The sequence below is a fragment of the Comamonas aquatilis genome (assembly GCF_965139575.1).
GTDB lineage: Bacteria > Pseudomonadota > Gammaproteobacteria > Burkholderiales > Burkholderiaceae_C > Comamonas > Comamonas aquatilis.
This window is the reverse complement of record NZ_CBCSIW010000003.1, coordinates 264847-379641: the sequence shown is the minus strand read 5'-3', so window position 1 is coordinate 379641 and position 114795 is coordinate 264847. Positions and strand designations below refer to the sequence as shown.

The following is a 114795-nucleotide window of genomic DNA, read 5'->3' as shown; positions in this document are numbered from 1 at the left end:
GCACGCAGTCTGGCCTACGACATGATGTATGGCCCCGCCGCCCAGAATTTTCTGGACTGGGCCAGCAGCCATGGTGCGCTAGCGCGCGACGGCCTGGGCATGCTGGTAGAGCAAGCCGCCGAATCCTTTGCACTGTGGCGCGGCGTTCGCCCGCCCTCGGCCCAGGTACTGGACGAGCTGCGTGCGCTGCTGCAGACTGAAGCCCGCCACGCCTGATTTCTCTCTCATGAAAGCCTTCACCCGCCTGCTGGTTCTGGTGCTTTGCGCCTTTGTGCTGCTGCAGCTGTTTTTTGTGCTGCGTATTGCGCTGATGGCGGCCTGGGACCCGAAATCCACCACTTTTCAGCGCTCTGAAATCTGGCAGATGCTGCACAGCAAGGACGGCCTGCACTGGCGCCAGCAATGGGTGGGCTACGACCGCATTGCCGACAACCTCAAGCGCGCCGTCATTGCCTCGGAGGATGCGGGCTTCATGGAGCATGGCGGCGTACAGTGGGAAGCCATAGAGAAAGCCTACAAGCGCAATGTCCGCGCCGAAGCCCGTGCCGAGGCGACAGACCGCCCCGCCAAGATCTATGGCGGCTCCACCATCAGCCAGCAACTGGCCAAGAATCTGCTGCTGTCGGGGGAGCGCAATTTCCTGCGCAAAGGGCAGGAGCTGGTGCTGACCCAGCTGCTGGAGCTGTTTCTGAGCAAGCAGCGGATTCTGGAGATCTACCTCAACAACGTGGAATGGGGCCAGGGCATATTCGGCGCCGAAGCGGCCGCACAGCGCTACTTTCGCAAAAGCGCAGCCCAGCTCAGCCCCCTGGAAGCCGCTCGCCTGGCGGCCATGCTGCCCCAGCCCAAGCGCTTTGAAAAAATGCAGCAATCGGGATATCTGGCGCAGCGCTCGCGCACGATTGCACGCTATATACCCATGGTGGCCATCCCCTGACATGCCCTGCCAGCAGCGCCATGAATGAAGGGGCGCGCTCAAGCCCGGTTTTACAAGGTGACCTTGGCCCGGCACCGCCATCTTCGGCACACAGCGGCCGGCCGGCGGCAATATGGATAATCAAACACCATGCGTATTCTAGGAATCGACCCCGGCCTGCAAACCACGGGCTTCGGCGTCATCGACATGGACGGCCAGCGCCTGTCCTATGTGGCCAGCGGCACCATTCGCACCACAAAAATGGAACTGGGCGACCTGCCAGGCCGTCTGAAAGTGCTGTTTGATGGCATCTCGGAAGTGACGCAGCGCTACCAACCCCAGACCTCGGCCGTTGAAATCGTCTTCGTCAACGTCAACCCGCAATCCACTCTGCTGCTGGGCCAGGCCCGGGGTGCAGCCCTCACCGCCCTGGTCAATGCCAATCTGCCGGTCGCCGAATACACGGCCCTGCAGATGAAGAAAGCCGTGGTCGGCCATGGCCGCGCGGCCAAGAGCCAGATTCAGGAAATGGTCAAACGCCTGCTGCAGCTACCGGGCCTGCCCGGCACCGATGCCGCCGACGCCCTGGGGCTGGCCATTACCCATGCCCATGCCTCTGCAGCCCTGAGTCTGATGGCCAAGGCCACCGATCTGAACCGCAAGCAGCACGCCATGTACCGAGGCGGACGGGTGTACTGAGCCTCTTGCCCCAAGACGTCATGCAAACCGATGTCACCAAAGCTCCAGACATCGCTCAATCTGCATGACAAATAAATCACTGCCAGTCGAAAAAATGCCTCACACCCTCAACGCCCCACGCAGCCAGGGCAGCAGCAAAGTTCACACCCAGGTGGTCGATGCCATAGGCCAGCTGATCGTCGCCCCTCCTTTCGGCCCCAACACCACCCTCCCCAACGAGGAGGAGCTGTGCAACCGCCTGTCCGTCAGCCGCACTGCCATTCGCGAAGCCATCAAGGTTCTGGGCGCCAAAGGCATGCTGGAAGCCAAGCCTCGCGCCGGCACCCGCGTGCGGCCATTCGCGCAATGGAATCTGTTCGACCCCGACGTGCTGCGCTGGATCAATCAGCAGCACATTGGGCAGGCACTCATCCCCCACCTCACCACCATGCGCGAGATCGTGGAACCCGCCGCTGCCGCCATAGCCGCCAGAATCCACACCTCTTGCCAGATTGAACACCTGACACAAGCCTTCAACCTCATGGAATCCGCCCAGGACATCCATGAATGGGTCAGCGCAGACCTGCGCTTTCACCAAGCCATTCTCAACGCCACCAACAACCCGTTGATCGCCTCACTGGGTGCCATGATTGCCTCCGCACTCGAGACTCTGCTGTCCGTCAATGCCCAGCAGGCACGCCATTTCAACGAAGCCCTGCCCCAACATCGCAAGGTTTTTGAGGCCATACGCAACCGCAACAGCGAAGACGCCAGCCTCTGGATGCGCGCCATCCTGGCAGACACCCGCGCCCTGTTTCCCAGCCCCAATTAATCCTGCGCCCTGATCCTTGCAACGGAATTTCAGCACGGCGACAAGCCCCATGACAAGCGCCACTGCTCAAGGCGTGGCTGGCCGCAACAAGCCGACCCGCAGCCGCTACCTGATCATGGTGATGTTGTTCATCACCGTGGTGATCAACTACCTGGACCGCAGCAATCTCTCCATCGCCCTGCCCGCACTCAAGGACGAATTTGACCTGACGACCGTACAGGAGGGTCTGATTCTCTCCGCTTTCGGCTGGACCTATGCCGCCATGCAGATCCCCGGCGGCTGGCTGGTGGACCGGGTCGCCCCGCGTCTGCTCTATGCGCTGGCACTGATCTTCTGGTCCGCCGCCACGCTGCTCATGGGGTTTGGCACCAGCTTTGCCGTGCTGGTAGGCCTGCGCTTGCTGGTGGGGGCAGTTGAAGCCCCTGCCTACCCCATCAACAACCGCGTGGTCACGGCCTGGTTTCCCGAGCGGGAACGCGCCACCGCCATTGGTTTTTATACCTCGGGGCAGTTTGTCGGCCTGGCCTTTTTGACGCCGGTGCTCAACTGGCTGCAACACAGCCATGGCTGGTATATGGTGTTTGTCGTCACCGGGGCCGCCGGCATTGTCTGGGGCGTGATCTGGTGGCTGATCTACCGTGAGCCGCGTGACTTCAAGGGCGCCAACGAGGCCGAGATCGAGCACATCTGTGCCGGCGGCGGCCTGGTGGATCTGGGCAGCCAAAGTGCAGCCAAAACGAAGCAGACCTTCAACTGGAAGGACTTCAGTCTGGTGCTGTCGCGCCGAAAACTCTGGGGCGTGTACCTGGGCCAGTTCTGCCTGACCTCCACCCTGTGGTTCTTCCTGACCTGGTTTCCCACCTATCTGGTGAAGTATCGCGGCATGGACTACATCCAATCCGGCTTTCTGACCGCTGTGCCTTTTCTGGCCGCCTTTGTCGGCGTGCTCTGCTCCGGCTTGCTTTCGGACTGGATGATTCGCCGCGGCGCAAGCCTGGGCGCCGCACGCAAGACGCCCATCATCACCGGCCTGCTGATCTCGACCGTCATGATCGGCGCCAACTATGTGGAGTCCACCTCCTGGGTGATCTTCTTCCTGGCCCTGGCCTTTTTTGGCAACGGTCTGGCATCGATTACCTGGTCTCTGGTCTCGGCCCTGGCGCCTACCCGCCTGCTGGGCCTGACCGGTGGCGTGTTCAATCTGATTGGCAATCTCTCGGCCATCGTGACGCCGCTGATCATCGGCTTTCTGGTGCAGGGCGGCAGCTTTGCCCCTGCCATCGCTTATGTCGCCATACTGGCACTGCTGGGTGCGCTTTCCTACATCCTGCTGGTCGGCAAGGTGGAGCGAGTGACCGAGGATTGATCCAGCCTCTATCCTGCAAAAAAGCCGTGGCTCAGGCCACGGCTTTTTTATTGCTATCAGCACAGCTGACTATCAATAGCTGCTGTTGAGCACCATGGAGGCAATCACGCCCGTGGCAATCGCCACCAGCAGATAATCGCCGCCATACTGAATCCACTGGTGGCCGCGCGGCGGTGCCGACAGGCGATGACCACGCCAGTCGTTCACCACATAGTTGTGACCTCGGTACTGCGGCGGCACGCGTGTGCCCCGGGTCCAGCGGTGATCGGGACCTGCGCCGCGATGCTCGTCGCGATCCATATGGCGACCGTCATGACGGTTGTCATAGCGCTTGTCATAACGGTTTCGGTCCTGGCGTTGGTTGTCGTAGCGGCCACGATCATCCGCTCGCTCGCTGCCGCGGCCATCACGTGGCGGGCCGGGCTGGGCATAAGCGGCCAAACTGCCAAGGCCCAGGCAGGCAGCCATGGAAGCGCAAAGAATTCGGTGGGTCAGACGGGACATGGCTGGTTTCCTTTCTCAAGAAATCTGGCGGTCCGGCGTTCTTCAAACAGAAGTCCATGCGGATGCCATATGCCCATGATCACGCGTTTTCACTCCGGCGCAAGGAGTGACAGAGCCGCTTTACCGGCATTTTTCGACAGGTTTACAAGGCAGAAACAGCCGTAACAGCGACAGGAAAACTACGAAATTAATAGCTAAAAGCGCATGTACTTCATGCGTCAACGGCCTTTTCGACTTAAATCTCAGGCAATGCGTCCGGCAAACAGCACGACAAAGAAGGCCAGAGCGGCCACGACCGTCCACTTGAGGATCAGAAAACCCAGTTTTTTATAGTGCGGCCGGCCTGTGCCCAGGTAAAAGATGAAAGCCAGCGCCGATGAGAGCACCAGCAAGGTGGCCAGCCAGCGAAAGATCAGCATGATCGTGCCTTGTGCTTACCAGGCCAGCGAAGACAGGACAAAGCCTTTGGGAGCCTGCTTCTCGTTGTCAAACGTCACCACGTCCCAGGTCTCGGGCTGCTCCAGCATGGCGCGCAGCAGCTTGTTGTTCAGACCGTGGCCGGAACGAAATGCGCTGTAGGCTCCCAGGATGGGCTTACCTATCAGATACAGATCGCCGATCGCATCCAGGATCTTGTGCTTGGCAAACTCGTCGTCATAGCGCAGGCCGTCGCTGTTGAGCACCTTGTAGTCGTCCATGACGATGGCATTGTCCAGCCCGCCACCCAGTGCCAGGCCGTTGTTGCGCAGCATCTCCACATCCTTGGTAAAGCCAAAGGTGCGGGCGCGGGCGATATCGCGGGTGTAGTTGTCCAGACCCATGTCGAACTCCACGCACTGACCCGTGGAATCCACGGCCGGATGGGCAAAGTCGATCTCGAAGCGCAGCTTGAAGCCGTGGTAGGGATCAAAACGCGCCCATTTGAGGTTGTTGCCCTCGCCTTCGCGCACTTCCACCGGGCTTTTCACGCGGATGAAGCGCTTGGGAGCCTTCTGCAGCTCCACGCCCGCGCTTTGCAGCAAAAACACAAAAGAGGACGAGGAGCCGTCGAGAATCGGTACTTCCTCGGCCGTGATGTCCACATAGAGGTTGTCGATACCCAGGCCGGCAATGGCCGACATCAGATGCTCTACCGTGTGCACCTTGGCGCCACCGCTGCCTATGGTCGAGGCCATGCGCGTATCGGTCACCGCCTCGGCGGAAATCGGAATCTCCACCGGCTCCGGCAGATCCACCCGACGGAACACGATGCCGGTATCAGGCTGGGCAGGGCGCAGCGTCAACTCGACGCGCTGACCGCTGTGCAGACCCACACCTACGGCACGGGAAATTGTCTTGATGGTTCGTTGTTGGAGCATGGCGCTATTTTAAATGGGACAACCCCGTGGCGGCTTACGTCGACACAGGGTTGTGTTAATCGCTGCGATACAGCGAATCGATGGACCTTCAATCCTTAACGAAGCAAAGGCCTTTGCGGCTGACGCAAACCGCTTGAACAGGCATGTCCCATCAAAGGGACAGCGAGCAAGCGCCGCCGCCCAGCGAGGCTGTCGTCCCCCTCCCGAAGAGAGAGGGGCAAGGCGCGCAGCGCCGCAGGGAGAGGCCGACGTTTAATCGGCTTGCTTGCGCAGGAAGGCCGGGATCTCCACGTCGTCCATGCCGCCAGAAGACAGAGCGCTCACACGCTCCGAAGCCTGGGCACGGTTGGTACGCCACACGCTGGGCACGTTGGTGTTGGCCGTGCCAAAGTCCACGCCGGCACCCAGGGGAGGCATGCTCACCGTCATATTGTCGGTACCGGTGCGCAGACCGCCTTGCACCACCTGGATGTTCTGACGGCGCATGCTGGGGCGCGACAGGCCGGTGGCCACCACGGTCACGCGGATATCGTCGCCCAGGGTGTCGTCATAGGCGGCGCCGTAGATCACATGGGCATCGGGCGAGGCATAGGCATTGATGGTGCTCATGGCCAGACGCGACTCGGACAGCTTCAGGCTGCCCTTGGCGGCGGTCACCAGCACCAGCACGCCCTTGGCGCCGGACAGGTCGATGCCTTCCAGCAGCGGGCAGGCCACGGCCTGTTCGGCAGCAATGCGGGCGCGGTCGGGGCCGGAGGCCTTGGCCGTGCCCATCATGGCCTTGCCGGGCTCGCCCATCACGGTGCGCACGTCTTCAAAGTCGACGTTCACATGGCCGTACTCGTTGATGATTTCCGCAATACCGCCCACGGCGTTCTTCAGAACATCGTTGGCATGGGCAAAAGCCTCGTCTTGCGAGATATCGTCACCCAGCACGTCCAGCAGCTTTTCGTTGAGCACAACGATCAGCGAGTCCACATTGGCTTCCAGCTCGGCCAGGCCGTTGTCGGCGTTCTGCATGCGGCGGCCGCCTTCCCATTCGAAGGGCTTGGTCACCACGCCCACAGTCAGGATGCCCATATCCTTGGCCACGCGCGCAATCACAGGAGCTGCGCCCGTACCCGTACCACCACCCATGCCGGCCGTAATAAAGAGCATGTGCGCCCCTTCGATGGCGGCGCGAATGTCTTCCACAGCAACTTCCGCAGCCTCACGACCCTTGTCTGGCTTGCTGCCAGCGCCCAGGCCGCTACCACCGAGCTGAATGGTGCTGTGAGCACGGCTGCGCAGCAAAGCTTGCGCATCGGTGTTGGCGCAGATGAACTCCACGCCCTGCACTCCGCGTTCAATCATGTGGTCAACGGCATTGCCGCCGCCGCCGCCAACACCGATCACTTTGATCTGCGTGCCTTGGTTGAACTCTTCAACTTCAATCATGTCGATGGGCATGGTGGTGCTCCTGTTCTTTAGTGGTGGATAGTCGCTGCTGTGGAAAAACAATCATTGATTCGTCAGGTGTTCGTCGTCTTCGTCGCCGAAAACGCGAAAAGTCCATCTGGGGCGGACCGGTGATAAACAAGCGATGGCTGCGCATATCAGAAGTTCCCCACGATGAAGTCCTTGAACCGGCCGAAAGCGGTCTTCATGGTTCCGCTTTTCTGGGCTACCTTGAAACCGCGCAAGCGTGCCAGGCGTGCTTCTTCCAGCAGGCCCATTACGGTGGCGGCACGTGGCTGGGCGACCATGTCGGCCAGCGCACTTGAATACTTGGGAATGCCGCGGCGCACGGGCTTGAGGAAGATGTCCTCGCCCAGTTCGATCATTCCGGGCATGACGGCACTGCCGCCGGTCAGTACGATGCCCGAGGACAGCACTTCCTCGTAGCCGGACTCGCGAATCACCTGCTGCACCAGCGAGAAGATTTCCTCGACGCGCGGCTCGATCACGCCGGCCAGCGCCTGCTTGCTGATCATGCGAGGGCTGCGGTCGCCCAGGCCCGGCACTTCCACCTGGGCATCGGGATCGGCCAGCAGTTGCTTGGCATAGCCGCTTTCCACCTTGATGTCTTCGGCATCCTTGGTCGGCGTGCGCAGTGCCATGGCGATATCGCTGGTGATCAGGTCGCCGGCAATCGGGATCACGGCCGTGTGGCGAATCGCGCCGCCGGTGAAGATGGCCACGTCGGTGGCGCCGGCACCGATATCGACCACGGCCACGCCCAGCTCGCGCTCGTCATCGGTCAGCACGGCCTGCGCCGACGCCAGGGGGTTGAGCAGCAGCTGCTCCACTTCCAAGCCGCAGCGGCGCACGCATTTGATGATGTTCTCGGCCGCGCTCTGGGCACCGGTCACGATATGGATCTTGGCTTCCAGACGGATGCCGCTCATGCCGATAGGCTCGCGCACTTCCTGGCCGTCGATCACGAACTCCTGGGCTTCCACCAGCAACAGACGCTGGTCGGACGAGATGTTGATGGCCTTGGCGGTTTCCATCACGCGGGCCAGATCGGTGGGCGAGACTTCCTTGTCCTTGATGGCCACCATGCCGCTGGAGTTGAGACCACGGATGTGACTGCCCGTGATGCCCGTGCACACGCGCTGGATCTTGCAGTCGGCCATCAGCTCGGCCTCCTTCAAAGCCTGCTGAATGCTTTGCACCGTGGCATCGATATTGACCACCACGCCGCGCTTCAAGCCGTTGCTGGGAGCCACGCCCAGCCCTGCCAGCTTGAGCTCGCCGTTGTACCCGACCTCGGCCACCACCGCCATCACCTTGGCCGTGCCGATGTCCAGTCCAACGATCACATCCTTGTATTCTCTTGCCATATCAGCATCCGCCCCCGGTAGGTTCTGTCTTGTCTTTGTCTGTCTGTTGACTGCCTTGCATCTGCGCCCCCGACTCCTGTCAGCGCCGCGCCCGCGCTGCAGCCGCAGCGGGACTGGAGCCCGTGGTCACACCCTTGAGACGCAAGGCATAGCCTTCTTCGTAACGCAAATCGGCGGACTCCAGCGCTTCGGCAGTGCGCCGGTACTGGGAGGTGATCTGCGGCAGCGTGCGCACAAAGCGCTGCACGCGCTGCATCACGTCTTCGTGCGTGCCGCCGCCAAGCTCCAGGGCCGCGCCGTTGTCCAGCGTCATCTGCCAGCTGCCGCGCGCGTTGAGCACCAGGCCATCCACGCTCACATCCAGCGGCTTGAGGGCCGGCACCATCTGGCGGTACATCTTCAGCATGCGGGGCGCCGAGCCTTCAGGCCCTTGCAGACGCGGCAGGCCTTCGCGATCGAGTTCGCCCAGATTGGCTTCAAACACTTCGCCCGCGTTATCCACCAGACCCGAGCCGGTCTCGGGGCCCCAGAAGGCCTCGGCCGTGTGCTCCTTGAGGATGACGCGCAGGCCGTTGGGATACTCGCGGCGCACCTGCGCCTCCCTCACCCACGGCACTTGCTCGAAGGTTTCCTTGGCAGACTTGAGGTTGACCGTAAAGAAGTTGCCCTTGAGCACCGGCGCCACATTGGCACGCAGCGTCACGGCGTTGTTGTGCTGCAGCTCACCCTCGACCACGATGCGCCCGATATTGAAAGCCGGCGTTCGCATCAGCCACCAGCCCAGCGCAGCCACCAGCAACGCCAGACAACCCATGAACAGCACCGTGGCGGTGATGTTCATGAGTCTGACGTCAAAGGGGACGGCTGAGGGCTGGCTGCGATTCATACGTGCTCCGCTTCTCCGTCGTCCAGTGCGCTGCTGGCCAGCAGGCCCAGGCACAGGTTTTCATAGCTCACGCCGGTGGCACGCGCAGCCATGGGGACGAGAGAATGCCCGGTCATGCCCGGCGAGGTATTGATCTCCAGCAAGAAAGGCTTGCGATCGCTGGCGCGGATCATGATGTCGGCACGCGCCCAGCCCCGGCAGCCCAGGGTGCGGAAGGACTTTTCCACCAGTTCCTGGATGGCTTTTTCTTCCTGCTCGGGCAGACCGCTGGGGCAGTGGTACTGGGTGGTGTCCGTGAAGTACTTGTTCTGATAGTCGTAATTGCCTTCGGGCGCCACGATGCGGATCACGGGCAAGGCATGGGCAGCAGCACCGCTGCCAATTACCGGGCAGGTGGTCTCGTCGCCGGCAATGAATTCCTCGCACAGCACTTCGGCGTCGTATTGGGCCGCCAGCGCATAGGCCTGGGCGCATTGATCGGCCGTCATCACCTTGGTCAGGCCCATGCTGGAGCCATCGCGCGCCGGCTTGACGATCATGGGCGCACCCAGCGCCTGGAATGCGGCCAGCGTGTCTTCGGTGCTGGCGACCATGCGCCAGTCAGGCGTGGACAGACCCTCAAAGCGCCAGATGCGCTTGGTCATGATCTTGTCCATGGCAATACTGGAAGCCATGACGCCCGAGCCGGTATAGGGAATGCCCAGCAACTCCAGCGCACCCTGCACCGTGCCGTCTTCACCAAAGCGGCCGTGCAAGGCGATAAAGCAGCGGTCAAAGCCTTGTACCTTGAGCTGATCCAGCCCCTGCTCTGCCGGGTCGAACTTGTGGGCATTCACGCCCTTGGACTGCAGCGCCGCCAGCACGCCGGTGCCGGACATCAGCGAGACTTCGCGCTCGGACGAGCGACCGCCCATGAGCACGGCCACCTTGCCCAGGGCCTTGACATCAATATTGGTACCGAATGTGCTCATTGCGCGCTCCCTTGCTGCGCGTTCAGCTCATTTTTTTGAAGCATCTCAACCAACTTTCCGGGCACGGCACCAATGGAGCCCGCCCCCATGCACAGCAACACATCACCGCCGAGCGCATTGGCCGCGATGGCGGCCGGCAGATCGGCAATGTTTTCCACAAACACCGGCTCCACCTTGCCGGCCACACGCAGGGCGCGGGCCAGAGAGCGGCCGTCGGCGGCCACTATGGGAGTTTCGCCGGCGGCGTACACCTCGCCCAGCAGCACGGAATCTGCGCTGCCGATAACCTTCACAAAGTCTTCAAAACAATCGCGCGTACGGCTGTAGCGGTGCGGCTGAAAGGCCAGCACCAGGCGTTGACCGGGGAAGGCGCCACGGGCCGCAGCCAGGGTGGCTGCCATTTCCACCGGGTGGTGGCCGTAGTCGTCGATGACGGTGAAGGTGCCGCCATTGCTGGCAGGCAGATCGCCGTAGCGCTGAAAGCGGCGGCCCACGCCCTTGAAACCATCGAGAGCACGCAGCAGGGCTTCGTCCGAGATTTCCAGCTCCATGGCCACCGCCACGGCCGACAGGGCGTTGAGCACGTTGTGCTCGCCGGGCAGGCTCAGCACGACTTCGATATCCGGGTAGCTCTGGCCGTTCTGGCGGCGCACGGTAAAGCGCATGCGGCCGGCTTCGGCGCGCACATTGACGGCGCGCACCTGGGCATCTTCGGCAAAGCCGTAGGTGGTCACGGGGCGCGCCACCTGGGGCAGTATCTCGCGCACGGCCGGGCTGTCTATGCAGACGATGGCACGGCCATAAAAAGGCATGCGGTGCAGAAAATCGACGAAAGCGCCCTTGAGACGGCCGAAGTCATGGCCGTAGGTTTCCATGTGGTCGGCGTCGATGTTCGTGACCACGGCCATCACCGGCAACAGGTTCAGGAAGGAGGCATCGGACTCGTCGGCCTCGACCACGATGTAGTCGCCCTGACCCAGCTTGGCATTGGCGCCGGCACTGTTGAGCTTGCCGCCGATCACGAACGTGGGGTCCAGCCCCGCCTCGGCCAGCACGCTGGTGACCAGGCTGGTGGTCGTGGTCTTGCCGTGGGCACCGGCAATCGCAATGCCCTGCTTGAAGCGCATCAGCTCGGCCAGCATCAGCGCGCGGGGCACGACGGGAATCTTTTTCTCGCGGGCGGCGATGACCTCGGGGTTGTCGGCCTGCACGGCAGTGGACGTGACCACGGCTTCGACGCCGGTCACATTCTCGGCAGCGTGGCCCACAAAGGTCTTGATGCCCAGGCTGGCCAGGCGGCGCAGCGTGGCGCTATCGGACAGATCCGAACCCGAAATCACGTAGCCCAGGTTGTGCAGGACTTCGGCAATGCCGCTCATTCCGGCGCCGCCAATACCGACAAAGTGAATGTGATGAATGGCGTGTTTCATGCGGCCAACTCCTCACAAGCGGCGACCACTTGTTCAGTGGCATGGATTTTTTGCATTTTTTTAGCTTGTTCTGCGCGCTCCAGCAGCGTCGCACGCTGCATATTTTGTAGCATTTCAGCCAACCCTTGTGCAGTCAGCGTGCTTTGCGGCATCAGCCAGCCGGCACCTTGATCCACAAGAAAGCGCGCATTGGTCGTCTGGTGGTCATCCACCGCGGCCGGGAAGGGAACATAAATCGCCGCCGCACCCACGGCAGCGATCTCGGTCACGGTGCTGGCCCCGGCACGGCAGACGATGATGTCGGCATCGGCAAAGGCCTGGGCCGTATCCTCGATAAAAGGCGTCAGCTCGGCGGCCACGCCGGCAGCGGCGTAGTTGGCGCGCAGCGCATCAATCTGGGCCGCGCCGCTTTGATGGGTCACCGTAGGGCGCAGGCCCGCAGGAATCAGAGCCAGCGCCTGCGGCACGATGTCGTTCAAGGCCCTGGCGCCCAGGCTGCCGCCCACCACCAACAGCTTGAGCGGACCGGAGCGGCCGGCAAAGCGCTCTGCCGGCGTCGGCTGAGCGATAAAAGCCTTGCGCAGCGGATTGCCCACCCATTCGCCCTTGGCGAACACCTGAGGGAAAGCCGTGAACACGCGCTTGGCCACGGCTGCCACCACCTTGTTGGCCATGCCGGCCACGGAGTTCTGTTCGTGCAAGACCACGGGCTTGCCGGCCATCGCCGCCATCAGCCCGCCGGGTACCGTGAGATAGCCGCCCAGGCCTATGACCACATCGGGCTGGACGCGCTGCATCACGCCACGGGCTTGCGAGAAGGCCTTGAGCAGACGGGCCGGCAGCATGAGCAAGGTCTTGAGACCCTTGCCGCGCACACCGCCGAACTCTATGGTTTCCAGCACAAAGCCATGGGGCGGCACGATGCGCGACTCCATGGAGCCCGGCGCACCCAGCCAGTGCACATTCCAGCCGCGCGCGCGCAGCTCCTGAGCCACGGCCAGACCGGGGAAAATATGACCGCCCGTTCCGCCCGCCATTACCAGGGCGGTGCGTTGCTTGTTTTTCGGGATGGGGAGACTCATGCGTGACCTCCCTTCATCAGCAGCTTGTTTTCGTAATCGACTCTGAGCACCACGGCTATCGCTATCAAATTCATCAAAATGGCGGAACCGCCAAAACTCATTAACGGCAGAGTCAGGCCTTTGGTTGGCAAGGCGCCCAAATTAACGCCCATATTGATAAAGGCCTGAAAGCCCATCCAGATGGCAATGCCCTCGGCCACCAGACCGGCAAACACCCGGTCGAGCGCAATGGCGCGGCGGCCGATGAGCATGATGCGACGGGTCAGCCACAGAAAGGTCACGGCGATCAGCAGCACGCCGACCAGGCCGAACTCTTCGCCGATCACGGCCAACAAGAAGTCGGTATGCGCCTCGGGCAGCCAGTGCAGCTTTTCCACGCTGCGGCCCAGACCCACGCCGAAGATCTCGCCCCGCCCAATGGCAATCAGCGCGTGCGAGAGCTGGTAGCCCTTGCCCAGCGCATGCTTTTCGTCCCAGGGATCGAGATAGGCAAAAATGCGTTCGCGGCGCCACTCGGAGGTGGCGATGATCATCACAAAGGCCAGCACCACCAGCAGGGCGATGATGAAGAACATGCGGGCATTCACGCCACCCAGAAACAGAATCCCCATGGAGATCACCACGATCACCATGAAAGCCCCCATATCGGGCTCGGCCAGCAGCAACACGCCCACCACCAGCACCGCCAGCCCCATGGGCAGCACGGCACGGAAGAAGCGCTCCTTGACCTCCATCTTGCGCACCATGTAGTCGGCGGCATAGATCAGCGTCGCGAACTTGGCCAGCTCCGAGGGCTGGAAATTCATGATGCCCAGCGACAGCCAGCGCCGCGCGCCGTTGACCACCGTACCCACATGCGGTATCAGCACCAGCACCAGCAGGAAAATGGACAGCAGAAACAGCTTGCGCGCCACTTTCTCCCAGATGGCAATCGGCACCTGAAAGGCCAGCAAGGCCGCCACGAAAGCCATGCCTATGGACATGGCATGGCGCAGCAGAAAGTGATAGGGCTCGATCTTGCCAAAGCGCGGGTTGTCCGGCATCGCAATCGATGCCGAATACACCATGACCAGACTCCAGGCCAGCAGACCGATCACCACCCAGATCAAAGCCAGATCCAGACCCAGCACGCTGGCCGGGGTTTGAGTGGGACGGTCGTATTGCGGCCCGCCCACGCGCACGGGCAGCACGTCGATGGGCTTGTCCACCGCGCTCGTGAACCATGAGCGCACGCGGCTGGTGATGCTGGTCAGGGCTGCGGCTGTCATGCGCCCTCCTCCAGTTGCTGGCCGGCATCCAGCGCCAGATTGCGCACCGCACCCACAAACTGGTGGGCGCGATCGGCATAGTCCTTGAACATGTCCATGCTGGCGCAAGCTGGCGAGAGCAGCACGGCGTCATTGGCATGGGCCAGCTGGGCGCACTTTTGCACCGCATCGGCCATGGTGCTGGCGTCCTGCAGGGTGACGCCGCAATCGGCCAGCGCTTCGCGGATCAGCGGCGCATCCTGGCCTATCAGCACGGCGGCACGTACATAGCGCGATACCGGTGCGGCCAGGGGCGCAAAATCCTGGCCCTTGCCCAGGCCGCCGAGAATCACCACGATGCGGTGGTCCGGCCCCAGGCCCATGAGAGCCGCTACCGTGGCCCCCACATTCGTGCCCTTGCTGTCGTCGAAATACTCCACATCGCTGACCCGGCCCAGAGGCTGGACGCGGTGGGGTTCGCCCCGGTATTCGCGCAGGCCGAAGAGCAGCGGAGCCAGCGTGCAGCCGGTGGCCGTGGCCAGAGCCAGGGCCGACAGCGCGTTGATGGCGTTGTGGCGGCCGCGAATGCGCAGCGCATCCGCAGGCATCAGGCGCTGAATGTGCAGATCGTCCACATGCTTGCCCTTGGAGGTCTCGTCAGCCTCGTGGGCGCGCACCAGCCATGTCATGCCGTTGACCACTTCCAGGCCAAAATCGCCGGGGCGGCGCGGCATGTCGCCACCAAAGGTGACATGGGCGCGCTGGAAAGTCTTGCCGCGCTTGCCGGGAATCGCCACCGGCGCAGCCAGCATGGCCATCACCATGGCGTCTTCGCGGTTGAGCACCATCAGGCCCTGCTCGCCAAAGATGCGGGCCTTGGCATCGGCATAAGCCTGCAGGCTGCCGTGCCAGTCCAGATGGTCTTGCGAGATATTGAGCACGGCACCGGCCGTGGGCTCGAAACCCTGGCAGTCGTCGAGCTGAAAGCTGGACAGCTCCAGCACCCAGGCCTGGGGCAGGCTCTCGCCATCAATGCGCGCGGCCAGCGTGTCAAGCAGCGTCGGGCCGATATTGCCCGCCACACCCACGCTGATGCCGGCATGCTCGAGCAGCTGGCCGGTCAGCGAAGTCACCGTGGTCTTGCCATTGGTACCGGTAATGCCCAGCACCCTGGGCGCATAGCCGTGGGCCTCTTTCAAGCCCTTGAGCGCCAGGGCGAACAAATCCAGCTCGCCACCCACGGGCAGACCGATGCTACGCGCGGCGTTGAACACGGCGGCCACCGTGGCAGGGCTCAGGCCCGGCGAACGGTAGACGGCGCTCAGGCTCTGGCCGTCGACCAGATCGGCGCCAAAGCTGCCGGCCACAAAACGCACACCCGGAAGTTCGGCTTGCAAGGTCGCCAGATGCGGCGGCGCATCGCGGGTGTCGGCCACCGTCACTTCGGCACCGGCACGCACGCACCAGCGCGCCATGGCGATGCCCGAAATGCCCAGGCCCAGAATCAGCACGCGCCGACCCTGCAGATGTTGCTGGGCTGCCTGCGGCCAGAGCTGGGGCACGGGTGGCAACTCCACCACGGGCTCGGCCTCCTCTTCCACCGCCGCGGTCACCTCGACATCCGTCGCATCGGACACGCTGGGATCGGCAAAGATCTGGGCTACAAAAGCCTCGGCATCCCTGGCGGCCGTCAGCGTGGAGACATCGGGAATGGCTTCAGGAATGATTTCAAAGGGCGCTACGCTTTCAGAAGCAGATTGCGCATCAATCACCTGGATTTCAGGCATTTTTTGCTCTGAAATCGCCACATCATCAGCAGTTGCTGCTTGCAAGGGCATAGCATCCGCCGGCGCATCCTGCAGCGCCTGATCCTGGGTCTTGAAGTCTTCGTCTTGCATGGCGACTACCTCAGCTTCAGGGTGGACAGGCCCAGCAGGCACAGCAGCATGGTGATGATCCAGAAGCGGGTCACCACCTGGGTTTCCTTCCAGCCACTCTTTTCAAAGTGGTGGTGCAGCGGCGCCATCTTCAGGAGACGGCGGCCTTCGCCATAGCGCTTCTTGGTGTACTTGAAGTAAGTCACCTGCAGCATCACGGACACGGCCTCGGCCACAAAAATGCCACCCATCACGGCCAGCACGATTTCCTGACGCACGATCACGGCAATCGTGCCCAGGGCCGCGCCCAGGGCCAGAGCGCCCACGTCGCCCATGAACACCTGTGCCGGGTGGGCATTGAACCAGAGGAAGGCCAGACCGGCGCCGGCCATGGCGCCACAGAACACCATCAGCTCGCCGGAGCCGGGAATGCTGGGGAACAGCAGGTATTTGGCGTAAGTGGTGTTGCCGGTCACATAGGCAAAAATGCCCAGCGCCGTGCCCACCATGATGACGGGCATGATGGCCAGGCCATCCAGGCCGTCGGTCAGATTGACGGCATTGCTGGCGCCCACGATCACCAGGTAGGTCATGATCACAAAACCCAGCACGCCCAGCGGATAGTTGACTTCCTTGAAAAAGGGCACGATCAGACCAGCCTTGGGCGGCAGATCCATGGAAAAGCCCGATTGAATCCAGGAGATGAACAGCTCGAACACCTGGGCATTGCTGTTCTCGGAAATGCAGAACACCAGATACAGCGCCGCCAGCAGGCCGATCACCGACTGCCAGAAGTACTTCTCGCCCGAGCGCATGCCTTCGGGGTCTTTGTTGACAACCTTGCGCCAGTCATCCACCCAGCCAATGGCACCAAAGCCCAGGGTGACCAGCAACACGATCCAGACAAAGCGGTTGGACAGGTCGAACCACAGCAAGGTGGAGACGGCGATGGAAAACAGAATCAGCACTCCGCCCATGGTGGGCGTGCCGTTCTTGGCCAGATGGGTTTCCATGGCGTAGCCGCGCACGGGCTGGCCAATCTTGAGCGCGGTCAGCATGCGTATGGCCTTGGGGCCTATGAACAGGCCGAGCAGCAAGGCGGTGACGGCGGCCATCACGGCACGCAGCGTCAGGTACTGGAAGACGCGCAAAAAGCCGAATTCTGGCGACAGGCCTTGCAGCCATTGGGCAAGCATCAGCAGCATGCGGCCTCCTTGGAGTTGCCCTGCACCTTGCTTGCGCAGGCTTCGATCGCCTGCACCACTTGCTCCATCTTCATGAACCGCGAACCTTTGACCAACACGCTGCCCACCTGGGGCAATACCTTGCACACGGCCTCTTGAAGCGCCTGCATGCTATCGAAATGAGTAGCCCCGGCGCCAAAGGCGGCCACGGCGAAAGCGCTTTGCTCACCCAGAGCAAAGAACTGGGGAATGCCTTGTTGCTGCGCCAGCACACCGGCTTCGGCATGGAACTGCGGGCCGTTATCGCCCACCTCGCCCATATCGCCCAGCACCAGCAATTGCGGTGCCGGCAGCTCGCTGAGCACCTCGATGGCGGCGGCCACGGAATCGGGGTTGGCGTTATAGCTGTCGTCAACCACGGTCACGCTCTTGCCGCCAGCCGTTACCGACAGCGCACGCGAACGACCCGTCACCGGCTCGAACGCCGTCAGCCCTTGCGCAATGGCAGCCAGCGGCACACCGGCCGCATGGGCGCAGGCCGCTGCAGCCAGGGCATTGCGCACATTGTGGCGACCGGCAATATGCAGCTGCACGGCGGCCTTGCCTTGGGGCGTATGCAGCTCGAATGCCCAGGCACCGTTGCTCCAGACTACATCGCTGGCAAACACCTGGGCACCGTCTTCGGCTTGCCCAAACATCAGACTGGGGCGGCCTGCCGCCAGCTCGCTCCACAGCGCGGTGTAGGTATCACCTGCAGGAAAGATGGCCGTGCCGTCCTGAGGCAGAAAGCTCAGCACCGAGCCGTTTTCACGCGCCACGGCTTCCACCGTGTGCATGAACTCCTGGTGCTCGCGCTGGGCGTTGTTCACCAAGGCCACCGTGGGTTGGCCGATGGCGGCCAGCTCGGCAATTTCGCCGGGGTGGTTCATGCCCATCTCCAGCACGGCAATGCGGTGCTCGCCGCTCATGCGCAGCAGGTTCAGCGGCATGCCTATGGAGTTGTTGAAGTTGCCGCGGGTGGCCAGAGCGGCCTCACCTGCATGGGTGCGCAGTATGGAAGCGATCATCTGCGTCACCGTGGTCTTGCCGTTGCTGCCGGTCACGGCAATCAAGGGCAGATCGAACTGGGCGCGCCAAGCACGGGCTAGTGCGCCCAGGGCCAGCAAGGTGTCCGGCACTTCAATGCCGCTGATGCCGGCCTCGCTCAGCCCATGGCTGGCAATGGCGGCAGCAGCGCCGGCCGCTTGCGCCTGGGGTAGAAAGCTGTGGGCGTCAAAACGCTCGCCCTTCAAGGCCACAAACAGGTCGCCGGGCTGCAGCGTACGGGTATCGGTGTGCACGCGCGCAAGCACGGTCTGACCGTCACCGATCAAACGGGCTGCGGGGATATGCGTCTGGATCAGCTCCAGCGCTTTTGCCAAGGTCATCATGACCGTTTCTTTCCTTCGCGGGCTGCAAGCGCTTTTTGCGCTTCAGCCATGTCGGAGAACGGCTGGCGCACGCCATTCGTCTCCTGATAGTCCTCATGTCCCTTGCCTGCAATCAGCACCACATCGCGTGCATCGGCATGGGCCAGCGCCTGGGCAATGGCCGCCGCGCGGTCGGCCTGGACATGCAGGTTTTCACCCGGCTGCATGCCGGCCAGAATCTGGTCGATGATGCGGTCAGGCACTTCGCTGCGCGGGTTGTCACTGGTGACGAGCACGCAGTCGGCATAGGTTTGGGCAGCCTGACCCATGAGCGGACGCTTGGTGTTGTCGCGGTCGCCGCCACAGCCAAACACGCACCACAACTTGCCGCCGCGTTGCTGAGCCGCAGGTTGCAAAGCCCGCAGGGCTTTTTCCAGCGCATCGGGCGTGTGGGCATAGTCCACGGCCACCAGCGGCTGGTCGGCCTGCACGATTTGCTGCATGCGGCCGGGCACAGGCTCCAGATCGGCACAGGCAGCCACGGCCTGGTCCAGACTCAGGCCCAGGCTGCGCAAGGCTGCCAGCACGCCCAGCAGATTGGAGACGTTGTACTGGCCGACCAGGCGCGTATTCATGCGCAGGCTGTGGCCGGCTTCCAGCACCGTAAAGCACAGGCCTTGCTCGCCCAGGCGGATGTCCTTGGCCTGCAAACGGGCCGGGCCCTGAATGGAGACGCTCCAGACATCCAGCGCCCCGGCCTGCAGCTTGGCCCAGAGTCTGGCGCCATGCGTGTCATCGATATTGATCACCGCCGCCTGCAACCCGGGCCAGGAAAACAGCTTGGCCTTGGCCTGCCAATAGGCATCCATGCTGCCGTGGTAGTCTAGGTGGTCTTGCGTGAAATTGGTGAACAAGGCCACGCGGATCTTGGTGCCGTCCAGGCGGTGCTCGACTATGCCTATGGACGAGGCTTCGATGGCACAGGCCGCCAGCCCCGCATCGGCATATTCGCGAAACGCCCGCTGCAGGCGCACGGGATCGGGCGTGGTCAGGCCCGTGTATTCCAGATCCGGCGGAACGCCCACACCCAAAGTGCCCACCAGCGCACAACCCATGCGCGCTTGCAGCTTCACTTTTGATAGTGCGTAGGCCAACCACCATGCCGTGGTTGTCTTGCCATTGGTGCCGGTCACCGCCAGCACATCCAGCTCGCCACTGGGATGGGCAAACCATTGGTCGGCAATCAGGCCGGTGGCGGCCTTGAGCCCCGGCAAAGCTGCAATCCTGTCGCCTTGCAGCGCAAAGGTTTCCAGACCTTGCGCCTCGACCAGAACGGCTGCTGCGCCCAGCTCCAGCGCGCGGGCCACAAAGGCCCGGCCGTCGGTGGCCGCGCCGGGCCAGGCAATAAAGGCATCGCCAGCCCTGACCTTGCGGCTGTCGGTCTGCAGATCACCCGGCACGCGTGCGCGCAGCCAGGCCACGGCGTCAGCAGCCGTGTTCAGATGTTGAATGGGAAAATGTTGGGAAGTACTCATAGCACAGGCTCCTCAGCCGGGGCGGCCACAATCTGAGGCTTGACTTCCTTGTCGGGCTGAACGCCCATTAAACGCAGCGACTGCTGCACCACATCGGCAAAGACGGGACCGGCCACAGTGCCGCCGTAGTAAGAACCCACCGTGGGTTCATCCACCATGACGGCGACGATGATGCGCGGCTTATCGATAGGAGCCATGCCGGTGAACCAGGCGCGGTATTTGCCGGCGGCGTAGTTCTTGCCCACCTGCTTGCGGGCCGTACCCGACTTGCCGCCAATGGTGTAACCCTCGGCCTGGGCCTTTTGCCCGGTACCACCGGGGCCGGCAGCCAGCCACAGCATGTGACGCACCTCGGCGGCGTTCTCGGCCGAGAACACACGCACGCCCACCGGAGGCTCGGTGACCTTCAGAATGGTGCCTGGAATGATGTTGCCGTCATTGGAGAACACGGTGTAGGAACGCGCCATCTGGAACAGCGACGCCGACAGTCCGTAGCCATAGGACATGGTGGCCTGCTCGATAGGCTTCCAGGTCTTCCAGGCACGCAGACGCCCGGAAACTGCACCGGGGAACTGGATCTGCGGCTTCTGGCCGAAACCCACAGCGCTGAAGAACTCCCACATTTCCTGGGGCGACAGCTTTTGCGCCACCTTGGTCGCACCCACGTTGCTGGACTTCTGAATCACGCCTTCCACCGACAGCGCGCCGTAGTTGTGCGTATCGGTGATGGTGGAACCCGTCACGGTATAGCGTCCGGGGGCGGTATCGATGATGGTCGAAGGCTTGACGCGCTTGAGCTCCAGCGCCGTGGCGATGGTCAGGGGCTTCATGGTCGAGCCCGGCTCGAAGGTGTCGGTCAGCGCGCGATTGCGCAACTGCTCGCCCGTCAGATTCTTGCGGTGACCCGGGTCGTAACTGGGATAGTTGGCCAAGGCCAGCAATTCGCCGGTATGCGCGTCCATGACCACCACGCTGCCGGCCTTGGCCTTGAACGTCTCGACCTGCTGCTTGAGCTTTTGGTAGGCGTAGTACTGGATCTTGCTGTCCACGGACAGCTGGATGTCCTGGCCGTCCTGCGGCGGTACTTCCTCGCCCACGCCTTCCACCACGCGACCCAGGCGGTCTTTGATCACACGGCGCGAACCGGGCTTGCCGGCCAGCTCCTTATCGAAGCCCAGCTCCATGCCTTCCTGGCCGTGGTCTTCCACATTGGTGAAGCCCACGATGTGGGCCGCAGACTCGCCTTCGGGATACTGGCGCTTGTATTCCTTGCGGTTGTAGATGCCCTTGATATTGAGCGCCACAATCTTCTGACCCACTTCCCAGTCCAGCTGGCGCTTGATCCAGACAAAAGTCTTGTCCTCGTCACCGAGCTTGGCCATCAGCGTGGCCAGGGGCACGTCCATCAGCTTGGCTGCTTCCTGCAGCTTTTGCTTGATCTCGGGGTCGTTCAAATCCACGTCTTCGGGAATCGCCCAGATGCTGGCCGCGGGAACGCTGGAGGCCAGAATCAGCCCGTTGCGATCCAGCAGGCGGCCGCGATTGGCGGGCAACTCCAGCGTGCGCGCAAAACGTACCAGGCCCTGGCGCTTGAAGAAGTCATTGCCAAACACCTGCACATAGGCCGCGCGAGCGCCCAGGCCCACAAAGCCCAGGGCCAGCATGGCCACAATCATCTTGCTGCGCCAAAGCGGCGTCTTGGACGCCAGCAAAGGGCTGGTGGTGTAGAGCACGCTGCGTGTCATCGAACCGCTCCCGCACTGGCCACACCATCCTTCACATATTGCGAGATGCCCGGCGAAGCGGGCTTCATCTGCAGCTTCTCGCGCGCCAGCGTCTCTATGCGCTGGGGCGTTGCCTGGGCACGCTTTTCCACCTGCAGGCGCAACTGATCCGTGGCCAGGCGGCGCGCCTCGGCTTCGGCACGGTCCAGCTCGGTGAACAGCTTGCGCGACTCATACTGGGTTTGCACCAGAAAGATGGCGCTAGCCATCACGGTCACGAGCAGCAACAGGTTCAGGCGCAGCATGGCAGCCCTTCCTGTGATGTGAGCTTGGGGGCCCACTGATATGTCATGCAGGCACCTCGGTGCGTTCGGCAACGCGCATCACGGCAGAGCGTGAACGCGGATTGCCGTCGACTTCAGCCACGCTGGGCTTGATACGGTCCAGCGCCTTCAGACGCATGGGCGTGGGCAAGGCAAAGGGCGCACGGCGGTCGTACACCTCTTTGGAATGCTTGGCGATGAACTGCTTGACGATGCGGTCTTCCAGCGAGTGAAAGCTGATGACCACCAGTCGACCGCCCGGAGCCAGCACACGCAGGCTGGCCTCTAGTGCCTGTTCGAGCTCCTGAAGCTCGGCATTGATGAAAATCCGAAGAGCCTGGAAGGTGCGTGTTGCCGGATTTTGCCCAGCCTCGCGGGTCTTGACTGCGCCAGCCACGAGCTGGGCAAGCTCGGCGGTGGTGCGAAGTGGCCCCTGGCTCTCGCGCCTCGCAACAATCGCCTTTGCAATGGGGCCAGCAAACCGTTCTTCACCGTAGTCACGTATCACCTCCGCAATCTGCTGCACTTCCGCATCTTCAAGCCACTCGGCCACGCTCTGGCCACGCGTGGTGTCCATGCGCATATCCAGTGGTCCGTCAAAACGGAAGCTGAAGCCCCGGTCCGGGTTGTCGATCTGGGGCGAGCTCACCCCCAGGTCCATCAGCACGCCTTGCACGCTGGCCTCTGGCAGCTCGCCCAGGTGCTTGAACCCTTCGTGCCGAATCGAAAAACGCGCATCGGTGATGCGCGCCGCTTCAGCGATTGCGTCCAGATCCTTGTCGAACGCAGTCAGTCTTGCGTCCGGCCCCAACCTCTGCAGGAGCAGGCGGGAGTGACCTCCGCGCCCGAACGTTGCATCCACCCACTGGCCTGCGGGTTGCGCGGACACGCCACCCAGCATTGCGTCCACGGCCTCATTGAGCAAAACGGTGATGTGTTGCAACGGCTGATTCACAAGCACGTCTCTTCCTAAAAAACAAAATCCTGGAAAGCCGCAGGCATTTCTTCCTGCATGGCTTGCGCTTCACGTGCCTCATAAGTGGCCTTGTCCCACAGCTCGAAATGGTTACCCATTCCCAGCAGCACGACTTCCTTGGTCAGGCCTGCGGCCTGGCGCAATTCCGGCGAAACCAGCAAACGACCGGTTCCATCCATTTCAGCGTCCATGGCATTGCCCAGAAAAATGCGCTTCCACCACTGGGCGTTCATGGGCATCTGGGCAATACGTTCGCGAAACTCCAGCCACTCTGGGCGGGGGAACAACATCAGGCAACCGTGGGGGTGCTTGGTGAAGGTCACCTGACCTTCGGCCATGGACATCAGGGCGTCACGATGCCGGGTCGGCACTGAAAGCCGCCCCTTTCCATCGAGATGCAGAGAAGACGCCCCTTGAAACACGGTGAGCTACCTCGGTTGGTTCAAGCCGTTCATTTCCGCCAAATAGGGCGATGAAGGCAGTTTTCACCACTTAATTGCACTTTTTTCCACTGTAGCAGTTATTTGATGTGAGACCAACCAGCCATACAGAATTATTTTCAATGAAATCAATAACTTAGAAATAAAACGTATCCGTGATTTTTCAAAAAGTTATTCAACTACAAGCACTTAGCAAAATCTGTGCATGTTGACTCTCAATAGGAACTCTCAATTGCAACCATTCACTTCCTCGCGACAGGCGTGGTGAGTCGCGATTCCTTCCTACAAATGCAAACTGCCCGACTAAGCGGGCAGATGGCTCTGAGTTGGATAAACGGCTTACAAAATGAAACGCGACAAATCCTCGTCCTTGCTCAGCACTTGCAGGCGCTCATCCACATAGGCCGCATCGATCACCACGGACTGGCCGGAAAGCTTGACGGCATCGAAGCTGACGTCGTCAAGCAGGCGCTCCATCACGGTAGCCAGACGGCGCGCGCCGATGTTCTCGGTGCGCTCATTGACGTCAAAGGCAATCGTCGCCAAGCGGGTGATGGCCTCGGGCTTGAACTCCAGCGTTACGCCTTCGGTCGCCAGCAGCGCTTGGTACTGCTTGACCAGGGAGGCGTGAGTTTGCATGAGGATGGCTTCGAAGTCCTGGACCGACAGCGAATCCAATTCCACGCGAATGGGAAAGCGCCCCTGTAGCTCGGGGATCAGATCGCTGGGCTTGGACAGATGGAACGCGCCCGAGGCGATGAACAGGATGTGGTCGGTCTTGACCACGCCGTACTTGGTAGAGACGCTGGTGCCTTCCACCAGCGGCAGCAGATCGCGCTGCACGCCCTGGCGCGAGACATCGGAGCCGCTGCTTTCCTGGCGGGTGGCGACCTTGTCAATCTCGTCGATGAAGACAATCCCGTTTTGCTCGGCGTTCGCAATGGCACGAGTCTTGACGTCTTCCTCGTTGACCATCTTGGCCGCCTCTTCGTCGGTCAGAAGCTTCAGGGCCTCGGCGATCTTGAGCTTGCGCGTCTTGCGCTTTTCCTGGCCCATCTGGCTGAACATGCCGCGCAGCTGCTCGGCCATCTCGTCCATGCCTTGCGGACCCATGATCTGCACCTGGGGCAGCGCCTCGGCAATGTCAATCTCGATTTCCTTGTCATTAAGCTGGCCTTCGCGCAGCTTTTTGCGGAACACCTGACGCGCCGTATTGTCTGCCGCCACTTCGCCGGTACGCGCCTGGGGCACCAGCACATCGAGAATGCGATCCTCAGCCGCATCTTCGGCGCGGGCACGCATTTTCTTCATGTCCGCTTCGCGCGTCTGCTTGACGGCGATTTCGGCCAGGTCACGGATGATGGCGTCCACATCCTTGCCCACATAGCCCACCTCGGTGAACTTGGTGGCCTCGACCTTGATGAAAGGCGCATCGGCCAACTTGGCCAGACGGCGCGCAATCTCGGTCTTGCCCACGCCGGTGGGGCCAATCATCAAAATGTTCTTGGGCGTGATTTCCTGGCGCAGGCCATCCGCGACCTGCTGGCGGCGCCAGCGGTTGCGCAGTGCAATCGCCACGGCGCGCTTGGCGCCGGACTGGCCCACGATATGGTTGTCCAGCTCGGAGACGATCTCCTGAGGAGTCATGGCAGAAGACATGGAAGATACTCAATCAAACAAGCCGTCAGCGCATATGTAAAAAGCGCCACCAGCTATCAATTCAGGAATAGAAGTCCGCTTACAGCGTTTCTATGGTGTGATTCATATTGGTGTAAATGCACAGCTCGCCGGCAATGCCCAGCGATTTGCGCACCACTTCCTCGGCTGACAGCTCGGTGTTGTTGAGCAGCGCCTTGGCGGCCGAGTGCGCATAAGCACCACCCGAGCCTATGGACACAATGCCTTGCTCGGGCTCCAGCACATCGCCGTTGCCGGTAATGATGAGAGACGTGGTGGCATCGGCCACGGCCAGCATGGCCTCGAGGCGGCGCAGCACGCGGTCGGTACGCCAGTCCTTGGTAAGTTCGATGGCGGCGCGGGTCAGATGGCCCTGGTGCTTTTCCAGCTTGGCTTCAAAGCGCTCAAACAAGGTGAAGGCATCGGCGGTGGCGCCGGCAAAGCCGGCCAGCACCTTGCCGTGGTAGAGCTTGCGCACCTTGCGCGCTGTGCCCTTGACGACGATGTTGCCCAATGTGACCTGACCATCGCCACCGATGGCGACTTGCACGCCTTCGGGGGTCTGGCGGCGCACGCTCAAAATGGTGGTGCCGTGAAACTGTTCCATAGTGAGAGCAGGTGGGGGTGCATGCAGCAAGCCTCAAGAGGCCGCCGGAAAATTCTTTTCAGTCGTGGCGAGGCTGCACCTGAGCGTGCTCCTGTATGCCGACCACGTTGAAGAACACCGCCACCAGTTGGTGCAGCTGGCTGAACTGCAGCACATGGCCCAGCGCCTGCATGGACGAGGTCCAGTTGAGCACCGAACCGGCGGCCGCAAAATCCATGCGCACCAGACGGGCGCAATTGATGGAAATGGTCTCACCCAGGTGTGCCTGCTCCTGGATCGAAGTCAGCCACGGCAGGGCATCGCCCTCGATCACGCCTTGCAGCGCAAATCGATGCGGCAGATCGCGCCCCAGCATCGGCGGTACCAAGGTATCGGGTATCAGCATGCGGCTGTCCAGCGCAAACACATCCTGTACCGCGCCATCATGCGAGACAGCACATACGGGGTCCACCCAGGACGGCGGCGAGACTTCATAGGTCACACAATAGTCCAGTGCGGTCAGCTCGAAGTCGTCCTGCATGTGCATGAGGCGCAGCAAGGCCAGACGCAGATGCCACCAACCGGTGTCCACCTCGCGCGCGCCGGAAGGCGTCAGCGCCCGCAGCACCGCCTGCAACTGTTCCACGCCGGTAAACGCCAGCGCGCCGCCCTCATCGGCCCATTGCATCACCAGGGCGTGCATGGGCCGCATCACACCGGCATCCAGGGATTGCAGCGCGCTCCAGTCCAGCGCCCAGGGGGCCGGACTGCGGGATTTGGCCACGTGCAAGGCCTGCAGACCGGAGAGCGTCAGTTGCGCAGGCGCCGTCCAATTCAAGCCGGATGCTGCCGGATTCGCATCGCCCTCAAGCTCTGCCACGGCGCTCAGACCGCCATGCTCCTGCGGCATGGCAAACCATTGCGGGGCCGAACGACCAAAGCGCGAGGCGAAATCTACGGCGCTCTCATCAAACTCCGCCTGCCAGCCCGCCGCGCGGTACAGATCCAGCAGCGCCAGCCAGACCGGCAGCTGCCTGGGCAGATCGGCGCTGCGGCTGTCCAGCAAGGCCTGCAACAAGGCCTGGGCCATTTTCGCGTCGCCATTGGCAAAAACAATGGCAGCTTCTTCCAGCTCCCAGTCGTGCTCGAAGCGCACAAACGAGGGCGGAATCATATTGTCTGGCGCAGGGCCTGAAACCTCGGTCGGAGCAAAACCCGCGGCAAATTCGGTTTCGCCAAGCAAGGCTCCACGCCCCAGAATGGACGCCGGTGCAGAAGCCGCCAGGTCCAGGGGTCTTGTGGGCTCAAATCCGCTGCCGGCCTGGCCGGGTTGCGGCAACTGACCGGGCACCACATTGTTGAGCAAAGGCACGGTCGCCCCTGGCGACGGCGCTCTGAAGGAGGTGGGTGTGGGATTGCCCCCTGCTGGCAAAGGCATGGGCATGGTGGTGGCATCCGCAGCCTGTTTGCCGCGCCACCACTGCTGGGACATCTGAGCCTCGATCTCGTCGATCTTCTTGAGCGTCACCGCCCGCTCACCCAGATTGCTATTCAATGTCTGCAAGACTGAACTGGGCGCTCCAGGCATGGTGGAGCCCAGGGAGGGCATCAGCTTTGGCTGGTTGCCCTGGGCCTGCTGAGCCAGCTGAGAGGCACGCAATTTGCGCAGCTGCTCGAACTCACGCTTGCGCACGAAATCGTTCTGGCGCTTGCGCTCAATCATTTCCTTGAGCGCCTGCTTGCTGTACTGGCTTTCCGGCTCTTCCTGATTCAGATTGTCCAGATCGGACCAATTGACCGTAGGGTGGCGCACAAAGCGCGCCACCTTGGATAGCAATCCGTTCAACTTGGTCTCATCTATAGCCATGGTTCGTACTTTGGTACGCAAGAGCCGAGTCGAGCTTGACCCGAATCAATCACCGTACATTTTTTGCTTGAGTTCACGGCGCTGCTGGGCTTCCAGCGACAAAGTGGCCGTGGGACGGGCCAGCAGGCGGCCCACACCAATGGGTTCACCGGTTTCGTCGCAATAGCCGTAATCGCCAGCGTCGATACGGGCAATGGACTGATCGATCTTCTTGAGCAGTTTGCGCTCGCGATCGCGAGTGCGCAACTCCAGCGCATGCTCTTCTTCGATGGTGGCACGGTCTGCGGGATCGGGCACGACCGCCGTGTCTTCACGCAGGTTCTCAGCCGTTTCACCGGCATTGTTATGCATGTCGGTCTTGAGAGTCACCAGCTTGCGACGGAAAAATGCCATCTGGGCATCGTTCATATAGTCGTCGTCGTTCATGGCCAACACGTCGGCATCGGTCAATTCTTCCACCGATTTGGTCTTCCAGGCATTGGCCAGCTTGGGATCTTTTTTTGTCGCAGCTTGCTTTGTGATGGGCATGGTATTCGTATCGCTCATGGTGTCTGGCCCGACGATTTGCGCCGGTGCCATGGATGGTACTGTCAATCTGGGCTGCTGCGCCAAAGGCGTGGCAGGGCGTTGGGGAAAATCGGGACCCAGGAGTTCCGTGATGCAGCGGCGACCATGACAGACGCAAGGACTCGCCGACCCATCGAAACTGCGGGCTTGAAGCGAGCCGGACTCTCAGACATCGCCTTGCCGGCGACGGCCTTGTACAGACTTCGTTTTTCTGCGTTCACGTCCTGTCTCCTCACAGCACGTTGATCCATCGGGGCCGGATCACTCCAGCCCTCTCTTTAGGGGCGGCATTGTATCGACGCATGCCGCCTCGTCAGCCATCCGTTGCACTATCCCCACAAAACCTGCGGTATGGGAGAGCGTAAACACGCGCTCAAAAGACGCAGCAGTGTGCACCAAACAAAACGGCCTGCAAGGCAGGCCGTCAGAGTGTGTCAGAAAACGCCCTACACCAGATAAGACCTGGGGTTTATACCAGACACTGATCCAGACCCTGGCGGAAGATATCTTGCGGCAGATCAATACCGATGAAGACCATGCGGCTTTCGCGCTTTTCGTCGGCCGCCCATTCCGGCCCCAGATCGCTGCCCATGAGCTGATGCACGCCCTGGAAGATGACCTTGCGCTCGGTTCCGTTCATGTTCAGCACGCCTTTGTAGCGCAGCATCTTGGGGCCGTAGATGTTCACGATGGCGCCCAGGAAGTCTTCCAGCTTGGCAGGGTCGAACGCCCGCTCGGCACGAAAGACAAAGCTCTTCACATCGTCATCGTGGTGATGGTGGTGGGGGTGATTGCAGTGCTCGCCATGCTCGTGATCATGGTGGTCGTGGCCGCAATGCTCGTCATGCACATGGCCGTGATCGTGGTCATGTCCATGATCGTGATCGTCCTCCTTGAGGAAGTCGGGGTCGATATCGAGCTTGGCATTGAGATTGAAGCCACGCAGATCGAACACGTCCTTGAGGGACACATCGCCAAAATGCACGGCTGTGATGGGCGCGCGCGGGTTCATGTGCTTGAGGCGGTGGGTCAGCTCATCCTTGTCGGCCTCGCTCACCAGATCGGTCTTGGACAGGAAGATCTGATCGGCAAAGCCCACCTGGCGGCGCGCTTCCTGGCGGTCGTCCAGCTGCTGGTTGGCATGCTTGGCATCGACCAGGGTGATGATGGAGTCGATCAGATAGGTTTCGGCGATCTCGTCATCCATGAAGAAGGTCTGTGCCACGGGGCCGGGATCGGCCAGGCCGGTGGTCTCGATGACGATGCGGTCAAAGTCCACCAGGCCCTTGCGGCGCTTGGCAGCCAGCAGCTGCAAGGCCTCACGCAGGTCTTCGCGAATGGTACAGCAGATGCAGCCATTGCTCATCTGCAGGATCTGCTCTTTGGACTCGGTCTTGAGAATGTCGGTGTCGATGTTTTCTTCACCGAATTCGTTCTCGATCACGGCAATCTTCATGCCGTGCGACTCGTGCAGCACGCGCTTGAGCAGCGTGGTTTTGCCCGAACCCAGAAAGCCCGTGAGGATGGTGACAGGAATGAGAGACATGCGTTGGAACCTCTTGCTGCAGCCAGCCACCTTGCGCGGCCAGCCAAAAAACACGCAGGGCCGCTCCGACACAGAGCCGCCCTTGGGAATAAACAGCTGGAGAGTGTAGCGGTGCTTTCAAGCGCACACGGACGCAAGGGCTGCCGTCAAGTTAAGAGAAAATCGAACTCAAGCGCTTATCCATAAAGCGCTACAAGCTATCAATTCAGGATGAAGTCAATCATCAGACTCCGAGTCTGACTTGCGAGCAGACGGCGACTGATCCACCCTGCCCTCCGCCCCGTCCTGGCGTCTGGCGCGCGGATGGGCGTTTTCATAGGCCTGAGCCAGATGCTGAAAATCCAGCCGCGTATAGATTTGCGTAGTGGCAATGCTGGAATGCCCCAGCAGCTCCTGCACGGCGCGTAAATCACCGCTGGACTGCAGCAGATGGCTGGCAAACGAATGGCGCAGCACATGGGGATGCACGCCGGCCGCCAACCTGGCCTGCTGGCCGCGCTGCTTGAGACGCGCCCAGACGGATTGGCCCGTCAGCCGCTCGCCCCGGCGGCCTATGAAGAGCGCCACCTCCTCCCGGGCCCTGGCCTGTGCCGCACCGGTTAGAGCCGTCGTGCGCTGCGCCAGCCAGGCTTGCAAGGCCTTGGTGGCCATGGCCCCCACGGGCACGATGCGGCGCTTGCTGCCTTTGCCCTGCACATGGGCATCGCCCGCTTGCAGGTCGATCCAGCCCCGACCCTCGGCCTGGGTGTGCTGATCGGCTTTGACATCCAGCCCCACCAGTTCGCCCACGCGCAGGCCGCAGCCGTAAAGCAGCTCGGTCATGGCGGCATCGCGCGCCTCTATCCAGGGATCGGCCTCGGTGTTTTGAAAGCTGGCCAGCTGCACGGCGTCATCCACGCCCAGGGCTTTGGGCAAGGGCTTGGGCGCCTTGGGGCCGCGCACGCCTTCCACTGGGTTGAATGGCACCAGTTCCTGCCGGGCAGCCCAGCGGAAAAAACTGCGCCAACCCGAGAGAATCAGCGCAATACCGCGCGCGCTGCGGCCGGCGCTATGCATTTGGGCAGCAAAGCGGCGGATATGGTTCGGCTGCAAAGCCAGCAGCGCCACGTCGGCCTCGCTGGCGAAATCCTGCAGCTTGAGCAAATCCAGGCTGTACAGCGTATGGGTGCGCTCGGCCAGGCGCTTTTGCACCCGCACATGCTCCAGATAGGCGGTAACGACTGCGGGAAGTTGCGCGAGCTGCTCCTGCAATGAGAGCTGCTCACGTACATCCGATCTGTGCATATCCGGGCTGTGCATCAGTCCCGCCTGATCCTCGTCAGCTGCGGGCCAGGCTCAGCGGCGACAAACGCATGCGCGATAGCGAAGCACTGGCCAGCTGGGCGATGCGCGACAGAAATTCCGTCCCCATGGTGGCATCAAAACGCGCAGCGTCGGGAGAGCCCAGCACCAGCATGCCAAAGACGTTGGAGGTGCTCTCCATGGCGCCATCGTGCAGCGGCAGCAGGGCCATGGATTGAATGGCATCGGGCTGAGCCAGCCAGTGGGCGGACTCAAACCCCATATTGGGACCGCAGAACGGCATGGTCAGCGAAGCGGCAAAGGCCTTGGCATCCTCACTCACGCCCATGGTGTAGATGCTGCCGCTGTGTGCACCCGACACGTTCCACAGGCGCAGCGCCACCTGGGGCACCTCGAAGATATGCTGCAGGCTGGCGGTCACCACATGGGGCAGCTCGCGCAAATCCTGCACCTTGGACATGGCACAAGTCCACTGATGGATCTTGTTGGCAATCGAGGTGTTCTCGCTGCCGTGGCGCATCATGTCCATGATGCGGTGCTCCAGCCCCTTGATCTTCTCGCGCAGCATCTGCGCCTGGCGCTCCTGCAGGCTTACGGCACGCGGGCCATGGCCGCTGATCAATTGCACGCCGGTCAACATTTCGGCATGACGCTCGAAGAACTCCGGAGTTTGCTGGAGATAGTCGGCAATGGCTTCTTCGGTCACGGCGGTGTCGGTCATGCTGTTCATAGCGTCTCGGGAATGTCGATCTGTCCTTCAAACACAAACTCTGCGGGGCCGGTCATGCGCACGCGGTCCTCGGCGCCACCGTTCCATTCAATGGTCAGCAGGCCACCGCGGGTATGCACATCCACCCGGCTGTCCAGCAAGCCCCAGCCAATGCCGGCCACCACGGCTGCGCAGGCTCCGGTGCCGCAGGCCAGGGTCTCGCCCGCTCCGCGCTCATACACGCGCAACTTCACTGCGCTGCGGTCGACGATCTGCATGAAACCGGCATTCACCCGCTGCGGAAAGCGTTTGTGGTTTTCGATCAGCGGGCCGTGAACTTCGACGGGCGCCGCATCCACATCGGCCACCAGTTGCACCGCATGCGGGTTGCCCATGGAGATCGGCGCTATCCAAACCGTAGCATCTTGCGCAGATACATCAAGGGCTAGCGGCCATTTTTGTGCAGAGCCCTGCTTTTCCGCCAGCAAGCCTTCGCCGTTGAACGGCACCTTGGCCGGGTCCAGCTGGGGAGCGCCCATGTCCACCGTCACGCGGCCGTCGGCATGCAGCTCGGGGGCGATCACGCCGGAGAGCGTCTGCACGCGAGTCACGCGCTTGTCCGTCAAGCCCTTGTCATGCACATAACGGGCAAAGCAGCGTGCACCGTTGCCGCACTGCTCGACTTCGCCGCCATCGGCGTTGTGGATGACATATTCAAAATCCACGCCTTCGGCAGGCGAGGGGCGCACGGTGAGAATCTGGTCGGCACCCACGCCAAAGTGGCGGTTGCCCAGATAGCGGTAGTGAGCCGGCGTCAGGCCCAGGCGGCCCCGGGTTTCATCGAGCACGACAAAATCGTTGCCCGCACCCTGCATCTTGGTAAAGCGAATCTGCATGATGCCGCCCATTATCCTACCGGGCGCCGGTTTGCAGCCAGCACAGGAGACAAGCGTTGCGCCTACGCGAACAACAAGCCGTCAGCGGTAAAGCTTTTGCAGCAGCTGCAGCAGCTGAATCTGCTCGGCCGCACTCAGGTGGGAGACCGCACTTTGCTCGCTGGACTTGAGTTCGGGCTCGGCCGCATCCAGAAGCTCACGCCCCTGCACCGTGAGATACAGGCCGGTGGCACGGCCGTCGCGCGGATGCGGGCGGCGCTCCAGCAGGCCGCGCGCGGACAGCGCATCGATCATGCCCACCATATTGGGCGGCAGCATGTCCAGCTGCTGGCATAGCTGGCGCGAGGTGATGCCGGGATTGCCGCCCACCAGCGAGAGCACGGAAAACTCCACGATCTTGAGATCGAAGCGCACCATGCATTCCATGAACACGCCTACCAGCGACAGCGAGGCACGGCGCACGTTATAGCCGACCAAGGACTCCAAAAAACCGGCATCCACCCTGTCCACCGCTACCGACTCGACGGCATCAACCTGCGTTGCAGCCGCCAGCGGCAGCGTATTTTTCTTGCCACGCGCGTCAGACGGCTGGCCGTGGCCCGCACGGGTCGAACGGGAAGAGGCGTTGGCGGTTTTTGTTACAGGCATGGTGTCAGTCAGTCTCTGGCAAATCTACAGGGGTCGGCGGGCGCAATGCGCCAAATTCTGCCTGTTTTGCGGCATGACCGCTGCGAATTGCAGCGGGATGCCCGGAGCGCCGTGCAGGCCAAGCCGTTCTAGGCACTCTGCGCTGCAGCCTGCACCCCATGCACCATCGAGGTCTGGCGCCACTGGGCTTTCATCAGTTGCAGCCGCCAATCCATCTCGGGCAGCACACGCTGGGTCACGGCCTGCAACGGGCCTTGCCAGCGCTGGCCTTCGGTGCCCGGCGCGGCCGCAATGCGGGCCCAGGCCCAACCCATGAGCAGCACGGCCACACAGCGCAGAAAATCATCGGCCACGCGCCAGGCCAGAGTCTCGTCTTCCTTGCAGCCCTGTACCAGCAAGGTGCTGAAGTAGCGCAGCTCGGCCAGACGGCGCAGCACCTCAGCATCCAGCGCGCGCGAGGCATCCAGGCTTTTGCGCAAAAACAGCAGCCATTGGCCGAAAACCTGGCCCTCATCGGGCAGCAGCTTGCGCACCAGCAGGTCTATGGCCTGGATTTCGTTCGTGCCCTCGTAAATCATGGCCACGCGGGCGTCCCGCACGATTTGCTCCACGCCCCATTCGCGCATATAGCCATGGCCTCCAAAGACTTGCAGGCAGGCGCTGGCACCGTCAAAAGCCTGCTGCGTCCAGGCCGCCTTGAGCACGGGGGTGATCAGGCTGCACCATTGCTGAGCCTGTTCGCGCTCCTTGGCTGCCTCGGCATGGCGGGCCTGATCGAGATAGATACCGGTCTGGTAGGCCAACACACGGCCGCCGTCCACCCAGGCCCGCTGCACATCCAGGGTGCGGCGCAGGGCCGGGTGTTCGATCAGCAAATCGGCCGCGTCGCCAGGCCCGCGCGATGCAGACACGGCACCCGGTGCGCGCATCTGGCGGCGCTCCAGCGCATAGGCCCGGGCTTTTTGCCAGGCGGCATCCAGCAAGCCCACACCCTGCAAGGCCACATGCAGACGGGCGGCATTCATCATCACAAACATGGCGTTCAGACCCGCGCCTTCGCGGCCTATCAGCCAGCCCGTGGCGCCATCAAAGCGCATCACGCAGGTAGGGCTTCCGTGCAGGCCCATCTTTTCTTCAATACGTTCGCAGACCACGGCATTGCGCTGGCCCTCAGGCAAAAGCTTGGGCACCAGAAACAGGGACAAGCCCCGGGGCCCGGCGGGTGCACCGGGCAAACGTGCCAGCACCAGGTGCACGATGTTGTCCGTCAGATCATGCTCGCCGCCAGAGATGAAAATCTTGGTGCCGGTAACGGCATGGCTCGCTCCCAAAGCCGTATCGCCCATCGGCTCGGCCTGCGTGCGCACCAGGCCCAGATCGCTGCCGGCGTGGGCTTCCGTCAAGCACATGGTGGCCAGCCATTGACCGCTGGCAATCTTGCCCAGGTACTGCGCCTTGAGGGCCTCGCTGCCATGGTGCTTGAGGCATTCATACGCACCGTGCAACAAACCGGGCGCCATGGTCCAGCCATGGTTGGCGGCGCTCAGCCACTCGTAGAGCACGCCCTCCAGCACCCAGGGCAGGCCCTGGCCGCCATCTTCCTCGGCGCAGGCCAGTGCGGGCCAGCCGGCCTGCCAGAAGTCCTGATAGGCCTGGGCAAAGCCCGGTGGGGTGCTCACCTTGCCGTCTTTCAGACGGCAGCCGATTTCATCGCCCTCACGCGACAGCGGCGCTACCACCTCGCCCACCCACTTGCCCGCCTCCTCCAGCACCTGCTGCATCAGCGCCCGGTCCGTGGCCGCATGGGCCGGCAGGCGCTGCAACTGCTCGTCGGCCTTGAGCACATCGAAAAGAAGAAACGCGTTGTCGGCACTGACGGGCAAATAGGACATAAAAAAGCAGCTATCAAGTAGCAACAGGGAATCCATAAACGCGACGCTGGGCTGCGCACGAAGCGCAGTCCAAAAGTCAGGGGCGCCAAGCAAGATCCTTGGCGGCCCCGCCACCTCGCGGTGATGGCGCCGTCCCCCTCTGGGGGAAGCGGCGCAGCAGCTCAGGTGGAGTCAAGTGTCAGCCGTAAACCCGATCTGCTTGACCAGCGGGCCCCAACGCTCGAACTCGGCCTGCTGGGAGCGGGCCATTTCTTCGGGCGTGGAGCTGGTGGCGATCAGGCCGACCACGCCCAGGCTTTCCTTGAGCGAATCGCTCTTGAGCGCTGCAATGATGGCCGCATGGGCGCGGGCGCGCACATCGGCCGGCGTCTTGGCATTGGCGTAGAAGCCAAACCATTCCTCGGCTGTCAGATCGCCAAAGCCCTGCTCGGCAAACGTGGGCACATTGGGCAGATAGGGGTTGCGCTGCGGGCCGCTGGTAGCCAGCACGCGCAGCTTGCCGGCCTTGTAATAGCTGAGGAAGTCGCCGCTGGGGCCCATGACCGCCGCAATCTGGCCGCCAGCCAGATCAGACACGGCAGGCGCCGTGCCGCGATAAGGCACATGGCTGATCTTGATGCCCGAGCGCAGGCTGAGCAGCGAACCGATCAGATGCGGTTGCGTGCCGGCACCGGGGCTGCCGAAACTGGCTTTGTCAGGGTTGTTCTTGCACCAGGCCAGAAAGTCCTTGAGCGTCTTGACCTCGGCCGGTACGGCAGGACCTATGGCCAAGCCGTGGTGCATGATGGCGCCGATGGAAATCGGCTCGAAGTCCTTGGCCTGATAGCTGAGCTTGCTATAGATATGCGGGTAAATCGAGAAAGCCGAGACCTGGGACAGGGCGATCACCGAGCCATCGCCCACGGCATTGCGCAAACTCTCCAGCGCAATGCGGCCGCCGGCACCGGGCTTGTTTTCCACCACACCCATATTCTTGGTATAGCTGCTGCCGCCCATCTTCTCGCCCACGCGGCGGGCCACGGAGTCACCCGCGCTGCCGGCCGGAAAGCCGTAAAGAATACGGACTTGCTCGATAGGCCCACTGCCCTGGGCACGGGCCGCCACAGGGCCCAGCGCCGCCAGCGCGGCCGTGGCGCTCAGGCTTTTGACGAAATTGCGACGATCTTGCATGGTTTGTCTCCTGCTAGTAATAAACGGACTCTGCGGTCCTGTGAAATCAATAAAGGTCGCTGCGCTGGCTAGACTCACTCCGTGCCAGAGACACCGAGGAAGAGCCTAGGCCGGCCGCACCGCCTCGCACCGAGGGTGTCGTCCCCTTTGGGGAAGGCGCGCAGCGCCTCAGGGGGATAGATTATTTAACGCGGCGCCATGCGCAAAGCCCCGTCGAGGCGAATCACTTCGCCGTTCAGGTGACCGTTGTGCACGATGTGCAGCGCCAGCTCGGCAAACTCCGAAGGCTTGCCCAGCCGCGGCGGAAACGGAATGGACGCTGCCAGCGACTGCTGCACGGGTTCGGGCAGCTCCTGCATCAGCGGCGTGGCAAACAGGCCGGGAGCGATGGTACAGACACGGATGCCATGCTGGGCCAGATCGCGTGCCATGGGCAACGTCATGCCCACCAGCCCGCCCTTGGAGGCGCTATAGGCCTGCTGACCCACCTGCCCGTCAAAAGCCGCCACCGAGGCGGTGTAGACGATGACGCCGCGCGCCCCATCTTCCAGCGCGTTCAGCTGGGCGCAGCGCGCTGCAAACAGCCGCGTCATGTTGTAGCTGCCGATCAGGTTGACGCGCACCACGCGCTCAAAATCATCCAGCGGCGCAGGCTGGCCGTCGCGGCCGATCACACGCTTGGCCGTACCTATGCCGGCCACATTCATCAGAATGCGGGCGTCGCCCCATTGCGCACGGATCTGGTCCAGCGCCGCCGTCACGCTGGCCGTGTCCGTGATATCGCAGGCCAATGCCAGCCCGCCGATATCGGCTGCCACGGCTTTGGCCTTGTCCAGCTGGCGATCCAGCACGGCCACGCGGGCGCCGGCGGCGGCCAAGGCCCGCGCCGTCGCTTCGCCCAGGCCCGAGGCTCCGCCGGTCACGATGGCAATCTGATCCTGAATCTGCATTTCACTATCCTTTTAGAAGCTGCTTACGCCTGTTGGTATTGGTCTCAAGCCTGGTTTGGCTTCAAGATATGAGCCAGCGTCTCTTCGTACAGCCCCAACACCACATCCGCCCGATGGCTCAGCACGGCACGCTGGTTGATGGAGCCTTTGTCCGTCACCTCGCCCAGATCCAGCGACGGCGCACGGGTGGAAGCCACGGCCCGTGCAATGCGGGTGGCGCTGCCGGTAGCGGTCTGCGCCAACTGGTCCAGCACGGTTTGCAGATGCTGCTGCACAGAGGCGCTGTGCATGATTTGCTCCTGCGTGGCGCCCGCTTCCAGCCCGCTCAGGGCCAGGCAGGCCGGCGAGCCAAAGACGATGGCGCCGACCTCCTTGCGATCCAGCCCGGTGAGCACCACATCCTGGATAAAAGGTGCGCCCGCGTGAATAATTCGAGCGCGCAGCGGCCCCACATTGACGAAAGTGCCGGTGGCCAGCTTGAAGTCTTCGGCAATGCGGCCGTCAAAGCGCAGACCCTGGTTCGGGTCCTGCAGATCGCGCCACTGCACGGCGTCGCCGGTGCGAAAAAAACCTTGATCGTCGAAAGCCTCGGCCGTGGCCTCGGGTGCACGCCAGTAGCCGGGCGTGACATTGGGGCCGCGGTAACGCACTTCCAGCTTGCCGTCCACAGGCGCCAGCTTGAGTTCCAGCCCCGGCACGGGCACGCCCAGATCGCCGGAGCGCACATCGGGCCGATTGATGAACAGGGCCGAAGGCGAAGACTCCGTCATGCCCAGACCGGTGCTCATCACGATGCGCTCGCCAAACTCCTGCTCCTGCACCCGATGCAGGCTGTCCCACACCGGCTGGGCCAGCGAGGCACCGGCATAGAAAAACATCTTCACCCGCTTGAGCAGGCTGGCACGCAGCAGGGCATCGCTTTCCATGGCGCGGGCAATGTATTCAAAGCCCGTGGGCACGTTGAAGTACACGGTAGGCGAGATCTCGCGCAGATTGCGCAGCGTCTCGGCAATGCCGACCGGCGTGGGCTTGCCTTCGTCGATATAGACCGTGCCGCCGTGGTAAAGCGCCAGGCCTATGTTCTTGTTGCCGCCAAAAGTGTGGTTCCACGGCAGCCAGTCCACCAGTACCGGCGGGCCCTTGACCATATCGGGCATGGTCTGGGCAATCTGCTGCTGGTTGGCGCACCACATGCGGTGGGTGTTGATCACCGCCTTGGGCAGCTTGGTCGAACCCGAGGTGAACAAGAACTTGGTGATGGTCTCCGGCCCCGTGGCCTGCATGGCGGCATCCACCGCCGCCGTGGCCTCGGTGGCCAGCAGCTCGGCAAACCGGGTGTGGGGCAAAGCATTATCAGAAGCCGTGCGGTACACCACGTCACAGCCGGTGGGCACCACGGCGCGCACCGCCTTGTCGTAGCGCGCGGCATCGCTGGCAAAGATCAGGCCGGGGGTCAGCGTCTCCACCACATGGCGCAGCTTGGCGTAATCGGTGCTGACCAGGGAATACGGTGTGGACACCGAGCAATAGGGCACGCCGGCATATAGGCAGGCCATGGCTAGCATGGCGTGATCCAGGTCGTTTTCGCTGAGGATGATGACGGGCTTCTCGGCCGAGAGCCGGCGATCCACCAGCGCCTGGCCTATGCGCCGCGCATGCTCCAGCGTCTGCGCAAAGCTGATGTAACGCCAGTTGCCGGTGCTGCCGTCAGCCAAACGCTCGCGCTGGGCGATAAAGGCTTGGTCCGGCGTGTGCTGCGCCCAGTGCAACAACCGGTCCGTCATGCGGCAGGCGTAAGCCGTCAGATCCTGCTCGGCACGCACATGGCTGCTGCCATCGGGCTGCGCCTGTACCAGAATGCTTTGCACGCCAAACTCCAGGGGGCGGTAGCGCGGCGGCGCGGTGATCTCTGCCTGCTGCATAGCGGTTGTCTCCATTTTTTTATGTTTGTGTATGGCGGCTTCAGCCCTTGCTGACCTTGGCAGCCCGCCCGACCAGGAAATCCTGCAGGCGATGCTTGGCCTCGGGCGCGCTCTGAGCCACGGCGGCCATCAGCGCTTCCGTCATCAGCCCTTGGTCGGCAGGCTGCTCCGCAATGCGCGGCAGCGCATGCATGAGGGCGTAATTGGTCATGGGCGCGTTCTCGGCAATGCGCAGCGCCAGCTCCACGGCCTTGACCAGGGCCTGGCCTTCGGGCACCACATACTGGGCCAGACCGATGCGCTCACCGTCTTCGGCGTTGTAGACGCGACCGGTGAACATCATGTCGGCCATGCGCGAGGCACCAATCAGGCGCGGAATGCGCACCGAGCCGCCACCGCCCACGAAAATGCCGCGCGAGCCTTCGGGCAAGGCAAAGAAGGTGCTGCTGTCGGCCACACGGATATGGCAGGCACTGGCCAGCTCCAGCCCGCCGCCCACCACCGCACCGTGCAGGGCCGCCACCACGGGCACGGCGCCAAACTGCAGCTGCTGCAGCGCGTCATGCCACATGCGCGAATGCAGCACGCCTTGCGAGGCATCGCGTTCGCTCAGCTCGCTCAGATCCAACCCGGCGCAGAAATGCGGGCCGTCGCCATCGACCACAGCCGCGCGCACGCTGGCGGGCAGATTCTGGAAAACATCGCGCAAGCCCAGAATCAGACCATCCGACAAGGCATTGCGCTTGGCAGCGCGCTGCAGCCGAATGATGGCCACCTGCTGGTCATCGCCAGCGAAATCGACTGCAATTTCTTTATGAGACATAACCATTCCTTTTCGCCATTATTGTTATATTAAATAATTAAATGCAATGAGATTTGCCCCAATCCACTCCTAGTGATTTCCCCAGTCTCGACCCCTTGAGAGCCCGGTTTGACAACCTTCGTCCGCCAGGGCTTCGCATAATGCAGGCATGACTCGCCCCAGCCAGCTTTTGCATGCCCAGCGCATGCCCATCGCCACCCGTGATGCCTCCACCGTTTTGCTGCTGCGCGACAGCGCCGACGGCCAAGGCTATGAAGTGCTGATGACAAGACGCGCCGACCAGGGCAATTTCGCCAACGCCTATGTGTTTCCGGGCGGCGGCATAGAAGCGCAGGATGGCGATCCCGCCAACCATGACCTGGCCCGCGTGCGCAGCGCCATGGTCGAGGCCGGCGGCGAGGCCCGCATCACACAGGCTCTGGCCGGCATACGCGAAACCTTCGAAGAGCTGGGCATCTTGCTGGCCTATGACGCACAAGGCCTGCCGGTTTCGGCCGCGCAGGTGGCGCAGCTCGATCGCCATGCCTCGCTTTATGCCCAGTGCCGCGAGCGCGGCTGGACGCTGGCGGTAGACCAGCTCTGGTATCTGGCGCACTGGACGGCGGCCCGCGACCTTCCCAAGCGCTTTGACGTGCCGTTTTTCGTGGCCCGCATGCCCGAGGACCAGACACCCGAGGCCGACGAAACCGAGCAGTTCGAGCCCACCTGGATTCGCCCGCAGCAAGCGCTGCAACGCTTTGCGGAAAAAAGCCTGTTCATCGTCTTTCCCACCGAGCGCACGCTGCAGCGCTTGGCGACGTTTGCCGGCACCCAGGCCGTGCTGGATGCGCTCCAAGGCGAAAAGCTGCTGTGGAAATCCTGCCCGCGTACGGGCTTCATCCAGGGCCAGGACACGCGGCACATGGAAACCGACATGGCTTTTGGCGAGCTGGAGATGGTCCACCCCGACGGCCAGGCCGGCCACCATCTGGACTGGCAATCCGAGACCGCCGTACCTCTGCGCAAAAACCTGCTGCGCCTGACCGCGCCCAACCCCGGCGTCATGACCGGCCCGGGCACCAATACCTATCTGGTGGGCGATGCCGCCACCGGCTATATCGTCATCGACCCGGGCCCGAACGAGACTATCCACCTGCAGCGCCTGGTGCAGACCACGGGCGGCGATATCCGCTTCATCGTCTGCACCCATTCCCACCCCGACCACTCACCGGGTGCGGTACCACTGCAGGCCATGGTGGAGCAAGCCGGCCGGGCCAGGCCGCCCATCATGGGCCTGCCCTCGGCGCCCACGGCCCGCTCCTACAGCCGCTTCAAGCCCGAGGTCACGCTACAGGATGGAGAGCAGCTCACGCTCACCGGCAATGGACTTGAAGGCGAAATCACCCATACGCTGCAAGCCATCTTCACGCCCGGACACGCGGCCAACCACTTGTGTTTTCTACTGGTCGAAGACGCTTTGCTCTTCAGCGGCGATCACATCCTCAACGGCAGCACCACGGTGATCGGCCCGCCGGACGGCAACATGATCGACTACCTGGATTCACTGGACAAACTCGACGAGATCTGTGCCGAGCACGCGGTGCGCTACATACTGCCGGCCCACGGCCATGTGCTGGGTTTTGCGCGCCAGCAGATTGCCAAGCTCAAGGCCCACCGCCTGGCACGCGAAGCCAAGGTCCACGCCGCCATGCGCGCCAAGCCCGACGGCAGCATTGCCGACTGGGTGGCCCTGGCCTATGCGGATACGCCCCAGGCCTTGTGGCCGGTGGCCGAGCGCTCGCTGCTGGCCCATGTGGAGCGCATCCAGAAAATGTGCCTGGGTCGCTAGACCTGTGGACAACTAGGACATGGCCGGCGCATTAAGCTCTCGCCATGTCTGAAAACCTGCCTGAAAAAGAAAGCATCCGCCTGGCCAAGCGCCTGGCGGAGCAAGAACAATGCTCACGCCGCGAGGCCGAGCTCCATATTGAAGCGGGCAACGTCCAGGTAGACGGCAAGCTGGTGCTGGTGCCCGAGACCCGCGTGCACGCCGATCAGGTGGTCACCCTGCGCCACGGTGCCAAACCCGAGGCGATTCCTCCGGTCACCATCCTGATGAACAAGCCTGCGGGCTATACCCAGGGCATGGCCTACGGCCGCGTGCGCAGCGCGCATTCGCTGCTCAGCGAAGCCACGCTGGCCGCCCTTGATACGCCCATGCCCTTGCTGGTGCTGCCCCAGCACTTCAAGAACCTGGAATCGTTTCTTACCATCCCCCTGCCCGCCAACGGCTTGATCGTCTACACCCAGGACAAGCGGATAGCGCGCAAGCTCAAGGAAGAAGGCGCCTGGCTGGAGCAGGAACTGATTGTCGGCGTTGAGGGCCAGATCGATGAAGGCGGCCTGGAGCTGCTGCAGCAAGGTCTGCCCATTCCCGGCGGCAACGGCCAGCGCCGCATGCCGCCCTGCCATGTCAGCTGGCAAAACGAAAGCCATCTGCGCTTTGCCCTCAAAGGCATTGCGCCCGAGGAAATCGAAACCATGTGCGCAGCCGTGGGCCTGACCGTCACCAGCCTGCGCCGCCTGCGCATAGGCCGGGTCTCGCTGGCCAAGGTGCCCGAAGGCCAGTGGCGCTACCTCATGCCCTGGGAAAAGTTCTAAACTTTTCATTCATAAAAAAAAGAGCTGCTGGCGCTTGATACATAAGCGCCAGCAGCTCTTTTGACTTGTCAAAGTGTGAAGTGCGCCGATAAGCCGGATTCTGTGCACAGCGGTTGCCCGCTGCGTGACCGCCATTAATCTGGGCCGTCAGTCGCCTGACGGCTCGGTGCTACCTACCCGCACACTCCGGGGGCCCCGTCAACGTGTGCCTACTTGGTATTGCTGCGCGTAGAGATTGCCCGTTTCACCCCCGGTGGTCTGCCTTGCGGCACTCCCCCGAGACTCGTCTCTGTTGCTCTGATCCTCACCTCACGGTGGACAGCTGTTAGCTGCTACGCTGCCCTGTGCAGTCCGGACGTTCCTCCAGTACGGTCTTTCGACCCAACGCAAGCGTTGGCCTTGCGGCTTGTACCAGCGACGGTCTGGCGCACTTCACGGCGCGCATTATCTCCCGTTCACAAAGAGCCTGCACAGAACTCGCGTCTAAACTGCTCCGGCGGCAGGCCGGATTCGCGCTGAAACATGGCAATAAAGGCCGAGGGCGTGCTGTAACCCAGGTCATAGGCAATGCTTTGCACCGTATGACCGGCCTCCAGCGCATCGATGGCGCGCAGATAGCGCATGCGCTGGCGCCACTCTCCCAGGCTCATGCCCAGCTCGCTCTGGCAATGGCGCGCCAGCGTGCGCTCCGTCATGTGCACGGTGGCTGCCCAGGCGGCCAGACTGCGGTGATCGTCGGGCTGCGCCTGCATGGCATCGAGCACCTGCACCAGGGCCGGGTGCCGGGCCATGGGCAAAAAGCTCAGCTCCAGCGGCGTGGCTTTCAGCTGGTCGTGCACCACCTGGGCCAGCCGCAGATCGGCCTCGGCCACCGGAATCTGTACATCGCGCAGGCCGAAGTCGGCCAGAACGGCCTTGACTATGGGCCCTATGCGCATGCAGCCCGCCGCACCGGGCAGGCTCTCGCACAGCTGGGGCGCCAGATAGACCGAGCGGTATTGCACGGCATGCTGCAGATAGCAGCTGTGCACCACGCCGGGCGGAATCCACACCCCGTGCTGCGGCGGGCACAGAATCAGGCCCGAAGGCACTTCCATGCTCAGGCTGCCATGGGAGGCGTAGTTCAGATGTCCCCAGCGGTGGCTGTGCGGCGGCGCTTCGCTATGGGCGCCGAACTCGTCGTAGCGAAAGTAGTAGCTGCCTTCCACCTTCTCCGTATCCAGAATCGCCACCGTATGGCGTTGCACGGCATGAGTCGCTGAAGTCATGGCATTCGTCCGGCTTGCGTTATGGTTTGTCTCAAATGCGTTATGCACTTTAAAACCGTCAAGCGCATGATAAGCCTCCACAAGGAGTCTTCATCATGGGTGCATATGCATTACCGCTGGGCGCGGTGCTGATCTGGTCGATCAACACCGTGGTCAGCAAGCTGGCTGCCGACAGCATCAGCGCCGCCGAGATCGGCTTTTTCCGCTGGCTGGTCGCCGCCGTGCTGTTCACGCCGTTTCTGCTGCCGTCCATCTGGCGCCAGCGCGCCGATATCAAACCGCAGCTTCCCAAAATCATCGCCCTGGGCGTGCTGGGCATGGTGATCTACCAGACCATGGCCTATTACGCGGCCCACTACACCACGGCCACGCACATGGGCATCATCGGCTCGCTGACACCCATGCTGGTACTGGCTCTGGCCACGGTGATGCTGGGCCAGCAACTGACCCGCGGCGCCATCTGGGGCTCGCTGCTGGCCATTGCCGGCGTGGCCCTGGTGGTGTCTTCCGGCAAACCCGCACAGCTACTGTCCGAAGGACTGAATCTGGGCGATGCCATGATGTTCCTGGCCATGTTGTCTTACGCGGTCTACAACATCCTGCTCAAGCGCTGGCCCATGCCGCGCCTGTCAACGCTGCAACTGCTGTACCTGCAAATACTGGTGGCCGTGGTCGTGCAGCTGCCGCTGTATCTGATTTCGCCCAAGACGGGGCTGAACGCCAGCAATCTGCCGCTGGTGGGCTTTGCTGGCATCATGGCCTCGATTGCCGCGCCGCTGCTGTGGATGAAGGCCGTGCAAAGCATAGGCCCGGGCCGCTCCAGCATGTTCTTCAACCTCATCCCCATCTTCACGGCCATCATGGCCTATGGCGTGCTCCAGGAGCCGCTGGCCGGCTACCACGCCATCGGCGGCGTCATGACGGTGGGCGGCCTGCTGCTGGCCGAGCTGTGGAAGCAACCGCTGCGCACGCCGCGCACGAGCATCGCTCAGGCATAGAGGCCATCCCCCTCGTGGTGCATAGGCGCTGCATGCCGGTGCAGCGACCGCACCAAGGCTGCCCATAAGAATTTGCATTCGCCAATGCTCATAATTTCTTGTTGGACAGGCCAGTCCCAGATTTCGATACTGCCGTCACTGGAACACCGAGGTGCACCGGTGACCCGCGCAGTCCTCTGCCCCGTCTCCCGCACCCGGTTTTCCGCTGACACACAGGCTACAACCCGTGTGCCCGCTGCAATTTCGGAAACTGGAGACAAATATGAGCAGCCCGGCTTCTGCCACCCACCCCCTCGCCCACGATGCCGGCAGCGCCGCGCATCCCGATATGGACGCCACCTATCGCAAGATCGCCTGGCGCCTGATCCCCTTTCTGGTCTTTCTGTTCATCCTGGCCTGGATAGACCGCGTCAACGTCGGCTTCGCCAAGCTGCAGATGCTGCAGGACCTGCAGTTCAGCGAGGCCATCTACGGCCTGGGGGCCGGCATCTTCTTCATCGGCTATTTTCTGTTCGAGGTGCCCAGCAACCTGCTGCTGGAGAAGATAGGCGCGCGCAAGACGCTGGCGCGCATCACCATCCTGTGGGGCGGTGCATCCATGGCCATGGCCTATGTGACCACGCCCACCATGTTCTACGTGCTGCGCTTCATCCTGGGCGTAGTCGAGGCCGGTTTCTTCCCTGGCGTGGTGCTGTACCTGACCTACTGGTTCCCTGCCAACCACCGGGCACGCGTCAACGGTCTGTTCATGACATCGTTCGCCATCGCCGGCGCCGTGGGCGGCCCCATTGCGGGCGCCATCATGAACGGCATGCAGGGCGTGGGCCATCTGGCCAACTGGCAGTGGCTGTTCATCCTCGAGGGCATCCCTTCCGTGATCGCCGGCTTCTTCGTGCTCAAGTTCCTGCCCGAAAGACCCGAGAACGCCCGCTGGCTGACGAGGGCCGAGCAACAGGCCGTGAGCCGTGCCGTGGCCGCCGAGAACCAGCAAGGCCACAAGCATGTATCCCTGCTGTCCGCCTGCCGTGACTATCGCGTCTGGCTGTGCGCTGCCGTGTACTTTTGTATCGTCAGCGGCAACGCCACCATCGCCTTCTGGTCGCCATCCATCATCAAGGAAATCGGCATCCAGAACACTCTGCAGATCGGCCTGATCTCGGCCATTCCCTTTCTCGCCGGCACGCTGGCCATGGTCTGGAACGGCCTGCATTCAGACAAGACCGGCGAGCGCCGCATGCACTGCGCCATCGCCGCCCTGATCGCCGCGGCCGGCCTGATCCTGACCGGCCTGTTCCTGCACAGCGCCGTGCTCGCCCTGTGTGCGCTGACGCTGGCCTCCATCGGCATCCTGGCCGCCTTCCCGGTGTTCTGGTCCATCCCTTCCGCCTTCCTGGCCGGCACGGCAGCAGCCGGCGGCATTGCGCTGATCAACTCCATAGGCAACCTGGCCGGCTTTGTGGCGCCCTACATGATCGGTGCGCTCAAGACCAGCACGGGATCGCTGTCCTCGGGGCTGTATTTCGTAGCGGCCCTCGAATTCGTCGCCGCTTTCCTGGTCGTGGTCTTCGTCAAGAAGCAGTGACGGCCCGGCGCACCTGCCTTCCCAGGCAGCACGCGCCCTCCCCCTTTTCCCAGGGGCCGCACGCCCCGCCTTTCTTTCGGAATCCCTGCCATGCATTTGCAGTTCACCACCCCCGAGGGCCAGACCCTCGCCCCCGATTTCCACACCCTCATCGTCGCCGGCTGGGCCGGACGCGACCATGCGGCCATCGAGCACCATATCGAAGAGCTGGCCGCCATCGGCATTCCCCGCCCCAGCGCCGTGCCTCTGTACTACCGTATCTCCAGCAACCAGCTGAGCCAAAGCAGCGCGCTGCAGGTGCTGGGCCCGGACTCGTCGGGCGAAGTCGAGGTCTTCGTGTTTACGCATGAGGGCGAGATGTTCGTGAGCCTGGCCTCGGACCATACGGACCGCAAGCTCGAAGCCTATAGCGTCGCCTTTTCCAAGCAGGCCTGCGTCAAGCCCGTGGCCACCCAGACCTGGCGCTTCGCCGATGTGGCCGGCCACTGGGACGAGCTGATCGTGCGCTCATGGATAGAGGAAGACGGCCGCGAAGTGCTCTACCAGGAAGGTACTCTGGCCAGCCTGCGTACACCCCAGGACCTGATCGCGGGCTTCACGGGCGGCAAGGACCTGCTGCCCGAGGGCTGCGGCATGACCTGCGGCACCGTAGGTGCGATCGGCGGCATCCGTCCCGCCACGGTGTTCGCCATGGAGTTGTACGATCCCCGCAGCCAGCGCACCATCCGCCACCGCTACCGCAGCGAGTTGCTGGACATCGTGGCCTGAGCTTCATCAGAGCTCGGCCGATCTCACTCAGGACTTACGCAAACCGGATGCAGCAAGGCGCAACGCCCTCTGGCACGCCGCCCGCTTTGCTCCTTCTTGCGTAAGTCGTATCACTGACAGGACTTCACACATGACCCACGCCTTTCCCCTCCCCAGCCTGGGGCTTGCATCACAGCGCCTGCAGGACGGCGAAACCACCTCGGTGCAACTGACCGAGCAGGCCCTGGCCCGAACCATGGCGGGGGAAGGCCCCAAGGTATTCACCCGCGTCTTCCACGAATCGGCCCTGGCCGAGGCCCGCGCCAGCGACACGCTGCGCGCGGCAGGCCTGTCCCGCTCTCCCATCGAGGGCCTGCCGATCTCGGTCAAGGACTTGTTCGATATCGCCGGCCTGCCCACGCTGGGCGGCTCGCGCCTGCTGGCCGATGCGGCTCCCGCCACGCGCACGGCCGAGGTGGTGCAGCGCCTGCGCCAGGCCGGCGCCGTCATCATGGGCACGACCAATATGACCGAGTTTGCCTACTCGGGCCTGGGTCTGAATCCGCACTACGGCACACCGCGCAACCCCTGGCTGCGCGATGAAGACGGCGGCCGCATTCCCGGTGGCTCGTCCTCGGGCGCTGCCATCTCCGTCACCGATGGCATGGCCATGGCCGGCATTGGCTCCGACACCGGCGGATCGGTACGCATTCCTTCCGCCTTTTGCGGCCTGACGGGCTTCAAGCCCACGGCCCGGCGCGTGTCCATGCAAGGCGTGCTGCCCTTGTCCGCCAATCTGGACTCCATCGGCCCGCTGGCGCCCAGCGTGCGCTGCTGCGCCACGCTGGATGCCATTCTCTCGGACGAGCCGCAGTGGGATTTGCATGCTGCACCGCTACAAGGTCTGCGCCTGCTGGCACCCACCAATGTGGTGCTGGACGGCATAGACGCCACCGTGGCTGCCGCCTGGGAGCGCGCGCTGTCACTGCTGTCTCAGGCCGGCGTGCGCATCACCCACGCCGCAGCCCAGCCTTTCAACGAACTGGCCGAGATCAATGCCAAGGGCGGCTTCACCGCCGCCGAAGCCTGGGCCTGGCACCGGGAATATCTGGCCACGCGTCTGGACGAGTACGACCCCCGCGTGGGCACGCGCATTCTGCGCGGCAAGGACATCAGCGCGGCCGACTACATTGACCTGCTGGCACGGCGCAAGCAGTGGATCGCCCGGGTCGAGGCCCAAATGGTCGACCATGACCTGCTCATCCTGCCCACCGTGCCCGTGGTCGCCCCCAAGATTGCCGACCTGGCCCAGAGCGACGAGGCCTACTTCCGCGCCAACGGCCTGATCCTGCGCAACCCCACGCTGATCAACTTCCTGGACGGCTGCGCCATCTCCCTGCCCTGCCACCGTGCGAGCGAGGCGCCCGTGGGCCTGAGCCTCGCCGGCACAGGCGGCCAGGACCGCCGTCTGCTGTCCGTGGCGCTGGCCGTGGAACAGCTGCTGGCTGAGGCCTGATTCAGGCGACCGGGGGCAGGCGGGCCACAGCCTGCCCATGGTTGAGCGCGAAGGCGGCCGCGACCTCCTCGGCCGCGCGCGCCACTACCTCGGTCAGCGGATTCTGGTGGTCATTGCGGTAGCAGGCCACCAGGGGCAGAGAGGGAAACTCGCGGTCCACACGCAACAGGCGCAGGCGCTGCTCGGCCAGCTCGCGCTGGATGATGGCCGGCGGCACGGCGGCCACACCCAGGCCGTCGCAGACCACGCGGATCATGGTGGCCACCGAGGCAATGCAGTTGAGGTGCACCGTGGCGCTGCTCTCGGTGGAAAACAGCTGCTCTATCACCGCAAACGGCTCGGAGTCGCGCGCAAAACACATGATGGGAAAGGCTGCCAGCTCGGCCAAGCTCAGCGTCTCATCGCCTATGCCCAATTTGGGGCTACCCACCCAGGCCATGGGAAATTCGCCCAAGGACAGAGAGCTGACCGCGCCGGAGCTCAAAGGCTTGGCCTGCAACGACAGGTCCAGCTGGCCTTTGATCAACTGCTCGGACATATGCAGCGTGGTGTCGCAGGCAATCTCCACCTGCAGCCGCGGATAGCGCTGCTGCAGCAGCGCCAGAAAATCGGGAAACCAGCTGTGCACAATGGATTCGATGGCACCGATGCGGATCACGCCCGCATAGGCCTGCTTGTCCAGCATGTCCTCGCGCATCTCCCGCATGAGGCGCAGTATGCGTTCGGCATGAACCAAGGCCTTGGCGCCGTCAGCCGTCAACGTGACCTCGCGCACGCCTCGATCAAACAGGCGCACGCCGAACTCCTGCTCCAGCGTGGCGATACGACTGGAGACAGCGGCCTGCGTGGTGTACAAGCGCTCGGCCGTCATGCGGAAATTGCGCAGCTCGGCCAGCAGCACAAAGGTTTCCAGGAAACGTAGATTCATGGGGCGATATTAACTTTCCAGCCCCTGTCGATACAGCCCCTGCAGGAACGGCCGAGTCGTCCTCGCCGTCCACAGGCCGTCCGGTGGCTACGCCCCCATCAGGCTCATGATGCCCTGGAGCATCAGGGCCAGCAGGCCTATCACCGCCGCCAGCATCAGCCAGGGGCCCCAGCGCTTTTCATTCCAGGAATAGCCAACCGTCAGAGCGACGCAGCAGGCGCCCAGCACGAGCATGGTTTGAGTGAAGCTCATTCTGACACTCCCTTTTTTTCGAGTGATGTCCGACTTTCGGCTTTCATTGTCACAGCGCCCCACGCCGGCAGCCTTGATTTTCATCAAGCAGCGCGACCCGGCACCGCAGCGCGCAAGCATATTGATATTCCTGCCAGCTAGAACAACTGCGCCACAATGGGCATTTGCGATTTCTCCCGATATCCACCCACCTGCTGGAGGCTTCATGAAATTCGACAACGTTCTGCAAACCATTGGCAACACGCCCATCATCCGCATCAACCGCCTGTTCGGCGCCAACCCCCATGTGTGGATCAAGTCCGAACGCGGCAACCCCGGCGGTTCCATCAAGGACCGCATTGCGCTGTCCATGGTGGAAGATGCAGAAAAATCGGGAGCACTGCAGCCCGGCGGCGTCATCATCGAGCCGACCAGCGGCAACACCGGCGTGGGTCTGGCCCTGGTGGCCGCCGTCAAGGGCTACAAGTTGATCCTGGTCATGCCCGACAGCATGTCCGTCGAGCGCCGCCGCCTGATGCTGGCCTATGGCGCCTCGTTCGACCTGACGCCCAAGGAAAAGGGCATGAAGGGCGCCATCGCCCGCGCTCAGGAGCTGGCAGCTCAAACGCCGGGCTCCTGGATTCCCCAGCAGTTCGAAAACCCCGCCAACGTGGCCGTGCATGAAGCCACCACGGCGCAAGAAGTGCTGGCCGACTTCCCCGACGGTCTGGATGTGCTGATCACCGGCGTGGGCACCGGCGGCCACCTGACCGGCGTGGCCAAGGTGCTCAAGGCCAAATTTCCGAATCTGAAAGTGTTTGCCGTGGAGCCCAGCGCTTCGCCCGTGATCTCCGGCGGCCAGCCTGCACCCCACCCCATCCAGGGCATTGGCGCCGGCTTTGTGCCCAAGAACCTCGATACCAGCCTGCTCGACGGCGTGATCCAGGTCGAAGCCGAACCCGCCCGCGAATATGCACGCCGCATGGCGCGTGAAGAAGGTCTGCTGGTGGGCATTTCCTCGGGCGCCACGCTGGCGGCCATTGCCCAGAAGCTGCCCGAGCTGCCCGCAGGCGCCAAGGTGCTGGGCTTTGCCTATGACACCGGCGAGCGCTATCTGTCGGTGGAAGGCTTTTTGCCCAACGCCTGATCGATCCGGTCAGCCCAAGAAAACGCCGCATCCAAATGCGGCGTTTTTGATTCAAAACCGGCCAAGGCCCAACAAATAAAAGCGCAAGCAGCTATCAATTCAGGAGATGAGCCAACTCATAGTGGGCAATCCTCCTGACGCTCGTAATCCTGAATCAGCGTGAAGGCCGGCTGACTCTTCAACGCCCTGGCCTTGGTGAGCACGGTGAAATGCGTAGGCGACCAGCGCCTCACCTCGATCAAGGCCGGCAGTGCCTTGAACATCTCGGCCTGCTTGGCCTCGTCGGGCTTTTTTATCTCGCTTTTCCCGGTCTTGCGCTTCTGAGGCGGCGGCATGGGGCAGCTGACCTGCAGCTGCGCCAGCTCCTCGGTGTTGACCTGCACACGGCCGGTGCAGCTCATGCCGTCATCGCCCTGACTCAGAAACGACTGCAAATCCTCGGCAATGCCTTGCGGCGTGATGCAGCCCGATTCAGGAGCTGGCGGCTTGCGCACCGGTTCGAAGCGGGTCTTGAGCTGCCACAGGCCGGGCTCAATCGATTGCAGCACTTTGAGCTCGCCAAAAGGCAGCACAGAAGCCTCAGTTGGAGTCTCTTCAAGCGTTTGTGCGTATGCAGCCACAGCGGCTGTGCACAGGGTAATGGCCAGCAAGGTCTTGCCTGCCTGCATGGATTGCTTCACAAACGCCTCGCTTTCTGCACGGATTGCCCAGTTTAAGAAGCCGCGCCGCCAAACGGCGTAAGCGCATGTTCACACATCGGGGGCAAAAACTGCCGCGCACCACCTCCATTTGCAGCATGCACGGCTGGCACGGGAGCGGGATGATGCAGGAGCGGGCATAGGCGTATTTCGAATTTGCGCTCGATAGCCGCCGAATGGCCCATGGAGCAAGCGGTCATCTGCTCGGGCTTGCATCCCGTTTTCCACCTCCCCTACCATCGTCCCCAGAAGTGCCACAAGCACACACCGGGAGTATTGCCATCTTGTTCCGATTTTTTGAAAAACAGGTTCCACCCTATCCAGCCCAGGAGCCATCCGTGCCGCCCAAGGGCTTTTTTGCCTTTGTCTGGTCCTGCACCCAGGGCATGCGCGGCTGGATCGGGTTGATGACCTGCACCTCCGCCCTGCTGGCCGTGTATGAAGCCGTGCTGTTTGCCATCATGGGCCGCGTGGTGGACTGGCTGGCCGTAGTCTCGCCCGCCGACTTCTGGGCCGAGCAACGCGGCATGCTGGCCGGTATTGCCGCCATCTTGCTGGGCAGCGTGGTGCTACTGGCACTGCACACCACCGTAATGCACCAGGTGCTGGCCATCAACTTCCCCATGCGGCTGCGCTGGGTGTTTCACAAGTTGATGCTGGGCCAGAGCATGTCGTTTTACGCGGACGAGTTCGCGGGCCGCATCACCACCAAGATCATGCAGACCGCGCTGTCGGTGCGCGAAGTGGTGTTCATGGTGGTGGACGTGCTGGTCGGCGTGGGCGTCTACATGATCGGTATTCTGATCCTGGCCGCCAGCTTCGAGTGGCGGCTGATGATTCCGTTTGCGCTGTGGTTTGCGCTGTATACCGGTGCCTGTTTTTACTTTGTGCCGCGCCTGGGCAAGATAGGCAAGGATCAGGCCGATGCCCGCTCGCTGATGACAGGTCGCGTGACGGACGCCTATACCAACATCGCCACCGTCAAGCTGTTTGCCCACACCCGCCGCGAAGCCGAATACGCGCGCAATGCCATGGAGGCGTTCAAAAGCACGGGCTATGCGCAGATGCGTCTGGTGAGCCAGTTCGAGATCACCAACCACCTGATGATTTCCGTGCTGCTGCTGGGCAGCGGCGGCACGGCACTGTATCTGTGGACGCAAGGCCAGGCCACGGCCGGTGTGGTCGCCGCCGTGCTGGCCATGGCGCTGCGCCTGATGGGCTACTCCCACTGGGTGATGTGGCAGATGACGGGGCTGTTCGAGAACGTGGGCACGATTCAGGACGGCATTCTGACGCTGACCAAGCCGCGCACCATCGTCGATGCACCCGATGCCAAGCCGCTGCAGGTCACGCAAGGCGAGATCAAGTTCGAGGACGTCAGCTTTGCCTACAAGGACGGCGGCAAGAAGGTGATCGATCACCTGAACCTCCACATCCGTCCCGGCGAGCGCATCGGCCTGATCGGCCGCTCGGGTGCCGGCAAGTCCACCCTGGTCAATCTGCTGCTGCGCTTTCACGAGGTGCAGGAGGGGCGCATCACCATCGACGGCCAGGATCTGCGCCACATCACGCAGGACAGCTTGCGCGGCGCCATCGGCATGGTGACGCAAGACACCTCGCTGCTGCACCGCTCCATGCGCGACAACATTCTCTATGGTCGCCCAGATGCCAGCGAAGAGCAGATGCGCGCCGCCGCCCACAAGGCCGAGGCTTCGGACTTCATAGAGACGCTGACCGACCTCAAGGGCCGCAGCGGCTATGACGCCCAGGTGGGCGAGCGCGGCGTCAAGCTCTCGGGCGGCCAGCGCCAGCGCGTGGCGATTGCCCGCGTGATGCTCAAGGACGCGCCCATTCTGCTGCTGGACGAAGCCACCAGCGCGCTGGACAGCGAAGTCGAAGCCGCCATTCAGCAAAGCCTGGATGGCCTGATGCATGGCAAGACCGTGATCGCCATTGCCCACCGCCTTTCGACCATCGCCGCCATGGACAGACTCATCGTCATGGACCAGGGCCATATCGTGGAAGAAGGCACGCACCAGCAACTGCTGCAAAAAGCCGGCATCTACGCCAAGCTCTGGGCCCACCAAAGCGGCGGCTTTCTGGCCGAAAACGGCAACACCATATAAGAAATCACGATCAACCGCTCTAGGGACAAGCGTCAGCTGCTATGACTATTGAACTCAACAAACATCTGCAACAACAGGCCATCACCTCGATAGAGCGCTACTTCCGCGAGAACATGGATGAGCCCATAGGCAATATGCAGTCGGGTGCCCTGCTGAACTTCTTTCTTGCCGAGATCGGGCCCAGCATCTACAACCAAGCCATCGCCGATGTGCAGGAAAATCTGCAGGCCCGTCTGCAGGAGCTGGACTATGAGGTGGGCAAGGAAGAGTTCACATACTGGACGGCCAAGCGCCCGGCGCGGCGCTGAAGCTGCGGCGCATCTGGCGCGGCCATTCATCCCATCCAAGCCTGACCGGTACTGCCGGTCAGGCTTTTTTACTGCGGTGCAGCACCGTAACATCGCCCCATGCGCATACTTCATACCTCCGACTGGCATCTGGGCCAGCATTTCATGGGCCAGAGCCGCCAGCCCGAACATCAGGCCCTGCTGGACTGGCTGCTGAACGAGGTGCAAGCGCATGCGGTCGATGCCGTGCTGATTGCCGGCGATATCTTCGACACCGGCGCACCGCCCAGCTACGCGCGCGAGCTGTACAACCAGCTGATCGCCAGGCTGCACAGCGCCGGCGTGGCCTTGCTGCTGCTGGGCGGCAACCATGACTCCGTCAGCGTGCTGGAGGAAAGCCAGGCCTTGCTGGCCTATCTGAATACCTGCGTGATTGCCACCACCGCGGATGCGGTCCGGCATGTGATCACCTTGCCGCTGCGTCAGGCCTACGACCAGACCGAGCGCCAGCCAGGCTGCATCGTCTGTGCCCTGCCCTTTATCCGCGCCCGCGATGTGCTGCAAAGCCAGGCCGGGCAAAGCGCGCAAGACAAGCAGCAGGCACTGCAAAGCGCCATCCAGAATACTTATCAACAGGTGTATGCGGCAGCGCTGACGCGCCAGGCCGAGCTGGCGTCAACCCTGGGCCGCAAGCTGCCCATCATCGCCACCGGCCATCTGACCACCGTGGGCGCCAGCAGCAACGAATCCGTGCGCGAGATCTATGTGGGCTCGCTGGAGGCCTTTCCCTCCAACGCCTTCCCCCCCGCCGACTACATTGCGCTAGGCCATATCCACAAGCCCCAGACCGTGGGCGGGCAGGAGCACATACGCTACAGCGGCTCGCCGCTGGCTCTGGGTTTTGACGAATCCCGTCAAACCAAGCAGATGCTGCTGGTGGAGCTGACCGAGGCCGGGCTGCAGCGCATCACGCCGCTGGCTGTGCCGGTGTTTCAGCCCATGGCCGCCGTGAGCTGCAGCCTGACGCAGCTGCCAAACGCATTCAAAGAGATAGCTAGCAGCGCAAGCGCAGCCTGCCCGGCCTGGGTGGAAGTCACCATAGAAGAAGACGATTACCTGGCCGATCTGGCCGGCCGCGTTCAGGCCCTGGCCGAAGGCCTACCGCTACAGGTGCTGCGCATCAAGCGCAAGCGCCTGGGGGCGGCGGCGCAGCTAATGAGCGAGGCCAGGGAGTCGCTGGACGATCTGACGCCGGCGGATGTCTTTGAGCGCCGGCTGGCGCAGGAGAGCCTGGAACCCGCGCTGCAGGCCGCCCTGCAGCAGCGCTACCGCAGCGTGCTGGGTCGGCTCAACGGCCAGACGGGAGAGCAGCCATGAAAATTCTCAAGCTGCGCCTGAAAAACCTCAACTCGCTCAAGGGCGAATGGTCCATCGATTTCAGCAGCGACAAGTTTGCCGACAACAGCCTGTTCGCCATCACCGGCCCCACGGGAGCCGGCAAATCCACGCTGCTCGATGCCATCTGCCTGGCCCTGTATCACCAGACGCCACGGCTATCGACCATCAGCGCCAGCAACAACGATTTGATGACCCGCCACACGGCGGACTGCCTGGCCGAGGTGGAGTTCGAGGTCAAGAATGTGGTCTACCGCGCCTTCTGGAGCCAGCGCCGCGCCCGCGACAAGGCCAGCGGCGCGCTGCAGGCCCCGCGCGTGGAGCTGGCCCTGGTCAGCGACGGCCGGATTCTGAGCAACCAAAGCAACGACAAGCTCAAGGCCATGGCCCGCATCACCGGGCTGGACTTCGAGCGCTTCACCAAATCCATGCTGCTGGCCCAAGGCGGATTTGCCGCCTTCCTGCAGGCCAGCGCCAATGAGCGCGCCGAACTGCTGGAGGAGCTGACCGGTACCGAAATCTACGGCCGGATTTCACAAGCCGTATTCGAGCAGGCCCGCGATGCCAGACAGGCGCTGGAGAAGCAACAGGCGCAAGCCCAGGGCATGCAGCTGCTCGACGAGACCACGCGCAGCGAGCTGAAAACACAGGCCGCGCAGCTGCAAGCCACGCTGGCCGATTTGCAAGCGCGCCAAGCCCGGCTGCAAAGCGTGCAGCAATGGCACACGCTGAGCGCACGCGCCAGCGCTGAGGTGGTGCAGGCCCGCAGCGCGCAAGCCGTTGCCCGGCAAGCGCTGGCCAATGCAGCCCCAGACTTGCAGCGCCTGCAGGCCCACGCGCCCGCATGGGCGCTTCGCCCCCTGCATCTGCAAAAGAGCCAGTCCCAACACCAGCTGGCTGCGGAGCAGCAGCAATTGCAGCGCCTGCATGCAGAACGGCTGCAAGCACAGGTAGCGCAATGGCAGCAGCACCAGCAAGCCCAGGCACTGAGCGCTAGCGCACTACAAAAATCAAAGCAGCAACTGCAAGCCACGATTGCGCAGCAGACCGAATTGACGGCATGGAACCAAAGCCATGCCAGCCACGCACTGCTGGGCGAAAACCTCAGCGGCTGGCGCGAGCAATTGCAGCAGCGCCAGCAACTGCAACAGCAAGCCGCGCATGCGGAGAACCAGCAGGCGCAGCTGCAAAAAACGGCAGCGCAGCTGCAGCAGCAAGCCGACCAACAAGCCCAGCACAGGGCCCAGGCGGCAGAGCAAGTTGCCCAGGCCCTGCAGCAGCAACAGACCGCAGAGCAAGCCCAGCTGCAACGGCTGGCCGCCCATGGCGCCAGCCTGCCCCAGTTGCGCAACCACTGGCAAAGCGCACAGCAGCAGTGGCACCACTGGCAGCAACTGCAAGCCCATGCCCTATTGCGCCCACCGCTGGCGCAGCAGCAGCAAGCCAATGCACAGGCGCTGAGCGCCAGCGAAGCCCGCATTCAGCAGCAGCTAGGCCAGCGCCAGCTCTTGCGCGAGCAATACAAGGCGTTGACGGAAAAAGTCAGCGACAAGCAAACCCTGCTGGCACAGGAACAACGCATTCAAAACCTGCAGGCACACCGCGCCGCGCTGCAGCCGGGCGAGGCCTGCCCGCTGTGCGGATCGCACCAGCACCCGGCGATCAGCGAATATGCGGCCCTGGATATTTCCGCTACCGAGGCAGCACTCAAACAGGCGCAACAAGAGCGCGAGGCTCTGCAGCAGCAAGGCGAGTTGCTGAACGCCGGGCTGGCCACCAGCCAAAGCCAGCACCAGCATCAGCAAGATCAGCGCGATGCCATCGCCGCGCAGATTGCGCAGTGGCAAGAACGCTGGACAGCCTTGCGCGAACCCGGCAACGAGCCGGTGGATGACGCGGCATGGCAACAGCCCGAGGCTTTGAGCGCAGCCTGCGCCAAGGCCGAGCAACAGATTGGCAATCTGGAGCAAACCCTGGCCGCTGCCGATGCCGGCGAGCGCCTGTGGCAAGCCGCCAAAGATACCTACCAGGCCGCGCTACAACACCAGCAGCGCGCCGACCATGCACAGGACAGCACCAGACAGGAACTGCAAAGCAATACCGCTCAGCAGCAGCGCGCCGGCGAGTCGCTGCAAACCTTGTTGCAGCAATCCAGCGAGCTGCAAGCCAAGCTGCAAACCGCAATGCAAGCCGCTGGTAATGCACTGCCCGCCGCGCCAGACAGCGCCGACTGGCTTGCCGCCCGCCAGCAGGAATGGCAGCAATGGCAACGCCAGCAAGCCCTGCTGCAAGAGCTGGCACAGCAGATGCAGGTACAGCAACGCCTATGCGAACAGGCTGCGCAGGAGGCCGAGCATTGGCAGCAGCGCAGCCAGACTTTGCCCGCCCTGCCGGCCGATGCCCCACCCTATGCGGCAGCTCCGGCCGCCACGCTGACCGACTGCATTGCCCAGCTGGAACACAGCACGCAGACCCTGGCCTCGCTGCAAGGCCAGATCAGCCAGGCCCAGGCCACGCTGGCACAGCGGCAGCAATCGGCGGATCAGGCCTTGGCGGCATGGCAGCAGGGGTTGCAGTCCAGCCCGTTTGCCGATGAGGCGCAATACCTGACGGCCCTGCTGCCCGATGCCGAGCACAGCCGCTTGCAGGCGCTCAGCGATCAGCTGCAGATCGCCGCCCAGCGCGCCAGCACCTTGCTGGCCGATGCCACCCAACGTCTGGCCGCGCTGCAGGCCCAGGCGCTCAGCGATGAAGCGCCCGAGGCCATCAGCGGGCAGATCGTCCAGCTGGAAGCCGAACGCGCCCAGCAGGCCGAGCAGCTGGGCGCGCACCGCGCCCGCCTCAGCGACGACGCGCAGCGCCACGCCGGCCAGCAGGCGCTGCTGGCCCAGATTGCCGAGCAGGAAAAAGACAGCGATCTATGGCAGCGCCTCGACAGCCTGATCGGCTCGGCCAAGGGCGACAAATACCGCAAATTTGCCCAGGGGCTGACGCTGGACCATTTGCTGCACCTGGCCAACCAGCACCTGATGCGCCTGCATGGCCGCTATCTGCTGCGCCGCAAACCCACGGGCGAACTGGAACTGGACATTGTGGACGGCTGGCAGGGCGACGTAACGCGCGACACGCGCACGCTGTCGGGCGGCGAGGCCTTTCTGGTCAGTCTGGCCCTGGCACTGGCCTTGTCCGATCTGGTGAGCAACAAGACCTCCATCGACTCGCTGTTCCTGGACGAGGGCTTTGGCACGCTGGACGGCGACGCGCTGGAGGTGGCGCTCACGGCGCTCGACGCACTCAACGCCAGCGGCAAGATGATTGGCATCATCAGCCATGTGGAAGCGCTCAAGGAACGCATTGCCGCCCAGATCCGGGTGGAGAAATGCGCGGGCGTGGGTTACTCCCGGCTGGTGCTCTGAGGCGGACATGGCGGCTCGGCAGCTGATTTAGAGATAAATTGGCCTACAACCGTTGTCCATATTTCGTTTTCAGCTATCAATTCAGGAGTTCACACCCCGGTTTTCCGAGTCTGGACCAAGGCCACGTCCAGCCCGCTGCCCGGCGCTGCGGGCTTTGGCTTACCATCCATGCCCTTGCTTGATAGGTACAAGCCATGATCCGCATCGCAGAACTCAAACTTCCTCTCTCGGCCGTGGAATACCACCCCGAGAACTTCACCGAATTCCAGCCTCTGGACAAGCTGACGGCACTGGCCGCCAGACAGCTGGGCGTGACCGAGAGCGCCATCGCCGCCGTCCATGTGCACAAGCGCAGCTTCGATGCCCGCAAGAGCGAGCTGCTGGCGGTCTATATCGTCGACATCACGCTGGCGGACGCGGCCCAGGAAGCGCCCCTGCTGGAGCAGTTTGCCGAGCATCCCCATGTCAACTCCACGCCCGATATGGCCTGGAAGCCCGTGGGCCAGGCGCCTGCCGAGATGCAGCAGCGCCCGGTGGTGGTGGGCTTTGGCCCCTGCGGGATTTTTGCGGCGCTGGTGCTGGCGCAAATGGGCTTCAAGCCCATCGTGCTGGAGCGGGGCAAGGAAGTGCGCCAGCGCACCAAGGACACCTGGAATCTGTGGCGCAAGCGCGAGCTCTCGCCCGAGTCCAATGTGCAGTTTGGCGAAGGCGGCGCCGGCACCTTCTCCGACGGCAAGCTCTACAGCCAGATCAAGGACCCGCGCCATCTGGGCCGCAAGGTGATGACGGAGTTCGTGACCCATGGCGCGCCCACCGAAATTCTCTACGCCGCCCATCCCCACATCGGAACCTTCAAGCTGGTCAAGGTGGTGGAAGGCATCCGCGAGGAAATCATCCGCCTGGGTGGCGAAATCCGCTTCGAGCAGCGCGTCACCGATGTGGAGATCGATGCCTCGGGCGAGCAACGTCAGCTGGTCGCGCTGCAAGTGCTCAACCAGGCCAGCGGCGAGAGCTACCGCCTGGACACCCGCCATGCCGTGATGGCGCTGGGCCATAGCTCGCGCGATACCTTTGCCATGTTCTACGAGCGCGGCGTGGCCATGGAGGCCAAGCCCTTCTCCGTGGGCTTCCGTATCGAGCATCCGCAAAGCGTGATCGACCGCGCCCGCTGGGGCCGCCATGCAGGCCATCCGCTGCTGGGCGCTGCCGATTACAAGCTGGTGCACCACGCCAAGAACGGCCGCGCCGTCTACAGCTTTTGCATGTGCCCCGGCGGCACGGTGGTGGCCGCCACCAGCGAGCCCGAGCGCGTGGTCACCAACGGCATGAGCCAGTATTCGCGTGCCGAGCGCAATGCCAATGCCGGCATGGTCTGCGCCATCAGCCCCGAAGATTTCCCCCATGATGCCCAGAGCTTTGCCTGGGCCTTTGACGGCAAGACCTATGGCGTGGAAGACCTGCCCCAGGGCCAGTTCCACCCGCTGTCTGGCATTGTTTTCCAGCGCCAGCTCGAATCCAGGGCCTATGTGCTGGGCGGGCGCGATTACAGCGCTCCGGGCCAGCTGGTAGGAGACTTTGTGGCCGGCAAGGAGTCGTCGGCGCAGCTGGGCAGCGTGGAGCCGTCTTACAAGCCCGGCATCCATCTGACCGATCTGCACCAGGCCCTGCCCGGCTACGCCATTGAAGCCATGCGCGAAGCCCTGCCCGCCTTCGGCAAGAAGATTCGCGGCTACGACATGGCAGACGCCGTGCTGACCGGCGTGGAAACACGCACCTCCTCGCCCGTTAAGATCGGCCGGGGTGCGGATTTCCAGAGCGACAACACACGCGGCCTCTACCCCGCCGGTGAAGGAGCCAGCTATGCGGGCGGCATTCTGTCGGCCGGCGTGGACGGCATCAAGGTTGGCGAGGCCGTGGCCTGCAGCATTCTGGGTCTGGTCGTGCCATCCTCAGGCGCACGCGGCTCAGGCGGCGCTGCCTGAAAGCCGCGCTGCAGCAAGCCGATTAGCGACGCAGCTTGGCAAAGTCCGCCGGGCGCTTGTCCAGAAAAGCGCCTATGCCTTCGCGCGATTCCTCGCTGCCCTGGGCTTCGACCATGTATTCGGCTTCCTGCTCCAGCTGCTCAGCCAGCGACTGGTGCTGGGCCGAGTGGCACAAAGTCTTGATTCTGGCCATGGCATGGGCCGGGCCGGCGGACAAGGTCTGGGCCAGCGCTATCGCCGCCGCCAGCGCCTCGCCGGCGGGGGTCAGACGGTTCACGCAGCCCAGTTGATGCATGCGCTCGCCGCTGACGCGCTCGCCCGTCAGGCACAGCTCGGTCAGTACCTGGCGCGAGACGAATTCGGACAGAAAAGCCGTGGCGCCGCCATCGGGCGTCAGGCCGACTTTCACATAGGCCACGGAAAACACTGCATTGGTCGCCGCCACCAGCATGTCGCAAGCCATGGCCAACGACAGGCCCGCGCCTGCGGCCGCACCCTCGACAGCCGCGATCACGGGCCTGGGGCAGTCACGTATGGCACGGATCATGTGGTTGAGATCCTCCAGCCGCTCGCGGCGCTCCTGAACAGGCAGTTCGCGACGCTTGGCCAGCTGGCGCAAATCGCCGCCGGCACAAAAATGCCCGCCTTCACCGGTCAGCACCACGGCGGAAATCTCGGGATTGCGAGCCGCTTCGCTCAGCCCTTCCATGACGGCCAGGTAGAACTCCCTCGAGAGCGCGTTGCGCGCCGATGGATTGTTGTTGGAAAGAATGAGAACCGCGCCTTCACGGCGGGCGATAAGTGCAGAATTCACGGCAGGCCTCCTGCACAGGACTCTAACCACCGGCAAGCCTGGCGCATAGAGAAGCAGCCCGCCCTCTTGTCACCAAGCGGACGGGCTGACCGGTTCAGCAAGTGTTAACGGCGACCCCAGTGACCGCCACCGCCCTGCCAGCCACGGGGACCGTGGGTCCAGCCGCCGCCATGCCAGCCGTAGCCGGGGCGTGGCGGCATGGCCCAGCGACCGGGGTTCCAGTTATAACGGCCGCCACCCCAACCCCAGGAGCCGCCAATCCACACATAGGCGGGCGAAGGCGCAATCGGGATCACCTCGGCGCGCAAAGGAGGCGGTGCCATGGGCGCATAGACATCGCCACTGACATAGTCGCCTCCATAGGCTGGATAGGCGGGCGCCACCACGCAGCCGGTCAATGCGACACAGGCTGCTGCCAGCGCCACGGCAGGCAGCAGGCGGGATGGGTGGGTTCGAAAAACGGATTGCATGGCAACTCCTACAAGTCTTACCACTACAACGAAAAAGCCCCTGCCGGTTGTTGACAGGGGCTTGTGAAGCTTCAGTAAAGACGACTGGGCTTTGCTTACATCTGAGTACGCTCAGCGGGCATTTTGCAGAGCTGCAATGCGTTCCTCGATCGGAGGGTGGGTCGAAAACAGCTTGCCGATACCGCCGGCAATACCCATGGCCGCCACGCTCTTGGGCAGCTCGCCCGGATGCATGCCGCCCAGGCGGGCCAGCGCGTTCATCATGGGCTGGCGGTTACCCATGAGCTGGGCAGCGCCGGCGTCGGCACGGAATTCACGCTGACGCGAGAACCAGGCCACGATCATGGCGGCCACAAAGCCCAGCAGAATGTCCAGCACGATGGTGGTCACGTAGTAGCCAATGCCGGGGCCGGAGCTGTTTTCGTCGTTCTTGCGCAGAAAGCTGTCCACCGCATAGCCGATGACACGCGACAGGAACACCACAAACGTGTTCATCACGCCCTGGATCAGCGTCATGGTCACCATGTCGCCGTTGGCGATGTGGGCCACTTCGTGGCCGATCACGGCCTCGACTTCCTCGCGGGTCATGCCTTCGAGCAAACCGGTGGACACGGCCACCAAGGCCGAGTTCTTGAAAGCACCGGTAGCAAAGGCATTGGGTTCGCCTTCGTAGATGCCGACTTCGGGCATGCCGATACCGGCTTTTTCAGCAAAGCCGCGCACGGTGTTGACGATCCAGGCCTCATCGGCGCTGCGTGGCTCGTTGATGACGTGCACGCCCGAGGTCCACTTGGCCATGGGCTTGGAGATCAGCAGCGAAATAATGGCGCCGCCAAAGCCCATGATGAAGGCAAAACCCAGCAGGGCGCCCAGATTGAGGCCGTTGGCAGTCAGAAAGCGATTGACGCCCAGCAAGCTGGCGACAATGCCCAGCACCGCCACCACGGCGATATTGGTCAAAAGAAATAAGGCAATACGTTTCATCGAGGTTGTACTCCACACAAGGGACAAAATGACCAAGTCCTTTGATGCACCGCCTGTGCGCGGCGAATGCTGATCAAGCCAAGTCTCGTTCTGGCAGTACCGGTTGTTATGCTGTTTGTACGGTACGCGGGGCTCGGAATACTAAAGAGTCATCATAGAAGGAAAAGTTCTGGTTTTCTGAGCACCAGCCCGGGATTCCCAATACCGGTAATGGCAGATAGGGTTTGCGGCTCAGATTGCAAGCCTCAAGCCAGCCACTGCTCGCCAGCCAGCCGTCTAGATCCCCCCCTGAGCCACCCGTTTCAGAGGGCAGGCAAATTACATGGGCCGTGATCGGCTTGCGCGGGTTGACCAGCTTTTCCAGCAAGGCATGGCCTATGGGCAGCAGCCGGGCCTGCTGCCACAGCGCGCGATGGCGCACAAACAAATCCTGCCAGCGCCGCTCGCGCAAGGCCTCGCACAACAGCGGCGGCGCCAGCAGCAGAGCACCATTTTCATCAAGCACGGTAATGGCATCGCGCAGCGCCCCCCGATGCTGGCCCACGCCCTGGGTGGCAATCTCTGCCGCCTGCAAAGCATTCAGATGCTGTTTGAGCTGAGGCCAGTGCAACCAGATCAGGCCGTTGAAAAAATCATGCAGATTGTCGCGGGTGGGAATGCAGCGCTGCTCGCGGATGAAGGCCTCATAGGCCTGGGCCGCAGGCAATTGATCCTGGGCCACAAACCGCCAGCCCTGGAGCACGCCCTTGGCCTCTGCCACCTGCTGCAAGGCCTGGTGCACGCTGCGGCCGGAGCGCAGCAACGCATCGGCTTGCTGGCCCCAGTAGCGCAGCGTGGCCAGCCAGGGGGCACTCCAGTCAATCAAACTCTCCACGCTCGCCGCCTCATTCATTTCACCGTTCCGTCGCCTGCTCTCAATTGCCGGAGCGTCCCGGCTTGGCCGCGCGCTTGTCACGCACGGCCACCCGCGAGGTGCCTTCATCGCGCAGCTCGAAAGCCTGTGTCGCGCTCAGAAGCTTGCTCAGCGTGGCATAGCCATAGTTGCGCGCATCAAACGAGGCCTTGTTGCCGATTTGCGTGCCCACGGCACCGACCTTGGCCCAGCCGTCCTCATCCTGCACCGCGTTGACAGCGGTGCGCAGCAGGCTCATCAGGCTGCTGTCCTGTCGCAATTGCGAACTCGGTATGCGCAGGCAGCCTTCGGCTGCCATGCTGGCCGCAGAACCCGTGAAGGTGGCCGGCTGCTCCACCGCTGCCACCGGCTTGGCCTGGGCGGGTTCCGCCTTGGCTGCCTCAGCCACTGCTGCATCGGCCCCAGGAGCGATCACGGCATCCTCGCCCAGCGCCTCCAGATACAGAAAGCGCGAGCAGGCATTCACAAACGGTTTGGGTGTCTGCGCCGCACCGAAGCCATAAACGGCAGCGCCTTTGGAACGCAAATGCATGACCAGGGGCGTGAAATCCGCATCGGAGGAAACAATGCCGAAGGCATCGGGCTGCTCGGTATAGAGCAGCTCCATGGCGTCCACCGTCATGGCCATGTCGGTAGCATTTTTGTGCTTGGAATAGTCAAACTGCTGCATGGGCCGCAGCGCATATTCCAGCAGCTTGTTCTGCCAGCCTATCAGCCCATGTTTGATCCAGTTGCCATAGGCGCGGCGGATGTCGATGACGCCGAAGGTGGAGAGTTCGGTGAGGATTTCGTCGATTTTTTCGGCCGGCGCATTGTCGGCATCAATCAACAGGGCAATCCGGGGCTGACTCTGGGTTTGGGCCATGAACTCTCCTTCGCTGACATTGAACAGGCGGTGCAGCCGGGCAAGAGCCGGGCCGCACCGGATTCAATTCAGCTTACACCAGCTTCCAGGGCAACACCTCGCCTGCGCGCAGGGGCTTGAGCTGGGCTTCGCCAAAGGCAAAGCTGTCAGGCGGCGTCCAGTCCTCGCGGCACAAGGTGATCTTGTCGCTGTTGCGCGGCAGGCTGTAGAAGTCAGGGCCGTTGAAGCTGGCAAAGGCTTCCAGCTTGTCCAGGGCGCCAGCCTTGTCAAAGGCCTCGGCATACATCTCGATGGCGGCGTGGGCGCTATAGCAGCCGGCGCAGCCGGTGGCGTGCTCCTTCAGATGCGCGGCATGCGGAGCGCTGTCCGTGCCCAGGAAGAATTTGCTGGAGCCGCTGACGGCCGCGTCCACCAGCGCCAGGCGGTGGGTTTCGCGCTTCAACACCGGCAGGCAGTAGAAGTGAGGGCGAATGCCGCCGGTGAAGATGGCGTTGCGGTTGAACAGCAGATGCTGGGGCGTGATGGTGGCGGCCACAAAGCGATCAGCTTCGCTCACATACTGCGCGGCTTCGCGGGTGGTGATGTGCTCGAAAACAATCTTCAGCTCGGGAAAATCACGGCGCAGCGGAATCAGGTGCTGATCGATGAAAGCCGCTTCGCGGTCGAACAGATCGATATCGCTGCTGGTCACTTCGCCGTGCACCAGCAGCAGCAGGCCTTCGCGCTGCATGGCTTCCAAGGTGGGGTAGATCTTGCGCAGATCGGTCACGCCATGGTCGCTGTTGGTGGTGGCACCGGCGGGGTAGAGCTTGCAGGCCACAACGCCGGCAGCCTTGGCGCGCACGATCTCTTCGGGCGGCAGATTGTCGGTGAGGTAGAGCGTCATCAAAGGCTCGAACGACATGCCCTGGGGCACCGCAGCCAGAATGCGCTCCTTGTATTCCAGCGCCTGCTCAGCCGTGGTGACCGGGGGCTTGAGGTTGGGCATGATGATGGCGCGCGCAAACTGGGCGGCCGTGTGAGGCACTACGGAGCGCATGGCTTCGCCATCGCGTACATGCAGATGCCAGTCATCGGGACGGGTGATCGTGAGGGTCTGGGTCATGCCGCTATTGTCCCATCTTGCACGTCGGCCTCGGGCGCTATCCCCAGCATCCCATTGTGCTGCGCAGTCAAAACCACAGCCACAGGCGCTTTCCTCCTCTAGCCACGCTTGGCAAAAGCCCGGGAGAATGCGTACAAGGAGGACTAAGCATGCCTGCCCCTCAAAGCCTGTCCCGTACGCCGCTGCGAACCGATTTTCTGAGCGCCAGCGATGCTGCCCGCCTGGTGGCCCATGTGGGCGTCACGCAAGTGCTGCAGCTGATGACCGATGCCGTGGAAGCCGATTACGGACGCTGGAACGATTTCGACAAATCCGCGCGCACGGCCGCGCACTCGGCCAGCGGCGTGATCGAGCTCATGCCCGTGGCCGACGTCCATGACTACGCCTTCAAATACGTCAACGGTCATCCCGGCAACCCCCGCTGCGGCCTGCCCACGGTGATGGCCTTTGGCGCACTGGCCGACGTGGCCACCGGCATGCCGCGCTTCGTCAGCGAGCTGACGCTGACCACGGCGCTGCGCACCGCCGCCACCTCGGCCATGGCGGCGCGCAGGCTGGCACGGCCTAACAGCCGCTGCATGGCGCTGATAGGCAATGGCTCGCAAAGCGAATTCCAGGCACTGGCCTTCATGGCCATGCTGGGCGTGCGCGAACTGCGCCTGTTTGATATCGACGCTGCGGCATCGCACAAGCTGGTGCGCAATCTGCAGGCTTTTTTGCCGCAGTTTGCTGCCACGGCGCACATTGCCGCCAGCGTGCAGGAGGCCGTGCAGGGTGCGGATATCGTGACCACGGCCACCGCCGACAAGACCCGCGCCACCATCGTGCCCAATCATCTAGTACAGGCCGGCATGCACATCAATGCCGTGGGCGGCGACTGCCCGGGCAAGACGGAGTTCGATGCCGCTTTGCTGCACCGCGCGCAGGTCTTTGTCGAATACGAGCCGCAGACACGCATGGAAGGCGAGCTGCAGCAAATGCCTGCCGACTTTGCCGTCACCGAGCTCTGGCGCGTGGTCCAGGGCCTGGCGCCGGGGCGCAGCTCGTCGCAGCAAATCACCTTGTTCGATTCCGTGGGCTTTGCGCTCGAAGATTACTCGGCCCTGCGCACCATGCAACTGCTGGCGCGGCGCGCAGGCCTGCTGTCGCAAATCGAGCTGGTTCCCTCGCTGAGCGACCCCAAGGACTTGTTCTCCGCCGTGCTTCTGGCCCAGGATGAAGCTCGGCTACGCCTCATGGAGCGAAAGACGGCATGAACATGCAAACCACAATCCCCTCCTCGCCCGCCAGCGGCCAGACATCCGTCACGCTGCTCGGCCTTCCTACCGACATAGGCGCCTCGCGCCTGGGTGCAGCCATGGGGCCTGACGCCTTGCGTGTGGCCCAGCTCGCCCCAGCACTGCAAAAGCTGGGCGTGGCCGTGCACGACCTGGGCAATCTGGCAGGCCCCGCTAATCCGCGAGGCGAACGCGACGCCCAGGGCATGCGCAATCTGAGCGAAGGCCTGGCCTGGAGCCGAATCGCCCACGATGCAGTGTGGCAGGCACTGCAACAAAAGCAGCTGCCCATATTGCTCGGCGGCGACCACACGCTAGCCATAGGCTCCATCAGCGCCGTGGCCAGGCACTGCCGCGCCAGCGGCAAGCGCTTGCGCGTGCTGTGGCTGGATGCGCATTCGGACTGCAACACACCAGCCAATTCGCCCAGCGGCAATCTGCACGGCATGCCCGTAGCCAGCCTCTGCGGCCTGGGGCCTGCCGCGCTGGCCGCGCTGTCGGGCAGCACGCCCGCCGTGCCGGCATCGGCCTTCTGCCAGGTCGGGCTGCGCAGCGTGGACCCCAGCGAAAAACACATGATCCGCGAACTGGGCCTGGAGGTTTACGACATGCGCGCCATCGACGAGCTGGGCATGCGCGAAGTCATGCGCCGCGCGCTGGCGGGCTTGGCCGACCCAGAGGGCACAGACATTCACCTGCATCTGAGCTTTGACGTAGATTTTCTCGACCCCGATATCGCCCCCGGTACCGGCACGCCGGTGCGCGGCGGCCCCAATTACCGCGAAGCCCAGCTGTGCATGGAGATGATTGCCGACACGGGCCGGCTGGCATCGCTGGATATCGTGGAACTCAACCCGGCCCTGGACTTGCACAACCAGACGGCCGAGCTGGTGGTGGATCTGGTGCAAAGCCTGTTTGGCCAAAGCATTCTGATGCGGCCCGGCGAAGATACACTCATCCAGCCCTGAGCAACGAGCGCTCTGCAGAATCCATGCCTTGGCAGCTGCAAAAAACAGAGCTGCTGCCGATTGAAAAGCTTTAGTTTCAGATAGATATCTATTCGAAATTATTCGCAGTCAAGTGCTATACGCTCATCTTTCTTGATGAATACACATAAAAAAAGCGCTCCCTAAGGAGCGCTTTTATCTGGCGATGCCGCAGCAATCAGTGCTGCAGAATCTTGTTGAGAAATTCCTTGGTCCGCGGTTGACGCTCTTCGGGCTTGCCGAAGAACTCGTCCTTGGAGCAGTCTTCCAGAATCTTGCCGCCCACGTCCATGAAGATCACGCGGCTGGCCACCTTGCGCGCAAAACCCATTTCGTGGGTCACGCACATCATGGTCATGCCTTCGTGGGCCAGGCCCATCATTACGTCCAGCACTTCGCCCACCATTTCGGGGTCCAGCGCGGAAGTGGGTTCGTCAAACAGCATGACGATAGGGTCCATGGACAGCGCGCGCGCAATGGCCACACGCTGCTGCTGACCGCCAGACAGCTGGCCGGGAAACTTGTCCTTGTGAGCGGTCAGGCCCACACGGTCCAGCATCTTCAGGCCACGCTTTTTGGCGTCGTCTGCACTGCGTCCCAACACCTTCATCTGGGCGATAGTCAGGTTCTCGGTCACCGACAGATGGGGAAACAGCTCAAAGTGCTGGAACACCATGCCCACGCGGCTGCGCAGCTTGGGCAAATCGGTCTTGGGATCGTGCACGGCCGTACCGTCCACAAAGATCTCGCCCTTCTGGAAAGGCTCCAGCGCGTTGATGGTCTTGATCAGCGTGGACTTGCCCGAGCCCGAAGGCCCGCACACCACCACCACCTCACCTTTGTTGATATTGGTGGAGCAGTCGGACAGCACCTGAAAGCTGCCGTACCACTTGGAAACGTTCTTGAGTTCAATCATTTTTCACTCCGATTCGTGTCAATTTCCCATCGCGGCGCCTGCAACTCTGCGAGAGGACGGCCAGCAAGGGCCGCCCCGCAGCAAAGGCCGTCGTCCCCCTTCAAGGGGGAAGGCGCGAAGCGACTCAGGGGGTATTTCATCGAATAATGGCAATCTTCTTATGCAGGCGCTTAACAAGCCAAGACAGCGCATAGCAGATCACAAAATAGGTCAGGGCTGCAGCCAGATAGGACTCGATGGGGCGGCCATAGTTCTTGCCCGCGATTTCAAAGCCCTTGAGCATGTCGTAAGCACCGATGGCGTAGACCAGCGAGGTATCCTGAAACAGGATGATGGTCTGGGTCAGCAGCACCGGCAGCATGTTACGGAAAGCCTGGGGCAGCACCACCAGACGCATGTTCTGGCCATAAGTCATGCCCATCGCCTGGCCGGCAAACACCTGACCACGCGGAATGGACTGGATGCCCGCCCGCATGATTTCAGAGAAGTAGGCCGCCTCGAAGGCGATGAAGGTGATGATGGCCGAGGTCTCCGCACCAATCGGTCTGCCAATGAGCATGGGCATCAGCAGGAAGAACCACAGAATCACCATCACCAGCGGCACGGAGCGCATGCCGTTGACATAGATGGTGGCCGGCAGAACCAACCACTGCTTGCCCGACAGACGCATCAGCGCCAGCAAGGTGCCAAAGAAGATGCCGCCCAGCGTGGCCACTGCGGTCAGGAACAGACTGAAATACAGACCCTTCAGAACGAAGTTGCTGTACAAGTCCCAGGAGAAGAAAGACCAGTCAAGGTTGAGATTCATATCAGTGACCTCCACCGCTGGCTGCGATCAGGCCGGGAACGCGCGAACGCTTTTCGATAAAGGCCATGATGCGGTTGACTGCAAAAGCGGAGATCATGTAGAGCACCGTGACGGCCAGATACACCTCCACGCCGCGCGCAGTTTCTTCCTGTGCCTGCATGGCGAACATGGTCAGTTCGGTCACGGACACGGCAAACGCCACGGACGAATTCTTGAACACGTTCATGGCCTCGCTGGTCAGCGGCGGCACGATGATGCGAAATGCCATGGGCAGCAGCACATAGCGGTAGGTCTGGAAGGTGGTGAAGCCCACGGCCATACCGGCATGGCGCTGGCCACGCGGCAAGGCCTGAATGCCCGAACGCACCTGCTCGGCAATACGCGCCGACGTGAAAAACCCAATGGCGAACACCACCAGCACAAAGCCTGGCAGCGCCTTCATGGCCGGGAAGATCGACGGAATCACGTGATACCAGATGAAGACCTGGACCAGCAAAGGAATATTTCGGAACAGCTCGACCCAGGCATTGCCCAGGCGAACAATCCACGGCCGATCAGGCAAGGTACGCAAGGTACCGATGACCGCACCAATGATCAAGGCAATCAACAGCGACAGCAGCGACACCGACACTGTCCAACCCCAGGCAGACATCATCCAGTCCAAGTAGGTGATGTCGCCGTTTTTACCAAAACAGCTCTGCCCGACCTCTTGGGTAATGGTGTCTTGACAGAACACCTGCCAATCCCAACTCATACGAGCACCTCTTCATTCTTCAATTCAGGATGGAGCAGCCCAAGGCCGACCATCCGCTCAACAAAAACGCCCCTTCGAACCGCCAGTCAGAAGGGGCGTTACCTATGCTGGGGGCTTACTTGACTTCGTAAGCTTCCATGGGCTTGTCGTTGAGGTTGGCCCATGCATCCTTGGTCGCAGCAGACAGGGGCAGACCAATCTTCACGTTGTTGGGAGGAATGGCTTGCATGAACCACTTGTCATACAGCTTGGCCAGCGAACCGTCCTTGACCTGGCGAGCGATGGAGTCGTCCACAGCCTTCTTGAAAGCGGGATCGTCCTTGCGCATCATGCAGGCGATGGGTTCCACCGACAGCACTTCGCCCACGATCTTGTAATCGGCAGGCGTCTTGGACTTGGAAATGTTGGCGGCCAGGATGGAGCCGTCCATGATGAAGGCGTCGGCACGGCCGGTTTCCAGCATCAGGAAGCTGTCTGCGTGGTCTTTGCCCATGACTTCCTTGAAAGTCAGGCCATCGGCACGCTTGTTCTTGCGCAGGGTCTGCACCGAAGTCGTGCCGGTGGTGGTCACCAGCGTCTTGCCGTTCAGATCCTTGATGCCGGTGATGCCGGAATTGGCACGGGTGGCAATGCGCACTTCTTCCACATAGGTGGTGAAGGCAAAAGCGGCATCCTTTTGGCGGGCCGTGTTGTTGGTGGTGGAGCCGCACTCGATATCCACGGTGCCGTTTTGCACCAGAGGCACGCGGTTTTGCGAGGTCACGGGCTGGTACTTGATTTCCAGCTTGCTCATGCCCAGTTGCTTCTGGATGTCGTGCAGCACGCGCTCGCCCATCTCGGTATGAAAGCCCACATATTTGCCGTTGCCCAGCGTATAGCCAAGGCCGGAGGATTCGCGCACACCGAAGGTGACGCTGCCCGAGGACTTGATCTTTGCCAGAGTGTCATTGTTCTGGGCAAATACGCTGCTAGCTGCCAGTGCAGTTACGGCGATGGCCAACAAATGCTTCTTCATACGAATCTCCTGATGGTAAGGACGGAAAACGTTCTCTTGGTTCAGTCACACGGCCGACGCCTCGTGGGCGAATCGGCCAATGCTGATGAATGGGATGGAACTCAACACATTGTGCAGTCTTGTACGCAGCTGGGCGGCAAACATTTCTAGTACTTCCCCTAGTCCAGGCAGGCAATGCAAACACCTACTTCAGCCCAGAAGAACACTAGCAAAGCCTGTGCCACAAACAACCGCGTTTTTCTTGCAAGAGGCGCACTCTAATGCTTTAGTGCTAGCAAAAGCCAATGCCGATGATAAAAGGCCTTATGCACAACTTGCATATTCAGTGTAAACCCTAGGCATAACCATAATACGCAATTCATCGACCTACGGGCTTGGGCAAGCCATGAAAAAGGGGCCCATCGGGCCCCTGTGATTGGATGAATGTGAATGCGCGGTTGCGGCCTCAGACCGCCCTGGCTTCGCCGTTAGCCGTCTCACCCTGCTCCTTGAGGAAGTTCCACAGCGCAGCAGCTCCGCCTTGAGGTGCATCGCCAGCGGGCTTTTCCCGGTAAGCGCGCACTTCCATATCCATCTGAAAGCCTTTCATGCCGTCCGGCACGGCACTGACCAGACGACCGCTTTCCAGCTCGCCACGCACAGCGCTGTAAGGCAGGAAAGCCACGCCATGACCTTCAAGCGCCATGGCCTTGAGACCTTCCGCCATATCGGTTTCGTAGACGCGCTCCAGGTGCACGGCCTCGGACGCTTCCTTCAGAATCAATTCCGTCACGCGACCCAAATAGGCACCTGCGGCATAGCCCAAATAGGGCAGCGGCTGACCCTGGCGGCCCGGCAGGACGAAAATCGGCTTGCCGCTCGCATCGGGCTTGGAGTACGGCGCCAGCACCTCATGCCCCAGGCTGACCATCTCGTAGCGCGCCGGGTCCAGCTGAAATGGCTGGGATGAGTGGTAGTAGGCAATCAGCAGATCGCAACCACCCTCGACCAGGCGCATCACCGCATCGTGCACATTGAGAGCAAACAGCCGGCTGCGGAACGGACCGAACTTTTCATGCACGGCCGAGACCCAGTTGGGGAAAAAAGTGAACGCCAGCGTATGCGGCACGGCAAAGCCCACCATGCCTTTGCCCGCGCTCACATGGGCGCGCAGCATGGTACGGGTGCTTTGCAGCGACTGCAGCATCTCCAGCGCCTGCTCGTACATGGTCTTGCCGGCAGGCGTGAGACGGGTGGGGTAGGAGCTTCTATCGACCAGATCGGTGCCCGCCCAGGCTTCCAGTGCCTGAATGCGGCGCGAAAAAGCGGGCTGCGTCACATGGCGCAATTGAGCCGAGCGGCTGAAACTGCGCGTTTCAGCCAGACTGACGAAATCTTCAAGCCATTTGGTTTCCATAAGCCCCATTATCCGCTGCCCTGCACCAGCTTAGTGCGGCAAGCCCTGTCAGCGACTGCCAGCTAGGGAAATGCCTGTCACCAGAAGTTAGCTATGTGACATAGATACCTTGATAATGTTTGTAGGCCTCCACCCGATGCCTCAAGCTCCATGCCTCTCGGTGCACAACGCCGCGGCGGCAGAGGGACAGCATAAGGGCGCCCCCTTGAAGCGCGCACGCGGATCGCGTGCCGCATGCAAGCGCGCCCCGACCCATGTGTGTTTTTCTGACTTCCCGCGTTCATGCCCTCCACACCTCCCGAGACCGATGACGGTGCACCTAGCTCTGGTGCACGCCCGGACGAACCCCGCTCTTTGCGCATTGAAGACTGGCTCACCGTGATCATCATGGCGGCACTCGCCCTGATCACTTTTGCCAACGTTCTGGTGCGCTATTTCACCAATTCCTCATTCGCCTGGACGGAAGAAATTTCCGTCTTTCTGATGATCTTGCTGGCTCTGGTGGCGGGTTCCGCCGCCGTGGCCCGGGACCAGCACATCCGCATTGAGTTCTTCTCCGACAGCGGCTCCCTCGCCCGCCGCAAAGCGCTGGCGCGCTTTGGCTCGGCCATGGTGGCGCTGCTGTTTGCGCTGATCGCCGTGCTCAGCGTGCGCGTGGTCTGGGATGATTTCCGTTTTGAGGAAACCTCGCCCGGTATTGGCGTGCCGCAGTGGTGGTACTCCATCTGGCTGCCCATAGTCTCCACCCTGGTCACCTTGCGTGCCATCGGCCTGTTCATTCGCCAGGGCAAGCCCGGCGCGTTTACCGAAGAGCCCGTGGAAAGAGATCACAGCAAGGAGATCGCATGATTGCTACCTTGCTGTTTGTGGCCTTTCTGGGCCTGATGTTCATCGGCGTGCCGATTGGCGCCGCTCTGGGCCTGGCCGGTGCCGCCGCCATTGCCCTGGCCAATGCCGATACGCAATGGTTTGGCCTGCTGGCCGTGCCGCAGAACTTCTACGCGGGCCTGGGCAAATATCCGCTGCTGGCCATTCCCATGTTTGTGCTGGTGGGCTCGATTTTTGACCGCTCCGGCGTGGCGCTGCGCCTGGTCAATTTTGCGGTGGCCATCGTCGGCCGCGGCCCCGGCATGCTGCCGCTGGTGGCGATTGCCGTCGCCATGTTTCTGGGTGGAATTTCCGGCTCCGGCCCCGCCAATGCGGCGGCCGTGGGCGGCGTGATGATTGCGGCCATGAGCCGCGCCGGCTACCCCAGAAGCTTCTCGGCCAGCGTGGTCGGTGCTGCGGCCGCCACCGACATCCTGATTCCGCCTTCCGTGGCCTTCATCATCTACTCCGTGCTGGTGCCCGGTGCTTCGGTTCCCGCGCTGTTTGCCGCCGGCATGATTCCGGGTCTGCTGGCCGGTATCGCTCTGATCGTGCCCGCCGTGTGGATGGCCCGCAAGCACAAGATGGGCGCACTCGAAGCCTCCATGCCCCGCCCGCCGTTCTGGAAGAGCCTGCGCGAAGCGGCCTGGGGTCTGGCTGCCCCGGTTCTGATCCTGGGCGGTATGCGCCTGGGCTGGTTCACGCCCACCGAAGCCGCCGTGGTCGCCGTGTTCTACGGCCTGTTCGTAGGCATGGTGATTCACCGCACGATTGGTGTGCGCGATCTCTTCACCATCCTGCGCGAAGCGGGCGAGCTGTCGGCCGTGATCTTGCTGGTGGTCTCGCTGGCCGGGATCTTTGCCTTCTCGCTGTCCACGCTGGGCGTGATCGATCCGGTGGCCAATGCCATCGTCAACTCCGGCCTGGGCGAGTACGGCGTGCTGGGCCTGCTGATCCTGCTGCTGATCACCGTGGGCATGTTCCTCGACGGCATTTCCATCTTCCTGATCTTTGTGCCCCTGCTGCTGCCCATCATGAACCACTACCAGTGGGATCCCGTGTGGTTTGGCGTCATCCTCACACTCAAGGTGGCACTGGGTCAGTTCACGCCGCCGCTGGCCGTGAACCTGATGGTCAGCTGCCGCATCGCCGGCGTGCGCATGGAATCCACCGTGCGCTGGGTGGGCTGGATGCTGTTGGCCATGTTCCTGGTGATGCTGCTGGTGATTGCCTTCCCGCAACTGGCGCTGTGGCTGCCTGCAAAACTGGGTTACTAACCCCCTGAGCGGCTTTGCCTAGGCGGCCCCGCCGCTTCCCCTTTCTCTTCGGAAGAGGGACGACACCAGCGCGGCGGGGCGGCCCTTGCGCGGTGTCTGCTGACATGAATCATGCTTGTTCAAAAAGCAGTGCTCTCAGGTAAACAAGCACTGCAAGATTTCTTAAAAGGAGACAACTCAATGAAACTGCGCACATTCCTGACCTCCGCCGTGGCGGCCGCTGCGGCCCTCGCCTTTGCTTCGCCCATGGCCATGGCAGAGACCAAGTACAAGAGCGAGTACCGCATGTCCCTGGTGCTCGGCACGGCCTTCCCCTGGGGCAAGGGCGGCGAGCTGTGGGCCAACAAGGTGCGCGAACGCACCCAGGGCCGCATCAACATCAAGCTCTACCCCGGCACCTCGCTGGTGCAGGGCGACCAGACCCGTGAGTTCTCGGCTCTGCGCCAGGGCGTGATCGACATGGCCGTGGGCTCGACCATCAACTGGTCGCCCCAGGTCAAGTCGCTGAACCTGTTTTCCATGCCCTTCCTCTTCCCCAATTTCAAGGCTGTAGACGCCGTGACCCAAGGTGAAGTGGGCCAGGAAATCTTCAAGACCCTGGAAAAAGGCGGCGTCGTGCCCCTGGCCTGGGGCGAGAACGGCTACCGCGAAATCTCCAACTCCAAGCACGCCATCAAGACGCCGGCCGATCTCAAAGGCATGAAGATCCGCGTCGTGGGTTCGCCCCTGTTCCTGGACACCTTCACCGCCCTGGGCGCCAACCCCACGCAGATGAGCTGGGCCGATGCCCAGCCCGCCATGGCCAGCAGCGCCGTGGACGGCCAGGAGAACCCCATCGGCGTGTACATGGCCGCCAAGCTGCAAACCGTGGGCCAGAAGCACCTGACCATGTGGGGCTATATGAACGACCCGCTGATCTTTGTGGTGAACAAGGAAGTGTGGAGCAGCTGGACGCCTGCCGACCAGGCCATCGTCAAGCAAGCCGCGCTGGATGCCGCCAAGGAAGAAATCGCCATTGCCCGCAAGGGACTGGTGGAAGCCGACAAGCCTTTGATCAAGGAACTCACCAGCCTGGGCGTCACCGTCACCACCCCGACGGCAGCCGAGCGCGAAGCCTTTGTGAAGGCCACCCGCCCCGTGTACGACAAGTGGAAGAGCCAGGTCGGTGCACCTCTGGTGGACAAGGCTGAAAAAGCCATTGCCGCCAGCCAGAAGTAATCTGAGCTGCCCATGAAAAATCCCCGCCGGAGCAATCCGTGCGGGGATTTCTTATTGCTATCACCAGCAGAGCGTGTAGCGCTTTCTCTGCCTTGATCTCAAAATGAATCCACCCTGAAATCAAGCCATATCAAGCGCATAAAGCTTTTAAATCAATAGCAGATCAGATGGGCGACACCAGCGGCTGGCCATCGAGATAACAGCGCATATTGGCGATGAAACGGTCCACCGAGTTCTGCACCGCCTCGGGCGACCAGCCGGCCACATGGGGCGTCAGCACCACGGCATCCAGCTCCAGCAGCTCCTGCGGCGGCAGCGGCTCGCTTTCATACACATCCAGCCCCGCACCGGCCACGCGGCCGCTGCGCACCGCATCGGCCAGGGCCTGGGTATCGACCACCGAACCGCGCGCGATATTGACCAGAAAGCCCTTCTCGCCCAGCGCGTTGAGCACCTCGGTGTTGATCAGGTGCGAGGTGCCGGCACCGCCAGGCGTGGCCACCAGCAGCACATCAGCCCAGGCGGCCAGCGCCAGCAGGCTATCGAAGTACTGATGGCTCACGCCTTCGCGCGGTTTGCGGTTGTGATAGCCCACAGGCATATCGAAGGCCGCAGCGCGCTTGGCGATCTTGGCCCCTATCGTGCCCAGTCCCACAATGCCCAGCCGCTTGCCCGACACATTGGGCGGCAGCGGCAAGGCCGAGCGCCAGGTGCCGGCGCGCGTGGCCTTGTCATAACGAACGATGCCGCGCACGGCCGCAATCATCAAGCCCATGGCGTGATCGGCCACACACTCGTCATTCGTGCCTGCGCCATTGCCCACCGCAATCCCATGCGCCTTGGCATAAGCCACGTCGATGTTCTCGTAACCCGCACCCATGGCACAGACCAGCGAGAGCTTGGGCATGCGCTGCATCTGGGCCGCCGACAGGCCCGTGGAGCCAATCGTGCACACGCACAGCACGCGCGCGCCATGCGCCGCTATGGCGGCTTCGCACTGATCGGCCTCGGGGGCATAGATCATGTCAAAGTCGGGAAAGCTCTGCTCCATCTGCTGCAGATGGGCGGGAACTTGGAGATTCAGAACTAGCAGGGCAGGTTTCATGGCTCAAAGGGCCGGCCTGGTACACAGGACCGCGCCATCACAAAAAAGCCATTGTCTGCCCTGTACAGACTCCTCACACAAACGGCCGTGAATGGGCTTACGCTGCCGCGTCAGCCAGCTATCTCGGCCCGAATACTGGCGTCCTGAGCCACTTTGTTCATCCATGACCAATCCGCCTTGAGCAAGGTCGAAAAGTTGTCGGAATTTGCGCTGGTCAATATGGTCGCGCCTCTTTCGTCCATGCGCAGCTTCATATCCGGCTCGGCCATCACCTTCACGATTTCCTGCCTCAGTTGCTCGATCACGGGCAAAGGCGTTCCTTGGCGAGCAGCCAGACCACTCCAGAACTCCATGGGCGGCACGTTGACTCCCTGCTCCTTCATGCTTGCCAGATCTGGCAGAAACGCGCTCCGTTCATCGGACAGAACGCACAGAGCCCGCAGCATGCCTTTTTGCACAAAGGGCAAGGCAGAAGACATTACGCAAGGCACAAAGTCCAGCTCTCCTTGCACCAAAGCGGTGATGGCATCCGGCATTCCCTTGAAGGGAATATGGGTGAACTCGGCGCCTACGGAGCGGCTGAGCATGGTGACCCATAAATGCTCCAGCCCACCCGTGCCTAACGAGCCGAAATTCAGCTTGCCTGGCTTCTTTTTGGCAAATGCAATCAGCTCGGCAAAGGTTTTAAACCGCGATTGCGCCGGAACCACGAAAAGCGTTGGCGTCTTGCTGTATTGCGTGATCAACGCCAGAGACTTCAGCATGTCATAGCGCTTCATCGTGACCTGCGAAGCCAGCATGCCCGTATTGATGGAGATGAGCGTTTGTCCATCCGCCGGAGCCATGGCCAGCGCCTGCATGCCGATGACAAAGCTGCCACCGGGTTTGTTATCCACGATGACGGGCTGCTTCAGCCGGTGCTGCAAGCTGTTTGCGATCAGGCGCGTGCTGATATCTGCCGACCCTCCGGCCTGCAGAGGAACAATGATTTTCAAAGGGCGGCTAAAAGCGCTTGATTGGGCCCAAGCCATGCGAGGGATCGCCTGTGATGCCAGCGCCGTGGCGATCAAAGTGCGGCGTCGAATCATTGCCAAGGTGCTCTCCTTTCAAGCCGATCTCGCCAAGCCAGAGGATTTCTGACTACCCAGACGAGAGGATTGCTTGCAGTGGAGAGCAGTCTCGACACCCTAGTCGGATGCGTCAGTCGGCGACCCGACAAACCGCTTGCGGACAAACCATAGGCCGTAACCGGCCTTCACTCCAAATCGGTAGCCAGCTGCGCCAACTTTGCTTGATCCTGGATGTCGATGCGACCTCGTCCGATTCCGACCATTCCCTGGCGCTCCAGCCGCTTGAGCTCCACATTGAGGCTCTGCCGGGTGATGCCCAGCATATCGGCCAGGTCGGCTTGGGTCATGACCAAGGTGTGAGGCCCAGGGCCTCGAACCTGGGACAGCAGCACGCGTGCAAGACGGCTTGGCATCGCCATGAGCGTCTGCGCGGCCAAGGCTTGGTAAGTCTCGCGGGCTCTTGCACAAAGCAGGCGAATGATCTGGTCATTCAGCTCAGGATAGGTGCGCATTGCCAGTCGTAGCTCCGCCTGCGGCACGCGCACGAGTTCACAGGCTCCGCGCGCAACCGCATCATGAATCGCTTCGGAATCCTCCAGCACCGGAATCAGACCAAAGACCTGACCGGGCTCCTGCCGGTTGATCACATGGCGCTTGCCCTGTGCATTGGTGATGCTCAGCTCAAGCACGCCTTGCGCAGGAATCAGCAAGTGCGTCATCTGGTGACCGCGCCAGGTCACGGTGCTTCCATCCGCCACCAGCTCCAGCGTTGCATGTGCAGCAAGGTACTGGAGAGCGGCTTCACTGCAAGCACTCAACCAAGAGACGTTGGCTAGAACCTTCTGGATGCGAACCGTGGCGTCATGCATTACGAACAAACCCTCAATAGCTGTGTCGGGGGACAGACTGACTGAGAGAGATGGCGTTCGCATACTGCGCAGACCTTCAACTCAGTGACAAGCAATCCGTGACCTCAACATTTCCCTCAATTACAGCCTCCGTGGCCGTTAGCGCACTACAGCGTGCGGGCGTTGATCATGTGGTCACCGTTCCTGACTGGGTGCAATTATCACTGCACTCCCATCTACAAAAAACACCGGGCATTCGCATGCTCAATGCCTGCAACGAGAACCAATGCGTCACCACCGCCGCAGGTTTGAGCATTGCCGGTCGCAAGCCTCTGCTGGTCATGCAGAACCAGGGGCTCTACAACTGCATCAACACGCTGCGTGCTGTTTGCCTGGATGCGCAAATCCCCTTGGTTTTTATAGTGGGACAGTTCGGACGCGAGTTCAGCAACATCGGTCAGGATCCCAAGCAATCGCGTCGCACCATGGTCCGCATCATGGAACCGGTGCTCGATGCGTTGGACATTCCCTGGATCCGCTTGGACAGCGATGCAGATGTCGGCCAGATCGAAAAAGCCTACGAGATTGCACATCAGCGACGAACGGCTTCGATTCTGATCGTCGGCGCACCCATGTCCTGGAGATAAGTCATCATGATGAACATGCAACAAGCCTGCGGTGTCGTCGCCGCGCAGCGCAGTGAAGACTCTCTGCTCATCGCAACCATGAGCGCCATGCGGGCCTTTGATTTTTTGGAGGCTGACCCTGCCTTTGTCAGCCCCGCCCCCAAGGCGGCAAGACTCAGTTCCGTGCCACTCATGGGAGGTGCCGCAGGTCTGGGACTGGGGTTGGCACTGGCCAAACCAGAGCGCAAAGTGATTGTGGTCGATGGAGATGCCAGCTTGCTGATGGAACTCAGCAGCCTGGTCACCGTGTCTCAGGCAGGTGCTGGCAATCTAATCCATCTGCTGATCAAGAATGGCACCCAGTTCACGGGCCTGGCCAATCTGGATGCACCAGCGACGGATTTCAATTTTGCGGAAGCAGCGCGCAACGCCGGATACCGGCATGTGTACACCATAGAAGATGCTGCAGCCTGGGAAGCGCGCTTCGCGGAAATACAAAACTTTGCGGGGCCGGTCTTCGTGGAACTGAAAGTCGAACCATCACCCAGCCGTGCAGAGCCAGGGTTCGAGCAAGCAGAAATGCCGGACTATCAATTTGAACGCATGGGCATCGAAGCACGCGCCATGCAACAGTTGCTGAATGCCGAGGTGCTGTGATGAACGAGTCTGAATCCTTCGACTACATCGTCATTGGCGCCGGCTCTTCAGGAGCAGCCGTAGCACGGCGCTTGGCTGAACACCCTGGTACTCGCGTACTGCTGCTGGAAGCGGGTGCGCCACGCCACAAGGACTTCTGGGTACGTGTGCCACTGGGAATTGGCAAGCTTTTGACGAACCCCAAATATGTGTGGCCTTTCCATACCGAACCGCAGCCTCAGCTGGGCGGCCAATCGATTTACTGGCCTCGCGGCCGCATGCCAGGCGGCTCCAGCTCGGTCAACGGCATGATTTTCGTGCGCGGTGAGCCGCGTGAATTCGATCATTGGCGCGAATTAGGCAACGCCGGCTGGGGATACGACGACCTGTTGCCCTATTTCCAGCGACTGGAATCCTATCGCTTCGGCGATGCCTCCCTCAGAGGTCGTGATGGACCCATAGGTATTACGAACCTGGCGGATGATCCTCATCCACTAGGCGCGGCTTTTGTGCAGGCTTGCGAGCAGGCTGGAATTCCTCGAACGCCTGACTACAACGGACGATCCTATGAGGGCGCCTCTTTTCTGCAACTGAGCACACGCTCCGGCCAGCGCTGCAGTACGGCACGTGGCTATCTGGATTCGGACATTCCTGCCGGACTTGAGCTGCGCACACAAGCTCAAGTCTTACGCGTCCTGTTCGAGGGAAAGCGCGCCGTAGGCGTGGAATACCTGCAAGGCGGGCAGCGCCGAGAGGTCCGTGCGCGCTCGGAAGTTATCTTGTCCGCAGGGCCTATCAAATCTCCTCAGTTGCTGGAGCTTTCGGGCGTTGGGCAGGCAGAACGTCTTCAGGAACTGGGTGTACCCGTCATCGCCCACTCCCCAGGCGTTGGAGAGAACCTGATCGATCATCTGCAAGCTCGCATCACTTTCGAAGCAAGCCAGCGAGTCACGCTCAATGAAATCATTTCAAGCCCTTGGCGCCAAGCCTTGATGGGGGCGCAATACCTGCTCACGCGGCGCGGCATGATGACCTCGCCGTCGGCCACTGCCCATGCCCTGGCACGTACGGCGCCAGGACAAAGCCGTCCCATGGTGAAGATTCAAATGCACCACCTGAGCGGAGCCGATCGCTACTCTCGCACCAAGGGTGCAGGGTCGGACCAGTTCCCCGGGTTCGGCATCGGACTGTTTCAGCTACGGCCGAGCTCGCGCGGCTGGATTCACGCAAAGTCGCCCTCGGCACTGGATGATCCGGCCATGGATCCTTGCTACTTGAAAGCCGCCGACGACGTGGAGGTCATGCTTTCAGCGCTGCGCCTGGCCCGAAAAGTGGTGGAACAGCCGTCGCTGGCCAGCTTTGTGAAACGCGAGACCCGGCCAGGCATTGACGTGCAATCGGAAGATGAATTGCTGCAATACATACGCAGCTGCGGGCAGACCTCCTGGCATCCGATTGGAACTTGCAAGATGGGGACAGAGGCCGATCCGAACGCCGTGGTTGATTCTGCTTTGCGCGTACGTGGCACCCAAGCCTTGCGTGTCGTGGACTCTTCCATCATGCCCACCATGCCTTCATCAAACACCAATGCCGCATCGATTGCGATTGGCGAAAAAGCCGCCGATCTGATCTGGGAAAACGCGAACCGTTAGCCGTCATGACACAGAAAATCATCATGAAAAAAATCTTCATGCGTTTGAGCGCCATTGCCTCGCTCTGCTGCATTTCACTGACCGCCGCGGCGCAAGGCGATGCAAGCTATCCCACACGCCCCATTCGACTCATTGTTCCCGCGACTGCCGGGGGTGAGCCAGACATCTTGGCCCGCCTTCTCGCTCAGTACATGACGACAGACCTGGGGCAGCCCATTGTCGTGGACAACAAAGTTGGAGCCGGAGGACTGATTGGCGTGGCCTCGGTTGCCGCGGCAAAACCTGATGGGTATACGATCGGCATCGTGTACCAAGCGGTGCTGGCCTTGTCTCCACATCTGATCGTCAAAAAACTGTTCGACCCGCTGACCGACATCAGCCCCATCGGCCTCATTTCGGTCTCAGGAAATGCTTTGATGGTGCCGACGAAATCGCCCATTGGCTCATACGCCGAGCTGGCCAGCCGCGCCAAAGCCAATCAGGGAAAACTCAGCTTCGGCTCATGGGGTGAGGGCAGCGCGGGCCATGTGAGCGGCGAGGTAATGAAGAAGTCCGCAGGATTGGATATCCAACATATTCCCTACAAAGGCTCCAACGAAGCACTGATGGGCATGCTGAGCGGAGAGATCAACGCCACTTTTGGCGGCTGGGGCCTGGCATCTACACAAGCCAAGGCCGGTGCGGTACGGGTGCTGGCTGTGACGTCCCCGCAGCGCTCCCCCATGTTCCCCGATGCCCCAACGTTCAAAGAGCTGGGCATCCCCTTCGGCCTTAACTCCTGGTATGGGCTTGTGGCACCCAAAAACTTGTCGACGCCGGTGCTCAAACGATTGGAAGGTGCTTTGCAAAAAGCCGTCAACCAAGCTGAAGTTGCGACAAAACTTCAGGGTATGGGAATGCAGTCGCAGTCATCCACGGCGGCCAAGCTGCGCGATCGAATACATAACGACTACGACATCTGGGGCAAGAAAATCCACGAAGTTGGAATTCAAGCCCGATAGCCGCAGGACAGCCTTTTAATCACACAAAACCAGCTGCACATCCATCCAAGCCAGGGTTCAATCAGCGCCGCTCTAACACGGCGCGCGCACGCCTAGCTCTCGGCATCCTCCACTGCATTCTGCAAATTCCACATGCTGGCATAGCGCCCGCCTTCGGCCAGTAGTTCCTCGTGCGTGCCGCGCTCGATGATGCGACCGCTGTCCATGACCAGGATCTCGTGGGCATCGACCACGGTGGAGAGGCGGTGGGCAATCACCAGCGAGGTCTTGCCCTGGGCGGCAGAGCGCAACTCGTTCTGGATGGCGCGCTCGTTGGCGCTATCTAAAGCGGAGGTGGCCTCGTCAAAGATCAGAATCGGCGGGTTCTTGAGCAAGGTGCGGGCAATGGCCACGCGCTGCTTTTCCCCACCCGAGAGTTTGAGACCGCGCTCGCCCACGCGGGTGGCATAGCCTTGCGGCGTGCTGTGAATGAAATCGTGAATCCGCGCCGCCTTGGCGGCAGCTACCACCTGCGCATGCGAGGCACCGGGCTGGCCGTAGGCGATGTTGTATTCCACCGTGTCGTTGAAGAGCACCGTGTCTTGCGGCACGATGCCTACGGCGCCGCGCACGCTGGTCTGCGTCACCTCACGGATGTCCTGGCCGGCAATCCGTATCTGGCCGCCCTGCACGTCATAGAAACGAAACAGCAGGCGCGCCAGCGTGCTCTTGCCGGAGCCCGAAGGGCCGACCACGGCCACCGTCTTGCCGGCGGGAATGGTAAAGCTCACGTCATGCAGGATGGGCCGCGCCGGGTCATAGGCAAACTGCACGTTCTCAAAGCGCACCTCCGGCGGCGGGTTGCTGATCTGCAGCGCCAGCGCGCCCGGCCGGTCGGCCACCTCGCGCTCCTTGTCCATGAGCAAGAACATGCGGTCGAGATCGGCCAGGCTTTGCTTGATCTCGCGATAGATCACGCCCAGAAAGTTGAGCGGAATATAGAGCTGGATCATGAAGGCGTTGATCATGACCAGATCGCCCAGCGTCAGCCGCCCATCGACCACGCCTTGCGTGGCACGCCACAAAATTGCCACCAGCGCCGAGCCGATGATGAGCTGCTGACCGCAGTTGAGCATGCTCAGCGTGGTCTGGCTCTTGAGGCGCACGCGGCGCAGTTTTTCCAGGTTTTCGTCGTAGCGCTCGGCCTCGAATTTTTCGTTGTTGAAGTACTTGACGGTCTCGTAGTTCAGCAGCGAATCAATGGCCTTGGTATGGGCGGCAGACTCCTGCGCATTGGCCTCCTTGCGAAAGCGCGTGCGCCACTCGGTCACCGTCACCGTGAAGAAGATGTAGAACACCAGCGCCGACAAGGTGATGACGGCAAACCACACATCAAAGCGCAGGGCCAGAATGCCCAGCACCAGACCCATCTCGATCAGCGTGGGCAGGATGGAGTACAGCGAGTACGAGATTAGCGACTCGGTGCTGCGCACACCCCGCTCTATGTCGCGGGTCATGCCGCCGGTCTGGCGCTCCAGGTGGAAACGCAGCGACAGAGCATGCAGATGCTCGAAGGTGGACAGCGCAATCGCACGCGACGTGCCTTGCGTGGCCTTGGCAAAAACCAGATCGCGCAGCTCGGTAAACATGGTGCTGGAAAAGCGCAGCAAGCCATAGGCCACCAGCAAGCCCACGGGCACCACCAGCAAGGCCTGGGCCTGACCGGATTTAATATCCAGGGCATCCACCAGATGCTTGAGCAACACCGGCACGCCCACGTTGGACAGCTTGGCGCCAATCATGAAGAGCAGCGCGGCGATCACGCGCCATTTGTACTGCCACAGATAGGGCAGCAGACGCCCGAGTGCATTCCAGTCTTTGGATTTTTCAGTTTGCGCAGCAGATGCTGCCATGGAATCTAAGGGTAAATCCTTAGAGCTACCGCTGTCACGACGCATAGAGGACAATTCAAGGAGTTTTGTTTTCCCCCGATTGTGCACATGCCGCCACGCCCAGACCTTCCCTCCCAACCTTTGCCCGAAGATAAGGAACTGGTACTCAAAGTCGTGCCCATGCCCGCAGATGTCAACGCCAATGGCGATATCTTCGGCGGCTGGGTCATGGCCCAGGTGGACCTGGCGGGCTCGGTTTTGCCTCAGCGCATCAGCCACACCCGCATGGTGACGGTGGCGGTCAACGAATTCATCTTCAAACAGCCTGTGCGCGTGGGCGACATCCTGTCCTTTTATGCCGGCGTGCAGCACGTGGGCCGCACCTCGGTGACGGTGAATGTGGAAGTGTTTGCCGAGCGTTTTTCCGATCAGGGCCACTATGTGAAGGTCACCGAAGCCCGCCTGACCTATGTGGCCATCGATGCCACGGGCAAGCCCCAGGCCCTGCCCGACACGCCCCAGACCCGCGCCTGGCGCGAAAAGCTGGACAAGCAAAGCGCCGCTGCCAAAAAGGATTGAGCACGCCTGCCCTGGGCATCAGCTGCAATCACCCGCGTGGGCCGATGCCCCATGAAAAAAGCGACCTAGACAGGTCGCTTTTTTGTTGGCTGGCAGCAGTGCGCTCAGGCGGCAGACACGGCTTGTGCCACGCTCTCCACCGCCACGGGCTTGGCAGCGAACAGGGGGGCGGTCTTGCCGCTGATGCCGGCTTCGATCTGGCCGGACAGCTGACCGCCCTCCTCGATCACCACCTTGCCATAGCGGATCTTGCCGCTGACCTTGCCGGTGCCAAAAATCACCAGCTTCTCGCGCACGGTCAGCGTGCCGTTGAACTCGCCACGAATTTCGGCAATATCAATCTCGGCCGTACCGTGAAAAGCGCCCTGCTCGGCAATGCGGATGACGCGCGAGTTCATGGTCGCCTCCACCGTGCCTTCGACCACCAGGGTGTCGCAGTCGGTGATTTCCACGCCCTTGAGCTTGATATTGGGGCCTACCGTGAGCTTGCTGCCGCCCATATCGGGGGCTGCGAAATCAGGCACCGAGACCGGGGCCGCCACAGGCACTGAAGTGCTGCGTGCATTGGAGGCAAGATTGTTCACACCTGCAGGGCCGGCTCCGGCCAAGCTGCTGCCGGAGGGAGTCAAGCCCGGTGTGGTGCTACGGGGGGGGAAAGTGTCGGTATCGCGCTTGCCAAAAAACGGGTTCTGCACAGCCATGCCTGAATCTCCTTGTCAGAAAAACCGTATCCTAGGCATGACAAGTGGCTACAACTGCCGCCATCTCGCAATATCGGTAACCAAACCATTCACTTGTAGCATGTACTTGCAAGCATTGCCTGATCTCACCAAATGAAGGATTTCGCTGCATCCTGGCGGCGCCAAACCGCAACGCTTTCAGATTGATAGCTGGCTGCGATTGCACTGCCCTAAAAATTCCATCAATCTCAATTGAAGTCATTGATCTGAATGCGCTTGCAGCTATCGTTTCAGGAGACGATATAGGCCGCAGACCCCACGGACAGCAACTCGCCCGCTTCCGACAGAAACTCCATGCGCGTATTGGCCACGCGCGAGCCCAGGCGCAGCACCTCGGCACGCAGCAAAAACGCCTTGCCGATGCCGGGCCGCATATAGTCCACGCGCAAATCAATCGTGCCCAGACGCGAGAAACGCTGTAGACGTTGCTGGGGCGTGTCCTCCATATGCCGCGCCGCAATGGCGGCCATCACCGCCAGGCCGCCCATGGAGTCCAGCCCCGCGCTGATGACGCCGCCATGAATGCGCTCATATGCCGCATGACCGATGAGATCGGGCCGCATGGCGATATGACCTTGCACCAGCGTGGGCGTGATGTCAGCAATCTTCAGGCCGATGGTCTGATTGAAGGCCACGCGCAATTCGAATATCTCGCGCAAACCGGCGACAAATTCAGGCTCGAACTCAGCGGCCGCCGCCTGGGCCTCTTTGCGATGCGTCGTGGACTTGGATGTCATGAAGAAACCGCTGGTTGGATGAGCCGCCAGCAACTGGCGGCTTGGTATCGCTCAGATTGAAGTCAGGGTGGCGTTTTTGATGAAAACATCCATCCTCACTGCGTTCGCCCCGCTTGCGCGGAGCTTGACTTCAGCAGTTGCTGAAGTCTGGATGGCGTTTTTCCATGAAGGCGGTCAGGGCTTCTTTGGCTGCGGGTTCGCGCAGCATGCGGGCAAAGCTGGCGCCTTCTTCCACGATGCGCTCGCTCACCGCCTTGGCCTGGCCGCCCTTGAGCAGGCGCTTGGTCTCGATCAGCGAAGACAGGGGCTTGCGCGCCAGCTTCTTGGCCTGGGCCTGGGCCAGTCCGTTGCATTCATTGGGCGGCACGACGCGGTTGACCAGACCCACTTCCAGCGCCGCTTCGGCCAGGAAGGGCTCGCCCAGCAGCAAGGCTTCGGCTGCGCGGTGATAGCCCAGCATCTGGGGCAGCAGCAGGCTGGAGGCAGCCTCGGGGCACACACCCAGGTTGATAAAGGGCAGAGAAAAGGCGGCGTTGTCGCCGGCGTAGACCAGATCGCAATGCAGCAGCAGCGTGGTGCCGATACCCACGGCCGGGCCGCACACGGCAGCGATCAGCGGCTTGGGAAAGGCCGACACTTCCTGCAGAAAGCGCCACACCGGAGCCTCGGCACCCATGGCGCCGGGGTTGGAGGCCTGCTTCAGAAAATCGCCGATGTCGTTGCCGGCGCTGAAGATGGCGATATCGCCCTGGAACACCACCACGCGCACGGCCGCATCGGCCTTGGCCGCCACCAGCGCCTCGGCCATGCCGCTGTACATGGCTTCGGTAAAGGAGTTCTTCTTGTCCACGCGGTTGAAGGTGATGGTGCACACACCCTCTTCGGTATGCACGAGTAGGTCTTGCTTGGTATCGCTCATAAGTCTTTTCGGTAATGGGGGTGATAGGGAATCAAGAAGGCAGCCGCAGTCTTGCGACTCACTCCTTGTAATAGACGATCTGATGGCTGCTGGCCAGCATCACGCCGGCTTCGCTCCACAACTGGGCCGTCTGGTCGAAAAAGCCGTTGCGAAACTCCTGGCCGCGCGCCTGCGCCAGCAGCAGGCCTTCGCCCGCTGCGGCCAGCTCCTCGCGGCCGGCATGAAAGTACACCGTGATGGACACCGTGCCTGCAGGCACGCGCGCCGCGCGGCGCAACCATACCCGTGGAAAGAACACATCGGAGACGGCGGCCAACGATGCGAAATCCAGCGGGCGCGGTGGATTGTCGCGCACCCACAGCCGCGTCAGGCTGTCGCGCTCGGTACCGTCTTCCTTCATGGGCAGCATGCCGTCCACAAAACGCATCTCGTAGCGGTTGAGCCATTCCACCGCACCGACCAGTGCGGGCACGCGCTCAGCCTCGGCCGGGGCCTTGACCACAGGCATGGGCGCATCGCTAGCGCTCCAGGTCTGGCGGCGCAGAGCCGTCATGGCGGTGGCCGTGGTCACCACCTGCATCACCCCATCTTCTGCGGCCTGCTTGACGGTCAGCAACCAGTGCTGGGTCGAACGATTGGTACGCACCGGATTGGCATCGATCTCGAAACGCCCTGCACCCATGGCTGCAGCGTAGTTGACGGTGATGGACACCGGATCGCCCAGGCATTGCGGATGCTGCAGCATGGCTTGCACCAGCGCCGCCGCCGTGATGCCGCCATACGGCCCCACCATATTCCAGTAGTCCTGCGAAGACTGTCCCTGATACTGGCCGGGCACGCCGGTGGGCACCAGGGCAATGGCGCTATCGAATGGATGTGTGTTCGTGCTCATAGGCTTTCAGTGTTGCCCAAGGGCGGTCATGAATTGCGTCAAGCAGGTGACTCAAGCAGACCAAACAAGGGTTTGCCTGGACTGCGATCCGAGTGCCGCCATTGCTCGAGCAGGGGCAGCAAAGGCCGCCACAGTAGCTCACTCATTTCGGCTCGGAAATACCCCATATGGCCTATGCGGCCTGTGGGGGAAAGACGGGCCGGTACACGCTCCAACTGGCTGGGGGCGTTGCTATACCAGCCCACCAGGGATTGCGTGCTGGCCAGAGACATCATCTCGTCATCTTCGAACGAGAGGGCATGCAGCGGATAGCGGGCCGCCGCATAGGCATCCGCAGCCCATTCGCCCTCCACGCCTATGGCGTAGTCGGGATGCAGACACCAGCGCCGCCACTGCCACAGCACACCGGCAGGCAGGTCGCCCACCATGCCCAGCTTGCGGCCCGGAAAGCAACCCAGCAAGGCCGTGAGCACCGGTGCCACACCACACCAGAAAATCCGCACCACGCGTCGGGTGGGCGCAGCATTGTCACGCCAGTAACCGCTGCCGCTGCCCACAGAAAGCAGACCGTCTATCGGCAAAGGAATCGAGGCCAGGCCCGGCAGCTGCGAGCCCACGCTGTGGCCAATCCAGATCAGCGCCTGATCGGCAAACTGCTGCTTGATCTGGGCGGCGATCTGCTGGCAGTCCTGCACCCAGTCCAGCACATCGGCCCTGGCATCGCGCAGCGGGCCTTTGAGCGAGAGGCCCTGACCCCGATAGTCGAAGGTGGTGACGCCAAAGCCTTGCTCGGCCAGCCAGCGGGCAAACGGCTGGTAATAGCTTTGCGGCACGCCCATGGCGGGGGCCACCACGATCTGCGCCCGCGCTGCCGCCTGGGTGGGCTGGCACTGGCGCAGCACCAGATCGGCCATATGCGGGGAGACGGGCAAGGCCGTCTCCGTCCATTGCACTGCCTGAGGCGCAGACGGCTGCATCAGCGTCTCAAGACTCAGACGCGCTCAAAAATGCCGGCTGCGCCCTGACCCATGCCCACGCACATGGTCACCATGCCGTACTTGAGTTGCTTGCGGCGCAATGCATGGACCACGGTGGCGGCGCGAATCGCACCCGTGGCGCCCAGCGGGTGGCCCAGGGCAATCGCACCGCCCATGGGGTTGACCTTGGAAGCATCCAGACCCAGCGTGTTGATCACCGCCAGAGACTGGGCCGCAAAGGCTTCGTTGAGCTCGTACCAGTCGATATCCTCTTGCTTGAGGCCGGCATAGCGTAGTGCGGCAGGTATCGCCTCAATGGGACCTATGCCCATGATGGCCGGGGGCACGCCCCGGCTGGCATAGCTGACAAAGCGCGCCAGCGGCGTCAGGCCAAAGCGTTTGACGGCATCACCGCTGGCCAGGATCAGGGCGCCGGCACCGTCGCTGGTCTGTGAGCTATTGCCCGCCGTGACCGAGCCGCGCGCGGCAAACACGGTGCGCAGCTTGGCCAGGCCTTCCAGGCTGGTGTCGGGACGCGGGCCTTCATCCAGATTGACGCTGCGGGTGCTGACCACGGGCTCGCCGGTGGCGATATTCAGCGTGCGGTCCGTCACCTCGATGGGCGTGATTTCATCACTGAATTCACCGGCTTGCTGGGCCGCCATGGCACGGCGGTGCGATTCCAGCGCAAACGCGTCCTGCGCCTCACGCGAAACCTTCCACTGCTGGGCCACTTTCTCGGCCGTCAGCCCCATGCCGTAGGCAATGCCCACATCACCATCGCGCTCGAAGATGCTGGGCGAGAGGCTGGGCGCATTGCCCATCATGGGCACCATGCTCATGCTTTCCACTCCAGCGGCCACCATCACATCGGCCTCGCCCACACGGATGCGGTCGGCAGCCATGGCCACGGCAGAGAGGCCGGAGGCGCAGAAGCGGTTCACCGTGATGCCGCCGATGCTGTTGGGCAGGCCCGCGAGCACGGCACCAATGCGCGCCACGTTCAGGCCTTGCTGGGCTTCGGGGATGGCGCAGCCGCAGATGATGTCTTCAATGGCGGCCGGATCCAGGCCCGGCACCTGGGCCAGCGCCGCCTTCAACGTGGTGGCCAGCAGATCGTCGGGCCGGTAGTTGCGGAAATAGCCTTTGTGCGAGCGACCGATGGGCGTGCGCGTGGCGGCAACGATATAGGCGTCTTGGATTTGCTTCATGGAGATTGCTCCTTGATCTCAGTTATTTATCACTCCACCCGCCGGCCCTGAAAAGGACGCGTCCCAGAAGACTGGCGCACTCCAAACCAGGGACAGCAAGCAAGGGCCGCCCCGCAGCGAGGCTGTCGTCCCCCTATGGGGGAAGGCGCGAAGCGGCTCAGGGGGTCATGTCAGTTCCTTACCGGCTTGCCGGTGTTGAGCATGCCCAAAATCCGTTCATGGGTCTTGGGGTGAGCAATCAAATGGCAGAAAGCCTGACGCTCCAGCTTCATCAGATAGGCCTCATCCACCAGCGTGCCCGCATCGACGTCACCGCCGCAGACCACGTTGGCAATCAGTCCCGCCACATGCTGGTCGAACTCGCTGATAAAGCCGCCATCGCGCATATTGACCAGCGAGCCCTTGATGGTGGCAATGCCGCTGCGACCTGCCACCGGGAAGGGGCGCTTGAGCGGCGCACGCCAGCCGCCGGCGGCCATGGCCTTGGCCTCGTTGATGGCGACAAACAGCACCTCATCCTTGTGCGGCACCACAATGTCGCTATCGAGCAGATAACCGAGCTTGCGCGATTCGATGGCGCTGGTACCGACCTTGGCCATGGCGGCAGCGGTAAAGCCTTCGGTCAGGAAGGGCAGCAAATCCTTGCCGGTGCTGGTGGCGGCGTTCTCGGCCGCGCGGCGGGCCAGATAGGTGAGGCCGCCGGCGCCAGGCACCAGACCCACGCCCACTTCGACCAGGCCGATATAGCTTTCCATATGGGCCACGCGGCGGGCCGAGTACACGGCCAGCTCGCAGCCGCCGCCCAGCGCCAGCCCATGAATGGCCGACACCACGGGCACTTGCGCATAGCGCAGGCGCAGCATCAGGTTTTGCAGCTCTTGCTCAATGCTTTCGATGGCATCGGCGCCGCCGATCACAAAGGCCGGCATGGTGGCTTCCAGGTCCGCGCCCACGCTGAACGGCGTGTCGCCCGACCAGATGACCATGGCATCGAATTCACTCTCGGCCACATCCACGGCTTCCATCAGCGCTTCCATGACTTCGGGGCTGATGGCATGCATCTTGTTCTTGATGCTGGCGATCAATACCTTGCCATCCAGCGTCCAGGTGCGCAGCGCCTTGGATTCGGCAATCGTCGTGCCCGCGCTTTGCCAGTCGGGCAGATTGGCCTCGCCCAGCAGTTTTTCAGGAAACAGCTGTCTTTCGTAGACCGGCAGTACGCGGCGTGCTACGAATTTCTTAAGCGCCGGGCTCCACGAGCCCTCGCCCGTATGCACGCCACCGGCCTGGGCCACAGCTCCTTCGAACACCCACTTCGGCAAAGGCACCTGGGCCAGCGCCTTGCCGGTATCAATGTCCTCCTGGATCATCTGGGCCACTTCCAGCCAACCGGCCTCCTGCCACAGCTCGAACGGACCTTGCTTCATGCCAAAGCCCCAGCGCATGGCCTGATCCACATCGCGGGCGGATTCGGCAATCGTCTCCAGGTGGATGGCCGCGTAATGAAAGCTGTCGCGCAAGATGGCCCAGAGGAACTGGCCTTCCTTACCCTCGGCATTGCGCAGCAGCTTCAGGCGCTCGGCGGCCGGCTTTTTGAGCATGCGGCCATAGACCTCGTCGGCCTTGCCGCCGGCGGGCACATAGTCCTCGCTGTCCAGCTCGAACTGCAGGATGTCGCGGCCCACTTTCTTGAAGAAGCCGGCCTTGGTCTTCTGGCCCAGATTGCCCAGCGCGATCAGCTTGGCCAGCACGGGCGGCGTGCCGAAGTTGCCGTAGAAGGGGTCGGTCTCGAGACTGAGGTTGTCCTGCAGCGTCTTGACCACATGGGCCATGGTGTCCAGGCCCACCACATCGGCGGTGCGGAAGGTGCCGCTGGAGGCGCGGCCCAGCTTCTTGCCCGTGAGGTCGTCCACCACATCATAGGAGAGGCCGAAGTTCTCGGCCTGCTTGATGGTGGAGAGCATGCCGGCAATGCCGATGCGGTTGGCAATGAAGTTGGGCGTGTCGTGCGCGCGCACCACGCCCTTGCCCAGGCCCGTCGTCACAAAGGCTTCGAGCTGGTCCAGCACTTCGGCATTGGTGGTGGGTGTGTTGATCAGCTCCACCAGCGGCATGTAGCGCGGCGGGTTGAAGAAGTGGATGCCGCAAAAGCGCGGCTTGATGGCGTCGGGCAGTGCCTCGGACAGCTTGGTGATGGACAGGCCCGAGGTGTTGGATGCGAGCAGCGCATGCTTGGCCACAAACGGCGCGATCTTGTGATACAGATCGAGCTTCCAGTCCATACGCTCGGCAATGGCTTCGATGATGAGATCGCAGCCCTTCAAGAGCTTCATATGCTCTTCGTAGTTGGCGGGCTGAATCAGATCTGCATCTTCGGCCACGCCTATGGGCGAGGGCTTGAGCTTCTTGAGATTGGCGATGGCTTTCTCGGCAATCGAACTCTTGGGGCCTTCCTTGGCCGGCAAATCAAACAGGATGACCGGCACCTTGACGTTGACCAGATGGGCCGCAATCTGCGCACCCATCACGCCAGCGCCCAGCACGGCGACTTTCTTCACATTGAATCGGGACATGTGTGATGTTCCATTGAAGGCCAGCGCATGAGCGCACACGCGCCTACGCTGGCTGTTTTGTCTTGAGAATTATTGAACTCTGACCCAAGTCTGGGTGCGCCAGAACGGGCCGATGGAGCCGCGCACTTCCAGCTTTTTGCCGTCGTCCACCGGCGTCAGGCGCACGGTGTAGGTCTTGCCGTTTTCGGGGTCGAGAATCTTGCCGCCCTCCCAGACGTCTTTGCCCTCGGCCTTCTTCACACCGCTGATCAGCGTCATGCCCACCATGGGCTTGTCTTTCAGCTCATCCTTGCACTCGGTGCACAGCTGGTTGGGGTCGGCGCCCTTGCGCAGCAGGGCTTCGACCTTGCCGGTGAGCACGCCGCCAGATTCGCTGATCTTCACCTGCGCCTTGGGCGTGTTCTCTTTCTCGTCCATGCTGCGCCATGTGCCTACGGGCGTCATCTGCGCCCAGGCCGAAGCCGAGGCCAGAGTTGCTACGCAAAACAGAGCTGCTACCGCTTTATTCATATGGATCTCCATGCAAAAAGCATTTGAGTTGCAAGACCAAGGTGCGCCAGCTGCTATTTAAGCCAGAGCTGCATCGGTATCCATGAGGGACTTGCTGCCCGCACGTGCCGTGCGCATCAGCGTGGCGGTTTCGGGGAACAGCTTGGCGAAGTAGAAACGGGCGGTCTGCAGCTTGGCCAGATAGAAGGCGTCGGTATTGCCGCTGGCAATCTCGCGCAGTGCCACCTGGGCCATGCGGGCAAACAAATAGCCAAACACCAAATGACCTGCCACGCGCAGATAGTCCACGGAGGCGGCGCCCACTTCATCGGGGTTTTGCATGCCCTTGAAGCCGATTTCGGTGGTGAACTTGGTCATCTGATCGCCCAGCACGGCGATGGGCGTGATGAACTCGCTCATCTTCTCGTTGACGCCCTCTTCCTCCACCAGCTTGGCGATCAGCTTGCCGAACTTCTTGAGCGTGGCGCCCTGGTTGCCCAGGATCTTGCGGCCCAGCAGATCCAGCGCCTGCACGCCGTTCGTGCCTTCGTAGATCATGTTGATGCGGTTGTCGCGCACAAACTGTTCCATGCCCCACTCGGTGATGAAGCCGTGGCCGCCAAAGACCTGCTGGCTCAGCGTGGTCGCGGTCCAGCCGTTGTCGGTGATGAAGGCCTTGACGATGGGGGTGAGCAAGGCCACCAGCTCGGCGCTGTCCTTGCGCACTTTTTCGTCGGGGTGATTGAGTTCGGTGTCGATCAGCAAGGCGCTGAAAGTGGACAGGGCGCGGCCACCTTCGGCATAGGCCTTGGCCGTCATCAGCATGCGGCGCACATCGGGGTGGACGATGATGGGGTCGGCCGGCTTGTCCTTGGCCTTGACGCCGGACAGGCTGCGCATCTGCAGTCGGTCCTTGGCGTAAGCCAAAGCGTTCTGGAACGCTACCTCGGTCAGGCCCAGCGACTGGTTGCCCACACCCAGGCGCGCGGCATTCATCATCACGAACATGGCTTGCAGGCCCTTGTTGGGTTCGCCCACCAGGGTGCCGATGGCGCCGTCGATATTGATCTGGGCTGTGGCATTGCCGTGGATGCCCATCTTGTGCTCCAGCGCACCGCAGAAGATGGGGTTGCGCTCGCCCAGGCCGCCGTCGGCCTTCACATGGAACTTGGGCACCACAAACAGGCTGATGCCCTTGGAGCCCACGGGCGCATCGGGCAGGCGGGCCAGCACCAGGTGCACGATGTTGTCGGTGAAATTGTGCTCTCCGGCCGAGATGAAGATCTTGTTGCCGGTGATCTTGTAAGTGCCGTCGGCCAGCGGTTCGGCCTTGGTGCGCAGCATGCCCAGGTCGGTGCCGCAATGCGGTTCGGTCAGACACATGGTGCCGGTCCACTCGCCGCTGGTCAGCTTGCCCAGATAGGTTTTTTTCTGCTCGGGCGTGCCATAGGCGTGCAGGGCTTCGTAGGCGCCGTGCGAAAGGCCGGGGTACATGGTCCAGGCCTGGTTGGCGCTGTTGAGCATTTCGTACAGAGCCGAATTCAGCACCATGGGCAGGCCCTGACCACCGTACTCAGGATCGCAGGACAGAGCAGGCCAGCCGCCTTCGACGAACTGGGCATAAGCCTCCTTGAAGCCCTTGGGTGTGGCGACCTCATGGGTGGTCTTGTCCAGCGTGCAACCTTCGGCATCGCCGCTGATATTGAGCGGGAAGGTCACCTGGGCAGCAAACTTGCCCGCCTCTTCCAGCACGGCGTTGATGGTGTCCACATCCACCTCGGCATGCCTGGGCATTTGCTGATAGGTCTCGGTGACCTTGAAGACCTCGTGCATGAGGAATTGCATATCGCGCAGAGGCGGGTTGTAGCTGGGCATTTGTCTCTCCTGTGATGATGGGTTGTGCGTTGAATGGTGGCTTGAATGTCGCGGCGACCGGCCTTGGTCAGGCCGCTGGCGGCTCGCTGGCGTAGCGGGCCAGAATATTGTTGAAGCCCGCTTGGGCGCGTTGCAGCGAGCCTTCGCTGTGCAGAAATCTGGCCTCGTAATGCAGGGCCAGAATCAGGCCGTGGATTTCGAACAGCAGCTGGTTTTCGTCCACATCGGCGCGCAGATCGCCGCAGTCTTTGCTCTGCACAATCGTGCGGCGCATGGCGGCATGCCAGGTGCTGACGGATTCGACCAGCGCATCGCGCACGGGGCCGGTGCGGTCATCGAATTCCACGGCGCCGCTGATGTAGATACAGCCCGAGTCAATCTCGATGGAGGTGCGCTTCATCCAGTTGTCAAACAGTGCCCGCAGACGCGGAATGCCGCGCGGAGCATCGAGAGCCGGGTAGAACACTTCCTGCTCAAAGCGGTCGTGGTACTCATGTACCACGGAGATCTGCAGCTCCTCGCGCGAGCCAAAATGGGCAAACACGCCGGACTTGCTCATGCCGGTCAGCTCGGCAATAGCGCCGATGGACATACCTTCCAAGCCGATGTGCGTGGCCAGATTCAGCGCCGCCTCCACAATCGCAGCCTTGGTTTGCTGGCCCTTGGGCAGGGCGCGGCCCGATTTAGCGGCACGGCTTTCGAGTGCCAAGCTCTCCTGGGCCTCAGTGTTGTCCACGGCTTGCGCAGTTGCGGCCACTTTGCGAGACTTGCTCACCGCATTGCCAGCAGCGTCGGCAACATCCGCCTGGCGCCTTGAAGCACGACCAGGCGCATGGGCTGCAGCACGGGCAGAGTTGGAACGGGAGACGGACGACGAAGCCATGAAAAATCCAATAAAACGAACGTTCGTTCTATTTTGCACAAGTTCTGCCGCAACTCCGAGTGCCTCAAGGGTAAATACCTAAATAAAAAAGCCCCTGGCTTTCCCGCTCCCTCCTCCGCTTTCAGCTATTCCCGCCGGCATCACACCGCTGCTGGATCCGCCATGAAAAAACGCCGCCAGCCTTGCGGCTGCGGCGTTTTTGAAAGACATGAAGCGATCTTGCTGCTTACACGACCACCATCATGGCCAGGCTGGAATCAAGATGTTCGGTAGGCAGGCGGCGGAAGCCCGAGCGAGCATAACGCTGCAAACGTCCCAAAGCAAACGAAGCCAGCACGCTGGCAGCCACCGAGGCCTCGGCCGTAGGCGCGGCCGAGCCCATGGCACCGGCTGCAGGGCGCAGGCACTGGCGCAGCGTGGATTCGATGCGGTCAAAGAACTGGTTCATGCGGGCTTGCAAACGCTCGTGTTCGAACACGATGGCATCGCCCACCATCACGCGCACCATGCCGGGATTTTTCTCACCAAACTGCAGCAGCAGGGCAATCACGCGGTTGGCATTGCGTGCACCTTCGATGGCGTCATGCGGCGCGTCGGGTACATCGCGGCCCACGATCTGCTGCACCAGCGTGAACACGGACTGCTCGATGAACTCGATCAGGCCTTCGAACATCTGAGCCTTGCTGGCAAAGTGACGGTACAAAGCCGCTTCGCTGACACCCAGATGGGCGGCCAGCGCAGCCGTGGTGATGCGATCGGCACCGGGCTTTTCCAGCATGGCAGCGAGAGCCTGCAGGATTTGCTCGCGACGCTCGCCAGGCTTGGGACGTTTGCGAGCCGGGGCCATGGCAGGAGTTGCGGACAAGTCCTCCGCTGCATTGTCAGGATTGGATACGGGTGACAGAACTTCAGACTCAGACATAGGCGATTCAATATTTATAACAATTTTCTCACAGCCTGTTGCGCTGATAAGCACAAAGCTGCCCCTCTGTCGGCAGGTTGTCAGGCAGCCAAGCTCATTGGAAATTGCTTGCAACTGATTTGCAATGCTCCCGCTGCCCTTGGATAACCGCCGCGCTCACCAATCTTCAAGGTTAACCGAGAAATACCCGTTCCTAGAGCACCTTGCCATCATCAGTGCTCTCCGCTGGAGCTTGAATCGGCAACTCAAGTCTGACCAGCAAACCTTTCCCGCTGCTTGCTTCATCAAAACTGAGCGCACCCTGGTGCAGCTGCGCGATCTCGTCGGCAATCGCCAGACCCAGACCCGTGCCTTCGCCCACCACGCCCTGGGCCCGATAAAAACGCTGGGTGATCTGGCTGCGCTCGGCCTCGGGCACGCCCGGGCCATCGTCGTCGACTTCCACAAACGCCCAGCCCGTGACGCCAGGCAGACCCAGGAGCACAGAATCATCCGTGCCCAGCGGCGTCTGGCGCTGGCCGCAACGCAAGGTGACGCTGCCGCCTTCGGGCGTGTATTTGATGGCGTTTTCTACCAGGTTGGAGACCAACTCGCGCAACAGCCAGCTGTGGCCCCAGACACAAACCGGCTCAACCTCCAAACCGAAATCCAGGCCCTTGTTGGAAGCGCTGTCAATGAACAGCTCCAGCATGCTCTCGCACAAGTCCTTGAGCTCGACTTTTTGAATCGGCTGCATTTCCGCATTGCGTGCATCGGCCCGAGACAGGGCCAACAGCTGGCGCGCCAGCTGCGAGGTGCGGCGCGTGGCGTCTCGCAGCTGCTCGATCTGCGCCACGCTGAGCACCACCTGAGCCTCTTCGCCGGTGCGCTTGGCAATGCGCTGTGCTTCCTGCCCACTCAGAGCCCAGGCCTCCACCTGGGCCTGCAGCGCAGCCAGCGGGGTGCGCAGCTGGTGGGCGGCATCGGCCACAAAGCGGCGCTGACCTTCGGCCTGGGCATTGACCAGAGAGAACAAGCGGTTGAGCGAGTGCACCAGCGGCCGCACTTCCTCTGGCGAGGTTGTCTCGTCAATCGGGCTCAGATCGCGCGGCGAGCGCCGCTCCACGGCCTGCGTGAGCTTGTGCAAAGGCTTGAAGGCACGGCTTACCGACCAGTAAATCGCCACGGCAGCACCGGCAATCAAGAGCAGATTGGGCAGCAGCACATGCATGAGCAGCTGGCGCACCCACTGCTGGCGCACATCGGAGCTGTCGGCCAGCATCACCACCATCTCGCCCGCGCCATAGGTCTCGGCCTTGAGCACGCCCACCCGATAGGTGACACCGTCGTGCTCCTGGCTGTGAAATTCGGCCAGCGAGGTACCGGGAACGTCAAACTTGATCCAGGTATCGCCGGCCACCACATTGCCATTCAGATCGCCAATGGCATAGCCCACCTCATCGCCCTGGCCGCGCAAGAAATCCTCCACCGAAGGCGCCAGCGATACCAGAGGCGGCGTGCCTTCGGCAATCGAGGGGGCCAGCACGGAATCAGCCAAGGCCGGCAGCAGACGCAGCAGGCGCTGGTCGTGCTGGGTGGACGCTGCATCTGCCGAGCTGTAACTGAACCAGCCACCCATGAGCGCCAGCAAAACCAGCGGCACAAGCAACAGCACCAGCAGGCGTAAACGCAGATTCGCGGTCATGGCGCCAAGTCGTGAGAAAAATGCACAGACACTATATAAACCATAGCGGCATGCGCATTCATTGAAACGATTTCAATCTTGTTTGATTTCGAAATCAAAACAATGCGGGCGCAAACAGCTATTACTTTTTACTTTAATCAGCCCGCTTCAGGCATCAGCTCCAGCCTGTAGCCAAAGCCTCGAATGGATCGCAGCGCCACGCCATGGGGCTCCAGCTTGCTGCGCAGGCGCGAGACATAGACTTCCACGGCATTGGGCGTGATTTCGCGATCCCAGCCGGTCAAGGCCTGCAAAAGCTTGTCCTTGCTGGCCGGCTTGGGGGCGTTGAGCAGCAAATACTCCAGCACCGTCCATTCGCGCGGGCCCAGGTCTATGGGCAGCAGCCTGCCTTCGCTCTCGCCGTCTTGCTGCGCCTGGCGGGCACCGGCCCGACGGCCTGCGGTATCCAGTTCTATGCAGCCAAAATTCAGCACGGCGGACGTCGCTGCCTGCGAGCGACGCATGAGGGCACGCAGGCGCGCCAGCAGCTCGGGCAACTCGAAAGGCTTGACCATATAGTCATCCGCGCCCAGATCCAGGCCCTGTACCCGGTCCTGCAAGGCATCGCGCGCCGTAAGAATCAGCACCGGCATGGCCTTGCTCTCCATCTCGCTGTTGCGCAAGCGGCGGGTCAGCTCCAGCCCGTTAATCCCCGGCAAGCCGATATCGATCACCGCCACATCAAAAGCTTCGGAAGCCAGCACCTCCAGCGCACGCTCGGCGCTGCCCACCCAGTCCACGGCATAACCAGCGTCAGAAAGACCCAGCTTGATACCGCTGGCTACCATCACATCATCTTCCACCAGAAGCAAACGCATACAGTCCTACCTAGCTCAAAAAACAAAAAGCCGCCCGAAGGCGGCTTGCTGCAGGACCTGATAACAGGACCGCACTCAAATAAAGGCCTCGCGCGACAGTAGTGGATCGTAACGCGTTCCGCAAGTGCTCACCTCGGGCAAGTACCTTGCGTCAGGGCCTGACAGCTAACCCAAAGCTCAATGGCTGCGAATCATGGTGCCGTAGGCTTGATCGGTCAGGATCTCCAGCAGCATGGCATGCGGCACGCGGCCATCAATGATATGCACCGCATTCACGCCGGCCTTGGCTGCATCCAAAGCACCCGAAATTTTGGGCAACATGCCGCCGGAAATCGTGCCATCGGCAAACAAACCATCAATTTCACGCGCCGTCAGATCGGTCAACAGCTTGCCGGCCTTGTCCAAAACGCCGGGAGTGTTGGTTAAAAGCACCAGTTTTTCAGCTTGCAACACAGTCGCCAGCTTGCTGGCCACCACGTCGGCATTGATGTTGTAGCTTTCGTTTTCCTCGCCAAAACCAATGGGGCTGATGACGGGAATGAAGGCGTCGTCCTGCAACGCCTTCACCACGCTGGGATCAATGGCCACGATATCGCCCACTTGGCCCACATCATGCTCGATGCTCGGATCCTTGTTATCCAGCATCTTGAGCTTCTTGGCGCGAATCAGACCACCGTCACGACCTGTCAGGCCCACAGCCTTGCCGCCGGCCTGATGGATCAGACCCACGATGTCTTGCTGTACCTCGCCGGCCAACACCCACTCCACCACTTCCATGGTTTCTTCATCCGTCACGCGCATGCCCTGGATGAATTCGCCCTTCTTGCCCAGACGTCCCAGCGCCGCTTCAATCTGCGGCCCGCCGCCGTGCACCACCACCGGGTTGATGCCCACCAACTTGAGCAGAACCACATCTTCTGCAAAGTCGGCCTGCAAGGCTGGGTCCGTCATGGCGTTTCCGCCATACTTGATCACCATGGTCTTGCCATGGAACTTGCGAATGTACGGCAATGCTTGGGCCAGAATTTCGGCTTTGTCGCGGGGGGCAATGTGGGTGATGGGGTCCATGGATGCGAATGCCTGCAGAAACAGGGCTCAAACAAGTTAAAAATAAAAGGCCGCTGAACAGCGACCTTTGCCTTCTATAGCTGAATTTTGCCTCAACTGAGATGACACATAAAGAATGGCCGTCTTCAGAGAGCCGCAGGATGGCTTGCCAGCTGCTGTGTAGCGGCACTGCCCATGCGCTGTGCTTCATTGCCACAGGAGCGAACATAGCCACTGACCAGTTGCGACAACACATCGTTAATCACTTGAGCATCGCCCGCCTTTGCCGCTGCACGCAGGGTCAGCAGATGAGGTAGCAATTGCTCCCATGACAAAAACTGCTCATGCGCCTTCATGATGCGTGGATGATCCGTGGTTTCAGGATTGTCGCCAATCAACAGCTCTTCATAGAGCTTCTCGCCTGGGCGCAAGCCCACCACCTTTATCTCAATATCACCTGAAGCATTGGCATCATCCTTGACCGTCATCCCGGACAACTGAATCATGCGTCGTGCCAAATCCACGATTTTCACAGGCTGGCCCATATCCAGCACAAACACATCTCCCCCATTGCCCATGGCACCCGCCTGCAAAACCAGCTGAGCCGCTTCGGGGATCGTCATGAAATAACGGGTAACTGCCGCATGCGTGACCGTCAGCGGCCCGCCGCTTCGCAACTGATTGCGAAACAGCGGCACGACACTGCCGCTGCTGCCCAGTACATTGCCAAAGCGCACCATGCAAAAACAGGTCTTGTTTGCTGTCAGCGCGCTTTCTGACTCTTCATCGATGGCGGCAAAACCTACCGCCGATGCACCAGCCATAGCCTGGAGCACCAACTCGGCCATGCGCTTGCTGGCACCCATGACGTTGGTCGGCCGCACAGCCTTGTCGGTAGAAATCAGCACAAAGCGCTCAACTCCCAGCGCCATGGACACACGGGCCACATTGAGTGTGCCGAAAACATTATTCAAAATACCTTCGGCCGGATTTGCCTGCACCAAGGGCACATGCTTGTAAGCCGCCGCGTGGTACACAGTATGGGGTCTGCAATCCGTAAAAATGGCACTCAACCGGCGCAGATTCCGGATACTTCCCAGCCGAGGCAAAAGTTGCACAGACAGTCCATGCTCTTTGCACAGCAACTCGAGATTGCGGTGAATTTCGTACAGGCCATACTCATTGTGCTCGACCAGTACCAAGGCACGTGGCCGCTCTTGAATGATCTGCCGGCACAACTCACTGCCAATGCTGCCACCCGCCCCTGTCACCAGCACCACTTTATCCGCCAGATCCCGTGCAAGCAATTGCGGATCCGGTGCGACGGGATCTCGGCCCAGCAGGTCCTCAATGTCCAACTCCTGGAAATCTGTCACCGACACCTTGCCCGAAGCAAGGTCCAGCATTCCTGGCAGCGATCGCACATGCACAGGCAGCAATTGCAACTGGTCAATAATTTCTCTGCGCCGCAGGCGGTTCAGAGAGGGAATGGCCAACAGGATGTCGGAAATCCGGTGTCGTTGAACGAACGAAGCTACATCCGCAGGCGCAATAATAGAAACACCGTTGATAGTGCGCCCAATCTTGCCCAGATCATCATCAACAAACCCACGTACAGCGAACTCACGCATTACACCCAGCGCCGATGCCGTCTGTACTCCCGCTTCGCCGGCACCATAAATCAGTAGATGCTTTTTAGGAGCTGACTCATGCTCGGCATCGCTCACTCCGGACAACCAATAGCGAGCGAGAATGCGCCAGCCACCAGCCAGCAGCAAAAATAGAATTGGCTGAATCAGGCCAATACTGCGCGGCACACCATCCCAGCGCGCCCATAGCAAAGCCACAAAAAAGAAAATGCCGTAGATAACAACGGAAATCGCGGTCGCTACGACAGCCGGCATACCGGCATAACGGAATATGGCCCGGTAAAGACCCATGCGAACAAAGATAGGCACGAATAGCACAACAGCCAGACCGTACACCTTGGCCTGATCCATCACCGGCCAGCCGATCTGGTCAATGCGAAGATAGAACGCCAACCAGACCGACAACAACGCAGCCGCACCATCAACTAACAACACCAATGCTTGCTTAACGCGTCGAGGCAATCCAAGCAATGACAACAACCCTGTACTTAGCAACATAATGCCTTCCTTGCAGGAACACCTTCCGCTTTGTTTTCCGGGATTCGCCACTCACTTGCCTACCGCGTCACCGCGCCCCCCTCCCATCACAGTTTGAAAAATAAAACGGAAATACCCTGCGATAGTCAAATTAGCCAACATCTTTGCATCCATCTCTGCAAGTAATTCTGGCGTTGACATATCAATACCATTGACTTGAGCCAGCCCAGTAATGCCTGGTCGCACAGAAAACACTCCATTGCGCTGACGCGCATTGAGAAGCTCTGTTTGATTGAAAAGCCCTGGCCTAGGGCCTACGAGGCTCATATCACCCTTGAGCACGTTCCACAACTGTGGCAACTCATCTAGCTTGGTGCGACGCAAAAACTGGCCCATGGGGGTAATGGCCTGGGCATCGGCCAAATGGCTGGCCACCGAAGCCGTCCCTACACGCATGGTGCGGAACTTCACCAGCGTGAATGGCTTCTGGTTTCGCCCTACCCGTTCTTGCCGAAACAACGGCGCACCCGTATCAAACAAGCCCACTACATACACCACAAAAAGTAGCGGGAACCCCAGCACCAGCCCCAGAAAAGCGAAAAAAATATCTAGCAAACGCAGCATCACAACCCCTCACCACTCAAAGACCGCATGGCCGTTTGCATATCCACCGGAGGCATCCAACCCAACAATGCTCTGGCCTTGCCAATATCTACCTGCAAATCACCACAAACTTTGTCCACTACCTGAGCCTTACCCAGCAGCAGCGCCCCTGCTCGCATCAGCGACACCGGCACAGGCAACAGCCGTGCAGGGTAGCCTACCGCCTGCCCAATACGCTGCAAAAGCAACGTCGTGGACACATCCTCTGCATCACCCGCCATAAACACCTGGTTTGCCGCAGAAGGGTGCTTGGCACACAGTGCAATCAAATCCACCAAATTTTCTAACGCTACCAGTGTGCGCCGGTTATGCACGGCACCCAACGGGAGCCAAGTACCCCGCCGCACGGCCGAAACCAAGCGTCCAAAATTGCCAGGCGCTTGCGGGCCATAAACCAATGGGGGCCTGATAATAACCACCTCCAACCCCGTCTGCGCAGCGATGGAACACAAGCCCTGTTCAGCCTCCCACTTTGAAAGCGCATAAGGGCCCGCTGGAGAAGGCACATCGTCCGAAGTAAATGGTTTGCCATAAGTGGCTACGCCATTGACCCCCACCGAACTGACAAACACGAAGCGCTTCACTCCTGCGGCTACCGCCTGACGGGCCAAATTCAGCGTTCCAACCACATTCACGCGCCGGTATTCAGTCAAGGGGTCTAACGCCTCGTCCCGCATGATATGGGCGCGAGCTGCGGCGTGAATGACCACATCCACCCCTTGCAATGCCGCAGTCCAATCGGTATCCGCTTCCAAATTAGACACAACCACAGCCCCAACTACGCAAGCAGCCTGGGCCGCAGAGCGGTATACCGGGCGTACGGGTATGCCACAGCCAATCAACTGTTGAAAAACCCCTTGACCAATGAAGCCGGAAGCTCCTGTTAATAAAAAACTGCCCATCAGCACTTTATATCTTTTAATATAGATTCAAAGTCCCTAGCTAATTTTGAATACCTTCTATTCTCCAACAACCAAGCTTTCCCATTTTCCCCAATTTTTTCAATTTCAAATTTCTCCATCTTCAAAATTTTCTTAATTGAATCAATCAACGCAGCACTATCACCAGCAGGAACAAAAAAACCGCACTTAGCCTCATTAATCATTGAAGGATACCCAGAGTATGATGCCAAAATCATTTTCCCGGAAAGCATATAATCAACTATTTTATTCAAGGATTGTCCAAAATTCCAAACCTTGGAATGGAATGTTGAAAAATAAACAACATCACACTTTTTCAAAACAGACTGAACTAAATATCGATCCACCCTAGGAAGAAAAATAACATTTTTCAAGTGCGAATATTTCTTTTGAAAATCCTCCTTCAACGCACCATCACCAAGAATATAAAATAAAACATCATCACTTTCATCGAAATTTTCAGCCGCCTCAAAGAAAACATCTAGCGCATTAGTAATTCCAACAGTACCCGCATATATTATTTTTAATTTATTTTCAGGAAAAATATCATCATCGCAATATTTAGGAGAACCCGAAAAATCCTTTAGCAAGGCCTCAGAAACCCCCATTGGAATGCAATAAACAGGAGCTGTCGATGAGGAAACAGCTCTAACATGCTCTTCCAAGTTTGGCATGGTCCCAATTATTGCATCAGATCTCACATAACCAAGTCGCTCGATAAATGATAAAAATTTAACAAAAGGATTTTTATCAGAAAATCCATTTTCCTCAATAATTGTTAGCGGCCAAATATCTCTTATCTCAAATATCAATTTACATCCGTATTTTTTCTTTAAAAAAATACCATTAATTATAGTCAACAAAGAAAGACTAGAAATAACAATCACATCTGGCTTGGGCAAACTATTCTTACGAAGCCAAAAAACATTCCATTCAAAATGCAGCCAGCTTAATATTCTTTTAAAAGATTTTGCCGCACCATACTTCATTGTTCTTAACCAAACAATATCCAAACCCTCTTTATTTTCCTTGGTTACTGCCTTATTTAAAACCTCCGTCTCCCACACGGAATTTGAATCAGACGCAATAACAACAACACAATAACCCAAATCTGAAATTTCTTTCAATAAATTCCAGTCACGTCCACCAGGTGTTGAACTCGTTTTAGGTGCAAAGTATTTATTAATATACCAAATATTTTTCTTCATAATTAAGCATGCTCTTTATAAAGCCTAGGTATACTATTTACAATACTTATAACCTCATTAAAATTCAAACCAAGCGCATCAAGATACCAGCGAATATTCTGATAACGGGGACGATTTTCTTCACGCACCAAATCCAAAGCGCGCTCACGGGTAATTTCCCCCTCACGCACTTGATTGCTGCGGAACGTATCATGCTCAGAGAAGCCAGCAACAAGATAATAAATATAGTTGTAAAAACCTGCAGTGCCGTCTCCGATGCGCCATGTGGTACTAGTGTCGACAGCCAACTCCCAACCATAATCATTGACTAGCGTGTCATCAATCGCCTTCTCATCCCAGCGCCAGTAATCAAAAATATGATAATAGTCCTTCTTCTCAGTGAAGCTGCGGTAGTACTCCCCTGACAAGGTATCCCATAACGAGCTATTGAAATAACCTGGACTTTTCAACATGGCCTTGAAGCGCAAACTCTGATACTCAATTTGCTTATGCCATCCATGCATATAAACCCGTTTTTCATCAAAAGCGGGCGGCACACCAAGAAATCCCGCTTTAAAGTGCGTAACTTCCAGTGGATTCACACCCCAAAGATTCAGATTTACACCAGTTTGCTGCTTCACTGTCTCAACATGGCGAAAGAAATGTTTGTCGCCGGCAGTCAAGATGCTGATCATTCCAAGGTGTGGATTCTTTAACCAAGCCTTGAGATTTGTGGCAATATTTCTGCGCTTCTTGGCTATATCGTCTGCGACGATGATGTTTTCCACGCCTAAAGCAGCGCACATGCGGCTAATATTCCGGCGCCCAAGATCTGTCACCATACCCCAATCGTAGGTGTAGGTGACTGGATTCATCTTTAGTTCTTTGACGATCAAATGCAATCCATAGCAACTGTCACGCCCGCCAGAGAATGGCACAATGCAATCGGTTGCACCAGCACGACGATAATTTTCCACCAGATTGAAAATTTCTTCTTTTGGTTTTGGAACATTTCGCGGGGTGTAGTGATGACAATAATTGCATACACCATTCGAATCAAACGAGATGAATGGCATAGTTTCTGGAAGAATACAGCGCGTGCAGCGACGCAAGTTTGGCCTTGGATAGAGCAACTGCTTCTCTTCCACTGCCACATACTGAAATTGAGGGATAAGATTATGCGTACGCTGAATATTATCAGAGATCTTAATTTCGGTATTAATCGGCAATTCCAAAATAATAGAATCTTCTCTAACTTGCTTAATATTCAAACAACCAATCTGACTAAGTGGATATTTTTCGGAAGAGAAGCAAACACCATCCTGAAGTGAACCAAAGTACAGACTACCATTATTTGAAAACAGTACGGCTCTACCCAATCGGGGTATAACGATAGCGCAGGCAACCACGCCCACACATAAATCAAGTACTTTTTTTGCCAAGCCATCCAAACTATCACCAGACTCTTCAAGGTGCTGTTCAGCAATGGCGGCAATCACTTCACTGTCAATTTCAAGCTTTCGGGAAGGCTTGATTTTCGTCCAGACATCAGCGTCGTTAACGATAATTCCATTGTGGATAACACAAATACCACCACGAACTATCGGTTGATTATCTGAGAGACCATTAGTAATCAGCCTGCTATGGCCAAAGACAAACGACGAATCAAAAGGCTTTACCTCTGAAATCAACCTTTTTATATCGTAATCCGCGCGCGCAACCTGATAGGCTGAACGATCGGCATAAATCAACCCGCTAGAGTCTCGCCCCCGCTGCCGCGCATGCAGGGCTAGAGTCATCAAACTCTTTTTGTTGACTTGATTTTTAGCAATAAATCCAAATATTCCGCACATATATCTTCCAAGTTCAAACAGCGTGAAACACTCGCTTGAGTTGGGTCACAACGTGCCGAGCCGCTGCCCCTCCACCGTAAAGCTGTCCATCGTCGCTTACCATTCGTCCCAAATTGGCTCTTGCTGCACTAACAATAGCTTCAGCATCCGCCCCCACCAGGGTATTGGCCCCCACTTGCACCAACTCCACCCACTCAGTCTGATCACGCATCGTCACGCAAGCTTTGCCAAAGAAAAAGGCTTCTTTCTGCACCCCGCCGCTATCGGTCAGCACCAAGGCACATCGGCGTAGCAGAGCGACCATCTCCAAGTAGCCTATGGGATCTATTACCTGTACATCCAGCGTCAAACCCGCCTTGGCAATGGCCGCGCGAGTACGTGGGTGTAGCGGTAAAACCACCGACGCCACACTGGAGTGCAATGTGTTCAATGCGCCCACAATAGCGGCTAGGCGTGCCGGATCATCGGTGTTCTCTGCGCGATGCAAGGTGGCCAGAATAAAGCCATCGCCCTCTACACAGCTCACCTGGGTGTGCTCCGCCGCCTGGGAAAACAGCAGCGCTGCATCCTGCATCACGTCGCCCACTTGCAAGAGTTGCACCGGCTTGTCGCTAAAACCTTCGCGCACCAGATTGTCCATCGCAGTCTGGGTAGGACAAAAAAGAATGTCACTGATTTGATCAGTGAGGATGCGGTTGATTTCCTCGGGCATCTTCATATTGAAACTACGCAGCCCCGCCTCGACATGCGCCACCGGAATGTGCAGCTTGGCAGCAGCCAACGCGCCTGCCAGGGTAGAGTTAGTATCGCCATAGACCAGCACGCAGTCAGGCCGTTCGGCCAACAGAATGCCCTCAATCTCGATCAGCATGCGCCCTGTCATCTCACCATGGCTGCCGCCGTGAATGTCAAGCTGATGATGCGGACGCGGGATGCCGAGCTGCATGAAAAACACGTCGGACATGTTGGCGTCGAAATGCTGGCCAGTGTGAACCAATACCTCTTGCAAACCAGACGTTTGGGCAATGGCGCGCGAGACGACGCTAGCCTTGATGAACTGCGGGCGAGCACCGACGATGGTGAGAATTTTTTTCATCAAATTTCTTTATGTTTAGAGCCTACAGCACTTGCAGTATCTGGCAGGAGCTAGATCCAGCTTAGATTCCCTCCAACCCTTTATAGAACTCCAGTAACTTGGCCTCTTCCAAAGTCCAGTTGTATTTTTCTGCCACTGCACGCTGCCCGTTGCGCCCCATACGCTCAGCCTCTTGAGGGTGTGTGACCAGGTAATCAATGGCCCGTGCAATGGCTGAGGGATCCAATGGATCCACACACAGACCACAGGAATTGCCTTCGATAATTTCGCGCCATAAAGGAAAGTGCGACGCGATTACAGGCACGCCAGCACTCATGTATTCGAACATCTTGTTGGGTTGGGCATCGATGTGATTGGGCGCAGGCAAGAACGTCACTAGGCCCGCCACCGATCTGACAAGTACTTGTGCGACCTCGTTGCGCCCCAGGAAACCCAAGGCATCCACCTGCCGCCAACCCATATCTCGATGGGCTTGTGCCTCCACCTCTGGTTCACCGAACGCGCCGACCAACTGCAAGCGTGCCCCACTGGTCAGCAAATTCATGGCCTGCACTACCTCCAGAATGCCGCGAATGCGGCCTATGCCGCCCACATAGCACACCTGCTCTTGCTTCTGTAGCCAATCCACCTCACCACTGGAAAGTTCGCCCAGCAACGGAAAGTTGTTGATATCTACCGTGCGTACGCCCATGGCTGCAAACTTCTCACGAATGAAAGGCGTTGCAGCCACGACGGCATCCAGCCTGCTGCAGGCTCGGCGCTCATACATGCCAAACACACGCGAAAGCAACCAACGGGCGGGTGGATTCAAGTAAGGCTTGCTTAGAAGTTGCTTAGGCACATCCTCATGCGCATCGAAAATCACCTTCTTGCCAACCTTTTTAAGCTTCAGCCCGATGGGAATCAGCTCGGGGTCGTGCAGGTGATAAACATCTGCATCCAGCAGCAACGCCTTGGACAGCACCCGCCCTGGTGCTTGACGTATGCGATCAAGACGCCCCAGAGAAGCACCCACATCGTGGATCGCCACGCCGCTTTTCACTTCGTCTCCGTTGCCATCTGCCACTACCAGACTGACGGTATAGCCGTGATTGGCGAGCGAAGTGCATTCCTTAAGGAAGATCCGGGTATCGTAGCGAGGATGTGCGGACGTGAGATGAGCAATTCTTGTCACGAATACACCCTAATATCGCGCCCCAGCGCCTTTGTCACCAACCCTTGCACGCGCTTTAGCGCTCTATAACGAGCATCCCAATTTGGGAATTCCGTATAGTGATGAATGGGGGCTCTCATCAGTTCATCAAACTCCTGACGCGATATGCGAAGTTTCTTGCAGAAATAAGTGATATCAATTTCCAGCTCGGCCGGGCTATATAGTGGCTCCTGGAGCTTCTCCAGTACCTCGTCACGCGTCATCTGACCAGAAACGATCAAGCTAGAAAAATGGGGACGGCGCTTGTCCATACCAAATTTTTGCGGAAGATAATAATTCTGAAACAACTTTGTGAAAACGGATTCTCCGTGTTTTCGCGGGTAAGGCTTATATCCAACCGTCTCTTCCAACTCTTTGAGCGCAGCCGCCTTGTCGTAAGGCATGTAATTCAATGGCCTTACCGTTCGCATCTTCTTGACGAATGGATACCACAAGTAACAATCAAAAAAACTAATTGTCTCGTATTTGGCAAGTTTGCGCTCACCATATTTTTTATGAATAGCTTTGAGATTCACGGAATCCATAGCACTGCCATGCCATGCCGACGGGAAAATTCCCTCTGTCGCCAGATTACCGCCTGACAATATGTAGCGAACACGATTGCGGGTTGCAAAATGGTAAAGGCTGGAAAAGAAGATGTGATCTTGCGCCACGTCCTGATTGGCTACAGCCGCACGCAAATATGCCAATTGCAAATCACGCATGTCCTCCCAATCCACCACATGAGTATGCAAGTCATAGCCGCAATGCTTGACGATGGCCTCGATATTAGCCACGGCCAATTCACTATTCCATCCAGCGTCCACATGCATGACCAGTGGACGCAGCCCCCACTCGTGAACCTTGAGGGCAAGATAGGAACTATCCACTCCGCCACTTAGACCCAAAATGCAGTCGTACTCTTGCCCTTTCCCGCTGACCTTGATCTGCTGCACCATCTCAGCCCAGCGACGACGCCCCTCTTCGTTGGGAAACCATTCCCTGCCTGCCCGTTCGTCAAATTGGCGGCAATGGTTACAAACGCCCTGTGAGTCAAATGTAATCTCCGAATCGGTCGTGTCCATCACGCACCGGGTACAGCACTGGTATTTCATCGTGTTCATGGTTGGGAAAATTTTTGTTCCAGTTCGGCAGCCTTGGGATAGTTGATAAGCACCGCTCGGTGCTTTCCATGAAACACAAACATGCTGCCTGCAGCGACGGCCGAGGCGCCACCTTCGTACACGGCTTGGCGCAAATGCTCCATTGTTCCCGCGCCGCCGCAAACAACCACCGGCACTGGCGCCTGCGCCACACTGCGCACCAGTGCTAGGTCGTAGCCAGCCATTGTGCCATCGCGCTCAATGTCGTTGACGAACAACTCACCCACACCAGCCTGCACCAGGTTTTGAATGTGCTGCTGCAAATTCAACCGCGTCTGTACCGTAGCGGACTTGGCTACTACGGCGTAACCGCCCAACAGCTTGCGCCTCACATCCACCGCCCCCACGATGGCCTGACTTCCAAATACATCTACAGCAGCACGAATCGTGTCGGTGGATTCCGTGGCCAGGGTATTAATTACCACCTTCTCCACGCCCGAACGGATCAGGCGCCGAATCTGCTCCAAGCTACGCACTCCACCGCCATAGGCTACAGGCATGAAAGCTTCGCCGGCCATTTCGGCAATCAATTCATAGTTGGGTTCCCGCCCCTCGCGTGAAGCATCGATATCAAGGATGACGATTTCATCCGCCTCTTTGTCACTAAAAATACGCACAGCATTAACCGGATCGCCCACATATACCGCATTCTTGAACTTTGTGGTCTTCACCAGTCCATTGCCACGCACTAGCAAACAAGGAATTACACGCGCTTGCAAGATCGATCTCCTCCTACGAAAGCGGCTAGCAATTGCTTACCGAAACGATGACTTTTCTCAGGATGGAATTGCACCCCGGCAATATTGTCGCGCACCACCCCAGCAGCGAAATCAATACCGTAATTCGCCTGTAGCAAAATATTTGCTGAATCTTGTGGAGCCATGTAATAGCTGTGCACGAAATAAAACCGTGCCTCTGCCGTCATGTCCTTCGTCAGCAGATTGGTGGGCTGGATCGGCTGCACCCGATTCCAGCCCATATGTGGAATTCTCAGGCCAGGCAGTGCCGGAAAACGCTTGACCCACATATCAATCCAACCCAGCCCCGGCTCCTGCCCTTCTTCACTGCCATGACCCAACATCTGTGCCCCCACGCAGATGCCCAACAGCGGCACACAACGTTGTAAAACTTGCTGCTCCAGCACTGGGATCAGACCACTGGCACGTAAATTTTGCATGCAGGCGTCGAATGCGCCATTACCCGGCAGGATGATCCGCTCGGCCTGCTCCACCTCATCAGCGCGTGCAGTAACTTTACATGGCAAGCCTAGTCGCTGCAGCATGTTTGCCACGGCAGCAACATTTCCAATATCGTAATCAATGATTGCAATCATCCAAATACTTCCTAGCTAACTTTGATCACTCGCAATTTCCGGATTCACGGGTTTTTGACATATAAAAAGCTATGACTAACAATCCAATTCCGGAAGAAACAAGAGCCGTGGTCGCCGACTGCTCTAAAATTAATATGGAATACATTATAGAAATAAGAATAAATATCTTATTCTTAAACCGAATAGAATTCAAAAAAGAAAGAAAACATCCAACAAAAAACATAACAAACACATACCCAAACAAACCATACTGAGCCAAAAAATACAAAAATGTATTTGTGTTTGCATTGGTATCAGGCAACCCCAGAAAATCCTCTCCCACATACACACTGATTGATTTCAAGGTTGGGACTACCAAGCCATGGCTCCATGAAAAAATATTGCTATTGATTAATTCAAAATACGCCCCAATGAGATAGCTACCTACATAAAAAAGCCGTCGAATAAGGTAATCCTCTAGATAGGAGTATCCAAAAATCAAAAGCTCCAGCCAAACCAATGCAAAACAGCCAAGAAAAATATAGCCAATCGATACATAAAAATGACGTCCATCACCGCCCCTCCTCAAAGAATGGGCAAATAATCCAGAAAAAATCATATAAATAACCGGAGCCTTAACACCATATATGTAAAAAAATCCCAAATACAGGAAAAACCCAATCAACAAGAATATCATTCTGCGCCAAAAAACACCAATAAAAACTAAAATAGGAAGGACACCATTCATAACCATAGCCGAAAGATAGGATTGAACCGATCCTGTGCCATATACATCCCGAGCCTCAATTCTTCTGGTATAGCTATCAGCAAAGGAAAAAGAGGCAGACTCCGGCCTATTTAGGAGCAGCATAACAACCGTCAACACAGATACTAATAAAATTATTTTTTCGATTAAGCTTTCTCGCGCAATGGAGAACTTAGGAAGCTTTAACTCCATACCACAAATAAATAATACACAAAAAAATGGAGCCGCAACCAAAATCAAGTTAAATACAACTGTACCATTCCCCCTCCCCCAAATATCGGGAAAGACAGAATATGGCACAATGACTATCAGCCCATACAGCAAAAGAAAAAAATCGGAAGGTTTTTTGTACTCTCTCCCCATCAAAAACGAAGTAAACAGAATTGCAGTCAAAAATAAAATAAAATATTCAAAATCAATAACTATTTGGCCATAGCCTTGATATTCATTAGAATAATACCCATGATAATAATAAATAAAAACAAGATTAACTACATATGCTATGGACTTTAATGTCGCAAAAAGCCCTTTCATTTTTTTCCCTTACTAAGTTTATAAGAAATAAAAATATATAATATA

Annotated in this window: 104 protein-coding genes and 1 other RNA gene (1 of these 105 only partly in view); 28 read left to right on the top strand and 77 right to left on the bottom strand. The window is 60.6% G+C overall.

What is annotated here, in order from left to right:
• From aroE to ACNAZA_RS06780, 5 genes are all read left to right on the top strand, one after another.
• Positions 1–216, top strand: the final stretch of a protein-coding gene (aroE, locus tag ACNAZA_RS06800) for a shikimate dehydrogenase (RefSeq protein ID WP_415795723.1). It extends 654 nt beyond the left edge of the window; 216 of the gene's 870 nt are visible here — the last part of the coding sequence; its start codon lies off the left edge, out of view; the stop codon is at positions 214–216.
• A 10-nt stretch (positions 217–226) separates the two neighbouring features.
• A complete protein-coding gene (gene mtgA / locus ACNAZA_RS06795) occupies positions 227–937 on the top strand; it encodes a monofunctional biosynthetic peptidoglycan transglycosylase (protein ID WP_120971498.1) in 711 nt (236 codons plus the stop codon).
• A gap of 129 nt (positions 938–1066) precedes the next feature.
• Positions 1067–1615 carry a crossover junction endodeoxyribonuclease RuvC gene (gene ruvC, locus ACNAZA_RS06790; RefSeq protein ID WP_415795721.1) on the top strand — a complete coding sequence of 183 codons (549 nt, stop codon included), beginning with the start codon at positions 1067–1069 and terminating at the stop codon, positions 1613–1615.
• A gap of 94 nt (positions 1616–1709) precedes the next feature.
• The gene (locus ACNAZA_RS06785) at positions 1710–2426 is read left to right on the top strand and encodes a FadR/GntR family transcriptional regulator (RefSeq protein ID WP_415795720.1); all 717 of its coding nucleotides are present in this window, start codon (positions 1710–1712) and stop codon (positions 2424–2426) included.
• 49 nt (positions 2427–2475) lie between these two features.
• Complete coding sequence (locus ACNAZA_RS06780) at positions 2476–3792, top strand: MFS transporter (protein WP_415795719.1); 1317 nt, start codon at positions 2476–2478, stop codon at positions 3790–3792.
• 72 nt (positions 3793–3864) lie between these two features.
• Here the strand turns inward: ACNAZA_RS06780 and ACNAZA_RS06775 are convergent, their stop codons facing one another.
• The 32 genes from ACNAZA_RS06775 to ACNAZA_RS06620 all read right to left on the bottom strand — a co-directional run bounded on the left by ACNAZA_RS06775 (position 3865) and on the right by ACNAZA_RS06620 (position 40118).
• The gene (locus ACNAZA_RS06775; RefSeq protein WP_415795718.1) at positions 3865–4296 is read right to left on the bottom strand and encodes an RcnB family protein; all 432 of its coding nucleotides are present in this window, start codon (positions 4294–4296) and stop codon (positions 3865–3867) included.
• A 242-nt stretch (positions 4297–4538) separates the two neighbouring features.
• On the bottom strand, positions 4539–4715 hold the full coding sequence (locus ACNAZA_RS06770) for a hypothetical protein (protein WP_415795717.1): 177 nt from the start codon (positions 4713–4715) through the stop codon (positions 4539–4541).
• Between the two features lie 15 nt (positions 4716–4730).
• Positions 4731–5654 carry a UDP-3-O-acyl-N-acetylglucosamine deacetylase gene (gene lpxC / locus ACNAZA_RS06765; RefSeq protein WP_415795716.1) on the bottom strand — a complete coding sequence of 308 codons (924 nt, stop codon included), beginning with the start codon at positions 5652–5654 and terminating at the stop codon, positions 4731–4733.
• A 252-nt stretch (positions 5655–5906) separates the two neighbouring features.
• Positions 5907–7103 (bottom strand): cell division protein FtsZ, encoded by a 1197-nt coding sequence (ftsZ, locus tag ACNAZA_RS06760; RefSeq protein WP_120971504.1) that lies wholly within the window; start codon positions 7101–7103, stop codon positions 5907–5909.
• Positions 7104–7249: 146 nt separating this feature from the next.
• Positions 7250–8479, bottom strand: coding sequence for a cell division protein FtsA (ftsA, locus tag ACNAZA_RS06755; RefSeq protein WP_120971505.1), 1230 nt, complete (start codon positions 8477–8479; stop codon positions 7250–7252).
• Between the two features lie 79 nt (positions 8480–8558).
• Positions 8559–9365 carry a cell division protein FtsQ/DivIB gene (locus ACNAZA_RS06750; protein ID WP_415795715.1) on the bottom strand — a complete coding sequence of 269 codons (807 nt, stop codon included), beginning with the start codon at positions 9363–9365 and terminating at the stop codon, positions 8559–8561.
• Entirely contained in the window at positions 9362–10336 is a 975-nt protein-coding gene (locus tag ACNAZA_RS06745; protein ID WP_415795714.1) for a D-alanine--D-alanine ligase, read from the bottom strand. Before ACNAZA_RS06745 ends, ACNAZA_RS06750 begins: the two co-directional genes overlap by 4 nt.
• A complete protein-coding gene (gene murC, locus ACNAZA_RS06740) occupies positions 10333–11766 on the bottom strand; it encodes a UDP-N-acetylmuramate--L-alanine ligase (protein ID WP_415795713.1) in 1434 nt (477 codons plus the stop codon). Before murC ends, ACNAZA_RS06745 begins: the two co-directional genes overlap by 4 nt.
• Positions 11763–12848 (bottom strand): undecaprenyldiphospho-muramoylpentapeptide beta-N-acetylglucosaminyltransferase, encoded by a 1086-nt coding sequence (gene murG, locus ACNAZA_RS06735; protein WP_415795711.1) that lies wholly within the window; start codon positions 12846–12848, stop codon positions 11763–11765. Before murG ends, murC begins: the two co-directional genes overlap by 4 nt.
• Positions 12845–14116 (bottom strand): putative lipid II flippase FtsW, encoded by a 1272-nt coding sequence (ftsW, locus tag ACNAZA_RS06730; RefSeq protein ID WP_415795710.1) that lies wholly within the window; start codon positions 14114–14116, stop codon positions 12845–12847. Before ftsW ends, murG begins: the two co-directional genes overlap by 4 nt.
• A complete protein-coding gene (gene murD / locus ACNAZA_RS06725; protein WP_415795709.1) occupies positions 14113–15993 on the bottom strand; it encodes a UDP-N-acetylmuramoyl-L-alanine--D-glutamate ligase in 1881 nt (626 codons plus the stop codon). The genes ftsW and murD overlap by 4 nt, the downstream gene beginning before the upstream one ends.
• Before the next feature lie 5 nt (positions 15994–15998).
• Positions 15999–17177: a phospho-N-acetylmuramoyl-pentapeptide-transferase gene (gene mraY / locus ACNAZA_RS06720; protein WP_120971512.1), complete on the bottom strand. Its 1179-nt coding sequence runs from the start codon at positions 17175–17177 to the stop codon at positions 15999–16001.
• The gene (locus ACNAZA_RS06715; RefSeq protein ID WP_415795707.1) at positions 17168–18586 is read right to left on the bottom strand and encodes a UDP-N-acetylmuramoyl-tripeptide--D-alanyl-D-alanine ligase; all 1419 of its coding nucleotides are present in this window, start codon (positions 18584–18586) and stop codon (positions 17168–17170) included. Before ACNAZA_RS06715 ends, mraY begins: the two co-directional genes overlap by 10 nt.
• Positions 18583–20100, bottom strand: a complete 1518-nt coding sequence (locus tag ACNAZA_RS06710) for a UDP-N-acetylmuramoyl-L-alanyl-D-glutamate--2,6-diaminopimelate ligase (RefSeq protein WP_415795706.1) — start codon at positions 20098–20100, stop codon at positions 18583–18585. The genes ACNAZA_RS06715 and ACNAZA_RS06710 overlap by 4 nt, the downstream gene beginning before the upstream one ends.
• Positions 20097–21845: a peptidoglycan D,D-transpeptidase FtsI family protein gene (locus ACNAZA_RS06705; protein ID WP_415795705.1), complete on the bottom strand. Its 1749-nt coding sequence runs from the start codon at positions 21843–21845 to the stop codon at positions 20097–20099. The genes ACNAZA_RS06710 and ACNAZA_RS06705 overlap by 4 nt, the downstream gene beginning before the upstream one ends.
• A complete protein-coding gene (gene ftsL, locus ACNAZA_RS06700; RefSeq protein WP_415795704.1) occupies positions 21842–22129 on the bottom strand; it encodes a cell division protein FtsL in 288 nt (95 codons plus the stop codon). The genes ACNAZA_RS06705 and ftsL overlap by 4 nt, the downstream gene beginning before the upstream one ends.
• A gap of 43 nt (positions 22130–22172) precedes the next feature.
• Positions 22173–23102, bottom strand: a complete 930-nt coding sequence (gene rsmH / locus ACNAZA_RS06695; RefSeq protein WP_415795703.1) for a 16S rRNA (cytosine(1402)-N(4))-methyltransferase RsmH — start codon at positions 23100–23102, stop codon at positions 22173–22175.
• 14 nt (positions 23103–23116) lie between these two features.
• On the bottom strand, positions 23117–23545 hold the full coding sequence (gene mraZ, locus ACNAZA_RS06690) for a division/cell wall cluster transcriptional repressor MraZ (RefSeq protein ID WP_120971518.1): 429 nt from the start codon (positions 23543–23545) through the stop codon (positions 23117–23119).
• Between the two features lie 357 nt (positions 23546–23902).
• Positions 23903–25222 carry an ATP-dependent protease ATPase subunit HslU gene (hslU, locus tag ACNAZA_RS06685; RefSeq protein ID WP_415795702.1) on the bottom strand — a complete coding sequence of 440 codons (1320 nt, stop codon included), beginning with the start codon at positions 25220–25222 and terminating at the stop codon, positions 23903–23905.
• A gap of 79 nt (positions 25223–25301) precedes the next feature.
• Positions 25302–25847, bottom strand: a complete 546-nt coding sequence (hslV, locus tag ACNAZA_RS06680) for an ATP-dependent protease subunit HslV (protein ID WP_415795700.1) — start codon at positions 25845–25847, stop codon at positions 25302–25304.
• Between the two features lie 58 nt (positions 25848–25905).
• Complete coding sequence (locus ACNAZA_RS06675) at positions 25906–27693, bottom strand: hypothetical protein (RefSeq protein WP_415795699.1); 1788 nt, start codon at positions 27691–27693, stop codon at positions 25906–25908.
• Between the two features lie 45 nt (positions 27694–27738).
• Positions 27739–28341 carry an RNA polymerase-binding protein DksA gene (gene dksA, locus ACNAZA_RS06670; RefSeq protein WP_415795759.1) on the bottom strand — a complete coding sequence of 201 codons (603 nt, stop codon included), beginning with the start codon at positions 28339–28341 and terminating at the stop codon, positions 27739–27741.
• Between the two features lie 388 nt (positions 28342–28729).
• Positions 28730–29806 (bottom strand): CobW family GTP-binding protein, encoded by a 1077-nt coding sequence (locus ACNAZA_RS06665; RefSeq protein WP_415795698.1) that lies wholly within the window; start codon positions 29804–29806, stop codon positions 28730–28732.
• Positions 29807–30022: 216 nt separating this feature from the next.
• Complete coding sequence (locus tag ACNAZA_RS06660; protein ID WP_415795697.1) at positions 30023–31090, bottom strand: tyrosine recombinase XerC; 1068 nt, start codon at positions 31088–31090, stop codon at positions 30023–30025.
• 34 nt (positions 31091–31124) lie between these two features.
• A complete protein-coding gene (locus ACNAZA_RS06655; protein ID WP_415795695.1) occupies positions 31125–31838 on the bottom strand; it encodes a DUF484 family protein in 714 nt (237 codons plus the stop codon).
• The gene (gene dapF / locus ACNAZA_RS06650) at positions 31835–32713 is read right to left on the bottom strand and encodes a diaminopimelate epimerase (RefSeq protein WP_415795694.1); all 879 of its coding nucleotides are present in this window, start codon (positions 32711–32713) and stop codon (positions 31835–31837) included. The genes ACNAZA_RS06655 and dapF overlap by 4 nt, the downstream gene beginning before the upstream one ends.
• A gap of 81 nt (positions 32714–32794) precedes the next feature.
• Entirely contained in the window at positions 32795–33361 is a 567-nt protein-coding gene (locus ACNAZA_RS06645; RefSeq protein WP_415795692.1) for a MarR family winged helix-turn-helix transcriptional regulator, read from the bottom strand.
• A gap of 128 nt (positions 33362–33489) precedes the next feature.
• Entirely contained in the window at positions 33490–35253 is a 1764-nt protein-coding gene (locus tag ACNAZA_RS06640; RefSeq protein ID WP_415795691.1) for an acyl-CoA dehydrogenase family protein, read from the bottom strand.
• Between the two features lie 171 nt (positions 35254–35424).
• Positions 35425–36423 carry a Bug family tripartite tricarboxylate transporter substrate binding protein gene (locus ACNAZA_RS06635; protein WP_415795690.1) on the bottom strand — a complete coding sequence of 333 codons (999 nt, stop codon included), beginning with the start codon at positions 36421–36423 and terminating at the stop codon, positions 35425–35427.
• 185 nt (positions 36424–36608) lie between these two features.
• Entirely contained in the window at positions 36609–37373 is a 765-nt protein-coding gene (locus tag ACNAZA_RS06630) for an SDR family NAD(P)-dependent oxidoreductase (RefSeq protein ID WP_415795689.1), read from the bottom strand.
• A 44-nt stretch (positions 37374–37417) separates the two neighbouring features.
• Positions 37418–39310, bottom strand: coding sequence for a feruloyl-CoA synthase (locus tag ACNAZA_RS06625; protein WP_415795687.1), 1893 nt, complete (start codon positions 39308–39310; stop codon positions 37418–37420).
• Between the two features lie 25 nt (positions 39311–39335).
• Positions 39336–40118 carry a crotonase/enoyl-CoA hydratase family protein gene (locus ACNAZA_RS06620; RefSeq protein ID WP_415795685.1) on the bottom strand — a complete coding sequence of 261 codons (783 nt, stop codon included), beginning with the start codon at positions 40116–40118 and terminating at the stop codon, positions 39336–39338.
• A gap of 148 nt (positions 40119–40266) precedes the next feature.
• On the opposite strand from ACNAZA_RS06620, the gene ACNAZA_RS06615 reads away from it, so the two are divergent.
• Both ACNAZA_RS06615 and ACNAZA_RS06610 read left to right on the top strand, forming a co-directional pair.
• The gene (locus ACNAZA_RS06615) at positions 40267–41946 is read left to right on the top strand and encodes an MBL fold metallo-hydrolase (protein WP_415795684.1); all 1680 of its coding nucleotides are present in this window, start codon (positions 40267–40269) and stop codon (positions 41944–41946) included.
• Between the two features lie 44 nt (positions 41947–41990).
• Positions 41991–42758 (top strand): S4 domain-containing protein, encoded by a 768-nt coding sequence (locus tag ACNAZA_RS06610; protein WP_415795682.1) that lies wholly within the window; start codon positions 41991–41993, stop codon positions 42756–42758.
• Positions 42759–42831: 73 nt separating this feature from the next.
• Here the strand turns inward: ACNAZA_RS06610 and rnpB are convergent.
• Positions 42832–43192, bottom strand: an RNA gene (gene rnpB / locus ACNAZA_RS06605) — RNase P RNA component class A.
• A 21-nt stretch (positions 43193–43213) separates the two neighbouring features.
• The gene (locus tag ACNAZA_RS06600) at positions 43214–44026 is read right to left on the bottom strand and encodes an AraC family transcriptional regulator (RefSeq protein ID WP_415795680.1); all 813 of its coding nucleotides are present in this window, start codon (positions 44024–44026) and stop codon (positions 43214–43216) included.
• Between the two features lie 95 nt (positions 44027–44121).
• Between ACNAZA_RS06600 and ACNAZA_RS06595 the strand changes: the two genes are divergently transcribed.
• From ACNAZA_RS06595 to ACNAZA_RS06580, 4 genes are all read left to right on the top strand, one after another.
• Positions 44122–45024, top strand: a complete 903-nt coding sequence (locus ACNAZA_RS06595) for a DMT family transporter (RefSeq protein WP_415795679.1) — start codon at positions 44122–44124, stop codon at positions 45022–45024.
• A gap of 262 nt (positions 45025–45286) precedes the next feature.
• Positions 45287–46606, top strand: coding sequence for an MFS transporter (locus ACNAZA_RS06590; RefSeq protein ID WP_415795678.1), 1320 nt, complete (start codon positions 45287–45289; stop codon positions 46604–46606).
• A 90-nt stretch (positions 46607–46696) separates the two neighbouring features.
• Positions 46697–47374: a DUF2848 domain-containing protein gene (locus ACNAZA_RS06585; RefSeq protein ID WP_415795677.1), complete on the top strand. Its 678-nt coding sequence runs from the start codon at positions 46697–46699 to the stop codon at positions 47372–47374.
• A gap of 130 nt (positions 47375–47504) precedes the next feature.
• Positions 47505–48869, top strand: coding sequence for an amidase (locus ACNAZA_RS06580; RefSeq protein ID WP_415795676.1), 1365 nt, complete (start codon positions 47505–47507; stop codon positions 48867–48869).
• A 1-nt stretch (position 48870) separates the two neighbouring features.
• Here the strand turns inward: ACNAZA_RS06580 and ACNAZA_RS06575 are convergent, their stop codons facing one another.
• Together ACNAZA_RS06575 and ACNAZA_RS06570 are read right to left on the bottom strand one after the other, a co-directional pair.
• The gene (locus tag ACNAZA_RS06575; RefSeq protein ID WP_415795674.1) at positions 48871–49797 is read right to left on the bottom strand and encodes a LysR family transcriptional regulator; all 927 of its coding nucleotides are present in this window, start codon (positions 49795–49797) and stop codon (positions 48871–48873) included.
• 87 nt (positions 49798–49884) lie between these two features.
• Positions 49885–50049 carry a hypothetical protein gene (locus ACNAZA_RS06570; RefSeq protein ID WP_415795672.1) on the bottom strand — a complete coding sequence of 55 codons (165 nt, stop codon included), beginning with the start codon at positions 50047–50049 and terminating at the stop codon, positions 49885–49887.
• A 205-nt stretch (positions 50050–50254) separates the two neighbouring features.
• Between ACNAZA_RS06570 and cysK the strand changes: the two genes are divergently transcribed.
• Entirely contained in the window at positions 50255–51175 is a 921-nt protein-coding gene (gene cysK / locus ACNAZA_RS06565; RefSeq protein WP_415795671.1) for a cysteine synthase A, read from the top strand.
• Positions 51176–51291: 116 nt separating this feature from the next.
• Here the strand turns inward: cysK and ACNAZA_RS06560 are convergent, their stop codons facing one another.
• Positions 51292–51855, bottom strand: coding sequence for a DUF3617 domain-containing protein (locus tag ACNAZA_RS06560; RefSeq protein ID WP_415795670.1), 564 nt, complete (start codon positions 51853–51855; stop codon positions 51292–51294).
• A 302-nt stretch (positions 51856–52157) separates the two neighbouring features.
• Here ACNAZA_RS06560 and ACNAZA_RS06555 point away from each other — a divergent pair, with 302 nt between their 5' ends.
• From ACNAZA_RS06555 to ACNAZA_RS06535, 5 genes are all read left to right on the top strand, one after another.
• Positions 52158–53999 carry an ABC transporter ATP-binding protein gene (locus tag ACNAZA_RS06555; protein ID WP_415795669.1) on the top strand — a complete coding sequence of 614 codons (1842 nt, stop codon included), beginning with the start codon at positions 52158–52160 and terminating at the stop codon, positions 53997–53999.
• A 41-nt stretch (positions 54000–54040) separates the two neighbouring features.
• A complete protein-coding gene (locus ACNAZA_RS06550; protein WP_415795668.1) occupies positions 54041–54307 on the top strand; it encodes a DUF2164 domain-containing protein in 267 nt (88 codons plus the stop codon).
• Between the two features lie 99 nt (positions 54308–54406).
• Entirely contained in the window at positions 54407–55663 is a 1257-nt protein-coding gene (sbcD, locus tag ACNAZA_RS06545) for an exonuclease subunit SbcD (protein ID WP_415795667.1), read from the top strand.
• Complete coding sequence (locus ACNAZA_RS06540) at positions 55660–59097, top strand: AAA family ATPase (protein WP_415795666.1); 3438 nt, start codon at positions 55660–55662, stop codon at positions 59095–59097. Before sbcD ends, ACNAZA_RS06540 begins: the two co-directional genes overlap by 4 nt.
• A gap of 194 nt (positions 59098–59291) precedes the next feature.
• Positions 59292–61079 (top strand): NAD(P)/FAD-dependent oxidoreductase, encoded by a 1788-nt coding sequence (locus ACNAZA_RS06535; protein WP_415795665.1) that lies wholly within the window; start codon positions 59292–59294, stop codon positions 61077–61079.
• Between the two features lie 22 nt (positions 61080–61101).
• Here the strand turns inward: ACNAZA_RS06535 and ACNAZA_RS06530 are convergent, their stop codons facing one another.
• From ACNAZA_RS06530 to pyrC, 6 genes are all read right to left on the bottom strand, one after another.
• Complete coding sequence (locus tag ACNAZA_RS06530; RefSeq protein WP_415795664.1) at positions 61102–61893, bottom strand: oxepin-CoA hydrolase, alternative type; 792 nt, start codon at positions 61891–61893, stop codon at positions 61102–61104.
• A gap of 104 nt (positions 61894–61997) precedes the next feature.
• Positions 61998–62363 (bottom strand): hypothetical protein, encoded by a 366-nt coding sequence (locus ACNAZA_RS06525; protein WP_415795663.1) that lies wholly within the window; start codon positions 62361–62363, stop codon positions 61998–62000.
• A gap of 111 nt (positions 62364–62474) precedes the next feature.
• Positions 62475–63347, bottom strand: coding sequence for a protease HtpX (gene htpX, locus ACNAZA_RS06520; protein ID WP_120971546.1), 873 nt, complete (start codon positions 63345–63347; stop codon positions 62475–62477).
• A 106-nt stretch (positions 63348–63453) separates the two neighbouring features.
• On the bottom strand, positions 63454–64239 hold the full coding sequence (locus ACNAZA_RS06515) for a DUF3025 domain-containing protein (protein ID WP_415795662.1): 786 nt from the start codon (positions 64237–64239) through the stop codon (positions 63454–63456).
• A 22-nt stretch (positions 64240–64261) separates the two neighbouring features.
• The gene (locus tag ACNAZA_RS06510; RefSeq protein ID WP_415795661.1) at positions 64262–65125 is read right to left on the bottom strand and encodes an NYN domain-containing protein; all 864 of its coding nucleotides are present in this window, start codon (positions 65123–65125) and stop codon (positions 64262–64264) included.
• A gap of 73 nt (positions 65126–65198) precedes the next feature.
• On the bottom strand, positions 65199–66230 hold the full coding sequence (pyrC, locus tag ACNAZA_RS06505) for a dihydroorotase (protein WP_415795660.1): 1032 nt from the start codon (positions 66228–66230) through the stop codon (positions 65199–65201).
• Between the two features lie 149 nt (positions 66231–66379).
• Here pyrC and ACNAZA_RS06500 point away from each other — a divergent pair, with 149 nt between their 5' ends.
• Both ACNAZA_RS06500 and rocF read left to right on the top strand, forming a co-directional pair.
• Entirely contained in the window at positions 66380–67486 is a 1107-nt protein-coding gene (locus ACNAZA_RS06500; RefSeq protein ID WP_415795658.1) for an ornithine cyclodeaminase, read from the top strand.
• A 2-nt stretch (positions 67487–67488) separates the two neighbouring features.
• Positions 67489–68475 carry an arginase gene (rocF, locus tag ACNAZA_RS06495; RefSeq protein WP_415795657.1) on the top strand — a complete coding sequence of 329 codons (987 nt, stop codon included), beginning with the start codon at positions 67489–67491 and terminating at the stop codon, positions 68473–68475.
• 196 nt (positions 68476–68671) lie between these two features.
• Here rocF and ACNAZA_RS06490 read toward each other — a convergent pair whose 3' ends face one another.
• The 5 genes from ACNAZA_RS06490 to ACNAZA_RS06470 all read right to left on the bottom strand — a co-directional run bounded on the left by ACNAZA_RS06490 (position 68672) and on the right by ACNAZA_RS06470 (position 73382).
• A complete protein-coding gene (locus ACNAZA_RS06490) occupies positions 68672–69409 on the bottom strand; it encodes an amino acid ABC transporter ATP-binding protein (RefSeq protein ID WP_120971550.1) in 738 nt (245 codons plus the stop codon).
• A gap of 136 nt (positions 69410–69545) precedes the next feature.
• Entirely contained in the window at positions 69546–70217 is a 672-nt protein-coding gene (locus tag ACNAZA_RS06485) for an amino acid ABC transporter permease (RefSeq protein ID WP_415795656.1), read from the bottom strand.
• A gap of 1 nt (position 70218) precedes the next feature.
• Positions 70219–70971, bottom strand: coding sequence for an amino acid ABC transporter permease (locus ACNAZA_RS06480; RefSeq protein WP_120971552.1), 753 nt, complete (start codon positions 70969–70971; stop codon positions 70219–70221).
• Positions 70972–71086: 115 nt separating this feature from the next.
• Positions 71087–71986 carry a transporter substrate-binding domain-containing protein gene (locus ACNAZA_RS06475; protein WP_120971903.1) on the bottom strand — a complete coding sequence of 300 codons (900 nt, stop codon included), beginning with the start codon at positions 71984–71986 and terminating at the stop codon, positions 71087–71089.
• A 445-nt stretch (positions 71987–72431) separates the two neighbouring features.
• A complete protein-coding gene (locus ACNAZA_RS06470; RefSeq protein ID WP_415795654.1) occupies positions 72432–73382 on the bottom strand; it encodes a LysR family transcriptional regulator in 951 nt (316 codons plus the stop codon).
• Between the two features lie 282 nt (positions 73383–73664).
• Here ACNAZA_RS06470 and ACNAZA_RS06465 point away from each other — a divergent pair, with 282 nt between their 5' ends.
• The 3 genes from ACNAZA_RS06465 (at position 73665) to ACNAZA_RS06455 (ending at position 76744) form a co-directional block, all read left to right on the top strand.
• A complete protein-coding gene (locus ACNAZA_RS06465) occupies positions 73665–74231 on the top strand; it encodes a TRAP transporter small permease (protein ID WP_415795652.1) in 567 nt (188 codons plus the stop codon).
• Complete coding sequence (locus tag ACNAZA_RS06460; protein WP_415795650.1) at positions 74228–75526, top strand: TRAP transporter large permease; 1299 nt, start codon at positions 74228–74230, stop codon at positions 75524–75526. The genes ACNAZA_RS06465 and ACNAZA_RS06460 overlap by 4 nt, the downstream gene beginning before the upstream one ends.
• A gap of 180 nt (positions 75527–75706) precedes the next feature.
• Positions 75707–76744 (top strand): DctP family TRAP transporter solute-binding subunit, encoded by a 1038-nt coding sequence (locus tag ACNAZA_RS06455; RefSeq protein ID WP_415795649.1) that lies wholly within the window; start codon positions 75707–75709, stop codon positions 76742–76744.
• Between the two features lie 163 nt (positions 76745–76907).
• On the opposite strand, the gene ACNAZA_RS06450 is transcribed toward ACNAZA_RS06455, so the two are convergent.
• Positions 76908–77849 carry a 2-hydroxyacid dehydrogenase gene (locus ACNAZA_RS06450; RefSeq protein WP_415795648.1) on the bottom strand — a complete coding sequence of 314 codons (942 nt, stop codon included), beginning with the start codon at positions 77847–77849 and terminating at the stop codon, positions 76908–76910.
• Between the two features lie 110 nt (positions 77850–77959).
• Entirely contained in the window at positions 77960–78880 is a 921-nt protein-coding gene (locus ACNAZA_RS06445; RefSeq protein ID WP_415795757.1) for a tripartite tricarboxylate transporter substrate binding protein, read from the bottom strand.
• Here ACNAZA_RS06445 and ACNAZA_RS06440 point away from each other — a divergent pair.
• A complete protein-coding gene (locus tag ACNAZA_RS06440) occupies positions 78834–78989 on the top strand; it encodes a hypothetical protein (protein ID WP_415795761.1) in 156 nt (51 codons plus the stop codon). The genes ACNAZA_RS06445 and ACNAZA_RS06440 overlap by 47 nt on opposite strands.
• A 115-nt stretch (positions 78990–79104) precedes the next feature.
• Here ACNAZA_RS06440 and ACNAZA_RS06435 read toward each other — a convergent pair whose 3' ends face one another.
• Positions 79105–79788, bottom strand: coding sequence for a Crp/Fnr family transcriptional regulator (locus tag ACNAZA_RS06435; RefSeq protein WP_415795647.1), 684 nt, complete (start codon positions 79786–79788; stop codon positions 79105–79107).
• 50 nt (positions 79789–79838) lie between these two features.
• Here ACNAZA_RS06435 and ACNAZA_RS06430 point away from each other — a divergent pair, with 50 nt between their 5' ends.
• Genes ACNAZA_RS06430 through ACNAZA_RS06415 form a run of 4 tightly spaced genes read left to right on the top strand, consistent with a single transcriptional unit; the run spans position 79839 to position 83682 of the window.
• On the top strand, positions 79839–80414 hold the full coding sequence (locus ACNAZA_RS06430) for a thiamine pyrophosphate-binding protein (protein ID WP_415795646.1): 576 nt from the start codon (positions 79839–79841) through the stop codon (positions 80412–80414).
• 6 nt (positions 80415–80420) lie between these two features.
• Positions 80421–81050: a thiamine pyrophosphate-dependent enzyme gene (locus ACNAZA_RS06425; RefSeq protein ID WP_415795645.1), complete on the top strand. Its 630-nt coding sequence runs from the start codon at positions 80421–80423 to the stop codon at positions 81048–81050.
• Entirely contained in the window at positions 81050–82681 is a 1632-nt protein-coding gene (locus tag ACNAZA_RS06420) for a GMC family oxidoreductase (protein ID WP_415795644.1), read from the top strand. Before ACNAZA_RS06425 ends, ACNAZA_RS06420 begins: the two co-directional genes overlap by 1 nt.
• A 23-nt stretch (positions 82682–82704) precedes the next feature.
• Complete coding sequence (locus ACNAZA_RS06415) at positions 82705–83682, top strand: Bug family tripartite tricarboxylate transporter substrate binding protein (RefSeq protein ID WP_415795643.1); 978 nt, start codon at positions 82705–82707, stop codon at positions 83680–83682.
• A gap of 92 nt (positions 83683–83774) precedes the next feature.
• On the opposite strand, the gene ACNAZA_RS06410 is transcribed toward ACNAZA_RS06415, so the two are convergent.
• Positions 83775–85574 (bottom strand): ABCB family ABC transporter ATP-binding protein/permease, encoded by a 1800-nt coding sequence (locus tag ACNAZA_RS06410; RefSeq protein ID WP_415795642.1) that lies wholly within the window; start codon positions 85572–85574, stop codon positions 83775–83777.
• An 87-nt stretch (positions 85575–85661) separates the two neighbouring features.
• Between ACNAZA_RS06410 and ACNAZA_RS06405 the strand changes: the two genes are divergently transcribed.
• Positions 85662–86132 (top strand): acyl-CoA thioesterase, encoded by a 471-nt coding sequence (locus ACNAZA_RS06405; RefSeq protein WP_120971559.1) that lies wholly within the window; start codon positions 85662–85664, stop codon positions 86130–86132.
• 104 nt (positions 86133–86236) lie between these two features.
• On the opposite strand, the gene ACNAZA_RS06400 is transcribed toward ACNAZA_RS06405, so the two are convergent.
• From ACNAZA_RS06400 to ACNAZA_RS06280, 25 genes are all read right to left on the bottom strand, one after another.
• Entirely contained in the window at positions 86237–86833 is a 597-nt protein-coding gene (locus tag ACNAZA_RS06400) for a bactofilin family protein (protein ID WP_415795640.1), read from the bottom strand.
• A 269-nt stretch (positions 86834–87102) separates the two neighbouring features.
• On the bottom strand, positions 87103–87609 hold the full coding sequence (locus tag ACNAZA_RS06395) for a thioesterase family protein (RefSeq protein WP_415795639.1): 507 nt from the start codon (positions 87607–87609) through the stop codon (positions 87103–87105).
• A gap of 130 nt (positions 87610–87739) precedes the next feature.
• Positions 87740–88528 carry an enoyl-CoA hydratase gene (locus tag ACNAZA_RS06390; protein ID WP_415795638.1) on the bottom strand — a complete coding sequence of 263 codons (789 nt, stop codon included), beginning with the start codon at positions 88526–88528 and terminating at the stop codon, positions 87740–87742.
• Between the two features lie 58 nt (positions 88529–88586).
• Entirely contained in the window at positions 88587–89420 is an 834-nt protein-coding gene (locus ACNAZA_RS06385) for an acyl-CoA thioesterase (RefSeq protein ID WP_415795637.1), read from the bottom strand.
• Between the two features lie 38 nt (positions 89421–89458).
• A complete protein-coding gene (locus ACNAZA_RS06380; protein ID WP_415795636.1) occupies positions 89459–90397 on the bottom strand; it encodes an alpha/beta hydrolase family protein in 939 nt (312 codons plus the stop codon).
• 14 nt (positions 90398–90411) lie between these two features.
• On the bottom strand, positions 90412–91608 hold the full coding sequence (locus ACNAZA_RS06375) for an acetyl-CoA C-acyltransferase (RefSeq protein ID WP_415795635.1): 1197 nt from the start codon (positions 91606–91608) through the stop codon (positions 90412–90414).
• Between the two features lie 170 nt (positions 91609–91778).
• Complete coding sequence (locus ACNAZA_RS06370; protein WP_415795633.1) at positions 91779–94181, bottom strand: 3-hydroxyacyl-CoA dehydrogenase/enoyl-CoA hydratase family protein; 2403 nt, start codon at positions 94179–94181, stop codon at positions 91779–91781.
• A gap of 69 nt (positions 94182–94250) precedes the next feature.
• Positions 94251–94691, bottom strand: a complete 441-nt coding sequence (locus ACNAZA_RS06365) for a DUF2147 domain-containing protein (RefSeq protein WP_415795632.1) — start codon at positions 94689–94691, stop codon at positions 94251–94253.
• 57 nt (positions 94692–94748) lie between these two features.
• Positions 94749–96545 (bottom strand): acyl-CoA dehydrogenase C-terminal domain-containing protein, encoded by a 1797-nt coding sequence (locus ACNAZA_RS06360; RefSeq protein WP_415795631.1) that lies wholly within the window; start codon positions 96543–96545, stop codon positions 94749–94751.
• Between the two features lie 67 nt (positions 96546–96612).
• Positions 96613–97428, bottom strand: coding sequence for a TetR/AcrR family transcriptional regulator (locus ACNAZA_RS06355; RefSeq protein WP_415795630.1), 816 nt, complete (start codon positions 97426–97428; stop codon positions 96613–96615).
• A gap of 226 nt (positions 97429–97654) precedes the next feature.
• Entirely contained in the window at positions 97655–98350 is a 696-nt protein-coding gene (slmA, locus tag ACNAZA_RS06350) for a nucleoid occlusion factor SlmA (protein ID WP_120971567.1), read from the bottom strand.
• Between the two features lie 193 nt (positions 98351–98543).
• Positions 98544–100034 (bottom strand): sensor histidine kinase, encoded by a 1491-nt coding sequence (locus ACNAZA_RS06345; RefSeq protein ID WP_415795629.1) that lies wholly within the window; start codon positions 100032–100034, stop codon positions 98544–98546.
• Positions 100035–100171: 137 nt separating this feature from the next.
• On the bottom strand, positions 100172–100891 hold the full coding sequence (locus tag ACNAZA_RS06340) for a response regulator transcription factor (protein WP_415795628.1): 720 nt from the start codon (positions 100889–100891) through the stop codon (positions 100172–100174).
• Between the two features lie 177 nt (positions 100892–101068).
• Positions 101069–101959, bottom strand: coding sequence for an acetylglutamate kinase (argB, locus tag ACNAZA_RS06335; protein WP_205589461.1), 891 nt, complete (start codon positions 101957–101959; stop codon positions 101069–101071).
• Between the two features lie 125 nt (positions 101960–102084).
• The gene (locus ACNAZA_RS06330; protein WP_415795627.1) at positions 102085–104085 is read right to left on the bottom strand and encodes a polysaccharide biosynthesis protein; all 2001 of its coding nucleotides are present in this window, start codon (positions 104083–104085) and stop codon (positions 102085–102087) included.
• Positions 104086–104136: 51 nt separating this feature from the next.
• Positions 104137–104688, bottom strand: a complete 552-nt coding sequence (locus ACNAZA_RS06325; RefSeq protein ID WP_415795626.1) for a sugar transferase — start codon at positions 104686–104688, stop codon at positions 104137–104139.
• Entirely contained in the window at positions 104688–105629 is a 942-nt protein-coding gene (locus ACNAZA_RS06320) for an NAD-dependent epimerase/dehydratase family protein (RefSeq protein WP_415795756.1), read from the bottom strand. The genes ACNAZA_RS06325 and ACNAZA_RS06320 overlap by 1 nt, the downstream gene beginning before the upstream one ends.
• Positions 105629–106855: a glycosyltransferase family 4 protein gene (locus tag ACNAZA_RS06315; protein WP_415795624.1), complete on the bottom strand. Its 1227-nt coding sequence runs from the start codon at positions 106853–106855 to the stop codon at positions 105629–105631. Before ACNAZA_RS06315 ends, ACNAZA_RS06320 begins: the two co-directional genes overlap by 1 nt.
• 2 nt (positions 106856–106857) lie before the next feature.
• Complete coding sequence (locus ACNAZA_RS06310; RefSeq protein ID WP_415795623.1) at positions 106858–108633, bottom strand: glucosamine 6-phosphate synthetase; 1776 nt, start codon at positions 108631–108633, stop codon at positions 106858–106860.
• A 67-nt stretch (positions 108634–108700) separates the two neighbouring features.
• Positions 108701–109783 (bottom strand): non-hydrolyzing UDP-N-acetylglucosamine 2-epimerase, encoded by a 1083-nt coding sequence (wecB, locus tag ACNAZA_RS06305; RefSeq protein WP_415795621.1) that lies wholly within the window; start codon positions 109781–109783, stop codon positions 108701–108703.
• Positions 109784–109844: 61 nt separating this feature from the next.
• Positions 109845–110957 (bottom strand): glycosyltransferase, encoded by a 1113-nt coding sequence (locus ACNAZA_RS06300; protein WP_415795620.1) that lies wholly within the window; start codon positions 110955–110957, stop codon positions 109845–109847.
• The gene (locus ACNAZA_RS06295; RefSeq protein WP_415795755.1) at positions 110954–112090 is read right to left on the bottom strand and encodes an N-acetyl sugar amidotransferase; all 1137 of its coding nucleotides are present in this window, start codon (positions 112088–112090) and stop codon (positions 110954–110956) included. Before ACNAZA_RS06295 ends, ACNAZA_RS06300 begins: the two co-directional genes overlap by 4 nt.
• Positions 112091–112095: 5 nt before the next feature.
• Entirely contained in the window at positions 112096–112857 is a 762-nt protein-coding gene (locus ACNAZA_RS06290) for an AglZ/HisF2 family acetamidino modification protein (RefSeq protein WP_415795619.1), read from the bottom strand.
• Positions 112842–113471: an imidazole glycerol phosphate synthase subunit HisH gene (gene hisH / locus ACNAZA_RS06285; RefSeq protein WP_415795618.1), complete on the bottom strand. Its 630-nt coding sequence runs from the start codon at positions 113469–113471 to the stop codon at positions 112842–112844. Before hisH ends, ACNAZA_RS06290 begins: the two co-directional genes overlap by 16 nt.
• 25 nt (positions 113472–113496) lie before the next feature.
• Entirely contained in the window at positions 113497–114750 is a 1254-nt protein-coding gene (locus ACNAZA_RS06280; RefSeq protein ID WP_415795617.1) for an O-antigen polymerase, read from the bottom strand.
• Positions 114751–114795 lie beyond the last annotated feature (45 nt).

What these genes read in the sequence shown, in the direction of transcription:
- mtgA (WP_120971498.1), top strand. Translation starts at nt 227, where the DNA reads ATGAAAGCCTTCACCCGCCTGCTGGTTCTGGTGCTTTGCGCCTTTGTG.
- ruvC (WP_415795721.1), top strand. Translation starts at nt 1,067, where the DNA reads ATGCGTATTCTAGGAATCGACCCCGGCCTGCAAACCACGGGCTTCGGC.
- ACNAZA_RS06785 (WP_415795720.1), top strand. Translation starts at nt 1,710, where the DNA reads ATGCCTCACACCCTCAACGCCCCACGCAGCCAGGGCAGCAGCAAAGTT.
- ACNAZA_RS06780 (WP_415795719.1), top strand. Translation starts at nt 2,476, where the DNA reads ATGACAAGCGCCACTGCTCAAGGCGTGGCTGGCCGCAACAAGCCGACC.
- ACNAZA_RS06775 (WP_415795718.1), bottom strand. Translation starts at nt 4,296, where the DNA reads ATGTCCCGTCTGACCCACCGAATTCTTTGCGCTTCCATGGCTGCCTGC.
- ACNAZA_RS06770 (WP_415795717.1), bottom strand. Translation starts at nt 4,715, where the DNA reads ATGCTGATCTTTCGCTGGCTGGCCACCTTGCTGGTGCTCTCATCGGCG.
- lpxC (WP_415795716.1), bottom strand. Translation starts at nt 5,654, where the DNA reads ATGCTCCAACAACGAACCATCAAGACAATTTCCCGTGCCGTAGGTGTG.
- ftsZ (WP_120971504.1), bottom strand. Translation starts at nt 7,103, where the DNA reads ATGCCCATCGACATGATTGAAGTTGAAGAGTTCAACCAAGGCACGCAG.
- ftsA (WP_120971505.1), bottom strand. Translation starts at nt 8,479, where the DNA reads ATGGCAAGAGAATACAAGGATGTGATCGTTGGACTGGACATCGGCACG.
- ACNAZA_RS06750 (WP_415795715.1), bottom strand. Translation starts at nt 9,365, where the DNA reads ATGAATCGCAGCCAGCCCTCAGCCGTCCCCTTTGACGTCAGACTCATG.
- ACNAZA_RS06745 (WP_415795714.1), bottom strand. Translation starts at nt 10,336, where the DNA reads ATGAGCACATTCGGTACCAATATTGATGTCAAGGCCCTGGGCAAGGTG.
- murC (WP_415795713.1), bottom strand. Translation starts at nt 11,766, where the DNA reads ATGAAACACGCCATTCATCACATTCACTTTGTCGGTATTGGCGGCGCC.
- murG (WP_415795711.1), bottom strand. Translation starts at nt 12,848, where the DNA reads ATGAGTCTCCCCATCCCGAAAAACAAGCAACGCACCGCCCTGGTAATG.
- ftsW (WP_415795710.1), bottom strand. Translation starts at nt 14,116, where the DNA reads ATGACAGCCGCAGCCCTGACCAGCATCACCAGCCGCGTGCGCTCATGG.
- murD (WP_415795709.1), bottom strand. Translation starts at nt 15,993, where the DNA reads ATGCAAGACGAAGACTTCAAGACCCAGGATCAGGCGCTGCAGGATGCG.
- mraY (WP_120971512.1), bottom strand. Translation starts at nt 17,177, where the DNA reads ATGCTGCTGATGCTTGCCCAATGGCTGCAAGGCCTGTCGCCAGAATTC.
- ACNAZA_RS06715 (WP_415795707.1), bottom strand. Translation starts at nt 18,586, where the DNA reads ATGATGACCTTGGCAAAAGCGCTGGAGCTGATCCAGACGCATATCCCC.
- ACNAZA_RS06710 (WP_415795706.1), bottom strand. Translation starts at nt 20,100, where the DNA reads ATGAGTACTTCCCAACATTTTCCCATTCAACATCTGAACACGGCTGCT.
- ACNAZA_RS06705 (WP_415795705.1), bottom strand. Translation starts at nt 21,845, where the DNA reads ATGACACGCAGCGTGCTCTACACCACCAGCCCTTTGCTGGCGTCCAAG.
- ftsL (WP_415795704.1), bottom strand. Translation starts at nt 22,129, where the DNA reads ATGCTGCGCCTGAACCTGTTGCTGCTCGTGACCGTGATGGCTAGCGCC.
- hslU (WP_415795702.1), bottom strand. Translation starts at nt 25,222, where the DNA reads ATGTCTTCTGCCATGACTCCTCAGGAGATCGTCTCCGAGCTGGACAAC.
- hslV (WP_415795700.1), bottom strand. Translation starts at nt 25,847, where the DNA reads ATGGAACAGTTTCACGGCACCACCATTTTGAGCGTGCGCCGCCAGACC.
- ACNAZA_RS06675 (WP_415795699.1), bottom strand. Translation starts at nt 27,693, where the DNA reads ATGGCTATAGATGAGACCAAGTTGAACGGATTGCTATCCAAGGTGGCG.
- ACNAZA_RS06665 (WP_415795698.1), bottom strand. Translation starts at nt 29,806, where the DNA reads ATGTCTCTCATTCCTGTCACCATCCTCACGGGCTTTCTGGGTTCGGGC.
- ACNAZA_RS06660 (WP_415795697.1), bottom strand. Translation starts at nt 31,090, where the DNA reads ATGCACAGATCGGATGTACGTGAGCAGCTCTCATTGCAGGAGCAGCTC.
- ACNAZA_RS06655 (WP_415795695.1), bottom strand. Translation starts at nt 31,838, where the DNA reads ATGAACAGCATGACCGACACCGCCGTGACCGAAGAAGCCATTGCCGAC.
- dapF (WP_415795694.1), bottom strand. Translation starts at nt 32,713, where the DNA reads ATGCAGATTCGCTTTACCAAGATGCAGGGTGCGGGCAACGATTTTGTC.
- ACNAZA_RS06645 (WP_415795692.1), bottom strand. Translation starts at nt 33,361, where the DNA reads ATGCCTGTAACAAAAACCGCCAACGCCTCTTCCCGTTCGACCCGTGCG.
- ACNAZA_RS06640 (WP_415795691.1), bottom strand. Translation starts at nt 35,253, where the DNA reads ATGTCCTATTTGCCCGTCAGTGCCGACAACGCGTTTCTTCTTTTCGAT.
- ACNAZA_RS06635 (WP_415795690.1), bottom strand. Translation starts at nt 36,423, where the DNA reads ATGCAAGATCGTCGCAATTTCGTCAAAAGCCTGAGCGCCACGGCCGCG.
- ACNAZA_RS06630 (WP_415795689.1), bottom strand. Translation starts at nt 37,373, where the DNA reads ATGCAGATTCAGGATCAGATTGCCATCGTGACCGGCGGAGCCTCGGGC.
- ACNAZA_RS06625 (WP_415795687.1), bottom strand. Translation starts at nt 39,310, where the DNA reads ATGGAGACAACCGCTATGCAGCAGGCAGAGATCACCGCGCCGCCGCGC.
- ACNAZA_RS06620 (WP_415795685.1), bottom strand. Translation starts at nt 40,118, where the DNA reads ATGTCTCATAAAGAAATTGCAGTCGATTTCGCTGGCGATGACCAGCAG.
- ACNAZA_RS06615 (WP_415795684.1), top strand. Translation starts at nt 40,267, where the DNA reads ATGACTCGCCCCAGCCAGCTTTTGCATGCCCAGCGCATGCCCATCGCC.
- ACNAZA_RS06610 (WP_415795682.1), top strand. Translation starts at nt 41,991, where the DNA reads ATGTCTGAAAACCTGCCTGAAAAAGAAAGCATCCGCCTGGCCAAGCGC.
- ACNAZA_RS06600 (WP_415795680.1), bottom strand. Translation starts at nt 44,026, where the DNA reads ATGACTTCAGCGACTCATGCCGTGCAACGCCATACGGTGGCGATTCTG.
- ACNAZA_RS06595 (WP_415795679.1), top strand. Translation starts at nt 44,122, where the DNA reads ATGGGTGCATATGCATTACCGCTGGGCGCGGTGCTGATCTGGTCGATC.
- ACNAZA_RS06590 (WP_415795678.1), top strand. Translation starts at nt 45,287, where the DNA reads ATGAGCAGCCCGGCTTCTGCCACCCACCCCCTCGCCCACGATGCCGGC.
- ACNAZA_RS06585 (WP_415795677.1), top strand. Translation starts at nt 46,697, where the DNA reads ATGCATTTGCAGTTCACCACCCCCGAGGGCCAGACCCTCGCCCCCGAT.
- ACNAZA_RS06580 (WP_415795676.1), top strand. Translation starts at nt 47,505, where the DNA reads ATGACCCACGCCTTTCCCCTCCCCAGCCTGGGGCTTGCATCACAGCGC.
- ACNAZA_RS06575 (WP_415795674.1), bottom strand. Translation starts at nt 49,797, where the DNA reads ATGAATCTACGTTTCCTGGAAACCTTTGTGCTGCTGGCCGAGCTGCGC.
- ACNAZA_RS06570 (WP_415795672.1), bottom strand. Translation starts at nt 50,049, where the DNA reads ATGAGCTTCACTCAAACCATGCTCGTGCTGGGCGCCTGCTGCGTCGCT.
- cysK (WP_415795671.1), top strand. Translation starts at nt 50,255, where the DNA reads ATGAAATTCGACAACGTTCTGCAAACCATTGGCAACACGCCCATCATC.
- ACNAZA_RS06550 (WP_415795668.1), top strand. Translation starts at nt 54,041, where the DNA reads ATGACTATTGAACTCAACAAACATCTGCAACAACAGGCCATCACCTCG.
- sbcD (WP_415795667.1), top strand. Translation starts at nt 54,407, where the DNA reads ATGCGCATACTTCATACCTCCGACTGGCATCTGGGCCAGCATTTCATG.
- ACNAZA_RS06540 (WP_415795666.1), top strand. Translation starts at nt 55,660, where the DNA reads ATGAAAATTCTCAAGCTGCGCCTGAAAAACCTCAACTCGCTCAAGGGC.
- ACNAZA_RS06535 (WP_415795665.1), top strand. Translation starts at nt 59,292, where the DNA reads ATGATCCGCATCGCAGAACTCAAACTTCCTCTCTCGGCCGTGGAATAC.
- ACNAZA_RS06525 (WP_415795663.1), bottom strand. Translation starts at nt 62,363, where the DNA reads ATGCAATCCGTTTTTCGAACCCACCCATCCCGCCTGCTGCCTGCCGTG.
- htpX (WP_120971546.1), bottom strand. Translation starts at nt 63,347, where the DNA reads ATGAAACGTATTGCCTTATTTCTTTTGACCAATATCGCCGTGGTGGCG.
- ACNAZA_RS06515 (WP_415795662.1), bottom strand. Translation starts at nt 64,239, where the DNA reads ATGAATGAGGCGGCGAGCGTGGAGAGTTTGATTGACTGGAGTGCCCCC.
- ACNAZA_RS06510 (WP_415795661.1), bottom strand. Translation starts at nt 65,125, where the DNA reads ATGGCCCAAACCCAGAGTCAGCCCCGGATTGCCCTGTTGATTGATGCC.
- pyrC (WP_415795660.1), bottom strand. Translation starts at nt 66,230, where the DNA reads ATGACCCAGACCCTCACGATCACCCGTCCCGATGACTGGCATCTGCAT.
- ACNAZA_RS06500 (WP_415795658.1), top strand. Translation starts at nt 66,380, where the DNA reads ATGCCTGCCCCTCAAAGCCTGTCCCGTACGCCGCTGCGAACCGATTTT.
- rocF (WP_415795657.1), top strand. Translation starts at nt 67,489, where the DNA reads ATGCAAACCACAATCCCCTCCTCGCCCGCCAGCGGCCAGACATCCGTC.
- ACNAZA_RS06490 (WP_120971550.1), bottom strand. Translation starts at nt 69,409, where the DNA reads ATGATTGAACTCAAGAACGTTTCCAAGTGGTACGGCAGCTTTCAGGTG.
- ACNAZA_RS06485 (WP_415795656.1), bottom strand. Translation starts at nt 70,217, where the DNA reads ATGAATCTCAACCTTGACTGGTCTTTCTTCTCCTGGGACTTGTACAGC.
- ACNAZA_RS06480 (WP_120971552.1), bottom strand. Translation starts at nt 70,971, where the DNA reads ATGAGTTGGGATTGGCAGGTGTTCTGTCAAGACACCATTACCCAAGAG.
- ACNAZA_RS06475 (WP_120971903.1), bottom strand. Translation starts at nt 71,986, where the DNA reads ATGAAGAAGCATTTGTTGGCCATCGCCGTAACTGCACTGGCAGCTAGC.
- ACNAZA_RS06470 (WP_415795654.1), bottom strand. Translation starts at nt 73,382, where the DNA reads ATGGAAACCAAATGGCTTGAAGATTTCGTCAGTCTGGCTGAAACGCGC.
- ACNAZA_RS06465 (WP_415795652.1), top strand. Translation starts at nt 73,665, where the DNA reads ATGCCCTCCACACCTCCCGAGACCGATGACGGTGCACCTAGCTCTGGT.
- ACNAZA_RS06460 (WP_415795650.1), top strand. Translation starts at nt 74,228, where the DNA reads ATGATTGCTACCTTGCTGTTTGTGGCCTTTCTGGGCCTGATGTTCATC.
- ACNAZA_RS06455 (WP_415795649.1), top strand. Translation starts at nt 75,707, where the DNA reads ATGAAACTGCGCACATTCCTGACCTCCGCCGTGGCGGCCGCTGCGGCC.
- ACNAZA_RS06450 (WP_415795648.1), bottom strand. Translation starts at nt 77,849, where the DNA reads ATGAAACCTGCCCTGCTAGTTCTGAATCTCCAAGTTCCCGCCCATCTG.
- ACNAZA_RS06440 (WP_415795761.1), top strand. Translation starts at nt 78,834, where the DNA reads ATGATTTTCAAAGGGCGGCTAAAAGCGCTTGATTGGGCCCAAGCCATG.
- ACNAZA_RS06445 (WP_415795757.1), bottom strand. Translation starts at nt 78,880, where the DNA reads ATGGCTTGGGCCCAATCAAGCGCTTTTAGCCGCCCTTTGAAAATCATT.
- ACNAZA_RS06435 (WP_415795647.1), bottom strand. Translation starts at nt 79,788, where the DNA reads ATGCATGACGCCACGGTTCGCATCCAGAAGGTTCTAGCCAACGTCTCT.
- ACNAZA_RS06430 (WP_415795646.1), top strand. Translation starts at nt 79,839, where the DNA reads ATGGCGTTCGCATACTGCGCAGACCTTCAACTCAGTGACAAGCAATCC.
- ACNAZA_RS06425 (WP_415795645.1), top strand. Translation starts at nt 80,421, where the DNA reads ATGATGAACATGCAACAAGCCTGCGGTGTCGTCGCCGCGCAGCGCAGT.
- ACNAZA_RS06420 (WP_415795644.1), top strand. Translation starts at nt 81,050, where the DNA reads ATGAACGAGTCTGAATCCTTCGACTACATCGTCATTGGCGCCGGCTCT.
- ACNAZA_RS06415 (WP_415795643.1), top strand. Translation starts at nt 82,705, where the DNA reads ATGAAAAAAATCTTCATGCGTTTGAGCGCCATTGCCTCGCTCTGCTGC.
- ACNAZA_RS06410 (WP_415795642.1), bottom strand. Translation starts at nt 85,574, where the DNA reads ATGGCAGCATCTGCTGCGCAAACTGAAAAATCCAAAGACTGGAATGCA.
- ACNAZA_RS06405 (WP_120971559.1), top strand. Translation starts at nt 85,662, where the DNA reads ATGCCGCCACGCCCAGACCTTCCCTCCCAACCTTTGCCCGAAGATAAG.
- ACNAZA_RS06400 (WP_415795640.1), bottom strand. Translation starts at nt 86,833, where the DNA reads ATGGCTGTGCAGAACCCGTTTTTTGGCAAGCGCGATACCGACACTTTC.
- ACNAZA_RS06395 (WP_415795639.1), bottom strand. Translation starts at nt 87,609, where the DNA reads ATGACATCCAAGTCCACGACGCATCGCAAAGAGGCCCAGGCGGCGGCC.
- ACNAZA_RS06390 (WP_415795638.1), bottom strand. Translation starts at nt 88,528, where the DNA reads ATGAGCGATACCAAGCAAGACCTACTCGTGCATACCGAAGAGGGTGTG.
- ACNAZA_RS06385 (WP_415795637.1), bottom strand. Translation starts at nt 89,420, where the DNA reads ATGAGCACGAACACACATCCATTCGATAGCGCCATTGCCCTGGTGCCC.
- ACNAZA_RS06380 (WP_415795636.1), bottom strand. Translation starts at nt 90,397, where the DNA reads ATGCAGCCGTCTGCGCCTCAGGCAGTGCAATGGACGGAGACGGCCTTG.
- ACNAZA_RS06375 (WP_415795635.1), bottom strand. Translation starts at nt 91,608, where the DNA reads ATGAAGCAAATCCAAGACGCCTATATCGTTGCCGCCACGCGCACGCCC.
- ACNAZA_RS06370 (WP_415795633.1), bottom strand. Translation starts at nt 94,181, where the DNA reads ATGTCCCGATTCAATGTGAAGAAAGTCGCCGTGCTGGGCGCTGGCGTG.
- ACNAZA_RS06365 (WP_415795632.1), bottom strand. Translation starts at nt 94,691, where the DNA reads ATGAATAAAGCGGTAGCAGCTCTGTTTTGCGTAGCAACTCTGGCCTCG.
- ACNAZA_RS06360 (WP_415795631.1), bottom strand. Translation starts at nt 96,545, where the DNA reads ATGCCCAGCTACAACCCGCCTCTGCGCGATATGCAATTCCTCATGCAC.
- ACNAZA_RS06355 (WP_415795630.1), bottom strand. Translation starts at nt 97,428, where the DNA reads ATGGCTTCGTCGTCCGTCTCCCGTTCCAACTCTGCCCGTGCTGCAGCC.
- slmA (WP_120971567.1), bottom strand. Translation starts at nt 98,350, where the DNA reads ATGTCTGAGTCTGAAGTTCTGTCACCCGTATCCAATCCTGACAATGCA.
- ACNAZA_RS06345 (WP_415795629.1), bottom strand. Translation starts at nt 100,034, where the DNA reads ATGACCGCGAATCTGCGTTTACGCCTGCTGGTGCTGTTGCTTGTGCCG.
- ACNAZA_RS06340 (WP_415795628.1), bottom strand. Translation starts at nt 100,891, where the DNA reads ATGCGTTTGCTTCTGGTGGAAGATGATGTGATGGTAGCCAGCGGTATC.
- argB (WP_205589461.1), bottom strand. Translation starts at nt 101,959, where the DNA reads ATGGACCCCATCACCCACATTGCCCCCCGCGACAAAGCCGAAATTCTG.
- ACNAZA_RS06330 (WP_415795627.1), bottom strand. Translation starts at nt 104,085, where the DNA reads ATGTTGCTAAGTACAGGGTTGTTGTCATTGCTTGGATTGCCTCGACGC.
- ACNAZA_RS06325 (WP_415795626.1), bottom strand. Translation starts at nt 104,688, where the DNA reads ATGCTGCGTTTGCTAGATATTTTTTTCGCTTTTCTGGGGCTGGTGCTG.
- ACNAZA_RS06320 (WP_415795756.1), bottom strand. Translation starts at nt 105,629, where the DNA reads ATGGGCAGTTTTTTATTAACAGGAGCTTCCGGCTTCATTGGTCAAGGG.
- ACNAZA_RS06315 (WP_415795624.1), bottom strand. Translation starts at nt 106,855, where the DNA reads ATGAAGAAAAATATTTGGTATATTAATAAATACTTTGCACCTAAAACG.
- ACNAZA_RS06310 (WP_415795623.1), bottom strand. Translation starts at nt 108,633, where the DNA reads ATGACTCTAGCCCTGCATGCGCGGCAGCGGGGGCGAGACTCTAGCGGG.
- wecB (WP_415795621.1), bottom strand. Translation starts at nt 109,783, where the DNA reads ATGAAAAAAATTCTCACCATCGTCGGTGCTCGCCCGCAGTTCATCAAG.
- ACNAZA_RS06295 (WP_415795755.1), bottom strand. Translation starts at nt 112,090, where the DNA reads ATGAAATACCAGTGCTGTACCCGGTGCGTGATGGACACGACCGATTCG.
- hisH (WP_415795618.1), bottom strand. Translation starts at nt 113,471, where the DNA reads ATGATTGCAATCATTGATTACGATATTGGAAATGTTGCTGCCGTGGCA.
- ACNAZA_RS06280 (WP_415795617.1), bottom strand. Translation starts at nt 114,750, where the DNA reads ATGAAAGGGCTTTTTGCGACATTAAAGTCCATAGCATATGTAGTTAAT.